A 113,288-nucleotide genomic window follows, 5' to 3' on the forward strand; every position below is an offset into this window, starting at 1 on the left:
GATGTTCGCCAACATGGCGGTCAACTGCGTCGACCTCCCCGCCCCCTTCGCCGGGCCGGCCGACGTCTCGAAGGCCGTCCCGGACTTCGAGCAGAGCTCGCCGCACTTCGGCCGTGACATGGCCTGGATGGCACTGGCCTGCGGGTACTGGCCGGTCCCGGCGACCGGGGCGCCGCACACCGTCCGCGCGGCCGGGGCCGCCCCGATCGTGGTCGTCGGCACCACCAGGGACCCGGCGACGCCGTACGCCTGGGCCCAGTCGCTCGCCGGGCAACTGGAGTCGGGCCGGCTGCTCACCTACGACGGGGACGGGCACACCGCCTACGGGCGGGACAACACCTGCGTCGACGCCGCGGTGAACGGCTACCTGCTGACCGGGCAGGCCCCGGAGCAGGGCAAGCGCTGCGCGAAGTGATCCACCCGGTGGCCCGACGGCCGACCGGCGGCGTCGCGGTCCACCCGTCGGCCACCGCGGAGACGGTTCGCCCGTCAACCACCACCCCGGCGCCGGGTACGATGGCTCCCCGTTTCCGCGTCCGCGGTATCCCCTCGCCGTAGGAGCACCTGTGCTCGGAGTCAACAACCTGGCGACGTACGTCCTCGGCGCCCTGGTCATCGTCCTGCTACCCGGCCCGAACTCGCTGTACGTCCTGTCCGTCGCCGCCCGCAAGGGCATCCGTACCGGCTACCGAGCCGCGGCCGGGGTCTTCGTCGGCGACTTCACCCTGATCAGCCTGACCTCCCTCGGCGCCGCCTCCCTGCTCAGGGCGAACCCGGCCGTCTTCCTGGTGGTGAAGTTCGGCGGCGCCGCCTACCTGCTCTGGCTCGGTGTCGGCATGCTCCGGGCGGCCGTCGCGCTCTGGCGCGAGCACCGCGCGCCCGCAGCGGCCGGGCCGGACCCGGACCCGGTGGCCGGGGAGGGTGAGCACCCGTTCCGCCGCGCCCTGGTGATCAGCCTGCTGAACCCGAAGGCGATCCTCTTCCTGCTGTCCTTCTTCACCCAGTTCGTCGACCCCTCGTACGGGCGGCCGGCGCTCTCCTTCGTGCTGCTCGGCGGGATCCTGCAGAGCTTCAGCTTCCTGTACCTCTCGGCGCTGATCCTCGCCGGCACCGGCCTGGCCACCGCCTTTCGCCGCCGCAAGCGCCTCTCCGCCGGTCTCACCAGCGCGGTCGCGGTCCTCTTCGCGGGTTTCGCCGCCAAGCTCGCCGTCTCCTCGGCCTGACCGGGCCGCCCGGGTGCTCCGCGCCGCCGGCCCCTGCGCCGTCGGGCGGCACCCGGGCAGCCGGTGCGGAGCACCCCGCGAAACTGTGTAGACTTGCCCGCGTTGCCGAGGCAATGATTGCCCCACGGGGCGAACAACCTCGGCGGCGCCGCTTTAGCTCAGTTGGCCAGAGCAACGCACTCGTAATGCGTAGGTCTCGGGTTCGAATCCCGAAAGCGGCTCTGCGAAACCCCAGGACTCACTCGCCGTGACCTGGGGTTTTGTGCTTTTTGGTGGCAATGCTGGTTCGGACCGGTCGGTTCTTCCGTCGTCAGGGGAACCGGTGGGGAACGGCTGCGGGCGAATGCGTGGGCCGCGTCATTCGCGTCGATCGGCGAGGGCCCGTACCTCAAGAGCGTCCTCGGCGCGGCCTCGTCGGCCATGTGCTCCTACAGCGTGGTCAACGGCGCCTACGCCTGCCAGAACCCCCACATCCTGAACGGTGTCGTATCGCGGGGGCCCCGGTCTCCGTGCCGGTCACCGCGAAGGACTCGACGACTCACTCGCCGTGAGCCGGGGTTGTGTGCCGTCCGCGGGGGCGGGTCACACCGGCCGTGAGCGGCTCGGCCGGTGTGACCCACTGACGCGCCGCGCCGCGCCGCGCCGTCCGGGCTCGGCGGAGCGCCCCGGTGGGCGGGCCCGGTTCAGGGGACCGGCAGGGCTCCCTGCCGGGAGTGGAACTGCACGGTGTGGGTGACGGTCGCCGCGAAGGAGTCCTGGACCAGGGCCGCGAAGCGGGCCGCCAGCGGGTGGGCGCCCTGGCGCGGGTAGGTCAGCACCAGGGGGACGGACGGCGCGTCCGGGATCCGCAGGAAGCGGACGTTCGGGTGCAGGCCGCGCCGGGCGGCCGATTCGGGGACGATGCCGACGCCGCGACCGGCCGCCACCGCCTCCAGCCACTCGTCGAAGTTGCCGCAGGCGACGGCGGTGCGCGGGCGGTGGGTGGCGGGCCAGAGCTCCGGACGGACGGTGCCGCTGACCACGTTCCGTACCAGGGAGTGGTCGGCGAGTTCGGCCCAGCGCACCGACTGCCGCCGGGCCAGCTCGGAGCCGCGCGCGGCCGCCGCCACCTGTGCCTCGGAGCAGAGCAGGACGGTGTGCATCCCGCTGGCGGGAGCGTCGCCGCGGAGCAGCGCGAGGTCGACCACGCCGCGGTCGACACCGGCGAACGGCTCGTCGCGGCGCACGAGTTCGACGCCCGCCCCGGTCTGTTCCTCGAAGGAGGCGAGCGCGTCCTGCATCCAGCCGTCGGGGAGCATCCAGGTGAAGCCCAGCCGGATCCGGGTCTCGGCCGGGCGGGTGGTCAGAGCGTTCTCCAACCGGGGGAGCAGGAGCAGGAGTTCGGACCGCAGCCGCTCACCGCCCGGGGTGAGAGCCACCGTTCGGGTGGTCCGGTTGAGCAGCCGGGTGCCGAGGGCCTCCTCCAGCCGGCGGATGGTGCGGGTCAGACTCGGCTGGGTCGTGCCGGTCGCCTCGGCCGCCTGGGTGAAGTTCAGGGTGTCGGCGACCGCCAGGAAGGCCCGCAGGTGCCGGATCGCGACGTCGGGGCGGCCCGGCCGGCCGGAGCCGCCGGGCAGCGGCCCGGGGGGGCCGGCCGGGAGCGTACCGGTGCGGGTGCCGACGGGGGCTTCGGTCGATGCCCTACCGGATCCGGTGGTCTCTCCGGTGCCGGTCACGGATTCGTTCATGATGGTCCCCTGATTTCCCCTGTGGTGGTCCCAGCCTGTCGTTCCGGTCGTCGCCGGTCATATCCAACATCCCGGCCGACACTAGGCGGGCGCGGGTGCCGATTGAAGTGCTGGTCCTCCTAGGTGGCCTGGTCAGTGCCTCGAAGGAGGCATCCCCGTGTGGCGGTGGATACGGTTAGGGTGTCTCCGAGGAATGATCGCCGACCCGTTCGGGTCCCATCCATCAACGATCCGCATAGCCGCGTCCGATCGGACATTTGTCCGAGCCGTTCGGCCCTGGCTAACGTCGGCCGCCCCACCGGTAACACGGGTGGCGGGAAACCGGAATCCGGTTCCCCCTTTTGTCCGCCGGTGGAAATACCGGGCCGGACGACCCGCGAGTCGAGAGGATCGGGCAATTCATGGAACGTACCGACCGGAGCGTCACGATCCACCCGGCCCAGCGTGTCGTGGTCGTCGACCCGTGGCCGCTGCTCCGCGACGCGGTGGCCGATCTCCTGCAGGACAACGGCGCCGCCCGGGTGGTGGGGGCGGCCCGCGGCGGCGAGCAGGGCTGGGAGCTCTGCCGCTCCCTCGCGCCCGACCTGGTGATCACCGACGCCGATCTGCTGGCCGCCGGCGACGGCATCCGGCTGGGCCGCCGGCTCAAGGCGCTGGCCCGCCCGCCACAGGTCCTGGTCTACTCGGGGAGCAACGACCCGTCGATCGTGGTCGAGTGTCTCGGTGGTGCGGCGGACTGCTTCGTGCACCGCTCGGCGGAGCCGGAGCTGTTGGTGTCCGCGGTGCGCGGGCTGGCCGGCGGCCGGCCGGTGTGGTTCGTGGGGGAGCAGGGCCAGGGGGTCCCGGCCGGGGGCGATCCGGTGGACGGCGCCCTGCTGCGTGCCATGACCGGCCGGGAGCAGGAGGTGCTCGGGCTGCTGCTGCGCCGGTACTCCAACGACGAGATCGCGGGCGAGCTCTGCCTGGCCCGGCAGACGGTCAAGAACTACGTGAGCAGCGTGCTGCAGAAGCTGGAGATGTCCTCCCGGCGGGAGCTCTACTCCCTGGTTCCCGCGCGCGCGGCCTAGAGAATGACCGGGAATCCACCGATCGGCGCAGGTCAGTGCTGTTACGGGCGGTCCGGCGCGGTCCGGGATGTCTCTGGCAGGGCACGGGGGAGTGTTTCCAAAGAGGCAGTCCCCTGCCTCCCACTAGGGATGTCCGCCCGACGGGGACTGACTAGTATTCATTCCCATGGGGAGTGCTACGACAGTCGCAGGAAGAAATACTTCTAACGGTGTCATCCGGATTAATCTACTGCGCAATGCGGCCCTCTGCGTCGAAGAGGCCAGAATATCTGTTCAGATCATGTTCTCGGTGCGATTCACGACGGCCTTCATCCTGGCCACCGGAAATTCCGGCGTCAAGGTGGGACATCTGCTCTCGGGCGTCGTCTCGTGGGCCTTCGGAACGCTGTTCGCCTATGTCCTCAACGGTGCCATGGACGTCGCCGAGGACCGGCTGAACGGATCCGGCCGGCCGGTGGCCCGAGGGGCGCTCACGCCCGAAACGGCGTTGCGCGCGGCCTGGCTGTGTGCGGGAATCGCGGTGCTGGTCAGCCTGGACTCACCGTCGGTGCTCGGTCTTCTGCTCGCCTACCTGTTCTGCGGATTCGCCTACTCCGCACCGCCGTTCAACATGACACGGCGATCCCACAGCACGATGGCGACGATCCTCCTGCTCGGCGGTCTGACCTACGCGGCGGGGTGGGCGGCCACCGACGGCCGGCGCGACACGGTGTCGGCGATCGTGTTCGCGATCGCGATGTCGGCGTGGATGGGCCTGGTCGGAGCCGTGGTCAAGGACCTGTCGGACGTCCGGGGCGACGCCGCCGCCGGTCGTCGTACCTCCGTGGTCGCCTGGGGCGAGCGGCGGGCCCGGCTGGTCTGCGCGGTCAGCCCGGTCCTGGTCGGCGGCGGCTTCCTCGCCGCGGCCCTCCTGGTGGCGCCGGTGCTCACCGTGTCGGCCGTGCTCGTCCTGGCCGGGGGTCTGACGGTGGCCTACTTCTCCCTCACCACTCGCTCGGACGAGCGGCGCAGTCGCAGCCGATTGCCCTACCGGGCCTTCATGGTGACCCAGTACGTGGCGCACCTGGCTCTGCTCGTCATCGTTCTGACCTGACGTCGGACGGACGGTTCGCCCGTCCGCATATCGAATACCGACCGCTAATTGCCCGAGCACTATTACTGTCGGGATTGATGACCCAATATCGGTATGATCCGGACCTTGTGTCTTCCTGTCTGTGGGGGTAGTTGATACTCTCCGCTGTGGTGGCCTCCGGGCGCCGACACTACTTGGGGGGACTTCGGTGGGTATGGCTGCGGAGGGGGATACGGCGGCTGCTGTCGCGGCGCGGATCGCATCGAGCGAGGACGAGATCCTCGCGCGGTACCAGGACGGGCTTCGACGCAGACACAATCCGCTCGCGAGTCACGAGGACGCGTGGGCGGGTTGCCGGCTCCAGGCGCAGCGGATTCTGGCCTCCTGCGTGGAGAGTCTGGACGCGGACGACAGACAGGTGCCAGGCCCTCAACTGGCGTCGGTGATGGACCTCGCGGTCGACCGCGTACAGCAGGGGATGCGGATCTCGGACTCGGCCGAGGCCGGAGTCGTCCTCTTCGAGATCGTCATGGACGTCCTGGTGCGCGAACTCACCGACGAGCCCGGCGCCGTCCGGCTGCTGGAGCGAACCGTCGGGACCCTGCAGCGCGGGATCGGGTTGAGGCTCCAGGTCGGCTCCGCCGCCTACGACTCCTTCCTGCTGAACACGGTCACCGACGTGAACCGGCGCGGCTACCTGAGCCTCGCCCGCGACATCCACGACCAGATGGGCAACAGCCTCAGCGTGGCGCTGCGTCAGATCGACCTGTACGAGATGACGTTGGGCGAGGTCGACGAGGATCTCTCCTCCCGCCTGAAGGCGGTCCGGCAGGCGGTCCACGAGTCGCTGCTGATGGCCCGGGACATGGTCAGCGGGCTGCGTCGGCATGCCAGGGACGCCCCCCTGAAGACCGCGCTGACGGCCTTCGTCGAGTCCATGGACATCACGGAGACCGAGGCGAAGGTCTACGTCAACGGCTCGGAGAGCTGGGCCCCGCCGGAGACGCTGGACGAGTTGTACGTGTTGCTGCGCGAGTGCCTGCGCAACTCCTTCGCGCATGCGCGGGCCGACAAGATCGTGGTCCGGGTGGACATCGCGCCGCACGAGATCCACGCGATCGTGGGTGACGACGGCTGCGGTTTCGACCTGAGCGACCAGCCGGCTCGAAAGACGATCAATGGCCTGACCGGAATTAGGGAGCGGGTGGCTCTCCTGGACGGCACGGTCGCATTCTCCTCCGCACTGGGGAAGGGGACGACGGTGAAGTGCTGGGTGCCCATCCGAGAGGAGGCGACGACGCATGGACAGTGACCAGATCCGCATCCTGGTGGCCGACGACCACACCGTACTGCGCGACGCGCTCTGCGAGATGCTCGACAACGAGGCCGACTTCGAGATCGTCGCCAGGGCCGAGGACGGCCAGTCCGCGGTACGGCTCGCCGCGGCGCATCATCCGCACGTGGTGCTGCTCGACATCGAGATGCCGAACCACCACCCGCAGACCACCGTCCGGGACCTGCTGCAGCAGGATCCGGCGATCAACGTCGTGGTGCTCAGCATGTACGACGACCCGCACCTGGTGCAGGAGTTGCTGGGCCTGGGCATCAGGGGCTACCTGCACAAGAGCGTGACCCGGGAGTCGCTGGTCTCGGCGATCCGCAACCTGCGGCAGTCCAACCGGCGCACGGTGACCATCTCGGTCTCCTCGCACAGCCTGGCGACCGGCGCGGGCGAGGGCGGAAAGCTGCTGTCGGCGCGCGAGTTGGAGGTGCTGACGCAGGTTGCCGCGGCGTTGAGCAACCGTCAGATCGCGGTCCGCCTGAGTATCACCGAGGGCACCGTCAAGCGCCACATGCGCAACATCTTCGACAAGCTGGGCGCCGTCTCCCGGATCGACGCCGTCAACAAGGCGGTCGCCGCCTCGCTGATCGGCTCGCACCACATCGCCGGCCGCGGCTGACGCGTCCGGCCCGATCCGTCGGGGGCCCGGTCCGCCCGCGGCCCGGGCCCCCGAGATCCGAGACGCCCGAGATCCGAGCCACCCGAGGCCCGCGACACCCGAGGCCCGATCCGTCCGAGGACGGGTCGGGCCCTCGCCGTCCGGTTCAGCGGGCCGACATGAGTGCGCGGGCGTGTGCGCGCAGCCGGACCAGCGGGAACCCGTCCGGCGACTCCTCGTCCCCGTGGGCCCGGATGGCCCGGTCGAGCACCCACGCGGTCATCTCCGGGACGACGGCCTTGACGTCCTCGATGCCGGCCCGCGCGGCCGGTCCGCTCTCGGTGTCCATCAGCCAGGCCGTCCGCAGGGCCAGCAGCCTGGCCTGCTCGATCCGCAGGCGGGCCCGGCGGCTCCAGCCCTGGACCTCCTCGGTGTCGGCGGCGGCGGACATCAGTTCGAGACCCCGCTCCGCCATGCCGATCAGGCGCATGCAGTGGTGCAGGCGGTTCGGGCCGAGCAGGCTGTGCGAGATGACCGATCCGTCGCCATCGCCGCCGACGATGCCGTGGGCGGGCACCCGCACGTCGGTGAAGCGGACCGTGGTGCGGCCGCCGTACACGCCGTCGTCGTAGCCGGAGCTCCAGGTGCCGGAGCCCAGCTCGACGCCCGGGCTGCCGACCGGCACCAGGGCGACCGAGCGCTGCTCTCCCGACCGTGCCATGACAAGCAGGAGGGCACATTCCGGCACGGTGGCCGCCATGAACAGGCCGCCGTGTCCGTTGAGCAGGTAGCCCCCGCCGTGGGACTCGATCCGCAGGTCGCCCGTGTCCACGGCGCCGGGGGAGGGCAGGCAGAGCGCGGACCGCAGGTCGCCGGCGAGCAGGGGGCGCAGCCAGCGGTCCTGCTGGGCGCGGGTGCCGAACTCGGCCAGCACGTTCATCACCCCGGTGTCGGGGGCGGCTCCGTTGATGGCGTCCGGTGCCACGAAGGGGCTGCGGCCGGAGATCTCCGCCAGCGGGGCGTACTGGAGGTTGGTCAGGCCCGGACCGAAGGCCGGGTGCGGGAGGAAGAGGTTCCACAGTCCGCGCTCGCGGGCCAGCTCCCGGAGCTTGCTCAGGCCGCCGGGCCTGGTCCACGGCTCGGTGCCCGACCTGTCCTGGCCGGCGAACTCCGCCTCGGCGGGGAACAGATGCTGGTCCATCAGGACCAGCAGACGCCAGCGGAGTTCCCTGGTCATCGGGTCGTAGCTGAAGTGCATCACAGACCTCGGTCTCTTGCCTGGGGCACGGTGTCCGACGGAGGGTGACACCGCGCCGTCGCCGGCGGGCAGTACGGAAGGTGGCGGGTGGGCCGCCGGAGCTGGGCTTGCATCGAGGCTAGCCCAGCAGCCCCAGCGCTTTGATGCCCCCAGGGGCTGCTTCCGAATGTCTCTTTGGAGGTGTCCGTCGATGTCTCCATCTGGGGATTCGACGTGAGCGCGGGACATTCGCTTCGCGTATAGGAGTGCGCGAACGACTATTTCCGCAGGGCGTGGGGGTCTGCCTACGGTTTGACTCCGGTCGGCCGCGGAGGGTCATGGCGGCACAGTCCACGTCGAGGGGAAATCAGCATGCGCGGCACCAGGCAGATCCAGTCATCCCCGGACGGCCGTGGCCCGGTGGCCGCGCTCTGGCAGGACGCGTACGCGGTACCGGGCCCGCCCCCACCCGCGGTGCGCGGGATCACCGGCAGTGCCCGCTCCTGGGGGCGGGTCGCCGAGGAGCTCGCCGACGTGGGAATCGTCCTGCCGGCCCTGCACAGCGTGGTCCGCCGACCGGCCGCCCGGACGGTACCGGCGGTACCGGGGGCGCGGAAGGCCGAGTACCGCGCGTCCTAACCGGGCGCCTCCCGGGATTCCTAGGTTGGGTGAGAAGCCAACCGAGGTTCTTGGAGCAGACCATGCCGAACACCAGTACCCCCGGCCGCCGCCCCGACCAGCCGGTCGCCATCGTCACCGGCGCCGCCCGTGGCATCGGAGCGGCCACCGCCCTGCGGCTGGCGGCCGACGGCTACGCGGTGGCCGTCGTCGACCTGGACGAGGCCGCCTGCGCGGCCACGGTCGAGGAGATCGGCCGCCTGGGCGGCCGGGCCCTGGCGGTCGGCGCGGACGTCGCCGACGCCGTCCGGGTCGAGGCCGCCGTGGACCGCGTGGTGGCGGAGCTCGGTCCGCCCTCCGTCCTGGTCAACAACGCGGGGGTGCTCCGCGACAACCTGCTGTTCAAGATGTCGGAGACGGACTGGGACACCGTGCTCGGCGTCCACCTGCGCGGCTCCTTCCTGATGAGCCGCGCCGCGCAGAAGCACATGACGGCGCAGGGGTGGGGCCGGATCGTCAACCTCTCCAGCAGCTCCGCGCTGGGCAACCGGGGGCAGGCCAACTACGCCGCCGCCAAGGCCGGGTTGCAGGGCTTCACCAAGACCCTCGCGATCGAGCTCGGGCGGTACGGCATCACGGTGAACGCGGTGGCCCCGGGCTTCGTGGTCACCGAGATGACGGCGGCGACCGCCGCGCGGATGGGACTGGGGTTCGAGGAGTTCCAGGAGTCGGCCGCGGCCGCGATCCCGGTGCGCCGGGTCGGCACGCCGCAGGACATCGCGCAGGCCATCTCGTTCTTCGCCGGCGAGGAGTCGGGATTCGTCTCCGGTCAGGTCCTGTACGTGGCGGGTGGACCACTCTGCTGAGCGGCCCGACCGCACGGCCGGCCCGACCCGGCCCGGCCCGCAGAACCGGGCACGCAGAGCACGCAGAGCGCACAGAGCACGCAGAGCACGCAGAGCACGCAGAGCACGCAGAGCACACGGCGCGGACGGCGCGCACACCGCGGGGATCGCGACCGCGACCGCGGAGCGGTGACCAGACAGGGAGATCAGATGAACAGGTTCAACGGCCGGGTCGCGCTCGTCACCGGCGCCAGCCGCGGGATAGGCCTGGCGAGTGCCGCCCGGCTGGTCGCGGAGGGTGCCAGGGTCTGCCTGACCGCCCGCGGCCAGGAGTCGCTGGAGTCGGCGGTCAAGGAGCTCGGCGGACCGGAGCACGCCATCGCGGTGGCCGGCCGTGCCGACGACCCCGAGCACCAGAGCGAGGCCCTCGCCCGCACCATGGCGGCCTTCGGACGGATCGACGTGCTGGTCAACAACACCGGGATCAACCCGGTGTTCGGCCCGGTGCTCGACATGGAGCCCGGTGCGGTGCGCAAGGTCTTCGACGTCAACGTGAACGCCCCGCTGGGCTGGCTGCGCGAGGTCCGCCGGGCCTGGCAGGGCGAGCACGGCGGTGCGGTGGTGAACATCAGCGCGCTGGCCGGCCTGCGCCCGGCACACGGCATCGGTGTGTACGGCGCCAGCAAGGCCGCGCTGATCCACCTCACCGAGCAGCTCGCCCAGGAGATCGGCCCCCGGATCAGGGTCAACTCGGTGGCGCCCGCCGTGGTGAAGACCCGCTTCGCGGCCAAGCTGTACGAGGGCCGGGAGGCGGAGCTGTCCGCGGGTTACGCGCTGGGACGGCTCGGCACCCCGGAGGACATCGCGGCCACCGTCGCCTTCCTCGCCTCCGACGACGCCTCCTGGATCACCGGGCAGACGATCGCGGTGGACGGCGGCATCATCCTGGCCGGCGGTGGTATCTGATGAGCACCCGAGCGACCGTGGAGACGGCCGGGGTGGACCGGGAGGCCCTGCTCGGCTGGCTCGGGCTGGCCCGGCCGGACCTGCGGATCGAGGCGCCCGAGCTGACCCTGATCGCCGGCGGTCGATCCAACCTCACCTATCAACTGGACGGCGGAGCCAGCCCGTTGGTGCTGCGCAGGCCGCCGCTGGGCCATGTGCTGGCCACCGCGCACGACATGGGCCGTGAGTACCGGGTGATGAGCGCCCTGGAGCCGACGCCCGTCCCGGTGCCCCGGATGGTCGCGCACTGCGAGGACGCCGGCGTGCTGGGCGCGCCCTTCTACCTGATGGAGAAGGTGGACGGCGTGATCCACCGGGGGGTCGCCGATCTGGAGAAGCTCGACGCGGCGGCCGGCCGGGAGCTCGGCCACGCCCTGGTCGACGTGCTCGCGGCGCTGCACTCGGTGGATCCGGCCGAGGTCGGACTGGACCGCTTCGGTCGTCCGGACGGCTTCATGGAGCGCCAGCTCACGCGCTGGGCAGGTCAGTTGGCGGCCTCGCGGACCAGGGATCTGGCCGGCGTGGAGGAGTTGGTGGAGCGCCTCACGCTGACCCGTCCGGCCTCCCCGCGTGCGGCGCTGGTGCACGGCGACTACCGGCTCGACAACGTCATCTTCGACCGTGCCGAGCCCGGCCGGATCGCCGCCGTCCTGGACTGGGAGATGGCGGCGCTCGGGGATCCGCTCTGCGACCTCGGCGTCTTCTGCGTCTACTGGGACGGCCTGGCGGGCCTCGGCGAGGCGGTGCCGCCCACGCCCGGCAGCCTGCAGGGCTGGCCCACCAGCGCCGCCCTGGTCGAGCGGTACGCGCGGGTCAGCGGGGTGCCCGTGGAAACCCTGGACTGGTACGTCGCGTTCGGCTTCTTCAAGATCGCGGTGATTCTGGAGGGCATCCACTACCGCCATTCCCGGGGGCTGACCCTTGGCGGCGGCTTCGACGGTATTTCCGAGGCCGTACCGGAGCTCGTGCGACGCGGTCTGCGGGCGCTCGGGCGCAGCTGAATCGCATCGGTTCCGCCCGCATTCCACTGTCCTTTTCGAACAATCTGGAGGGGTACCGCGATGGAGTTCGCATACGACGACAGGACCGAGGAACTACGGTCCCGGCTCATGGAGTTCATGGACGACCACGTCTATCCGGCCGAGCGGGTGGCCGCCGAGCAGACGGCCGCCGCGGCCGGCCGCTGGGACCGTCCGGCGGTGCTCGACGAGCTGAAGGCGAAGGCCCGCGCACAGGGCCTGTGGAACCTCTTCCTTCCGCATTCCGAATCCGGCGCCGGTCTGACCAATCTGCAGTACGCGCCGCTGGCCGAGATCACCGGCCGCAGCCCCTTCCTGGCTCCGGAGGCGCTCAACTGCTCGGCGCCGGACACCGGGAACATGGAGGTGCTGGAGATGTTCGGCACCGAGGCGCAGCGCAAGGAGTGGCTCGAGCCGCTGCTGGACGGCACCATCCGGTCGGCGTTCTGCATGACCGAGCCCGAGGTGGCCTCCTCCGACGCCGGGAACATCTCCACCAGGATCGAGCGGGACGGCGACGAGTACGTGATCACCGGCCGCAAGTGGTGGTCGAGCGGCGCGCTGAGCCCGCACTGCGAGCTGCTGGTGGTGATGGGCAAGACCGATCCGCAGGCCGACCGGCACCGCCGGCAGAGCATGATCCTGGTGCCGAAGGACACCCCGGGGGTGCGGCTCGTGCGCGGGATGGAGCTCTTCGGCTACGACCACGGACCGCACGGCGGGCACGCCGAGATCGTCTTCGACCGGGTGCGGGTGCCCGCCGCGAACCTGATCGGCGAGCCGGGGGACGGCTTCGCGATCGCCCAGGCGCGGCTCGGCCCGGGCCGGATCCACCACGCGATGCGGCTGATCGGGATGGCCGAGCGGGCCCTGGAGCTGCTCTGCGCCCGGGTGACGGTCCGCCACGCCTTCGGCGGCCCGATCGCCGACCAGGGCGTGGTGCAGGACTGGATCGCCGAGGGCCGGGTGCGGATCGAGCAGGCCCGGCTGCTGGTGCTCAAGACGGCGTGGCTGATGGACACCGTGGGCAACAAGGGCGCGCACACGGAGATCCAGGCCATCAAGATCGTCACACCGGCGCTGGCCGAGTGGGTGCTCGACAAGGCGATCCAGGCACACGGCGCCGGCGGCGTCTCGCAGGACTTCCCGCTGGCCGAACTCTGGGCGCACGCGCGGACCCTGCGCTTCGCGGACGGCCCGGACGAGGTGCACCGGCGCTCGCTGGCCCGCCGCGAGCTGCGGCCCTACCGCCCGGCGCGCTGACGGACGGCTGCGCCGGCACGCCGGCCGGGACGGCTTCGACGGCCGGTCCGGCGCCGGTGGCCGGTCCGGTGGTGCCCGGCCGGCGGCGGCGTCCGGTCGGTGTCGAGAGCACGGAAATCCTCGGTGGAACGGCGGAGAAATCCGTCGGACCGTCGGGGATTTCGGCATGTCCGGTCCCGATCGGAAAAGAGTACCGGCAGTACTCCCCCCACCGGCGAACGGGTACCTGCCGTCCTAATGAACTCCCTTTGTGCGCCGATAGATTGGCAGAGCCGGATGCGAAGTGCAGCCGGGACAAGCCACTTTCGGAAGGATGTTCCATGCACAGGGAGAAACCCCGCCCGCATGAAGCGGTCGTCGTGACCGGCATCGGTGTCATGCTGCCGAACACGACCACCGTGGGGCAGTTCTGGAACAACATATCCGGCGGCCGTTCACAGGTCGGCAGACTCACCCGTTTCGACGGGGAGGAGCACGGTCTGGCGGTCCACGCGGCCGCCGAGATCGGCGCGTTCGACCACCGGGCCTTCCTGCCCGAGCTGCGGGACAACCACGCCGCCAAGTACACCCGCGAGATCCTGATCGCGATGTCCGCGGTCGAGCAGGCCCGGCAGGACGCCGGCCTCGACATCGGCCACCACGACCCGCGCCGGGTCGGCGTGCTGATGTCCTCCTCGCGCGGTCCGTTCGCCTGGTGGCAGCGGGTGCTGACCGGTGAGGAGCCGGGTGCGTTCAGCGACAAGGGCGCGATGTTCCGCGGCCTGCCCGGCTGCCCGGCCTCGCTCTCCGCGATCTACACCGGGGCGCAGGGACTGGTCAGCACGGTGAGCAACGCCTGCGTCGGCGGCCACCAGGCGATCGGGCTGGCGCTGCGCGAGCTGCGCTCCGGTACCACCGACGCGATGCTGGTCGGCGGCCACGAGTTCCCGATCGTCCCCGAGGTGGCCAAGTGCTACGCCGCGATGGGCGGCGGCGTGATGTCCACCGAGCGGGACGACCCGAGCCGCGCGGTACGCCCCTACAGCGCGGACCGCGAGGGCTTCGCGCTCGGCGAGGGCTCCGTGGTGGTCTGCCTGGAGCGCGAGTCGGTGGCCCGGGCCCGCGGCGCGCGGATCTACGCCGAGGTGCTGGAGGCCCGGACCTTCAACGAGGCCGCGCACGCCACCAGCATGGACCTCACCGGCAAGGTCACCGCCTCCTTCGTCCAGGACCTGCTGTCGGACGCCGGCCGGACGGCCGACGAGGTCGGGTACTACTGCGCCCACGGCACCGCCACCCGCTACAACGACCTCGCGGAGAGCAGGGCGATGCGCGCCCTCTATCCCGACCGGACCCTCGGCCAACTGCCGCCGATCAGCTCCAACAAGCCGATCTACGGGCACACCTTCGGGATCGCCGGGATCATCAACGTCGCCGCCACCAGCCTGATGCTGCACCACCAGCGCCTGGCGCCGACCATCAACCTGTCCACCCGGGATCCGGAGTGCGACCACGACCACGTCTTCGAGGGCGCCCGGGACACCGAGTTCGACCTCGCCGTCTCGCTCGCCTTCGCCTTCGGCAGCCAGACCGCCGTGGTGGCGCTCGGAGCCTCCTCGTGACCGGGCCCGTGATCGCCGCCGACGTCGACGACCTGGTGCGCCGGTTCGTGCGGCCCGACGACCACCTGCACCTGGCGGCCACCCACTCCCGGCCCAACGCCCTCGGCTACGCGCTCTGCCGGGTCTTCGGCGACCGAGCGCGGTTCACCGTCAGCACCACCGGCTACCACTCCAGCGCCCACGCGCTGACCCTGGCCGGCGGCGTCGCCAAGGTGGTGGCCGGCTTCCTCGGCGACACCTACCCCTCGCCCCGTCCCAACCCGCTGTACGAGCGGGTGGCCGACGGTGTGCCGTTCACCTTCGAGCCCTGGTCGCTGCTGAGTTACAACCAGCGGCTGATCGCCGGTGCGACCGGCGCCCCCTACGCGGTGACCGGATCGCTGTCCGGCACCGACCTGCTGACCGGCAAGGGCGACGACGTCCTGCTGGTGCCCGATCCGGACCGGCCCGGCGAGCAGCTCACCCTGGTCCGCGCGATGCGTCCGGACCTCACCCTGGTGCACGGCGTCTGCGCGGACGAGGACGGCAACATCGCGATGGTCCCGCCGCTCGGCGAGGGCGCCTGGGCCGCGTACGCCGCGAAGCGGGGCGTGATCGCCTCGGTCGAGCGGATCGTCACGGCCGAGGAGCTGCGCGCGATCCCGGACCGGGTGGTCATCCCGGGGCAGCGGGTGCTGGGTCTGTGCGAGGCGCCGCTCGGCGCCCACCCGCAGGCACTGCGCACCGCCGGCCTCGCCGGGGTGCCCGGCTATCTGGACGACTACGCCTTCCTGGAGGAGATCGTCGACCGCTGCCGGGCCGAGGAGCGCGGCGCCGACTGGTACCGGGAGTGGGTCCTGGAGCCCGGTTCGCACGCCGGGTACCTGGCCAAGCTGGGCGAGGAGCGCCGGCGGCGGCTGACGGACGGCGAGCCGTCCTGGCAGACCGGCCGGCCGGCGCCCGCCGCGGCCCGGACCGCGGTGGAGCCCCTCGCGGATCCGGCGGCGCCCGAGGCGCGGAGCGCCGCGAGTGCAGTGGCGGAGGCCGCACCGAGCCGGATGGAGCGGCTGATCGTGCTCGGGGCCCGCGCGGTGGTCGAGCGGGTCCGCGAGGGCGGCTACGACACCCTGCTGGCTGGCATCGGCTCCTCCCACCTCGCGGCCTGGCTGGCCGCCGAGCAGCTCCGCCAGGGCGGCCACCGGGTCAAGGTGATGGCCGAGCTCGGCCTCTACGGCTTCGCCCCGCAACAGGGCGACGTCTTCCTGTTCAGCCTGCGCCACGCGGCCGCGGCCGAGCAGCTGAGCGGCATCCCGGAGATCCTCGGCGGGATGGTCGCGGCCAACCCCCGCGCGCTCGGCGTGCTCGCCGCCGCCGAGATCGACGAGAGCGGCACGATCAACACCAGCATGACCGCCGACGGCCGCTGGCTCACCGGCTCCGGCGGCGCCAACGACATCGCGGCCTCGGCCGACTGCGTGGTGATCGCGACCGCCTCGCGGTGGCGGTACGTGCCGAAGGTCGCCTACCGCACCAGTCGCGGAGACCGGGTCCGCGAGGTGGTCAGCCAGTTCGGGCGGTTCCGGCGGGACGAGGACGGCGGTGCCTTCCGCCTCGCCACCTGGCTCGGCCCGGACGAGGCACCGGCCGCCGGCCCCGACGATCCGGACGCGATGGAGCGGGAGGCCCGGGCGGCGGTGGCGGCGTCCACCGGCTGGTCCGCCACGGTCACCGGCGTGAGCGCCGAGAAGCCCGTCACGGCGGAGGAGCTCCGGCTGCTCCGCACGCTGGACCCCGAGGGCCGCTACCGCTGAGGGACCAGGGCGGGCCGCTGTCGCCGAGCAGCCGGGCGGCCTCCGCCGAGCAGCACCACACCCCGACACCACGGACGAGAGAGCTACCACACCATGCCAGTTGAGAACCTGAACACGATGACCTGGGCCGGCTCCGGACTGCGCTTCACCGGTCTCGGCCACTACTTCCCCCGCACGCTGGTCAGCAACGAGAACGGCATCACCATCGGCGGCCGGACCTACGCCCCCGAGGTGGCCGCCGAGCTCGGTGTGCGCACCCGGCACGAGGCGGCGCAGGACGAGACCGTCGAGTACATGGCCGAGCGGGCCGCCCGGGCCGCGCTGGCCCGGGCCGGCCGCGAACCCGACGAGGTGGACGTCGTGGTGCTCGCCAACTGGACGGACCGGCAGTGGATCCCGGAGATCGGCCCGCAGGTGGCGGCCCGGCTCGGCGCCGACCGCGCCCTGGCCTTCGACGTCTGCGGGGCCTGCACCGGCTTCGTGCACGGCGTGCAGACGGCGGCCTCGATGCTCGCCGCGCAGCCGGGCTGGAAGCGCGCCGTGGTGGTGGCCGCCGACCGGTTCTCCCGCCGGGCCCGGCCGGGCACCCGGGGCCAGCTGATCTTCGGTGACGCGGCGGGCGCGGTGGTCCTGGAGAAGGGCGCCGAGGGCACCACCGGGCTGCACCACTCGATGCTCAACTGCGACGCCTCGCAGGCGGACGCCGTGGCGGCCCGGGACGGCTGGCTGCGCCCCCGCCCGGAGCTCATCGATCTGGCGATCGGCTCCAGCCTGAAGGTCGCCGACGGCCTGCTGGAGCGCGCCGGCATCGGGGTGGGCGACCTGGACTGGCTCATCCCGCACCCGGGCAACAACGCCATCCACGCGGGCGTCAAGGCCGGCCTGGAGCTTCCGCCGCAGAAGTTCCTCACCAACTTCGACCGGCGCGGCAACACCGGCTGCGCCTCCATCCCGATCGCGCTCTCCGAGTTCGCCGAGCAGGGCCTGGTGAAGCCGGGCGACCGGATCCTCTCCACCGCGGTCGGCTCCGGCTGGTACTACGGCGGGCTCCTGTTCGAGCTCTGATCGCCGGGGCCCGGGCGGCCCCCGCAGTGCAGCGGTCCTGATCGCCGTGGCCACCAGTGCCGTTGGCCGCGGCGGTTCCCCACCCCTTGACACCCTCACCGCATCGAGAGGAGTCGGCAGATGACCGACGACCAGATTTCCGGCCCCGCCCCGTTCGCGCTCTGGACGGACTACACCGGGGTCCTCACCCCGCCCGCGGCGGAGCTCCTGCGGGCCTTCGCCGCCCGGGTCGGCGCCCCCGGCCACGCGCTGCGCGAGGCGATGGCGCAGGTCTCCGGCGAGCACGGCGGCACGCTGCCGCCGGACGCCGGCGCCCCGTGGTCGGCGGCGGTGGAGGCGGTCCTGGAGGAGGAGTACGGCGTGGTCTGCGACCTCTCCCGGGCCCAGGAGATCTGGCTGGACCTCTGCCGGCCCAACCGGGTCTGGATCGACCGGCTGGCCGAGCTGCGGGCCGAGGGCGTCTTCATCGGCCTGCTCACCGACCTGCCCGACGGCCGGGAGCCCGGCTGGCTGCGGCTGCTCTCCCCGCTGCTCTTCGACGCCGTGGTCCGACGGCCGTCGAGCGCGGGCGACCGGCTGCCGCTGCGCGAGGCGCAGGCCGCGGCGGGCCGGCCGGCCGCCGAGTGCGCGCTGGTCGACGCCTCGGGTGCCCGCCGTGCGCAGGCCCGCCGGGCGGGCTGGCGCACGATCGCGTTCCGCGACACCCCCTCGGCGCTCGCCGAGGTCGGACGACTGCTCGACCCCGAGGTCGCCGTCCCGGCCTGACGGGCCGGCGGGACACCACAGGAGGCCAGACCATGACCATGCTCGACAGCTCCGCCGTCCCGGCCGGCCCGATCGGCGGCGCGACCGGCGAGACGCTCAGCTTCGACCGGACCGTCAGCCGCCGCCTCGTGCGGCGCGACGGGCTCCAGGAGGTCTTCCTCACCGACTTCCGGGCCAGGTACGACGGTCGCTTCCTGGCCGGTGCCAGGCTGCCCCGCGCCCACCCCTACTACAACGACCACCTGCAGGCGCCCGCCCTGCACGACCCGCTGGTGCTCCTGGAGAGCGTGCGGCAGGCCCTGCTCTGCGCGACCGGGGTGCACCCGGACGCGCCGCCGCAGGCCGTGGCGTTCACCCTCGGGTACCGGCTGGAGGTCGCCGCCCCGGGCGTGCTCGCCTGCGGCCGGGATCTGTACGACCTGGAGCTGCACGGACGTGAGGTGCGGAGCTGGTCCCGCGAGGGGGTGCTGACCCGGGTGGTGCACCGGGTGGACCTCGTCCTCGGCGGCCTGGAGCTCGGATCCGTGACCGCCGACACCGCCCTGCGGCCCCCCGCGGCCTACCGCGGGCTCCGGCTGAGGGAGCGCGCCACCGTGCCGCCCGGCTCGGAGGAGATGCTGGACCGCGAGCGTCCGAGCACCGTGGCGCCGTACCTGCTCGGCCGGCAGCGGCCGGAGAACGTGGTCCTGCTGGAGCCGCGGTTCGCCGGGGGCGGGCTGGAGGCCGGGCTGCGGGTGCCGTTCTCGCACAGCAGCCTCTTCGACCAGCGGCAGGACCACCTGCCGGAGGCGGTGCTGCCGGAGGCGGCCCGCCAGGCCGGACTGCTGCTCGTCGGTGAGGAGTTCGGCCGCTCGCCGGCCCGGACCGTGCTGCTGGGCATCGCGGTGGAGCACCGGCGCTTCGCCGAGCTGGACGAGGAGATCACCGTACGGGCGGGGTTCGTGCAGCCGCCCGGAGCGGGGGCCGGACTGCCGGTGACGGTGGAGTTCCACCAGCGCGGGGCGCTGCTGGCACAGGCGCGGCTGCGGCTCGCGGGCACCGAGCGCGGTGGCCGCTGAGCGAGGCGCCGAATCGCCCGGCGAGCGGGCCGGCGACGGTGGGGTGACGGGAGCGGGACGACACCGGTGCCCGCACCGCGACGGACTGGCCGTGCGGCACGGGCACCGGTGGTGACGCGGGGCGGCGGCGCACTCGCGGCCGCCGCAGGCCGCTACTGGTAGGTCGCGTGGTGCGGGCGGACGCCGACCACGATGCGGTCCGGCGCGTCCCCGGGCGGGGGGAACTGCGGGTCGTAGCGGTGGGCGAGTTCGAGGAAGCCCACGGCCTCGGTGTCCTCCTTCATGACCTCGACCGTGCCGCGGACCTCCAGGTAGCGGTAGGGCTGCTCCGGGTCGTTCACCGACAGCGCGGCGTTCGGATTCCCCTTGAGGTTGCGGTACTTGAAACGGGTGGTCGTGGTGGTGAACCAGAGCAGTTCGCCGTCCCAGCGGAACCAGACGGGGTTGACCTGGGGGGTGCCGTCGGGGCGCAGGGTGGCGAGGTGGCCGAAGAGCGGTCGCTCCAGCAGGTCCAGGTGGCTGGCGGGAATCACGGGCAACTCCTTGGTGGCGGTGGATGGTCGGGGTCGGTCGGTAGGGTCGTGCGGTGGCCGTCCGGCTCTCTCAGTGCGGGAGCGCCTCGCGGCCGGCACGGGCGAGGCAGGCGAGGACCGCCTCGGGCGAGGGATCCGGCAGCAGCTCGAACAGGTGCCCGTCCGGGCGGACCACGGCGGCGGCCGGGCGGCGCCCCAGAGCGGTGGCGAGCGGGCCGTGCGGGCCGCTGGGCGAGTTCAGCACCTCGGCCTGCTCGCCCACCGCCTCGCGGATCCGGGCGGACAGGCCCTGCCAGCCGGTCGGACGGATCCGCCCGGCGTGCAGGATCACCGCGTGCGACCGGCCCGAGATGCCGGCCCAGGACGGTCCGGCCGGGGCCGGACCCTCACCGAGCAGCACCGGCAGCCGGTCGCCCGGCGCCGCCGTCGTCCAGGGGTGGGCGGCCGGCGCCTCCTCGGCCCGGTAGGTGGCGTCGAGCTGGCCGATCTTGGGCGCCAGTCGCCACTGGAGGACGCCGCTGCGCCCCGCCGCGCGGACCAGCGTGTCGCGCAGCGCCAGCTGCGAGGGCTTGGTGAGGGCGCCCCAGCGGGTCTGCAGCGAGGTGGAGCGGGTCACCGCGTGGGCGGCCCGGCGGCGCTCGCTCTCGTAGCTGTCCAGGATCGACTCGTCGAGCGTGCCGCGCAGCACCCCGGCCAGCTTCCAGCCCAGGTTGGCCGCGTCCTGGAGACCGGTGTTCATGCCCTGGCCGCCGGCCGGGCTCATCAGGTGGGCCGCGTCGCCGACCAGCAGGGCCCGGCCGGAGCGGAAGCGGTCCGCGGTGCGTACGTGCACCTGGAACACGGTGCTGAAGCGCAGGTCGCCGAGCCGTACCCGGCCCGGGCCGCGCTCCTCGACGATGCGCTGGAAGAAGTCGCGGTCCGGCGTCCGCTCTGCCAGCTCCGGCGGGACGCTGACGGCGACCCGGTGCACGGTGGGCGAGATCGGCGCGAGGCCGAGGCCGCCCTGCGCGGTGTAGCAGTAGCTGACCAGGTCCGACGGGATGTCACCGGACAGCTCCGCGTCGGTGATGGCGAAGTTGATCTTCAGTTGGGCTCCGTCGAAGCCGATGCCGAGCTCCTTGCGCACCGTGCTGTGGGCGCCGTCGGCACCGATCACCCAGGACGCCTCCACCTCCTCGCTGCCGCCGCCGGGCAGCGCGAGCCGGAGCGAGGCCCGGGGGCCGCTCGCGTCCAGCGACACCAGCCGCACGCCGCGCTCGACCTTGCCGCCCAGCTCCTCCAGCCGCTCCACCAGCAGCGCCTCGGTGCGGTCCTGGGGCAGGCCGACGGCGAACGGGTACGGCGTCGAGTCCAGGCGGTTCAGCCAGGCGGTCGCCAGCGGGCGGTGGTCCGAGTAGTAGGTGACGCCCTGGATCCGGTGGCCCTCCTCGACGATGCGGTCGGCCACCCCGATGCGCCGGAGCAGCTCCAGGGGCCGCGGCCAGATCGTGGTGGCCCGTGAGTGGACCGAGTGCTCGCGCTCGGCGTCGACCACCCGTACCGGCACGCCCTGGCCGAGCAGCTCGCAGGCGAGCACCAGGCCGATCGGGCCCGCGCCCACCACGACGACGGGATTGTCCATGGTTTTCGTCCTCTCCGAAGGTTGCCGCCGCTCTGCCGCGGCGCGCCGGTCGGCCCGTGAGCCGCGCCGGCCCCGCGGGCCGGGCCGGGGGAGTCCGGCCCGCGGGGCACGGGAACCGACGCTAGATCGGCGGAGCGGCCGGCGGCAGTCGTATTCCCCCAAAGATTCGAGGGCTGACCCGGAAGGGGAATGGGGAGCCGCACTTACGGGCCCGGTCGCCGGGACGGATCGATTGTGATCGAAATTCCGGCCGGCTCCGGTCGGTTCGGAATGCCGCCGCCGGGAAATGGCGGGACGGGCGGCCGCCCCGCCGCCCGACCGCCCGGGCTGCCTCGGAGCTCCCGTACCCGGCTCCCGGAACAGCGCCAACAGCCTTGCTGCCAGGGGATGCTGGCCCGTACAGCGGGTTCAGGTCTCCCGGCCGGACCGGCGCCGGAGCCCGCCCGGCGGACGCCGTCGGAAACATCCGGTCATGCCTCGAAAGACACATCCCGGGTGACCCGAAGCGGAATTCTCTGATTTCCGGCGCAACCGTAGCGTGGAAGCCGGAAGCGACAGCGGATCAGCGCGATGAGGAGGGCAGGACGAGCAGGCCCGATAAGCAGCGTTCGTCCTCCGCGAAATATCCCGCCTCCGACACAGACCCCGTGCCAAGGAGAAGGACGGCCATGACCAGCACCACGAAGGACCCGACCCAGACCACCTCACGGCACCCGGTGGCGACCCTCGTCACCGTGGTGCTCGCGTCACTGCTGCTGCCGATCTCGCTGACCGGCTCCTCCGTCGCGATGCCCGGTGTCGCCGCCGACTTCCACAACAGCCTGGCCGCCGGGCAGTGGATCGTGAACGGCTACGACCTCACCTTCGCCAGCTTCATGCTGGCCAGCGGCTCCTTCGCGGACCGCTTCGGCCGGCGGCGGGTGTTCATCACCGGCACGCTGCTCTTCTCGGTCTGCTCGCTGGTGTCCGCGCTGTCGAACGGCGTGGTGCTCCTCGACCTCGCCCGCGCCCTCGCCGGCGTCGGCGCGGCGGCGATGCTGACCTCCGGCAGCGCGATGCTGGCGCACGTCTTCGAGGGCCCCGCGCGGGCCAGGGCCTTCGGCGTCTTCGGTACCGCCGTGGGCGCCGGGATGGCCTTCGGGCCGTTCATCGCCGGCTCGCTGTCCACGACCTTCGGCTGGCGTGCGGTGTTCCTGGTGCCGGCGATCACCGGCGCCGTGGTGCTCGTGCTCGCCGTGTTCCTGTCCGAGTCCCGCGACCCGCAGGCGACCCGGACCGACTGGGCCGGCACCGTCACCTTCAGCGGTGCGCTCGCCGCCCTGATCGCCGCCCTGATCGAGGGTGCGCAGCTCGGCTGGACCTCGCCGTTCAACATCGCCGCCTACCTGGTGTTCGCGGCGCTGCTGGCCGCCTTCATCGTGGTCGAGCAGCGCCAGGAGCGGCCCATGTTCGACCTGAGCCTGTTCCGGCAGCCGCAGTTCGTCTCGCTGTCCGTGGGCGTCGTGGCGCTGGTGCTCGCCTTCACCCCGCTGCTGGTCTACCTGCCGAGCTACCTGACCGCCGTGAACAGCGAGACCACGATGCACGCCGGCATCGACATGCTGATGCTGACCGTGCCGACGGTGTTCTTCCCGCTGATCGCCGGCTACCTGCTGCGCTGGATCCCGATCCGGCACATGGTGACCGCGTCCGTCGGCCTCACCGCCGTCGGCGTGGGCTGGCTGACGGTGCTGCACCCCGGCATCGGCAACTGGGCCGCGCTCGGCCCGTTCGTGGTCATCGGCATCGGGATCGGCGTCTCCTTCGGCGTGATGGACGGCGCGGCCGTCTCCAGCGTCGAGCCCTCCCGGGCCGGTATGGCGGCGGGCATGTTCAACACCATGCGCCTGGCCGGCGAGGCCATCGGCATCGCCGTCGTCGGATCGCTGCTGGTCAGCTTCACCCGGAGCCGGCTCGGCAACCAGCTCGACGCCTACACCGGCCCCTACGGCCACAACCCGGCCGCGCTCGCCGACTCGCTGAACCAGGGTCAGCTGACCGAGCCGGAGGGCACGGTGCCGCAGGCCGCGCGCGCCGCGTTCCACCACACCGCGACCTCCGCCTACACCGGCGGCCTGCACGCCGCCCTCTGGATCGCCGCCGCGTTCTGCGCCGCCGCCACCGTCCTGGTGGCCGTGGTCGGGGCCCGCGCCCGCGGCGCCGCCGCGGCTCCGGAGGCGGCCGAGGCCGCCACCGCCCCGGCGGCCGACAACGAGCCCGCCACCGTCTGAGCCCGCCGGCTGCCGGGGCGGGCGCCGCCCGCCCCGGCAGCACGGCCGGACGCCGCGCATCCCGCCCGTCCGGCCCGCTTGTCCCATCCGTCACCTGCCAGCCAAGGACAGAGAAACCATGAGTGAGTTGACGATCGACCGGGTCCGTTCCGCATTCGCCGCCCTCGGTTCCGGGGACCGCCAGAAGATGCTGGAGTTCTGGGACGAGAACCTGCGGTTCGAGATCCCGGGCAACCACGCCCACGCGGGCTGGCACGAGGGGCTGGACAGCTTCCTCGCGTTCCTGAAGACCGTCGGTGAGCTCTCCGGCGGCTCGTACCTCGCGGAGAACATCACCGTCCTGGTCAACGCCGAGGACGGCTACTCCGTGGACGTGAACAAGAACTGGGCGCTGCGCGCGGGTGCGCCCGAGGGCAGCACCTCCCCGTACCACCTGCTGGACGTGACGGCCCTGCACCTGCTGCGCTGGAAGGACGGCCGGATCGTCGAGGGGCGCGGCGTGATCCTGGGCGACGGCCCGGCCACCTCCGCGCTCTGGTGGTCGCCGCTCGGCCCGGACGGCGCCCGCAGCGCCGCCTGACCGCACGGCGCCCGCGCCGCTGCCCGTACCACCCGCCCGGCCCCGTTCGCCCGGGGCCGCGCACCGTCCGAAACCGTACCGCCGAAATAGCCGCGCCGAGATCCCGTCCGAGCACCCGGTGCCTCTCCCCGCTCCGGGCTGTTCGACGGTCGGACAATTCCGCAGGCCGGCACGATGAAATCCACGAATTCACCGGAGGAAGACATGCCCGTCGTCACCGTTCTGCAGGGCCCGCGTGACATCGAGAAGAAGCGTGATCTGGTGGCCCGTATCACGGACGCTTTCGTCCAGGCGTACGAGCTGCCGGCCGAGACCGTGCAGGTCTGGATCCAGGAGACCCCGGCGGAGAGCTGGAGCGCGGCCGGCAAGCTCATCGCCGACAGCTGAGCGGACCGCCCGCCCGGCGGCCCCGGCACCCCTTGGGGGTACCGGGGCCGCCGGGTTTTCCGCTGTTCGGGGCCGAACAGCAGCCGTGTGAGCGGCCTCGGAGGCCGCTCACCGGCCGCCCGGGCAGTGGCCGCCCCGGTCGGTCCGGCCGCCGCGGCGGCGCTCGGGAGAGCGGCGCGCGGGCCCTCCCGGGCGGAGGCGGGCGGCGTGGCCGGGCGGCGGTCCGGCGCCCGGGCCCAGCGCCGGCGCGTCCCGGCCGGGGCGTCACCGACGGCGCGCTGTCACCAACGGCGCGTGCTGTCACTTCGGGGGCACTGCTCTGTACGTAGGAGGCATTCCTCTTGAATTGGCCCGGGCACGGCGAATAACGTCGTTTTCACGCCGCCGGCGCCGAAAGGCGGGCGGGCGGAAATTCGACCGGTTCCTTTTCGAGGAGAATGACATGCCTGTTGTGACCGTTCTGCAGGGCCCGCGTGACATCGAGAAGAAGCGTGACCTGGTGGCCCGTATCACGGACGCTTTCGTCCAGGCGTACGAGCTGCCGGCCGAGACCGTGCAGGTCTGGATCCAGGAGACCCCGGCGGAGAGCTGGAGCGCGGCCGGCAAGCTCATCGCCGACAGCTGAGCCGGGACCGGTTCCCGGACGGGCGGCTGCCCGGCCGGACGACGAAGGACCCACGCCCGGTGCGGCATCCGGGCTCCCCGGCGGAGCCCGGATGCCGCACCCGCCGCGGCGGCCCCCACCGGTCGCGTCCCACCGCGCCGCGCCCGCCGCGCCTCCCCCACCGTGCGGTCCCACCCACCCCGTTCGTCCGGCTCCCGCAGCCGCCCCGGCGGCCCGAGACCCCGATCGCACCCGTGCCCGCCGACGGCAGGGCGCCACCCCTGAAGCCGAGCCCGTCGGCCCGGCCGTCCCCGACTCCCTGGAGCAGTGATGAACACGCTGGACGTCCGTACGGATCCGACCGCCGACCTCACCACCCGGCGAACCATCGACCGGCACCTGGTCCACCGGGCCGCGATCGCCGAGGTCTTCCTCACCGACTTCCGCACGATCGACCCGAACACCTTCGAGGCGGCGGCCCAGCTGCCGCCCTCGCACTCCTACTACGGCGACCACACCGGCCGGCCCGAACTGCACGACCCGCTGGCGGTGTTCGAGAGCGTCCGGCAGATGCTGCTCTGCGCGATGCACCTGCAGCACGGCGCCTCGCACGACACCAAGTCCATCACCGCCGAGTGCCGGATGGAGATCACCGACCCGGCGCCGCTGCTCGCCGACGGCGGGGTGCCCGAGCTGACCCTGCTCGGCAAGGTCTCGCTGGAGAAGATGTACGCGGGGGTGACCGCCCGGGTGGTCCACGACGTCGAGGTCCTGGTCGGCGGCCGGAGCGTCGGCACCGTCTCGGTCGACACCGCGCTGCGTCCCGACGACATCTACCAGGGGCTGCGCATGAGCCACCGCACCACGCCGCCGCCGTACTCCGACACCCTGCCCGCCGGCGGCCCCGCCGCCCCGGTGCGCCCGCACCTGGTCGGCCGCGAGCACGCCGAGAACGTGGTGCTGCGCGACATCCGCGACACCGAGGACACCGTGGTCGCCCGGCTGCACGTGCCGGTGGCGCACCGCAGCATGTTCGACCACCCGCAGGACCACGTGCCCGGGCCGGTGATGATGGAGGCCGCCCGCCAGGCCGCCGTGTTCCTGCTGGGCGAGCGTCTCGGGCAGGCCCCCGCGAAGCTGTACCTGCGGCAGATCAGCGCCACCTACCTGCGCTTCGCCGAGCTGGACGCCGACCTCCTCGTCCAGGCCTGCCTCGGCCCGGCCGACGGCCGGGACGGCAGGCTGGTCGCCGTCTCGTTCCTGCAGGACAACCAGACCGTCGCCCGCATCCAGGTCCGCCTCGGCCTCACCGTCGGCTGGCCGCAGGACACCCGTGGAGCCACCGATGCGCTTTGATCTGCCGCTCTACCTGAGCGCCCCGGCCGCCGTGCTCGGTGAGCACGTCCAGACCGCCGCCGAGGCCGTCGCCGAGGGACTGGTCAGCGAGTTCAACGCGGAGCGCTACCGCTACTCCGGTCTGCGCGTCAGCGAGTTGTCGCCGGTGGAGCTCGCCGAGCGGTCGGCCGAACTGACGCTCGCGGCGGCCGGTGTGAGCGGCGAGCAGCTCGGCCGGATCCTGCACGCCTGGACCTACCACCAGGGCCACGAGTTCTGGTGTCCCGCGCACTACCTCGCGGACCGCCTGGGTGCCTTCAAGGCGCTGCCGGTCGGTGTCCAGCAGATGTGCAACGGCGGGATGTCGGCCATCGACCAGGCCGCCCGGGACATGATCGTGGACTCGAAGATCGACAGTGCCCTGATCACCACCGCCGACTGCTACCCGCCGCCCGGCTTCGACCGCTGGAGCGGCGACCTGGGCATCGCCTACGGCGACGGCGCCACCTCGGTGCTGCTCACCCGCGCCCCGTACGGGCCCTCGGTCCGGCTGCTGGCCACCGCCAGCGTCGCCGCCTCCGAGCTGGAGGCGATGCACCGGGGCGACGCCCCGTTCAGCCCGGCCCCGCTCAGCGGGGTGAAGACCCTTCAGCCGCGCCAGGCGAAGAAGGAGTTCATGGCCGGGCGGCCGAGCGTCGACTTCGGTGAGACCGCGCACTCCGCCGTCACCACCGTGGTCAGCCGCTCGCTGGAGGACGCGGGCCTGCGCCCGGACGACCCCCGGTTCCGGGCCGCCGCGCTGCCGCGACTGGCCGGCCACGTACTGAGCGGCTCGTACGAGCCCGCCTTCCGCGAGGTCTGCTCCGCGCCGGTCGTCGACCTCGGCAGCGGTACGGGCCACCTGGGCGCCGGGGACCCGATGGCGAGCCTGACCGACCTGCTGGCCTCCGGCACGCTGGAGCGCGGCGACCTGGTCGTCCTGCTCAGCGCGGGCGCCGGCTTCACCTGGACCTCCGCCGTCGTGGAGGTGGCCCGATGAGCACCGCCACGTCGACACCGGTCGGGGACCCGGCCGCGCTCTTCCGGCTGGACGGCCAGATCGCCCTGGTCACCGGTGCCTCCAGCGGGCTCGGCGCCCGTTTCGCCCAGGTGCTGGCGGCGGCCGGGGCACGGGTCGTGCTGACGGCCCGCCGGGACGGCCGGCTGAAGGAGGTCGCCGAGCACTGCCCCGGCAGCCTGGTGGTCCCCTGCGACGTCACCCTGGCGGAGGACCGCGCCCGGCTGGTGTCGACCGTGGTCGAGCACTTCGGCCGGATCGACATCCTGGTCAACAACGCCGGCTCCTCCCGGGTGGTACGGGCCGAGAAGGAGCCGCCGGCCGACTTCGCGTCCCTCGTGGACATCAATCTGACCTCGGTGTTCGCGCTGAGCCAGCTGGCCGGCGAGCGGATGCTCGCGCAGGGCTCGGGGACGATCGTCAACATCGCCTCCATCTACGGGATGGTCGCCAGCGGGACGCTGCCGCAGGCCGCGTACGTCGCCAGCAAGGGCGGGGTGCTCAACCTGACCCGCGAGCTGGCCGCCCAGTGGGCCCGCCGCGGCGTACGGGTCAACGCGATCTGCCCGGGCTGGTTCCGCTCGGAGCTGACCGCGGAGATGCTCGACACCGAGTCCGGCCGCAAGTGGATCAACCAGCGGACCCCGATGGGCCGCGAGGGCACCCTGGACGAGCTGGACGGCGCACTGCTCTACCTCGCGAGCCGCGCCAGCTCGTACGTCACCGGCATCGCCATCCCCGTCGACGGCGGCTACGTGGCCGTCTGAGGTCCCGGGCCGCGCCCGGCCCGGGACGACCCGGCGCAGCGGGGACCACCCGGCACCGGGGACCTACACAGCAGGAGATCTCATGCGCGTCTTTCCCACCCTGGAGGCCTTCGCCGCCGCGCAGGGATCCGCCCTCGGCACCAGCGAGTGGCGGACCGTCACCCAGCAGCGGGTGGACGCCTTCGCGGACGCCACCGACGACCGCCAGTGGATCCACACCGACCCGGCCAGGGCCGCCGAGGGGCCGTTCGGCACCACCGTCGCCCACGGCTACCTCACGCTCTCGCTGCTCCCGGCGCTCTGCGCCGAGATCTACCGGATCGACGGCGCGGCGGCCGGCGTGAACTACGGCCTGGACAAGGTCCGCTTCCCCGGGCCCGTCCCGGTCGGCTCCCGGATCCGCGGTGCGGCCGAGCTGGTGGAGGCGGTGGACACCCCGCAGGGGGTCCGGGCCCGGGTGCGGGTCACCGTCGAGGTCGAGGGCCGGGCCAGGCCGGCCTGCGTCGCCGAGTCGATCGCCCTGTTCCTTCCGCCGTCCTGACAGGAGTACCGCCATGCCCCATGTGTCCGGCGCAGCAGCGTTCTTCGACGTCGACGAGACGCTGGTGACCGCCAAGACGATGTTCAGCTTCCTGGAGTTCCACTTCGAGGCGGCCGGCCGGCCGCCGGCGGTGTACCGCCGGGCCCGCTCCGAGCTGCAGCTGCTCTCCGCGCGCGGGATGGCCCGCGAGGAGGTCAACCGCGCCTACTACCGCCACTACGCGGGCGCCGAGGTGGCCGAGCTGGTCCGCCAGGGCGAGGAGTGGTTCGAGCGGCAGACGGCGGACGAGGGGTTCTTCCACCGGCCCGGCGTCCAGGCCCTGCGCCGGCACCTGGCGGCGGGGGACCAGGTGGTGCTGGTCTCCGGCTCCTTCTTCCCCTGCCTGGACCCGATCGCCCGCCACCTCGGTGCGCAGGAGGCCCTCGGCACGCCGCAGCTGATCGCCGACGGCCGCCTCACGGGCGAGGTCTCGCACCCGATGATCGGCGCCGCCAAGGGCCGGTCGGTCCGCGCCTGGGCTCGCACCCACGGCCTGGACCCGGCCCGCTGCTCGGCGTACGGGGACCACTCCACCGACCTGGAGCTGCTGCGCGCGGTCGGTCACCCGGTCGTGGTCGGCGACGACCCGGTGCTGCTCGCCGAGGTGGCCCGGACGGGGGGCGGCCGGCTGGCCGGCGTCGGCTGGTAGGGCACTGGCGGGGCACTGGTGGGGCCCTGGTGAGGCGCGCTCGGTGGAGCGGTCGCAGCCGGACGCGGCAACGCGCCGGAACGGCGACCGTCCGCCCGCGCCCGTGCACCCGCGCCCGTGCACCCGCGCCCGTGCACCCGCGCCCGTGCGCCCGCACCGGCCCCGACGTCCGCCCACCCCCGGTGCCCGGTGGCCCGCTCAGTGACGGCGGTCCGGCAGGCCCACCAGGGCGGCGTCCTCGCGCACCAGGCTGCCCGCCTGGTCGACCGTCAGCGGCCGGGCGAAGAGGTACCCCTGGCCGAGCGGGCAGCCCATCGCGGCGAGCAGGTCCCGCTGGGCGGTGGTCTCGATGCCCTCGGCGATGACCTGGACGCCGAGGGTGTCGGCGATCCGGGTGATGCCCTCGACCAGCGCGTACTGCTGCTGCGAGACGCCGAGCCCGTCGATGAAGGACTTGTCGATCTTCAGCAGCGAGATCGGGAACTCCCGAAGGTAGCTGAGCGAGGAGTAGCCCGTCCCGAAGTCGTCGATGGCGATCCGCACCCCGAGGTCGCTGAGGGTGGCCATGTCGGCGCGCACCCGGTCGTCGCGGCGCATCAGGACGCTCTCGGTGAGTTCGAGGACCAGCGAGTCCGGCTGGATGCCGGAGGTGTCGATGACCTCCCGGACGATGTCGACGAATCCGGCGTCGCGGAACTGGCGGGCCGAGACGTTCACGCTGACGTGCAGCGGGGCCCGGCCCCGGACGGCGCGCGGCGCCAGGCTCATCCGCTGCCAGCGGGTGGTCTCCGCGGCGGCCCGCTCCAGGACCCAGGCGCCCAGCGGCACGATCTGGCCGCTCTCCTCGGCCAGCGCGATGAACTCCTCCGGCGGCACCATGCCGCGCCGGGCGTGCGGCCAGCGGACCAGCGCCTCGAAGGCGACCAGACCACCGCCCGCGAGGTCGACGATCGGCTGGTAGTACAGGGTGAAGGCCGATTCGGAGATCGCCGAGTCGAGGCTCTCGTTCAGCTCGTGCCGCTCGGCGAGGCCCGCCTGCAGCGCCGACTGGTACTGGCACCACTGTCGCTTGCCGGACGCCTTGGCGGAGTAGAGCGCGAGGTCCGCGTGGCTGAGCAGCTCGGTCGAGTCCACGCTGTCCTCGGTGGTGGCGACACCGACACTCGCGGACACCCGCACCGCGCCGGCGCTCAGCCGGAACGGCTCGGCGAACGCGGCCAGCACGCTGTCGGCGATCTGGCCCACGTCGGCGGGGGTACGCGCGTCCTCGACCAGGACGGCGAACTCGTCGCCGCCCAGCCGGGCCGCGGTGTCGGAGGTGCGCAGCGCGGTGGAGACCCGCAGCGAGACGGCGACCAGGAGTTCGTCGCCCACGCCGTGGCCCTGGGTGTCGTTGACCACCTTGAAGTCGTCCAGGTCGATGAAGAGGACGCCCGTGACGGTGCCCCGGCGGCCGCTGCGGGTGAGGGCGTGGCCGACCCGGTCCTGGAAGAGCACCCGGTTGGCGAGGCCGGTCAGCGAGTCGTGGAAGGCCCGGTGGGTGAGTTCGCGCTCCATCTGGCGCTGGTCGGTGACGTCGCGCAGGGTGAGCACCAGGCCGCCCACGGTGGGGTCCTCGCGGAGGTCGTTGCTGCGCACCTCGACCTCGATGCTGTGCTGGCCGCCGCTGACCAGCCGCCAGTGCTCGCGCTGCTCCGAGCGGTCGCGGTGGCGCATCCTGGCGAGTGCCAGCAGGACGGCCTGCGCGTCCTCGGGCGGTACCAGGTCGGTGACCAGCGCGCCGACCGGGCCGGGTGTGCCGAGCATCCGCTCCGCCGAGGAGCTGGCGTACCGCACCCGGTCGTCCTCGTTCAGGATCAGGATGACGTCGGAGGCGCTCTGGACCAGGGTGCGGAAGTACGCCTCGCTGTTCCGGGCGGTGATCTCCTGGCTGAGCAGGACGCGTTCGACGGCCAGGGCCGACTGGGCGGCGAGGATCTCCAGCGAGCCCTGTAACGCGGTGAGCTCCTGTTCGGTGCCGCCCACCACCAGCATGCCCAGCAGGGCGTCGCCGGAGGGCCGCTCCTCCAGCGCCAGCGGGCAGATCAGCGCGCTCGGCATGCCGTCCACCAGGGCCAGCAGGTCGCCGTGGAAGTCGGCGGCCCGTACCAGCCGCGGTTCCCTGGGCGGTGCGGCCGCGTGCGGGCCGCTGCCGATGCCCGCCGGCTCCTCGCCGAGGGCGATGGTCGCGACCTGGTGGGGGGTGGCCGGCATCAGGGTGGAGACGGCCCGCCGTACGGCGCCCACCACCTCGTCCACCGTCACCGCCGACGTCAGTTCGGCGCCGGCCGCCCGCAGCACCCGCTCGCGGTCGAGGGCCCGCCGGTGCTCCAGGACGACGCCCGAGAGCCGGGCGAGCACCAGCAGGAACAGGACGGCGGAGAAGCCCGCGATCACCCCGGCGTGGCCGGAGTCCCCGTGCGAGACCTCCAGCAGCAGTACGCCGGGGGCGATCAGCGAGGCGACCGCGAGCAGGGCGATCCGGCCGCGGGTGATGTGGGTGGGCTGGACCGGGATCGGCCTGGTGAGCTCCACCATGGACGGGTGCAGGGCGGCCGCGCCCCAGGCGGTGTAGAAGGCCGCCCAGCCGAGGTCGACCGGCGTGCCGATGCTCCAGGTGCCGTGCAGCAGGATCAGCCCGTACAGGACGTCCGACACCAGCATGCCCAGGGCTCCGGCGGCGAGCAGCTTGAGCGAGGTGCTCTTTCCGCCGCGTGGGACGAGCAGGCGCAGCAGCAGCGCCAGCACCACCACGTCCCCCAGCGGATAGGCGATCGAGATGGCCTTCTGCACCCAGGTCAGACCGGGGTCGCTGGCGTAGGGGAGGATCAGGTAGATCCAGGACAGCAGGGCCAGGCCCACGGTCAGGGTCAGCGCGTCGATCAGGCTGCCACGGTCCTGGTGCGCCGTCCGCCAGCGGATGAACCCGAGGACACCCGCCGCGCACAGCAGGTACTCGGCGAGGTAGACGCCGTCGGCGATCGACGGGAAATCGTGCTGGTCGAGATAGTCGGTCTGGATGACCTGGACGACCTCGCCCGCGGTGAAACTGAAATTCGCGGCGGCCAGAAAATACCACGGAAGTGCGTGCGCCGGGCGGTTGATGCGCGCCCCGACGATGATCGCGGTGACTCCGCTGAGCCCGATTCCGGTCCACCAGATGATGCGCTCGGACGGATACAGGTAGTACACGACCGTGAGGAGCGCCATCCAGGCGAAGTAGCAGGCCATCAGGCGCTGTCGGAGAGGTGTCAACGCATTCTCCTTCGCGGCGGTGAAGTCGCGGGAAGGTCGATGCACGAGGGCCGGGCCGCTGGCCGGGGCCTGTTTATCATACACAGACCGCCGTTGGTCGATATAGTCGAGGAGTGGCCGCGGGGCTCGGCCGGCCGCACACCCTCAGTATTCCCTCGTATGCATTTCGAGGACAGATCCCGGTGAACATGGCGAATATATCCCAGGGGCATAATTCCGGCCTTGAATCCGTGCTGCTGAACGGCGGGGGCCACTACGCGCTCTGGCCGGCCGACTTACCGGTGCCGGCCGGCTGGGGCGCCGTGTACGGCCCGGCCCCCGCGGCCCGCTGCCGTGAGGAGGTGCGCGCGCGCTGGGGGGACGCGCTGTCCGCCACCGACGGCGACGAGCCCGTCGCCCCCGTCCAGGAGCTGTTCCGCCGGGCGGCCGCCGCCAGGCCGGGGGCCACCGCGGTGGTCACCGAGGACGCGGAGATCACGTACGGCGACCTGGACACCCGCAGCAACCGGCTGGCGGTGCTGCTGGCCGGGCTCGGGGTGGCGAGCGGGACGGTGGTGCCGGTCTGTCTGGAGCGCGACATCGACATGGTGGTCGCGCTGCTGGCGGTGCTCAAGGCCGGCGGCGCATTCCTGCCGCTCGATCCGGCCCACCCCGACCGTCGGCTGCGCCGGCTGGTCGAGGACGCCGACGCCCGGTTCGTGATGACCACCCGCGAGCACGCCTGGCGCTTCCGGACCTGCGGGGTGACGCCCGTCCTGGCCGAGGAGCGGCCGGCCGGCGGCGAGCGGCGCGCGGGGGTGGAGCGGCGCGCGGCCGAGCGGCGGGCGCGGCTGCGGCCCGGGGCGAGCGACCGGCGCTCGGGCGCGGACCGGCGGATGCCCTCCTCGCGCACCGGCCCGGTCCGCGTCATCTCCCCCGACGACCTCGCGTACCTGATGTACACCTCGGGCACCACCGGCTCCCCCAAGGGCGTCCTGGTGAACCACCGGGCGCTGTCGCTCTCGTTGACCAGGGCCGCGCAGGCGTACGGCCTGACCGAGCGGGACCGGGTGCTCCAGCTCGCCGCCCTCGGCTTCGACACCTCGGTCGAACAGATCTTCACGCCGCTGCTCAGCGGCGCCGTGCTGGTCCTCGGCGGCCACCGGACCTGGGCCCCCAGCGAACTGCTCGGCCGACTGGACGTGCTCGGCATCACCGTGGCCGACCTGACCCCGGCCTACTGGCACCAGTTCCTTCGCACCGCGGAGCGCGGCGGCCCCCGGGAGACCGGGCTGCGGCTGCTCGTCGTCGGCGGGGACACCGTCCACGCCGAGGACTGCCAGGCGTCCCTGCGGCTGCTGCCGGGCACCCGGCTGGTCAACGCCTACGGCCTGACCGAGACGGTGATCACCTCCACCCTGGGGGAGATCACCGCCGACCTGCTGGCACCCTCGCCGGCCCCCGTCCCGGTCGGCACGCCCCTGCCCGGAACGACGGTGTACGTGCTCGACGATCGGCTGCGGCCGGTGCCGCCGGGCGCCAGGGGCGAGGTGTACATCGGCGGGCCGGCGATCGCCCGGGGCTACTGGCGGCGCCCGGAACTCACCGCGGAGCTGTTCCTGCCCGATCCCCACCCGGACGCCCCCGGCGCGCGGATGTACCGCACCGGCGACACCGGGCGGCTGCGCCCGGACGGCCGGCTGGAGCTGTTCGGGCGGATCGACCAGCAGGTGAAGGTGCTCGGCTTCCGGGTCGACCCGGGCGAGGTGGAGTCCGCGCTCGCCGCCCACCCGGCGGTCGACCGGGCCTGGGTGGTGCCGGTGGTGCGCCCCGAGGGCGGCCAGGTGCTCACCGCGTACTTCACCCTGCACAGCCCGGACCGGGCCGAGATCTTCCGGCGGGGCGTGCGGTCCTATCTGGCCGCGCGGCTGCCCGAGCACATGGTGCCGGCCTCCTTCGTGCACCTCGCCCGGATGCCGGAGGCGGGCGACCCGAAGAGCGGGCAGCCGCAGCCGCCGCAGCCCGAGCCGGCGCCGGAGGACGGCGGCACGGCGGTGGAGATCGGCCTGGCCCACCTCTGGTGCGAACTGCTGGGGGTCGAGCACGTCGGCCCCGGCGACGACTTCTTCGCGCTCGGCGGCAACTCGCTGATCGCCATGGAGATGCTGGCCCGGGCCCGGGTGATGTTCGGGATCGGGATCACCCAGGTCCGTTTCCTGACCCGCTCCCTGCTGCACCACCCCACCCTGCGGGCGTTCGCCGAGGTGACCAGGTCGGCCCGGACGGGGACACCAGGGGAGGCCTCGCAACCGGTGGACTTCGCGGCCGAGGCGGCCCTCGGCGTCCCGGTCCGGCACGGCGGCTGCCCGGCGCCCGACTGGCGCGAGCCGGCCGAGATCCTGCTCACCGGCGGCACCGGGTTCTGCGGGGCCCACCTGCTGCGCACCCTGCTGGAGACCACCACCGCCGAGATCCACTGCCTGGTCCGGGCGCCGGACGAACAGCAGGCACTGGAGCGGCTGCTGGCCGCCCAGCGCCGGTTCCTGCGCAGCGAGCCGCCGGTCGGGCGGATCCGCCCGCTGGTGGGGGATCTGGGCCGGCCCCTGCTGGGGGTGGGGCCGCAGCGGTTCGAGGAGCTGGCCGCGAGCGTCGACGTGATCCACCACCTCGGCGGCCAGGTGAACTTCATCTACCCCTACCAGGACCTGCGGGCGGCCAACGTGGTCGGCACCCGGGAGATTCTGCGGCTGGCGGGCCACCGCCGCTCGATACCGGTGCACTACCTGTCCAGCCTGGCGGTACTGGCCGGGTTCGGGCCGGCCGGTGTGCCGGAGGTGACCGAGGAGACGCCGCTGGCCCACCCCGAGCTGCTCTCCGTCGGCTACGTGGAGAGCAAGTGGGTGGCGGAGGCGCTGCTGCACAACGCGGCGGCGGCCGGGCTGCCGGTCGCCGTCCACCGGGTCAACGACGTCACCGGCGACCTGACCACGGGGGCGATGAACACCGGCACGGAGGTCTGCGCGCTCATCAAGTTCCTAGCCGACAGCGGGGTCTGCCCCGATGTGGAGCTCTGGCTGGACTTCGTGCCGGCCGACCGGCTCGGCCGGGCGATCGCGCACATCGCCGCGCACACCCCGGCCGCCGGACAGGTCTACCACCTCACCAACCCCCGGCACGCGATGCTGTCCGACCTGGCCGAGCGGCTGCGCGCCCGGGGTCACCGGATCGAGCAACTCCCCTACCAGGCATGGGTGAACCGGCTGGTGCGGTTCGCCGCGGGGCACCCCACCCACCCGATCACGGCGTTCGTCCCGCTGTTCGTGGACCGCTGCTCCGGAGCGGACCTCTCCATCAGCGAGATGTACTTCCGGCCGACCCTGCCACTGTTCACCCGCGACCGGGCCGAGCGGGCGCTGCGTGGCAGCGGGGTCGAGTTCCCCCCGGTGGACGCCCGGTTGCTCGACCTCTACCTCGACGACCTGCTGGCCGTCGGCTTCCTGGAGCCGCCGCATGCCGCACCGTGAGGACCCCGTGACGACGGCCCGGCACCACACGTGGGGCTCGGTGGACCTGAGCGCGGCCCCGATCGACGCCCCGGCGGTCTTCTGCGCGGACCTCAGCCCGGCCGGTCTGCTGGCGGCCTACCGGGCGGGTGCCTACCCGATGCCCGCCGAGGACGAGTACGCCCGCTGTCTCAGCGAGGCCCGTTTCGAGGGGGAGGTCGCCGCCGGGGCGATCGCCGTCGTCGGCGCCGCCGGCGAGGTGCCCTACGAGGTGGCCTGGTGGTCACCGGATCCGAGACCGGTGATCGTGCCGGGCCCCGCGCAGCTCGGGCGCCGTCTCGTCCGGCGGCTGCGCAACCAGGTGGCCTGGTCGACCTCGGTGGACCTGGTGTTCGAGCGGGTGGTGGAGGAGTGCCGGATCGGCCGCACGCCGCGCTGGCTGACCGACCCGCTGGTCCGCGGCCTGTGCGCACTGCACGAGGAGGGCCGCGCGCACAGTGTGGAGGTCTGGGAGGGCGCCGAGCTGGTCGGCGGCGCGTTCGGCGTCCGGATCGGCCCGGTGCTGAGCCTCGACTCGATGTTCCACCGCCGCCCCGGCGCCGCCCGGGTCGCGATCGCCGACCTGGGCGCCCGGTTCGCCGAAGCGGGCGGGCTGCTGCTGGACGCCCAGTGGGACGGCCCGGCCGTCCGCAGCCTCGGCGGCGCCCCGATGTCGCGCGCCGAGTACCTGGGGCTGCTGGCCGGATCGGGCGGCGCGGCGCCGGTCGGCGGCCTGCGGTCCGCGGGGCCGGTGGGCGCGACGCCCGGGAGTACCTCGTTGGAGTGAGGGAGCGGCCTCATCGGGGGAGCCGGCGGGGCAGGGGGCCCTAGCATCCGGATCATGACCGACGGTACGGATCCCGCGGCTTCGGGCCGCTTCTCGCCGCCCCCCGCACCGCGCCCGGCCGAGCCGGACTGGGCGGCGCTCGCGGAGCGGCACGAGGCCGACCGGCGGCGCCGGCGGCGGATCGTGACGGTCGGGACCGTCCTGGCGGTCGGCCTGCTGGGTGCCGGTACGGCCGTCGCCGTGATCGGTGGGCCGGCGCGGCCGGGCGGTCCGCCGGCGCCGGTCGCCGGTCCGCCGCCGCAGGTCCTGCCCGGGCGGACGGGGCCGGCCGACGCGCTGCTCGGCCCGGACGCCTCGGTGAGCGGCGAGTCGGGGGCGCCGCTGCTGCGGCTGACCGGTGGCGCAGGCTCCTACGGGTACGCCGAGCGTCAGGTCGTCGACGTGACACGGAGCTTCAGCGTCTCGGCGTGGGTCTACGACACGGCGCCCGGGGGAGCCGCGGCGGCCGTGCTCAGCCAGGGGGACGGCGCCTTCTCCTCGTTCGAACTGGGCCGCGACGACCAGGGCGGCGGCGCGGCCTGGTCGTTCCGGGTGCGGTGCGCCGACGGCGCCGCCCTGCGGGTCGCCGCCGACGCGGGCGGTCCGGCGGGTGCGTGGACGCAGCTCGCCGGGACGTACGACGCCGACCGGCGGATCGTCTCGCTCCGGGTGAACGGGGTGGTGGTGGCCTCGGCGGAGATGGCCGGCGCCCTGGCACCGGGCGGGCCGCTGGAGTTCGGGCGCAGCCGGCGGGACGGGAGCTGGGGGAGCCACTGGGCCGGCGCGCTCGGCCGCGTGCAGGTCTGGGACCGTGCGCTGGAGCCGGCGGGGGACGCCGGCTCCGGGCCGGTCGCGTCCTGGCTGGCCGGTTGACCGACCCGCGGCGGACCCCGCGGAGGCGGCGGACTAGCCTCTGGGCGTGAGCGATGAGAGCCGCACTCAACGGTCGGACAGCACGGAGCCGGGCTTCGAGCGGGGCAGCGACGGCCCCAAGGTGATCATGGTCGGGACGGACGGCTCGGCGGCCGCCGCCCGGGCCACCGCGTACGCGGCGGGGCTGGCCCGGCGCCAGAACGCGCTGCTGGCCATCGTCTACGTGCAGCCGGTGCTCCTCGGCGCGGTGGCCATGGGCGCGGACGTGAGCGGGACGACCGGGGAGGTCGCCGAGGAGCTGGTCCGCGAGATCCGGGCGTCGGCGGAGCGGGTGCGCGGCGTCTTCGAGGTCCGCTGGCGGTTCCACACCTTCCGGGGGGATCCGTACCTCGGGCTGGTGCGGGCGGCCGAGCAACTCAAGGCCGACGCGGTGGTGGTCGGGGCGTCCGAGCAGGCGGGCCACCGGATCATCGGCTCGGTGGCGGTCCGGCTGGTGAAGGCGGGGCGCTGGCCGGTCACCGTCGTCCCGTGACCGGCCGGCGCACCCGCGTCCGCATCACTCGCCGTCGTCGAGATCCAGGTCGCCGAACTCGCCCGCGTCGCTGCCGTCCGGCGTGCCGCTGAGCGCGTACCCCTGCCGACGGGCCTCGTAGCAGGCGACCGACGTCGCCGAGGACACGTTCAGCGAGCCGACCCGCCCCAGCTGCGGGACGAACGCCACGGTGTCGCAGAGCGCCAGCGCCTCCGCGGTGACGCCCCGGTCCTCGTGGCCGACCATGAAGGCGACCGCCGGGGTGAGCGGCGCGGCGAACAACGGCACTGCCTCGTCGGCCAGTTCGAGGCCGACGACGCGGAATCCGTCGGCCCGGGCCGCCGCCACCGCCTCGGCGACCGTCTCGAAGTGCTCAGCCTTGAGGTAGCGGTCGGTGCCCATCGCGGCCTTCTGCGCGCCCGCCGAGCGCACCGACGGGGTGTCGCCCGTCAGGTACAGCTTCTCGGCGCCCATCGCCGACGCGGTACGGACGATCGAGCCCACGTTGAAGGGCGACTGGAGGTTCTCCAGGATGACCGCCAGCCTGAACTCGTTGCTGCGCCGCCACTGGCGGTGCAGGCGCTTCAGGTCGGTTCCGCGGAGCTGCTTCACGACGTCGTACCTCGTCCACTGTCGGGGGCGGCCGCCTCGGGGCGGGGCCGCGCTTCAAGAATCCGGAATCCGTTGACGGACGTGACCCGCGTGGTCGGGTAGCCCTCGGTGTTCAGCCACTTCTGCAGCGAGTCCGAACCGAGGTTGCGCTGGACGACGAGGAAGGCCGAGCCGTCCGGCGTCAGGCGCGGCAGCCAGCGGTGCAGCAGGCGGTGCAGCTCGCCCTTGCCGATCCGGATCGGCGGATTGGAGTAGATCGCCGCGAACCGCACGTCCTCGGGCACGTCGTCGGGCAGCACGGCCTGGACGTTCTTCAGGCCGAGCGCCTGCGCGTTGTCGCCGACCAGATCGAGCGCCCGGGTGTTGATGTCGACCGCCCACACGCTGGAGCGCCTGCGGCGCGAGGCCCAGGTGAGCGCGATCGGCCCGTAGCCGCAGCCCATGTCGAGGATCGGGCCCTTCACCCGTGGCACCGGCGCGTGCTCCAGCAGGACGCGGGTGCCCGGGTCGAGCCGGGTGCGGGAGAAGACCCCGGTGTCGGTGGTGAGCTCCAGGGTGATGTCTGGCAGGGTCACAGTGATCGGTCGTCGCTCGCTGGCGACGTCGGGTGCACCGGTGAAGTAGTGCGAGCCGGACATGATTTCCCCGTCGGGTCGTAAGGGCTTGGGGCCACCGGGTGGGCGCGGGTCAGCCCTGCTTGTTCGGCACCGATCGTACCCTTCACCCCGGCGGCCCCGGATCTTCGCAGGTCAGGGCGTCCTTTCCCGATGGTTGTCAGCCGACGCCGCGGGCCGCGCCTCGGCACCGGCGCCTGCGGTGCCCGGCCGCCCTACGGCCGGTCGTCCACCTCGCACCACAACCCGGCCCGCGACGAGTGCCCCCACCGTGCGGTGGCCCCGAGGATCGGCAGCAGCGCGCCCTGGAGGAGCGGGTCGTCCGGCGCGGCGAGGGTGAGGCGGTGGACGCCCGCGACGGTTGTGAGCCGTACGTCCTGGCCGGTCACGGCGGCCAGCAGCCCGGCGATCCGCCGGGCCCCGGGAAGGCCGCGCATCACCGGGGTTCAGGCCCCCGGCGCGACCGGTCGCGCCAGCCAGCGCGGGTCCGCCTCCCACTCGACCCCGCCGCCCGCCGGCCGGAGGTGGACGGCCCTGCCCATCCGGCCCATGAAGACGCCCGTCCGGCCGGTCAGGGCATCGAGGACCGGCTCCCCCCGCCGGGTGGGGTGGTAGGGGTCTCCCGGCGGCTCGGCCCCCGCCTGCCCGGTTACGACCGCCGGGTACGGGCTCCTGAGCTTCAGCTGCGCCTCGGGGAGCCCCCCGCAGTTCGCGGGACATCGGCAGAGGGGCATGCTGCGGTCGCTGACGGGCGGCGGGGCCGGGTCGGGGCTGGGCTCAGTGGTGTGGTGGTCGGTCACAACGTGCCTCCGAGGGCGTTCGCGCCGTAGCGCTGTTCACTGTTCGTACCCCCATGGTCACTGTGAGAGGCTACGATCCGGAAGGGTTCCAACTTGACAGGTCCCTTCCGTGGAATCGGAGCGATGCCCGTGCATCAGAAGGACGTTGATCCCACCTCCGGGCCGCTGGCCGCCTTCGGTGTGCAACTCCGCAGGTCCCGGCGGGCCGCAGGGCTCTCACAGGTCGAACTCGGCGCCGCCGTCGCCTACAGCAACACCTTCATCTCCTACCTGGAGACCGCGCGAAGGGAGCCGTCCCACCGGTTCGCCGTCGCAGCGGACGCCGTCCTGAACACCGGCGGCACCCTCGAACTGATGTGGTGGAACCTCAAGCACACGGCGCTGCTGGAGGGGTTCCCGGAGTACGCCACGCTGGAAGCCAAGGCCACGGACATACGGATGTTCGAGCTTGGTGTGATTCCCGGACTTCTCCAGACGCGGGAGTACGCGACGACGCTCGCGCACGCCGATGTCAGGAGAGGTGGCATCGCCCGGAACCAGGCCGAGGAGCGGGTCGATTTCCTGCTCGCCCGGCAGCGCCTGCTGGACCGGGGGCAACCGCCGCTCGTGCACGCGGTTCTGGACGAAAGCTGTCTGCGCCGACCGGTCGGGGGCGCGGAGGTCATGGCGGCCCAGTTCCAGCATCTGGAGGCCCTGGTCGAACGGCCGGACGTGATCATCCAGGTGGCGCCGTTCCTGCTGGCCGAGGAGCGCCCGTTCGCACACCCGGTGTACCTGCTGTCCCTTGCCGACGGTTCGATGCTCGGCTACACGGAATCGCATCAACGGGGTTTCCTGGAGCGGGATACCGCGACTGTCAAGGCGTGGGCGAGGAACTACGATCGGCTACAGGTTGGAGCGCTGTCCGAGGCTGCATCCCTGGCAATGATCCGCGAGGCACGGAAGGACCATCATGACCGACCACGTTGACCTGACCGGCGCTACCTGGGTGAAGTCGAAGCACAGCGAGAACGGCGGCGCGTGCGTCGAAGTGGCCCCCGGCTTCGCCGGTGTCGTGCCGGTCCGTGACTCCAAGGACCCCGACGGTCCTGCGCTCGTCTTCTCCGCCGAGGCGTTCGCGACGTTCGTCGCCGGGGTGAAGGCCGGCGAGTTCGGCGCGGTCTGAGGGGCTCCGGGCCGGTCGGCGGCGGTGGGTGGGGTGGTCGCCCGGGGGCGTCGTCGCCGCCGACCCGGCGGCGGGGCGGGGCTCGCCAACACGCCCACGCCCGGCCGAGGCTTCGCGTCGGGGCGACTGCGGACGGATACTTCAAGGACCCGCCAGTAGCACCCGGCAGGGCCCGTGTGAGGCTCCGAGCAGGAGGTCCGACGCCATGCCCCAGAACCCCGAGGACTACCAGGACACCGTCGTCGAGGCCGACGAGCCGGCCGCGGACGATCCCGAGGGTGACGAGCTGGACGAGCTGGCGGAGCGCCGCGCCCTGGGCGCGGACCCGGCGACGGATCTCGCCGACGCGACCGAGCAGACCAGGGTGGTCGAACTGGACGAGGACGAGTACCGCTGAGCCCCCCCGGGGGCGGCCTCAGAGCGCCTTGCGCCGTTGGAGCCAGGTGAACGCGGCCCAGCCGGGCAGTACCGGCAGCAGGAAGGTCAGCAGCCGGTAGAGCACGGCGGCGGCGACCGACCCCTCGGCCATCCCGGCCGTGGTCGCCAGCCCGACGGACAGGGCGCCGTCGATGAATCCGGCGCCGCCGGGGGTGGGGGCCGCGCTGCCGACCGCGTTGCCGATCAGCAGGACCACCGCGATGGCCGCGAAGCCCGGCGTGCCCCCGACCGCCTTCGCGCAGCAGTACAGGCAGGTGATCAGGCAGAGCGAGACCAGCAACTGCCCGGTGATCCCGGCGGCCAGCCGGCCGGGGCTGCGCAGCAGGTCCAGCAGGCGGGGCAGCACCTCCGAGGTGAGCGGCCGCAAGCGGTCGAGCAGCCAGCGCCGGGCGGGCGGGACGGCGGCGACCACGGCCAGCAGCAGACCGGCCACCATCAGCCCGCCGACCAGGATGGGCAGGGCGTCCATCTCGGAGCCCGCGCCCGAGCCGGGGTCGTGCCCCAGCAGGTAGACGAAGGCACCGAGCTGGAGCAGGTGCAGGACCAGCCCGAGCAGCTGCCCGACGCCGACGCTGGAGAGCGCCTGCGCGGTCGGGATGCCGGAGCGCTGCAGGAAGCGGGTGTTCAGGGCGACGCCGCCGACCCCGCCGGGTGAGACGACCTTGACGAAGGAGCCGGCCACCTGGGCCAGCGTGGCGTGCCAGAGGTCGAGCCGCTCCGGCACGAAGCCGACGAACCCCATGGTGGCGGCCAGGTGGCCGGCCGCGGCGGCGAGCACGGCCAGCGTCATCCAGCCCGGGTCCGCGCCGGCCATCGCGGCGATGGGGTTGTGGTCGGTGGTGAAGAACTGCGGCAGCAGCAGGCAGGCCGCCACCACCCCGCCGACCACCGCGAGCAGGGTGCGCGGGCGCAGCCGCTCCAGGCGGACCGCTCCGGCCGGAGCCTGCGGGCGGGTGCGGAGCACCTCGGCCCGGATCGCGTCCAGCAGCTGCGGCCGCTGCTTGAGCGCGGCCCGGGTGACCCGGGGGAGGGCTATCGGCTGGAGCAGCGGCAGGGCCGCGCCGACGGCGTCGGCGCCGAGCACCGCCACCGCGGAGCGCACGGCCCGCTCGGGGCCGCTGCGCAGGGCGAGCGCGGTGAGCAGCTGGGCGATGTCGGCCTGCAGGACGAGCTCGCTCGCCGCGATGTCGCCGTCCGCGAGGTCAACCAGGTGCACGGCGCCGTCCTCGGCGACCAGGACGGCCTCCGGGACCAGCGCGCGGTGCGAGATCACCCGGCGCTGGAGGAGCCTGAGCTGCTCCCAGGCGTCGGTGAGCAGGGCGTCGGTCACCTCCTCGTCGGCGAGCCGGTCCAAGGTCCGGCCGGGTACGTGCTCGTAGGCGACCAGCGCCGCGTCCGGGCCGATCTCGGCGGTGGCGGCCACCCTCCGGGTGCGGACCCCGGCGGCCACGGCGGCGTACGAGACCAGCGCCTCGTGCTCCAGGCCGGTGCGCAGCGAGCGGACCACCCGGGGGTGCGGGGCGGTGCGCAGCCGCAGCCTGCGCCAGACCCGCTGGAACAGCGCGGCGACCAGCGCCTGCCGGTCGAGGATCAGCACGTCGAGATCCGGGCGGCCGTCCGACTGCCGGACGAGGTAGCGGTCGGGGCCGGCCGGGGCGACCTCGCGCGGGCGCAGGCCGACCTCGCGCAGGCTGCGGGTCAGCGCCTCCGGCCGGGGGCGGGGGTCCGGCACACCGACGGCGTACAGCGTGCCGTGGGCGACGGTCGCGCCGATCAGCAGGGCGAGCAGCAGGGTCAGCGGCCCGGCGTACCCGGTGAGCATCCCGGCCAGGCCCGACACGGCGAGCACCACCCGGGGGCGGCGCCGGCCACGCGCGCCGGAGGCGGTCAGGTAGGCGAGCACCGGGGCCAGGTAGCCGTACACCGGCTGGGTGTGGCCGGGGCCGGACGGCAGGGGGTGGGTCAGCGCGTCGAGCAGCGGCGCGGGGGCGCTGCGGTCGATCCACAGGGCGAGGGCGACGCAGGCCGCGTGCGCGAGGACGGCGGCCAGCAGGCCGTCCGCCACCTGCCGGCGTCCGCGCCTGCGGTCGTGGCCGAGCACCCGGCGGCCGGCCGAGACGGCGGGCACGAGCAGCAGGGCGGCCGTCGAGAGCGCGCCGATCAGCCGGGTGACCTGGCGCGGGACGAGGTCGGTGCCCTGCAGTACGTCCGCGTCCAGGCCGCTGGCGGTGGCCCGGGCGTACTCGGCGAGCAGCAGGGTGAGGCAGATCGCGCCCAGTCCGAGCAGGAAGCGGATCAGCGCGGCGGGCTGGCGCACCCGCTCGGGCCCCCACGGCAGGGCGGCGAACACCCCGGTGGGCGGCCTGCCCGGCGGCTGCCGGGGCACGTCGGCGGGGGCCTTCGCGGGGTGCTCCCCGCCCGTGTCGCTGTCCTGTCGCGCTGTCACCGTGGCCACGCGGCATGCTCCCACGCCGGGCCGCGCCGGGGGAGTGGCGGCCCCGGGCGAACCGCGGGCTCAGGCCTGGCGGGTCGGCAGGACGACCAGCTGGCGCAGGTTGACGTCGCGGCGCCGGCTCACCGTGTAGCCGATCAGGTCGGCGACGTCCTCGGCGGTGAGCGCCGGGATGGCGGCGAACATCCCGCCGACCATCTCGGTGAGCGAGGGGTTGTCGATGTGGCCGCTCAGCTCGGTGTCGGTCAGGCCGGGCTCGATGTTGGTGACCCGGACGTCGCGCGGGCCCAGTTCGCTGCGCAGGGCGGCGGAGAGCTGGGTGACGGCGGCCTTGGTGGCGGCGTACACCGCGAAGGTGGGGAACACGACGTGGGAGGCGATCGAGGAGATGTTGACCAGGTCGGCGCTGCGGCCCTCGGCGGCGGCGGCCGTGAGGTCCGGGGTGAAGGCGTGGATCACGCGCAGCACGCCGGTCAGGTTGGTGTCGATCATCCGGCTCCACTCGTCGAGGCGGCCGTCGTCGAGCGGGTTGGGCAGCATCACGCCGGCGCTGTTGACGACCAGGTCGACCGAGCCGTACGCCTCCCGGATCTGTGCGGCGGCGGCGTCCACCGAGGTCTGGTCGGTGACGTCGGCGGTGACGGCGAGGGCCTGGCCGCCGTCGGCGGTGATCTTCGCGGCGAGCTCCGCCAGCCGGTCGGTGCGGCGGGCCAGCAGCGCGACCCGGGCGCCGTTGGCGGCGAGCAGACGGGCGGTGGCGGCGCCCATGCCGCTGGCCGCTCCGGTGACGACGGCGGTGCGGCCGGTGAGGGTGGGGTAGTCGGCGGGCTGGTTCACGGTGGCTCCCTGGGAGGGCGGTGCTGCGGGTTGACGCCCTCACTCTCCGACCGCCCGGTGCGGCGGGCCAGGGTCGTGGCTTTCCTGGGTACGCCAGTACCAGGATCGGACCACGGCCGCCGTCTAGCCTGGAGGGATGGAGAACACGGTGGGGGACTTCCTGCGTTCGCGGCGCGGCCGGATCCAGCCCGAGGAGGTCGGACTGCCCGCGTACGGGCGCCGGCGCGTGCAGGGCCTGCGGCGCGAGGAGGTGGCCCAGCTGGCGGGTGTCAGCGTGGACTACTACATCCGCCTGGAGCAGGGCCGGGGCGCCTCCGCCTCGGACGCGGTGCTGGACGCGGTGGCCCGGGTCCTGCGGCTGGACGAGGTCGAGCAGGCCCATCTGCGCGACCTGGTCCGTCCCGCTCACCCGGCGCGGCCCGCCGGGCGGGGAGGGCAGGTCAGGCCCGGGATCCAGCTGCTGCTGGACATGATGGGCGCGGTGCCGGCCTTCGTGCTGGGCCGGCGGATGGACGTGCTGGCCTGGAACGCCCTCGGTGACGCCCTGCTGGGCTTCTCCGCCCAGCCGCCGGAGCAGCGCAACGCCGCCCGGTCCGTCTTCCTTGACCCCGCCGCCCGGGAGTTCTACACGCAGTGGGAGGCCGTCGCCGCCGAGACGGTCGCCTATCTGCGGCTGGACGCCGGACGGCACCCGGAGGACCGCCGCCTCGGCGCGCTGGTCGGCGAACTCTCCGTCCGGAGCGAGGAGTTCCGCCGGCTCTGGGCCGACCACCAGGTCAAGGAGAAGACCCACGGCAGCAAGCTGATCCGGCACCCGGTGGTGGGCGACCTGACCTTCGGGTACGAGTCGCTCACCCCTGCGGGCGCTGCCGAGCAGCGGATCGTCACCTTCACCACCCCGGCCGGCTCGCCGACCGCGCAGAAGCTCGCCCTGCTGGCCAGCTGGTCGGCGGGCGAGGCCGTCGGGGCGCCCCGCGACACCCGGCTCGGCGGCTGAGGGTCTTCGCCCGCCCGCCCCGGCGCGGTTACCGTCCGTCGGGGCGCGGCGTGGCTACCCTGCGGACATGAGTGCGTGCGAGGACCTTGCGGAGGCACCCCGGGACATCGCGGCGCTGCCGCCCACCGACGGCTGCGCGGACTGTCTGGCGGCGGGGCGGCGGGACTGGGTGCACCTACGGGTCTGCCTGGACTGCGGCCACATCGGCTGCTGCGACAACTCGCCGCAGCGGCACGCCACCGCCCACTTCCACAACAGCTCCCACCCGGTGATCCGCTCCTACGAGCCGGGCGAGGAGTGGCGCTGGTGCTACGTCCACGAGGCGATGGACTGAGCCGCCCGCGCCCGAGCGCCCGGCACTGACGACCGGCACCGATGTCCGCCAAGCCAAAATGTGTACATCGGATAAAATCCGGACATAGAGCCCGTACGGCCCCCTCGTCCCGCGTCCGTGGGGCGGGCGCCGTGCGAAGGGAGGTCGACGATGACCGAGCAATCGCCGGGCAGGATGAGCAAGCTCCAACGCGGCACCCAGGAACTCCTGGAACGCCGGCGGATGGCGGCGCCGCCCGGACGGACGGGCCCGATGCTGCACACCGGTACACCACCGTGGACGGCGGCCGGAGCGACCTTCGGTGACACGGCGTTCCGGCACGGCGGGCGCGACGTCGGTGCGGCTGCCGTGCAGTCCGCCCCCGCGATGCACGCCGAGCTCAAGGGTCATCGCCACCGCGGCGCGGAGAAGCACTCCGCCCACTGACACCGGTCGGGCCGTCCAGGGGTGGGAGCGGGCACCGCTCCCACCCCTGACCCGTGCCCGTCGCCGCCGCCCCGGGCAACCCGGGCCGGCGGCGACCCCCGAGGTGCGGCCGACCGCACCTCGGGGACATCCCCCAGGTGGATCCGGGACGGTTCGGGGATCGTCCCGGATGGCCCGCCGCGCAGGCTTCGCCAGGCTGGTCGACGGCAGCACAGCCGCCCGTCGACCCGCAGGAGCATCCCCGTGAACACGCCTTCGTACCGCGCCCGTTGGAGCACCCTGGCCGCCTCGGGCGCGCTGCTCGTCGCGCTCACCGCCGGCCTGGCCGCGCCCGCCCTCGCGGCACCGGCGTCCTCGGCCGCCACCGCCGGGCCGGCCGACGGCCGGCTGGACCGGGCGGCGCTCGCCCGGACCATCGCGGGCGTGCCCGACGACGAGGTCACCGGCGCGCTCGTCCGGGTCGGCGGCCGGGACGGGCAGTGGTCCGGCACGGCGGGGGCGGACGTCCCGGCCGACGGGCGGTTCCGGATCGGCAGCATCTCCAAGGTCTTCACCGCCACCGTGGTGCTCCAGCTCGCCGCCGAGCGCCGGATCGACCTGGCCGCCACCGTCCAGCACTACCTGCCCGGCCTGCTGCCGGCCGACTACCCGCCGGTGACGGTCGGTCAGCTGCTCGACCACACCAGCGGCCTGCCCGGCGGCTCCGGCCTCACCTCGGGGGACGGCTCCACGCAGTGGTTCGCCGATCACCGCGCCGACAGCTGGACCCCCGCCGAGGTGGTCGCCTCCGCCGTCACCCAGCCGATGGCCTTCGCGCCCGGCAGCGCCCAGCAGTACAACGGCATCAACACCTTCGTCGCCGGGATGCTGGTCGAGAAGGTCACCGGGCACTCCTTCGCCCAGGCCGTGCAGGCCCGGATCGCCCGCCCGCTCGGGCTGCGCGACACCTACGTCCCGGCCGCCGGTGAGACCTCGCTGCCGGGCCCGCACGCCCACGGCTACCTCACCGTGCCCGGCCCCGACGGCGAGGGCGTCCTGGTCGACGTCACCGAGCAGAGCGCCTGGCCCTGGGCCGAGGGCGGCATGATCTCCTCCGCCGCCGACCTCGACCGGTTCCTGACCGCGCTGTTCCGGGGCCGGCTGCTGCCGCCCGCCCAGCAGGCCGAGCTGTTCACCGTCCCCGACGTGCCCAACGACCACAACAAGAACTGCGAGGTCGGCCCCACGGCGGGCCACGCCTGCTTCAGCATGGGCCTGATGAGCGTCACCCTGCCGGACGGCACCCGGGTGTGGGGCAAGACCGGCAGCCGGCCCGGCTTCACCAGCGGGATGTTCGCCACCCGCGACCTGAGCCGCCACGTGGTCTACTCGCTCAACCCGACCACCCTGGACGGCCGTGAGTTCCCCTACGTCTGGGGCATCGTGACCACGGCCTTCGGCTCCGGTCAGGCCTACTGACCGGTCGGGGGCCGTCGGCCGGGGGCAGGCGGACGCCCCGGGGGCCGCCGGGCGCTCCGGCCGCCCGCCCCGCGCGCGTGGCAGAGTTGGGGCGTACGGCCCGGCCCGAGCCCCCAGAAGGAGACCCCATGTCGGACGGCCAGACGGACGACCACCTGCTCAGCCGCGACGCCTGGCTCGCCTCGCTGCCGCGTGCGTACGCGGCCGCCGGGTGCCTGCTGCAGGACGAGGACGGCAGGGTGCTCATCGTGAAGGCCGGCTACCGCGAGCACTGGCAGTTCCCGGGCGGGACGATCGACCTGGGTGAGGGGCCGGACGCGTGCGCCGCACGCGAACTGGAGGAGGAGACCGGCATCGTCCGGGCGGCCGGCGAGCTGCTGGCCGTCTCCTGGACCCACCCCTCGGCCGAACTCGACCACCCCGCCGCGCACTTCCTCTTCGACCTCGGCACGGTGGCGAACGGAACCCCGGTCACCGTCCCGGCGGGCGAACTGGACGACCACCGCTGGGCACCCGTCCCCGAGGCGCTCGAACTCCTCGGCCCGGCACGGTCGCTGCGTCTGGCCGCCGGGCTCGAAGCGCGGGCGGACGGCCGGGTGCGGATCGTCACCAGCCCGGTCTCCGGATTCTGAACGCTTCGGGCCGGGGTTGCGGCCGGGCCCCGGCGGGCGGGGGTCGGCGGCCGTCCTGACCCGGCCTGCCGCCGGACCGGACCGGACCGGTGGGGCCGCCCGGAGCGGCCCGCCCGCCGGCCTTGGACGCACTGAGCGCGCCCGCCGACGCGAGGTCGGCGGGCGCGCTCAGTGGTGGGCCGGGCGGGACGGTGGTCCCGCGTCGACCACGGGTGCGACTAGAGGACGCCGGAGTCGGCGATGGTGACCTTGGCACCGCCCTTGAGGGCACCGCTGCCCGAACCGAGCTTCTCGATCGCGGTGACCACGGCGAGGCTCTCGTCGTCGGCGACCTCGCCGAAGACGACGTGCTTGCCGTCGAGCCAGGGGGTCGCGACGGTGGTGATGAAGAACTGCGAGCCGTTGGTGTTCCGGCCCGCGTTGGCCATCGAGAGCAGGCCCGGCTTGGTGTGCTTGAGCTGGAAGTTCTCGTCGGCGAACTTCTCGCCGTAGATGCTCTTGCCGCCGGTGCCGTCACCGCGGGTGAAGTCACCGCCCTGGAGCATGAACTCGGGGATGACCCGGTGGAAGGACGAGCCCTTGTAGCCGAAACCCTTCTCGCCGGTGGCCAGCGCGCGGAAGTTCTCCACGGTCTTGGGGGCGACCTCGTCGAACAGGTTGAAGGCGATCCGCCCCGCGGGCTCGCCGTTGATGGTGATGTCGAAATAGGCCTTGATCGTCATAAGACCATTCTGGCACTCCCCGGCGGCCCCGGCAGACCCGCCCGGGCCGGCGGCGCGGCGGACGTGGCCGGAGGGCCCTCGCGACAGCTCGTTCATATATTCGAATCGATGGCGCCATCAGGGTCGGCCCGGAGCGCGGGAGGCCGGGCGGACCTGCGTCGACGCCCGAACTGATGCATCGTCAACTGCCTTGGCGGAGGCGTTGAGCGGCTGGCCGCCGGAGGTGGCATCCGGGGGCCGGTCCATCGGGCGATCGGCGGTCCGGCTGTTTTCTTCGGCGGATCACTCCCCGGGGCGCCGCACACCGAGTGGCCGCCACCGGACGAGGCCGCGCCCGCCCCCGGGCAAGCGGCGCCCGCCCGAGGAGAGGCCCCGCACGTGCGCACGTCCCGCCCGGGACCGGTCGTCGGGCGGGGAACGCCGCAGGTGCGGGAAGAACCGGGAAGTCCCCTGCCGGGAAAGGAAGATGGCCGGGGTTTCCGGGCCGTAACCACTTCGCGCGCGCGGCCGTTGTTGGACGGTGAGGGCGTCGCCGGGCAGCCGGCCGGGCCCCGTCCGTCCCGAGAGCCAGGAGCCTGCCAGTGAAACGCGCCACCGCGACCGGACGCCCGGGGCCAGGGTGCCCGTCGGCCGGGTTCCAGCCCCCGGGCCGCCGTCGGACCGCGCTCCTGCCGTACCCCCCGGTGCCGCACCGGCCCCCGCCGCAGCGCCCGCCGCTGCGGCGCGATCCGTCCCGGCCGACCCCGGGCGGCCGGCGGCGCGGTCGCACCTGCCGGACGGTGGGCTGATCCGTCCCGGGCGGCCCGTCCGGGACGCCGCCGGGACGCCGCCGGTGCTCGGCGGCCCGGTGTGTCAGAGGCCCAGCTTGAAGCCGTCGTGGCTGCGGACGAACCCGAGCGAGGTGTAGAACCGGTGGGCCCCGGTACGGCGCTTGTCGCTGGTCAGCTGGACGAGCGTGCAGCCCCGGTCGGCGGCCCGCCCGACGGCGCCGGTGAGCAGCTCCCGGCCGAGCCCCGCGCCGCGCCGGTCGGCCCGGACCCGGACCCCCTCGATCAGGGCCCGTTCCTGCCCGTGCCGCCCCAGGCCGGGGATGTACGTGATCTGGAGGTAGCCGAGCACGGTGCCGTCGCCCTCGTCGAGGACGAGCATCTCGTTGCGGGCGTCACCGTCCAGGGCCTCGAAGGCGCGGGCGTACGCGTCGTCGACCCGGACGGCGGCCGGATCGGCCACGCCCTCCTCGTCGGTCAGCAGGGCGATGATGGCGGGGAGGTCCGGGCGGCCGGCGGGTCGGAGGATCATGTGCCGATCATCCCGGAGCGGGTCAACCAGTCGGCGCGTCCAGCAGGCGCCGGCGCACGGCCGTCAGCTCGGCCGGATCGACCCCGGCGGCCAGCAGGAGGGCGGCCGGGTCGAAGCCGTCCAGGGCCGCGTGCAGGGCCTGCTCGGCGGTGGTGCCCGCGCGCGCCAGGGCGCCGGCGATCACGGCGCTCTCGTCGGGCCGGCCGAGCAGGCCCCACAGCGGGCGGAGGTTGGCCTCGCTCAGCCGGTAGTCCGCGACGATCTCGTCGGGTTCGACCCCGGCGAGGGCGAGCAGCAGCAGGGCGGCGAGCCCGGTGCGGTCGCGGCCGGCTCCGCAGTGCACGACCACCGCGCCGGGCCGGGCGGCGGCGAGGGAGCGGATCAGGGCCGCTCCGGCCTGCGGGCACTCGTCGAGGTAGGGGCGCAGCGAGAGCGGGGTGCCGTCGAGATCCCCCCAGCGCTGCCACCAGGCGGCTCCGGCCAGCTGGTCGAGCGGGATCCGGATCAGCGCGACGTCCTGCGGGAGGGGCAGCAGTGGCTTGTGGTCCGCCGCGTCGCGCAGGTCGATCACGGTGCGCACACCGTGGGCGAGGAGGGCGTCCCAGCCCTCGGCGGTGAGCCGGTCGAGATTGTCGGCGCGTACCACCGCGCCGTGCCGGGTGCGGCGGCCGTCGGTGGTGCGCAGACCGCCGAGGTCGCGGACGTTGAGGCAGCCATCCCAGGTCAGGGTGCGTTCAGCGGTCCGCGCGTCGGTCTCTGTCATCGGTTCCCCCCGTGGCCGGCGGGGGCGGTGTGCCCCCGGTGATGAAGACTCCCGGAGCGCTCCGGTGGTTCCGGATCAGACGCTCGCCGGCGTTGCGCCGTGCCCGGCGGCCTCGGCGCGCACCAGCTTCTCCATCGGGTCGGCGGCGGCCCGGCCGAGCAGGGCGCCGGCGGCGATCGCGGTGATCAGGAGGACGGTCGACAGCCAGGCCATCGTGGCCACGGGCAGGGTGAAGGCGCCGACCACCCGGGCCGTGCACTCGGCGAGGAAGGCCAGGCCCCAGACGGTCGAGAAGGTCCGCTCGTACCGGCGGAACGCCCGCGAGCCGCCCGCCCGGCCGCCCGCCAGCCGCTCCCAGGCGGCGGCCCGCAGGGGCTCGCCCCTGGTCAGGAACGGCATCAGCACCCCCGACATCAGCGGCCGGCCGAGCACCGCCGACCCCAGCACGGCCAGCCCGACGGCACCGCTCAGCAAGCCGTCCTTGGCGATCATCAGCCGGGCGTCGCCGGTGAGGCCGGCCAGGGCCAGGCCGACCAGGTTCATCGCCAGCATCAGCGCCGCCCAGGTGTTGACCCGGCGCTCCCTGGCGAGCCCGAGCACCGTGCGCGCGGCGGGGAGGAGACTGGCCAGCCCGAGCGCGGCGACCTCGCCCAGGCCCAGCGCCGAGTGCAGCAGGAAGTAGCCGGCCAGCGGGGCGGCGACGTCGACGGCGAGCGGGGCGAACGCGGAGCCCGGGCGGGCGGCCGGGGCGGTGGCGGGGGCGGTGGCGGGGGAGGAGGCGGTGACGGCGCTCATGGTGGCGTCCTTCGCTGGAAGCGCCGGGCCGGTGCCCCGCGTCGTGCCTCCAGTCTGGCGAGCTGACCATGGCTCAGGGCAGTGTCATCCGTTGCGCCTTCGCCATGACGGCTGTCACGGTCCGGGCGGTGACACGCCCGGCGCCGGGCCCGGCCGCGGCTCGAAGAGCCACAGTTCGCGGCCGAGCGTGTCCTGGCAGCGGACCGCGCGGAACCGCTCGTCACCGGCGGACAGGAACCCGTCCGCGACACCGCCGAGCACCTGGCGGGCCATCCGGTCGGCCCGCGTCCAGGCGCCCGTCAGGACCAGTTCCTTGTCGGCCAGCTCGGCGCGCTGGACCCGGGCGACCGACGCGGTCAGCAGGACGGCGTTGACGCCCTCCAGGCCCTCCCGGGAGAGGTACGTCTCACCGCCGTCCGACCCGGCCGGGTCGACCCGGCGCAGCAGCTCGGGCAGCGCGTAGTGCCGGACGGCGGCGATCGAGTCCTCCACCGCCACCGCCCAGCGCGGGCCGGGGAGCAGCTCCCACCAGACGTCGTCCCCGACCGGCAGCAGTTCGCCGATCCGGGCGCGCCAGGTCTCGATGCCGTACACCGCGCGGGGGTCGGGTCGCGGTCCGGGGAAGGCGGCGGCGGCCCAGTCCTCCTTGTGCACCAGGCTCAGGTCGAGGGTGTAGCGCAGCCGGCCGGGGGAGTCCTGCCGGACGACGCCGATCAGGGCCCAGTAGGTGTCGTCCGGCAGGCTGAAGGTGTGGCGCCACCCGGAGAGCCCCAGGGCGCGCAGGCCGGGCGCGAACCGGTCGCGCATGGCCTCCGTGTAGAGCTGCTGGTGGGGTGTCGTCATCACGTCTTCCCGGGTCGGCGGGGCATGCGGGGGCGCACGCGGGCACGGGAGGCGTGGGCGGTGCGCGGCCGGGCGGCGGACCCTCGGAGGTGAAGCAGTCGTGGAGGTCCGGTGTTTTTTCCGGTCATTCACCACCGTAGGCGCGGTGACGGCACCGGATCCGCGGGCGAACGGCAGCCGCTGCGGGGACCTTCGGCCCGGCCGCCGGGGGGCTTCGGCCCGGCGTTCGTGACACGGCGTTCACGGCCCGCCCCTCCTGGCCGGAACCGGCATGCCGCATGATGGGGCGAGTGCACAGTCCAGAACGTCCCGGCGCGGCCCCCGACGGCGCCGTCGGCCCCGCCGGCCTCGTACGACAGCGCCGGCGCCCACCGGCCGTCCCCGCCACGGAGCGCCGTGGGGCGACCCCCGGGAACCTCCCCGCGGAGCTCCCGGAGGAGCGCCCGGCGGATCTCACGGCTGCCGTGCTGGCCGCACAGGCCGGTGACGAGGAGGCGTTCCGCCGGCTCTTCCGCGCGGTGCAGCCCGGCCTGCTGCGCTATCTGCGGGTGCTGGTCGGTGGCCGGCCCGGCGACACCCAGGACGCCGAGGACATCGCCTCGGAGGCCTGGCTGCAGATAGCCCGCGACCTGCACACCTTCTCCGGCGACGCGGACGGCTTCCGGGGCTGGGCGGCCACCGTCGCCCGCAACCGCGCACTGGACCACCTCCGCAGCAGGAAGCGGCGTCCCACCGCGGACCTGCCGCTGGAGTTCCTCGCCGAACTCGCCGCCGGCGACGACCCGGCGGGCAGCGCGCTCGCGGCCGAGGGCACCGCCGACGCGCTCGCCCTGATCTCCCGGCTACCGCGCGACCAGGCCGAGGCCGTCCTGCTGCGGGTCGTCCTGCAGCTGGACGCCGAGAGCGCCGCCCGGGTGCTGGGCAAGCGCGCCGGGACGGTGCGGATGGCGGCGCACCGGGGGCTGCGGGCGCTGGCCCGGCTGCTGGAGCAGAGCGGCGCGGCCGAGGCCGGGATACCCCGGCGGGAGCCCGGAAAAAGAAAATCCCCCCAGGGTGTGACGGAACCCAGGACCGCGACGCTGAAGGACATGAGATGAGCACCAACCGATCCCGTCGGATCGACCGCGACACCGCCGAGCAGCTGCTCGGCGGTGCGGCGGCCGGTACGCCGGGCGGCCGGGCGCCCCTCACCGGACAGGACGGCACGCCCGGGCGGCAATCGCTCGCCCGGCTGCTGGCCGCCGCGGCTGCCCCCGAAGCCGCGGCCGGCGACCTGCCCGGCGAGGAGGCGGCCCTGGCCGCGTTCCGGGCGGCTGCCCGTCCCGCCACTGTGACCGACCCTGCCCCTGTCCGCGGTCCGCTGACCGCCGCACCACCCCGGAGACGATCGATGGCTACCGCCGGCCTGGCCAGGGCCTTCAGCGCGAAGGCAGCAGCCGTCGCGCTGCTGGCCACCGCGCTGGGCGGGGTCGCGGTCGCGGCCGGCACCGGGAACCTGCCGGCCGCGCTGGGCGGCGGTCCCGGCCCCTCCACGCGGGTCGCCGCACCCGTCACCCAGGCCACGGCGTCGGACCGGGCGCCCGCCGCGGGCTCCGGCACGCCGGGCGCGGTGACGAGGTCGCAGGCGCCCGGCACGACGCCCGGCGCCGGACGGGCCTCCGGCGCGCCCGGTGCCCCCGCCTCCGGAGTGCCGTCGCCGGACGCCACGCCGGACGGCCGCGGGGTACCGGGCGTGAACGGTGCCGGCGGCGGGAGCACGGGCGCCGACCCGAGCCGGTCGGCGGCCGCCACCACGTCCGTGCTGCTCACGCTCTGCCAGGGCCTGGCCGAGGGCCAGGGCAAGGACGCCGCACTGCGCTCGCTGAGCGCCGACCCGCGGTTCGCGCCGCTGGTCAAGGCGGCCGGCGGCCAGGAGAAGGTGACCGCCTTCTGCGCGGCGATCGTCGCCGGCACGGCCGGCAGCGCCCGCGGCACCGACCCCGCTCCCGCCACCCCCACGGCCGGCACCGGCCAGCGGGGCGGCCAGCCCGGCGCGACCGCTCCGGCGGCCGCCGACCCGGACCGGACGGCGCGGCTGAGTATGCTGCCCGCCGCGTCCGACGACACCTCCGCCCGGAGGTAACCCCGATCCCCGGACGGGCGGTGGGTGAATCCCCCCGGACCCACCGCCTGTCCGGCCCCCTCCCGACCGACCCGCCCGCCTCGACGGGTGGACGGCTATCGTGCACAGGTGCGCGAGGCTGCCGGGACCCCTGGCCGCCGACGGTGAGGGGAGCGGTTCCAGGTGATCGGACGGGCGCTGAACGGGCGTTACGAGCTCGTGGAGATACTCGGCGTCGGAGGCATGGCCACCGTCTGGCGCGGCCTCGACCGCGTGCTGGGCCGTCAGGTCGCCGTCAAGGTGCTCAACGGCGGCCTCGCCGACGACCCGCGCTTCGCCGAGCGCTTCGGCCGGGAGGCGCAGCACGCCGCGATGCTGGCCCACCCGCGGATCGCCATGGTCTTCGACTCGGGGGTCGACCAGGGCTCGCCGTACATCGTCATGGAGCTGGTGCACGGCCGGTCGCTGAGCACCCTGCTGGCCGAGCAGCCGGGCCTGTCGGTGGAGCACGCGGTGGGCATCGGCGCGGCGGTCTGCGAGGCACTGCAGGTGGCGCACGCGGCCGGACTGGTGCACCGGGACATCAAGCCCGGCAACATCATGATCACGTACGACGGCGGGGTGAAGGTCGTCGACTTCGGCATCGCCCGCGCCGGGTCCTCCGGCGCCGGTCTGACCCAGGCCGCCACCGTCCTCGGCACCGCCGCCTACCTCTCGCCCGAGCAGGCCACCGCGAGCGAGGTGGACGGGCGCTCCGACCTCTACGCGGTCGGCTGCGTGCTGACGGAGATGCTCACCGGGCAGCCGCCGTTCACCGCCGCCACCCCGGTGGCGATCGCCTTCAAGCACGTCACCGAGCAACCGCCCGCGCTCCGTGCACTGCGCGCCGACGTGCCGCCGGCGCTGGAGGCGGCGGTCGGGCGCCTGCTCGCCAAGAACCCCGCCGAGCGGCCGCCGGACGCCGCGTCGGCCCGCGCCGAACTCCTCGCCACCGTCCCGGCCCGGCCGGGCGCCGACCGGACGTCCGAACTGCTCGCCGCGGCGCCGCCGGCCTTCCCCGCCACGTCGGCCGTCCCGGCCACGTCCGCCGGCCCGGCCGCGGGCGACCAGCAGCACACGACCCTGCTGCCGCCCGTCGCCGCCGGCGGGCACCAGGGCGGGCCCGCCACCACGCTGATGCCGCCCGTCCCCGCCGGGGCGGGCGCGCCGTACGAGGACGGGCGCCCGGACCGGTACGACGGGCCGGGCCCGCACGCTCCGGGGCGGCCGGGCAGGCTCAAGCCGGTGCTCATCGGCGCCGTGCTGGTGGCCGCGCTGGCGGGCGCCGCGACGCTGGCCGTCAGCGCCCTCGGCAGCCCGGACACCCGGGCCGCGTCGCCGGGCCACCTCAGCACCGCGTCCGCCGCCCCGGCGACCGGCCCGAGCGGCTCACCCTCGGCCGTCCGGACGATCCCCCCGACCACGGGCGCGCCCACGCCGGCGCGCAGCCAGGGGCCGGCCGACGTGCTCACCGCGTTCCGCCAGACCGTCGCGCAGGCCAAGATGCCCAAGGACCACGACCGGCAGGGCGACCTCCTGGTGTCGCTGGACGACGCCGCGCAGGCCCTGGCCGACGGCCGGCCGGCCGGCGCCGAGCAGGAGCTGAAGAACTCCCAGCGGATGGTGCGCGACCTCGTCAAGAGGCACGCCGTGGACGCCGCGACCGGCCAGAACTGGCAGGGCCGGCTCACGGCGCTGATCACCTCGATCCACGGCTCGGCCCCCAGCGCCGGCGGGGGCGGCAACGACGGCAACGACTGAGCCGGGCCGGTCACGGCCCGGGGCGGGGCGGCCGCTCCGGATCCTCGCCGCCGTCGTCGTCCTGTTCCTGTTCCTGAGCCTGCTCGGGGTTCGGCTCCCCGCGCGGACCGCCGCGCAGACGGCCTTCGCGGGCCCTGGTGCCGAGCTGGCGGCGCAGACTGCTGCTGAGGGTGCCGGCCGCGGTGGCCAGGAAGACGAAGTTGTAGAAGATCTGGAGCACCACCAGCAGGCGCGCGACCTGTCCGGCCGGGGTGATGTCGCCGTACCCGACGGTCGACATGGTGACGACGGTGAAGTAGAGCGAGTCCAGCCGCGTGTTCAGCCCGGCGAACTCCTGCGTCCCGTGGCCCAGCCCGTAGTAGGTCGCGGCGAAGACGATCAGCGCGAGCCCGATCAGGAAGACCAGCCCCAGACCCGGTCTGCCGCCGGCCCCCGTGAGCACCTGCCACATCTTGCGCAGCAGCAGCACCGTCAGCAGGGTGAGTGCCAGGCAGAAGAGGGTCCAGCTGAGCACCGGCCGCTCGGTGCCGAGACGGTCCAGCGGCAGGGTGAAGTAGCAGACCAGCAGGATGGGGAGGCCGACGAGCAGGAGGATCCAGTCGCGGACGGCGCTGGAGCGCAGCTGCTTCAAGGGCACCATCCTGCTGGCGGGGCGGGCTCGGCTCCGGGCCGTGCCGGGCAGCGGGCACGGTCCCCGTCAGCCTGACGCCGTGCGGGCGCCAACGCGCGCCGGGCTGCTCCGTCCGGGTGCCCGTCGTGCGGGGCTCCGTCGCCCTGGGCGCCGTCCGGGACGCGCCGTTCCGGGCGGGCGCGGCCAGGAGCCGCCGGGTCATGCCCCGGTGGGGGCCCCGGCCGGTACCCCGGCGGTGAACACCCGCGCGGAGGCGTTCTCGTGCGCCAGCCGGCGCAGCGCGGTGAGCAGGGCCTCGCCGAGCACGGTGCCCAGCACCAGGCCCTCGACCTGACTGTCCGGGTCGGGACGGCGGCCGACGGCGGCCACCTCCGCGGCGGCGAGCCTCTCGACCGCGTCCGCGTAGGCGTCGATCAGCCCGAGCATGTCGTCCTGGCCCAGGTCGCGGTAGGTGAGCACGACCTGGGTCAGCGCGTCCCTGGCCGGCCCGTCGGCCTCGACCAGCCAGCCGCGGTCGGCGATCAGCCGGTCGGTGAGCCCCCGGGCCTCCAGCAGGGCCGTCGAGTCGGGGTCACCGGCCGCGATCGGGGTGATGGCGTGCTGGGCGGCGCCGAGCACGTCGTGCAGCGCGGCGCCGGGGGCGTCGATGGAGTCGAGCACCGTGCGGGCGGCGGCGACGGAGAGCTTCCCGACCTCCAGCAGCGCGCGGACCAGCTTGAGCCGGCGTACGTGGGCGTCGCCGTACTGGGCCTGGTTCGGGCTGGTGAGTTCGCCCGGCGGCAGCAGTCCCTCACGCAGGTAGTACTTGATGGTCGGCACCGGGACGCCCGTCCGGGTGCTCAGCTCTCCGACGCGCATCGGCTCTCCTTCTCCGGGGCGGTACGGATAGCCTATCTCTCCACTTTCCGTCCGGAGGAGGCCCTGCGGCGGCCCGGCGACGTCCCTCCGGGGGCCTGCGGCGGAGCGGACCGGCCGACGGTCCGGTCCGCCGCAGGGGGGCTAACCGGCGGCGGGGCGCAGCCGTGCGGGCAGCGAGAGGTGGCCGTTGGAGATGAACGACTCCACCGGGCGCAGGCCCTCGGCCGGCTCGGCGAGTGCGAGGTCGGGGAAGCGCTCGAACAGCCCGGGCAGGGCGATGGCCGCCTCCATCCGGGCCAGCGGCGCGCCGAGGCAGAAGTGCACGCCGTGGCCGAACGCCAGGTGCTCCTTGCCGGTGCGGGTCACGTCGAAGACGTCCGCGTCCGCCCCGTGCACGGCGCGGTCGCGTCCGGCGGCCGCGTACGCGGCGATGATCGCGTCGCCCTTGCGGATCAGCACGTCCCCGGCCTTGATGTCCTCCACCGCGTAGCGCAGCGGCAGGTTGGCGACGGGGGAGCGCAGCCGCAGCGCCTCCTCGATGACGTCGTTCCAGGAGGCCCGGCCCGCCCGGACGTGCGCCAGCTGCTCGGGGTGGGTCAGCAGCAGGTGGATGGCGTTGTCGAGCAGGTTCACCGTGGTCTCGTGGCCCGCGCTGATCAGCAGCAGCAGGGTGTCCACCAGCTCGGTCTCGGTGAGCTGGGCGGCCCCTTCGGCGTCCGGGTCCTCGTCCCGGACGCTGAGCAGCACGCTGGTGAGGTCGTCACCCGGCTCCCTGCGCTTGAGCGCCACCAGGTCGGTCAGGATGCCGTACACCGCGACGACGTTGGCCTGGGCCTCCTCGGGCGTCGCGTTGGTGTTGAAGATGACGTCCACGCAGTGCCGCAGCGCCGCGTGCGAGGCCTCCGGGACGCCGAACAGCTCGCAGATGACCTGGATCGGGACGGGGTACGCGTACCCCTCGCGCAGGTCCACCGGCTCCCCGGCCGGGGCGGCGTCCAGCGCGTCCAGCAGGTCGGCGGTGATCCGCTCGATCCGGGGGCGCATCGCCTCGGTGCGGCGGGCGGTGAAGGCGGCGGCGACCAGCCGGCGCAGCCGCCGGTGGTCGGTGCCGTACGCGGTGAACATGTTCTCGACGGCGACCCACAGGTTCAGCGACCAGTCGGCCGGGATCTCACCGTTGATGTACGCCGGCCAGTGCTGCTTGGCGTCCTTGGAGACCCGGGGGTCGGTCAGCAGCTGCTTGACGAGCTCCTGGCTGCCTATCGACCACGCCACCACGCCGCCAGGGAGCTCCACCCGCGCCACCGGCCCGTCCCGGTGGACACGCTCGGCCTCGCCGTGGATGTCGCTGCCGGTCGGGTCGAGCGTGTAGGGGCAGGTAGCGGCGGATCCGTCTGCAGGGGCTGCCATGAGGTCTCTCCAGTGGTCTCGGCGGGACGTCCGGGGACGGCACCTGGATCGGTGCCGCGGGGATCGGTGCTCTGTGGAGCTGCATCGTGGGGAGCACTGCGTGGAGCGGTGGCGCGCGCACCGGCGCCCGGCGTTCCGCCGGCCGGTGCCCCGGCCACCGGGACGGCCGGGAAGCGCACCGGCAGCGCCGCCAGGGCCCGGTGGAAGGGCCCGGAACGCCAGGGCAGTTCGCCGACCGGCAGCGCCAGCTCCATGTCCGGCAGCCGGTCGAGCAGCTTCTCGACCGCGACCGTGGCGATCAGCCGGGCGGGCCCCTGCGCCGGGCAGGCGTGCGGACCGGCGCTCCAGGCCAGGTGGGCGCGGTTGCCGGCGCGGTGCTCGGCGGCCAGCGCGGGGTCGGTGTTGGCGGCGGAGAAGCTGATCACCACCGGATCGCCCGCCGGCAGTCGCACGCCGCCGAGATCGACGTCCCGGACCGGGAAGTGCACGGCGTAGTTGGCCATCGGCGGGTCGGCCCACAGCACCTCGTCGAGGGCGTCCTCGACCGGCAGGGACCCGCCGGCCAGGCTGCCCGCGAAGCGGTCGTCCGAGAGCAGCAGCCGCAGGCCGTTGGTGATCAGGTTGAGCTGCGGCTCGGTGCCGGCGCCCATCAGCAGGACGAGCTGGTGCACCATCTCCTCGTCGGTCAGCCGGGCCGAGTGGGCCATCAGCCAGGAGGTGATGTCGGGGCCGGGCCGGGCGCGCTTGTAGGCGACCAGCTCCAGCATGCACTCGGTGAGCTCCTGGTTGGCGCGCTCGGCGTCGATCCCGTCGAAGATCCCGATCAGCCCGGCGACCAGCCGGTCGCCGAACTCCGCCGGTGAGCCGAAGAGTTCGTTGAACACGAGTAGCGGAAGGGTGCGCGCGTAGTCGGCCACCAGGTCGGCCTCGCCGCGCTCGGCGAAGCGGTCGATCAGCTGGTCGGCGCTGCGCTCCACGTAGCCGCGCAACGCGACCGGATCGAGCCGCTCCAGGCTGTCGTCCACGGCGCCGCGCAGCCGGGCGTGCTCGGCGCCGTCCGTGAGCAGGCAGTTCGGCCGGTACTCCATCATCGGCCGCGCCGGGTTGTCGGGCGCGATCCGGCCGTTGTTCAGGTCGTTCCAGCGCCGGGAGTCCTTGGAGAAGGTCTCGGGCGTGCGCAGCACGTCCAGCGCGGCGGCGTACGAGGTCACCAGGCTCGCCCGGACGCCGGGGTAGAGCTCGACCGGCGCGGCCGGGCCGTACTGCCGCAGGTGCTGGTAGAACGCGGCCGGGTCGGCGGCGAACTCCTTGCCGTACATCGGGAATCCGCCCGGCGGCATCCCCTGCTGCGGGATCTCGGGCGAGCCGCCGCCGGCGTGTGCCGGGCAGCCCGGGGGCGGGACGGGGAGGGTCACGCTGGCTCCAGTTCGGTGGGGTTCTCGACACGCGCGTACAGGTACTCGACCAGCGTCACCAGGGCCCGGGTCGCGGAGGCGGTGTCCCGGGCGTCGCAGCCGACCAGGGGTGTCTCCGGCAGCAGGTCGAGCGCCTCGCGCAGCTCGGCCTCGGCGAACTCCGGTGCGCCGTCGAAGTGGTTGACGGCCACGGCGTAGGGCAGGCCGTGCTCCTCCAACAGGTCCATCACGGCGAAGGACTGCTCCAGCCGGCGGGTGTCGGTGAGCACCAGTGCGCCGAGCGCGCCGTAGGCCATGTCCTTCCAGAGCGGGGTGAAGCGCTGCTGTCCGGGTGCGCCGAACAGGTACAGCACCAGGCTCTCGCTGAGGGTCAGCCGGCCGAAGTCCAGGGCGACGGTGGTGGTGTCCTTGCCGTGCACCCCGGCCAGGTCGTCGACCAGCGCGCCGGCCTGGGTCATCCGCTCCTCGGTGCGCAGCGGCGGGATCTCGGAGAGGGTCCCGACGAAGGTGGTCTTGCCGACCGCGAAGTGGCCGACCACCAGGAGTTTCACGGCGGTGCGCACGGTCGGGGCGAGGTAGATGTCAGAGGCGGGCCCGGAGGCCATGCAGTACCTCCCGCAGAAGCTGGGATTCGGGGAGCGGGGTGCGCGGTACGGCAGCCCGGGTGATGATGTGGCCGCTGTCGACGAGGTCGCCGAGCAGCACCTTGGTGACGCTCACCGGCAGGTGCAGGTGGCCGGCCACCTCGGCCACCGACAGCGCGCCGAGCAGGCAGAGTTCGACGATCCGGCGGCGTTCCTGGCTGAGCCCGGCGAGTGGGCGGTCCGGCATCGCGCTGACGAGGGTGACCAGGTCGAAGGTGTTGCGGCTGGGGTGGGAGCGGCCGTCGGTCACCACGTACGGTCGGACCAGGCCCCGGCCGCCGCGCCCGGTGCTCACGCCCGGCTGCCGACGTCGTGCCGCGGCGGGCTGGTGAGTTCCTTGCCGAGCCGGTCGACCAGCTTCTGCATCCGGTAGCTGACCGCCTCCATGTCGACGCTCTCGCTCGCGGACACCGCGAGGTAGGCACCGGGCCCGGCGGCCACCAGGAACACGTAGCCGTCGGCGAACTCGATCAGGGTCTGCCGCCACGGGGTGCCCTCGCGGCCGGCGAAGCCGGCGGTGGAGCGGCTGATCGACTGCAGCCCGGAGAGTGCGGCGGCCTGGCGGTCGGCCTCGTCCCGGGAGATGCCGCGCGAGTGCGCGCGCAGGATGCCGTCCGCGGAGAGCAGGATGGCGTGGCGGGCCTCGGGCACCAGCAGGACGTCGTCGAGCATCCAGCCGAGCTCGTTGTTCAGGTGGCTGTTGAGCGGGCTGTTCATGCCTGCTGGGTCCCTTCGGGGTCGTTGGTGGCGGCGCGCCCCGCCCGGGTGCCGCGGGCGAAGGCGCCCATCCGGCTTGCGGTGTCCTCGGCGGAGCGTCCCCACGCGGCGTCCCAGTCGTCCTCGGCGCCGAGTTGCCGGGTGTCGGCCGGGTAGGGGCCGGCGGCCGTCGGGGCCGCGGTGGCGGGCTCGTCCGGCTGACCGGCGGCCGCGTGGCGGCGCCGGCGCTTCGGCAGACCGCCCGCGGTCTGGCCGAGGCCGGTCTGGCCGAGCGCGGTCCGGCCGAGCGGCCGGGGCGCCGGTGCGGCGTCCTCCGGTGCGGCGGGGGCGGCGGGGCGGACGGGCGAAGCCGGGGCGGTGGTGACGGCGCTCTCCGGCAGGGTGGCCGGCAGGGAGGCCGGTTCGGTGTCTGGCTCGGGCTGGGTGAGCAGGGCGCTCGGCAGGAACACCACCGCGCGCACGCCCCCGTACGGCGACCGGGTGTCGACGGAGACACTGAAGCCGTAGCGGGCGGCCAGCACGCCGATCACCGCGAAGCCGAACTGCGGCGGGTCGCCGAGCCGGGTCACGTCCACCGTCTGCTGTCCGGAGAGCAGTTGGGCGGCCCGCAGCACCTCGCGGCCCTCCATGCCGACCCCCGCGTCGTCGATCACGATGCAGGCGCCGTTGTGCGCGGGCTGGAGGTTCACCTCGACCGTGGTGTTGGGCTGCGAGTGCCGGGCGGCGTTGTCGAGCAGCTCGGCGACCGCGAGGACGACCGGCTCCACCGCGCGGCTCACCACCGCGAGGTCCAGCTGGGTGCGGATCTGCACCCGCCGGTAGTCGCGGATCCGGGACTTCGCGCCGCGGACCACGTCCGAGAGCGGTGAGACCCGGCGCTGACGACCCGGCCAGGAGCCGCAGAGCACGGCGATCGCCTGGGCGCGGCGGCCGAACTGCGAGTTGGCGTGGTCGATCTCCAGCAGATCCCGCAGGACGTCGGGATCGTCGTGCCGGTCCTGCATGTCCGAGATGGAGAGCTGCTGTTCGTTCGCCAGGCCCTGGAGCGAGCGGACGGCGCCCTTGAGCGCGGCCCTGGCGGACTGCTCGGCGCGGTCCCTGGCCAGGGCGGCAGCGCCGCCGAACTGCTCCAGCACGCTGTGCAGATGGTCGGCGAACTCCGTTCCGGCCAGGCGGTGGTCGGGGGGTTCGGCGATGCCGGCGTGCGGTTCGGCGGCGAGGGCCGGTGCCTGGAGCGAGGCCAGCCGCCTGGCCGCCTCGTCCCGCGCGTCCACGGACTCCTCAAGGAGGCTGATCCGCTCGCCGAGGGAGCCGCTGATCCGTCGTTGGCGGATCAGCAGGGCGGCGGCGACGAGAGCCCCGGCCGCCAGGCACCACGAGGCGGCGTCCGGTATGTGTGGGGTCATCAGATCCTCGTGGCGGATGGGAATCCGCCGATGGGTGACAGGCCTCGGTCATCCTAGACGGATGAGAGAGGCATTGTCAGAGAGTCATCTCGGATGGTGATCTGACGAACAGTTGAATGATGATAGGTCAATGTTGCTGCTGTAACGGGAATGTGGACGCTCGCCGCCGGACCCGGGCCGGGTCGACGGCGGCGGGTGTCCGTGGCCGCGCGCGACGGCGCTGGTCCGCTCCCGTCGGCGTCCGCCGTGCCGGTGTCGGCGCCCGGGCCGGGGCCGGTCCGTTCGGCCGTCGTCCCGTTCGGCGTCGTCGGGCCGCCGGGGTGGAACGCCACGGAGCCCGCGGTCCGTCCTGGGACGGTCCGCGGGCTCCGGGGAAGAACAGGGTGCCGGGTCAGGCGTTGTTGGCCGACTTGGTGCCCTCGGTCGCCGTGGTGATGTTCACCGGCGTCACGGCGGGGCGCGGCTGCTCCGCGGCCGGCGAGGCGGTGGACGCGGCGGTCGCGTTCTGCGCCGCGGCGTCGGCCTGCGGGTCGTCCTCGCGCAGGGCCTTCGTCTCGGCCTTCAGGATGCGCATGGACTTGCCGAGTCCGCGTGCCATCTCGGGCAGCTTCTTCGATCCGAAAAGCAGGATGATGATAGCCAGCACCACCAGGAGGTGCCAGGGCTCCAGACCGTTACGCAGCATCCCTGACCACCGGTCCCTTCGATTCTCGCCGTTTGCAATGCCCGGGCAAACCGCCCGACCCGGTCAGTATGCCTGTCGAATGCGTCGAACGTATACACCGGCCGGGAAACGATGGTCAAAATACCGGGGCCACGCGGGTGGAATCCGTCACCCGGCCCGGGCCTTTCCGCCGGTGCCGCCCGGTCGGTGAAACCCCTGCTGAGCTGCGCGGATCGGCTGCCGCGCCCGGCGTTCCGGGAGCGCCGCCGCCGCTCGGTACGCGCCGTTTCGCCCGGCAGGGGGGCGGTCGGCGGCCCGGTGTTGCCGCCTCCGCCCCGTCGTTCGCCCCGTCGTCCGTCCGGGAGGTCGCGTCCGGGAGGTCACACCCGGGAGGTCACACCCGGGAGGTCACACCCGGGCGGGCTCCGCCCGGTCCGCGGGCACCGGCGCGGCGTGCGCCGGGAGGTGCTTCAGCAGCCGGTGGGCCGTCGCCGAGGCGGCGACCATGAGGACCAGCCCGACCGCCGCCGCGACGTGCAGACCGTCGGTGAAGGCCGACCGCGCGGCGTCCAGGACGTCCGTGCCGATCCGGCCCGGCAGCCGGCCCGCGGCGGCGACCGCGCCGCCCAGCGTGTCCGACGCCGCCCTGGCGGCGTCGGCCGGCAGGCCGGCCGGGAGTGCGCCGTCGAGCCGGGACCGGTAGACCGCGGCGCCCGCCGCGCCGAGCAGGGCGATGCCCAGGGAGCTGCCGAGTTCGACCGCGGTCTCCGAGGTGGCGGAGGCGGCGCCGGCCTGCTCGGGCGGGGCGGCGGAGACCACCATCTCGGCGGTCAGGGTCATGGTCCCGACGCTGCCGGCCGCCAGCACGCCGGCCGCCGTCAGGATCAGCGCGAGCGGGGAGTGCGGGCCGACCGCCGTCATCATCGCGAAGCCGGCCGCGCCGATCAGGAAGCCGCCGGCCATCAGGTGCGCGGGGCGGACCCTGCCGGCCAGCGCACCGGAGAGCCCGACGGCGGCCCCGACCCCGACGCTCGGCACCAGCGCCCAGAGCGACGCGGTGAGCGGGCTCATGCCCTTGACCAGCTGCAGGTACTGCGAGGTGAAGAGGGTGAAGCCCATCATCGCGAACATCGCCATGGTGTTCACCGTGATCGCCGCACTGAAGGTTCGCAGGCGAAACAGGCCCAGGTCGAGCAGCGGGTGCTCGGCGCTGCGCTGGCGGCGCAGGAACGCCGCGCCGAGCAGCAGTCCTACCGGCAGTGCCAGGGCGGGCGGCAGGCTCCAGCCGTCCACCGCGAGGGTCTTGACGCCGTAGACGAGCGGCATGATCGCGGCCAGCGACAGGGCGGCGCCCGGCAGGTCGAAGCTCCCGGCCCGCGGGGTGCGGTGCTCGGGCAGCAGGAAAGGCGCGACGACCGGCACCAGGGCCATCACCGGGACCGCGATCAGAAAGGCCGACCCCCACCAGAAGTGGGCCAGCAGCAGGCCGCCCGCGACCGGTCCCAGGGTGGCCCCGCCGGTGAGCGCCCCGCCCCAGGCGGCGAGCGCGATCCGACGCTGCCCGGGGTCGTGGAACATGGTGCGGATCAGCGCGAGCGTCGAGGGCATCACGGTGGCACCGGCGACCCCGAGCAGGGCGCGGGCGGCGATCAGCTGGCCGGCGCTGTCCGCGTGGGCGGCGAGCAGCGAGGCCGCGGCGAAGCCGGCCGCGCCGGTCATCAGCAGTCGGCGGCGGCCGATCCGGTCGCCCAGGGCGCCCATCGTGATCAGGCACCCGGCCAGCAGGAACGAGTACATGTCCATGATCCACAGCTGCTGGGTGCCGCTCGGCGCCAGGTCGGTGCTGATGAACGGGACGGCGAAGAAGAGAACGCCCATGTCCATGGAGAGGACCAGTACGGGGAGCAGCAGGACGGCGAGGCCCGTCCACTCGCGGCGGCCGGCGAGGCCGTGGGATGTGGTCATGGGGAAGACGGTACGAGCGTTTCAGACGTGTGTCTAGTACATGCGTCTCACTCAATCGTCCAAGACATCTGTCCATGTGAGGGCGTAGCATCCGACCATGGGAAATCGAGAGGACCTGCTGTCCGGCGCCAAGCGCTGCCTGTACGAGAAGGGCTACGGGCGCACCACCGCCCGTGACATCGCGTCCGCCTCGGGGGTCAGCCTGGCGGCGATCGGCTACCACTTCGGCTCGAAGGAGGCGCTGCTCAACCAGGCCCTGGTCGAGGCGATCGGGGAGTGGGGCGGAGCGCTGGCCACCGCGGTCGAGGCCGCCGAGGCCGGCGCGGACGGCCCGCAGGAGGTGTTCGCCGCCGTCTGGGACGAGGTGCTGAAGAGCTTCGCCGAGCACCGGGGCCTGTGGGCGGCCCAGTTCGAGGCGATCGCCCAGGTCTCGCACGCGCCGGAGCTCAGGGAGCAGCTCGGAGCGGCGCAGAAGCGGGGGAGGCTGGGGCTCTCGGCGCTCTTCCAGGGCCTGCCCACGGTTCCCGACACCGAGGACGAGCTGGCCCGGGGCATCTTCTACCAGGCCCTGCTGGCCGGTCTGGCGGCGCAGTGGATGGCGTCCCCGGAGCAGGCCCCGAGCGGCCGGGACTTCCTGCGCGGCCTTCAACTGGTCAGCGGGAGCGTGCTGAACCCGCCGCAGCCGACCCCGTAGGACCGCGGCGGGCCCGGCGCCGGCCGGCCGGGCCGGGGCAGCGGGTGCCGACCGCGGAACGGCGCCGGCGGGTCAGTTGGTGACGGCGGTCAGCAGCACCACGGAGTCGACGTGCGCCAGCAGCCCGTGCCGCTCCTGCGGGATGGGCTGCAGTTGCCCCGTGGACAGCTCCTGGCGCCGCCCGGCGATGGTCACCGACACCCGGCCGCGCAGCACCTGCAGGCTCGCGGCGGCCGGTGCGTTGTGCTCGTCCAGTGAGGTGCCGGCGGTCAGCGCGATCACGGTCTGCCGCAGCACCCCGTCATGGACCACCAGGTGGGCGCTGCGCCCGTGCGGGCTGGCGGCGGCCTTCGCGGCGTGGTCGTCGGCGAGCTGTACGAGATCGTCCATCGCGTCCTCCTGCAGGGGCCCCCGTCCGCGACCCTAGATCCGACCGGCCCGGATCCGCACGCCGACCGCGCGCGGCCGGCCGGCCCCCTCCGCCGCCGGCGGGTCGCACGCCACCCGCGGCACGCCCGTACCCCCGTCCGGCCGTACCCCGGGTGCGGGGGCGGGGCATCGGACCGAAGGTGGCCTCATGGCGAATCAGAATGTCCTCAGTGGATTCCAGGTCAACCGCTCCCTCCTGGCCGGCGGAGCGGTGCTCAGCGGCATCGGGGCGGCACTCGGGCTGGCCGGCGCGGCGATGGTCGGCGTGGCCCTCGTCTCGGCCGGGCGTGGGTGGGTGCGGCAGCTGGACACCCCGCCCGCCGAGCTGGCCAGTCGCACCCTCCGGGGTGCCAGGACGGCTTCGATGGCGGGCTGGGAGGCATGGCGGGCGGAGCAGGGCGCGTCCAGCAACTGACCGGTCCGCCGCCGCGGTGGCGGCCCGCACCCCCCCGAGCCGCTCCGGCGGGATCCTCCGGAGCGGCTCGGTCGCGCGCCGGCACGGGACGGCGACGGGCCTACAGCCCCAGCGACTTCGCGATGATCGTCCGCATGACCTCGCTGGTGCCGCCGTAGATCCGGAACACCCGGTTGTCGGTGTAGAGCCGGGCGATCGGGTACTCCAGGATGTAGCCGTAACCGCCGTGCAGCTGGAGGCACTTGTCGATCACCTCGGAGGCCGACTCGGTGCAGAACAGCTTGGCCGCGGCGGCGTCGGCCACCGTCAGCCCGCCCTCCTGGTAGAGCTCCAGCGCCCGGTCGATCATCGACTGCTGGGCGACCACCTGGGCCTCGCAGTCGGCCAGCACGAACTTGGTGTTCTGGAACTCGGCGACCGCCTTGCCGAACACCTTGCGGTCCTTCACGTACTGGACGGCGAAGCGCACGGCCGCCGCCGCGGAGGCGTACGCGCCCACCGCGATCGCGAGCCGCTCCTGCACCAGGTTGTGGGTCAGGTAGCTGAAGGCCCGGCCCTCCTCGCCGAGCAGGTCGGCCACCGGCACCCGGACGTCGCTGAAGGCGAGTTCGGCGGTGTCGGAGGTGCGCAGGCCGATCTTCTGCAGCTTGCGGCCGACCGTGTAGCCCTCCGACGTGGTGTCCACGCACAGGATGGACAGACCCGCCCGGCGGTCGGCCGGGTCGTGGGGCGAGGTGCGGGCGATCACCAGCACCAGGTCGGCGAGCACGCCGCCGGTGATGAAGGTCTTGGCGCCGTTGAGGACGTAGTGGGTGCCGTCCTCGGACAGCTTCGCGGAGGTGGTGATGCCCGCGAGGTCCGAGCCCGCACCAGGCTCGGTCATCGCGATGGCCGTCATGATGTCGCCGGAGACGAAGCCGGGCAGCCAGCGCCGCTTCTGCTCCTCGTTGGCGTACTCCAGCAGGTACGGCAGCACCAGGCCGGTGTGCACGCCGGCCGAGCCGAACGTCACGCCGGCGCGGGCGCACTCCTCGGTGACGACCGCCTGGTACTTGAAGCCCGTCTCGCCGGCGCCGCCGTACTCCTCGGGGACCTCGATGCCGAAGACGCCGAGCGCGCCGATCCTGCGGTAGAAGTCGCGCGGCGGGTGGCCCTCGGCCTCCCAGCTCTCGTAGACCGGGGCGACCTCCTTGGAGATGAAGTCCCGGACGGTCTCCCGGAAGGCCTCGTGGTCCTCGTTGAACACGGTACGGCGCACGACGGCGCTCCCTTCGGTGGTGCTCCTGCGGGGGCCTGGCGCGGTCGACGGCCAGGAGGATCGCGCGACAAGTTAATCGCGGGTAGCTTCTGCTGTCCATAGCGGCCGCCGAGGATCGCGGCCGGCCGAACCGACCGGCTCAGCTGGGAGGATCCGGCGGTAAGTGAATCCTTGGTAGCCTGCGGGCGGGCCCGGTGCGCGGGTCGGCGCGGCAGAGGAGCACGACGGTGGCGGACGCGGCGCGGGAGCGGCCCCCGGCGGGCAGGCGCCCGGCCGGGCGCAGGGCGCAGATCGTGCTGCTCGCGGCCGACCGCTTCCACCGCGGCGGCTACCACCAGGTCTCGATGGCCGACATCGCCGAGGGCGTCGGGATCACCGCGCCGGCCCTCTACCGGCACTTCCGGGGCAAGCCCGAACTCCTCCACCAGGTGATCCGCTCCGGGACGGACGCGCTCGCGGCCGGGGTGGGTGCGGCCGGCTCGGTCGACGGGCTCTGCCGGGCACTGGCCGGGGTGGCGATCGACCATCGCGCACTCGGCACGCTCTGGCAGCGTGACGCCCGCCTGCTGCCGCCCGCCCTGCGGGCCGGCCTGCGCCGGGACCTGCGCGCCGACGTCCGCCTGATGGCCTCGACCCTGCGCGCCGAGCGTCCCGGACTTCCCTCCTTCGACGCCGAGTTGCTCTGCTGGTCGGCGCTGTCGGTCTACGGCGCCCTCTCCCACCACACCTTCGCGCCGCCGCGCCGGCGGTTCGAGGGGCTGCTGACCGCCATCGGGTCGGCGCTGCTGGCGGTCTCCTTCGACGGGGCCCGGCCGGAGCCCCCGCTGCCGGCGCCGGCCGCCGTGCCGCGGCAGCGCAACCGCCGCGAGGAACTCCTCGCGGTCGCCGTCCAGCTCTTCCACGAGCGCGGCTTCGACAACGTGAGCACCGGCGAGCTCGGTGCGGCCGTCGGTATCGCGGGGCCGAGCGTCTACCGGCACTTCGACACCAAGGCGGCCCTGCTCGCCGCCTCGCTGGTGCGCTGCCGGGAGCGGCTGTGGCACGAGGTGGAGGCGGCGATCACCGGCGCGGCGGCGGGCGGCGCCGCACCGGACGGCGATCCGGCGGGGGCCCTGGCGGCCGGGCTGCGGGCGTACATCGGCTTCGCCCGCCGAAACCGCCACTACCTCGGGGCGATGCTGAGCGAGACCGAGCGGCTGGCCCCGGCCGACCGCAGGGCCGCCGTGGACTTCCGCCGGGACTTCCTGCGGACCTGGGTCGGGCTCCTGCGGCAGGTACGCCCCGGGTACGACAACGCGGAGGCCCGGATCCGGGTGCACTCGATGTTCGCGCTGGTCAACGACGGGGTGCGGAACGGTCCGCAGAGTGCGCGGGCGGATCTGGCGGACTGTCTGGAGCGGATGAGCCTGGCCGTCCTCGGCCTGTGAGCGAGCCGGCCCGGGACGGGGACCGGGACGGGCCGCCCGGCGGGAGCGGGAGCGGCGGTGGACCGCCACCGGGCCCCGTGCGGGCGGTCGGTGGCGGTCCCGGGCAGCGGCCGGGCACGTCGGCCGGGCGGCCCGGCCACCGGCCGGACCGACGACCGGCCTAGTAGAGGACGAACGGGTAGTAGACCTCGTGCGCGACGGCGGTGTTGCCCTGAAGGGCGCCGACCCCGCCGGTGTTCCCGGCCACCCCGGTGTTGTTGTTCTGGTTGCCGGCGCCAGAGCCCGTGGCGCCGGCCTGCGAGGCGGCGGCGTTGCCGAGCACACCGCCGACGATGTTGCCGGAGCCGGCGCTGCTGACGACGCTGCTGTTGGAGTGGTCGGCGGCTGCGGCGCCGTCGTCGGCCCGGGCGGTGCCGACCCCCACGAACAGGAGGGCTCCGAGGGCGGTGACGGCGGCGACTGCGCGAATGCGGGACACGATGGTCTCCCTGAAGGACGGGTGCGAGAGTTGGCGCCCCCGGAGTGGCCGCCCCGGGAGTGCGCCGTTGCCTGACGTCGCGTGGTCAGCGTTCACCAGGGGGCGGGCCCGGTTCCATCGAACCGGGCACAGTTCGCCCGATGGTGTCATCCCGGCCGCCCGGCACCGGAACGGGCCGCACCGCACCGGGGCCCGCCGGGACGGTCGGAATCCCCCGGCCGGGGCCCGGACCCGGCCGCGACGATTAAGGAATGGTCCGCGCAATAGTCGTACTGGCACACTGTGGCCTCATGTCTGAAGGCCACCGCTCCGACCCCGTGCCCGCCGAAGATCTGCGTACGACCGAGGTCGACCTCGGTGGTCTGGTGAGCGTCCTCGCCACGCACCTCTACTCCACACCGCTGGTCGCGTTGCGCGAACTCGTCCAGAACGCCCACGACTCGCACACCCGGCGCCGGCTGGAGGACCCGGACGGCGGCCACCCGCCGCTGATCCGCGTCCGCGGCGACTCCGCGCGGCGTACCGTCAGCATCGAGGACACCGGCGCCGGCCTGACCGAGCCGGAGATCCACTCCTACCTGGCCACCGTCGGCACCGGGTACACCCGGCTGCTGCGCGAGGTCACCGGCGACGACGCACTGATCGGCGCGTTCGGCCTCGGCTTCCTGTCGGCCTTCTCGGTCGCCGACGAGGTCACCGTCACCACCACCTCGCACCGCGAGCCCGCCCTGGGCCACCGCTACCGCAGCCGCGGCGGCGAGCAGTACAGCGTGGAGGCGACCGCCGCCCGCCCGGGGCCCGGCAGCGTCGTCGAGCTGACCCTCAAGGCCGAGCACGCGCACCTCGCCGACGAACACGCGCTGCGCGAGGTGCTCGGCCGGTACTGCGTCCTGCTCCCGATCCCGGTGTACGTCGGCGACGACGACCGGCCGGTCAACGACGTGCCGGTGCCCTGGCGCGAGTCCGTGCCGGGAGACCCGCACGCCGCCCGGATGCGGTTCGCCGCCGCGTTCGGCCGGCGCTTCGAGCCGCTCACCGCCTTTCCCGTCACCCCGGTCGAGGGCGGCACCGACGCGGTCGGCCTGCTCTGGGTCCAGGACGGCGGTACGTACGGCAGCAGCGACAACCGCGACCTCGCCGTCTACCTGCGCGGCATGCTGCTCTCCGAGGACGCCCGGGACCTGCTGCCCAGCTGGGCCGGGTTCGTCGGCGGCGTGGTCGAGTCCAGCCGGCTGACGCCGACCGCCAGCCGGGAGGACCTCCAGCGCGACGATCACTACCGCGCCCTCCAGCAGGCGCTCACCGACGCCATCGTCGACGGCCTCTACGAGACCGCCCGGCTGCACCCCGCCGCCTGGCGCCGCATCCTCGCCCGGCACGGTCAGGACCTGCTCGGCGCCGCGCTCTGCGACGACCGGCTGTTCACCCTGCTCGCCGACGACGTCCCGGTGCCCACCTCGCAGGGCGACCTGACGGCGGGCGCACTGCGGGCCGCCGGCGGTGGCGCGGTGCACGTCGCGCTCGGCAGCAGCGGCGGGTTCGAGGAGATGCTCTACCGCGCCATGCAGGTGCCGATCGCCCGGGGCGACCGGTACGCGGTGCTGCCGTTCCTGCGCCGCTACGCCCGGCTGCGGGAGTGCCGGATCGTCGAACTCGGCAGCGAGAACGGCAACCGCGAGCTGTTCCGCGAGCCCGAGCGGCCGCTGCCCGCGGAGGAGCGCGCCTGGCTGGCCGCCGCCCTGGCGGACGACGGCGAGCAGCTGGTCCCGGCCCGCTTCGACCCGCCCGGGCTGCCGCTCGTCCTGGTGCCCGACCGGGAGGCCGAGCTCAAGTCCCGGATCGAGGACGACCGGGCGGACGGCCGGATCCCGTCCGCCGCGCTGCGGCTCGCCCGGGCCTTCACCGCCCGCACCGGCGGTGAGGTCAGGGCCCGGCTCTACCTCAACCTCGCCGCACCCGCCGTCCAGGACCTGCTCACCGCCTACCGCGCCGGGCACACCGGCGCGGCGACGGCGGCCGGGCTGCTCAGCTCGCTCAAGGTGATCATGGCCGCCGCGTCCGGGCCGTCCTCGGCCGGCGCACCCGCCGGCGATCTGACCGCCGCGCTGGCCGGCATCGGCACCGCCGTCCGCGCGCTCACCGCGGCCCGGCCCGCCGGTCTGGCGGCGGTCCCCGACACCCTGCCGGACGAGGACCCGGCGTGAGGCCGCGCCGCCCGCGCCCGGCCACGCCGCACCCGGCCCCGGCCCCGGCCCCGCACCCGGCCACGCCGCACACCGCCGCACCGCACACCGGCGGCGGCCCGGCCGTCGCCACCGCACCGCCCGACCCGCAGGGGGAGACCGCATGAGCAGTGACATCTGGGCCTGGGTCCACGACGCCCACCGGCAGCTGGCCGAGGCCGGCCACCACCGCCTCGCCGAGGCCATCTACGAACTCCCCGGTCACGCCAACGAGGGCCGCAACGAGCAGCTCGACGCGGTGTTCCCCGAAGCGCTGGCCACCGCGCGGTCGCTGGACCTGCCCTGGGTCGAGGTCTATCTCAGGCACTGGCGGATGCAGAACCTGCTCAACAAGCGCCACCAGGGCGAGCTGGCCCTCCCCGAGGCGGTGGACCTGCTGGAGTTCGCCCACCGCGAGCAGACCGAGAGCTGCCCGCAGTCGGTCTGCGTGGTGCAGGACTTCGCGATCTGCCACGCGCGGGTGGACGGTCCGGGCTACGTCCCGGAGCGGCTCGCCGTCCTCGGGGAGACGCTGGAGCGGATCGAGCCCGCCCGGGCCTGCTTCGACTGCCTCTCCCGCGAGTACTCCGACGCGCTGGAGGACGACGGGCGGCCGGCGGAGGCGCTCTCCCACCTCGACACCGCCGCCACCCGGATGCAGGCGGCCGGCCAGCGGCTCTCCCTGCACTTCCACCACGCCCGGGCCGGCACGCTGCACCTGCTGGGCCGGGACGAGGAGATCCTCACCCTGCTGGACACCGCCGAGCAGGCCGAACGGGCCCGCGGCGCCGAACTCAGCGACAGCGACCGCCGCTGGGGCGCGCTGCAGCGGGCCCGCGCCCTCGCCCGCCTCGGCCGCACCGACGAGGCCCTCGCCCTGCTGCCGTCGATCGACCAGGCCGAGCAGTACGCGGATCTGCGTCCCGTCTGGGTCGACACCGTCGAGATCCTGGTCGCCGCCGGCGTACGGGAGAACACCGCCGGGCTCGGCGCCGCCCTCACCGGCTGGGTCGGCTACCTGGACTCCACCGGATCCCACCGCCCCTGTGTGGACCTGCTGCTGTCGGCCGGCCGGCTGGCACTGGCTCGCGGCGCCCGGACGGTGGCGCTGACCCTCGCCGCCACCGGCGAGCGCAAGCTCGCCCTGCTGCGCCGTACCGAGGGCGTCGCCGAGCTGATCGCCGAGCTGCGGGCCGCGGCCGAAGCGCTGCCGGTTCCGCCGCTGCCGGTGCCGCCGGCCGAGCTGGTGGCGCTGCTCGACGCCCGGACGCAGGAGGGGGACCAGGAGGCCGACGCGGATCTTCTCGCCGCCGCGCACGCCCGCCACGAGGAGGGCCCTGAGTCCGCCGAGCACCTGGCCGCGGGCACCGAACTGGCCGTCCGGCTGGCCGGTGCGCTCGGAGCCCTGGGACACACCCGGGCCGCCACCGACCTGCTCTGGGAGCGGCTCGACCGGGATCCGGGGCACGAGAACCTGGCCGGCCTGCTCGGCTCCGTCCTGATCGACGCCGGGGACGGCGAGGGGGTCCGCCGGCTGGCCGACCGCCTGCAGGACGTCAGCCCCGCCGACGCGCACTGGACGCGGGCCCGCTGGGCCGCCGCCGAGAGCCGGTGGGCCGACGTCGGCGAGCACTGCGCCGCGCTGCTGGCCCAGGAGCCCACCCGGATCAACACCCGACGGCTGGCCGCGGCCGCGGCCACCGAACTGGGCGACCACGGGCAGGCCCAGCGCCTCTACGAGGAGATCCTGCTGCACGCCCTCCCGGCCGAGGGCACTCCACCGCAGGAGCGGCACCGTACCGTCCAGGAGTCCGACCTCTGGCAGCTGATCACCGCCGCCACCGCGAACCGGGACTGGCAGGCCGTCCGCTCGGCCGGCGCCCGGCTCGGGCTCGCCTTCGACCGGCCGCACGGGCCGGTGGACGAGGAGTGGCAGCTGATCACCGTCCGCGCCACCAGGACGGGCGGCGCGAACGTCGACCTCCCGGCGGTGCGGACCGGCCCGGCCACCGCCCGGATCCTGCCGGTGCTCGGCGACGACGTGCCGCTCAACCACAACGACGTCGTGGTCTTCGCGCCCGCGCTGCTGGAGGCGGCACCGGGTGCGGACGCCCCGCAGCAGGTCCGCGAGCGCTGGCGGCCGGTCTTCCGGCTGCTCACCCTGCTCGACCCGGCCGGCTACACCACCTACTGGATCGACGGCGGCTGGCCGGGCGACAAGAAGTGGGCGTCCTTCCGCAAGGAGCTGGCCGAGGCCGGCTACGGGGTCTGGGCCTACAGCGGGGACGAGTACGCGATCACCGATCCGGGCGACGAGGACGGGCGGCTGCCGGGCGTCTACGCGGCGCTCGGCGTGCCGCCCACCGCCGGGTGCGCCGAGGCGGACGCGTTGCTGCACCGGCTGACCAGGCGGTGGAAGCACCCGCTCGCCTGGCCCGACCTGGCGAAGGCGGCGGGCGCCGACACGGCCCGGCACGAGGAGACCGTCCGGCGTTACGGCCTCTGAGCCGTTCGTCCCCGGGCCGGTACGTCCTCGGCCCGGGGACCGCTGCCGCCGTGCTCCGGACACCGCGCGTCCGCCCGCCCGGACGGTGTGTCAGACCACGGCGAGCCGGTCCACCAGCAGCTCCACCCTCGACTCGGTGTCCTGCGGCAGCAGCCGTCCCGACCGGGTCAGGGTCGCCACCCCGTGCAGGGACGCCCAGAACACCTCGGTGAACAGCCCCGGGGCGACGCCGTCCCCGGCCACCTCGCCGAGGCACTCCAGCAACGCGGCGAAAGCGTCCTTGAGGGGGGCGGGGGTTTCCTCCTGTGCGTACGCGAGGCCGCCGTCGAGCTGGAAGATGGCGTCGTAGACCGCCGGGTTGCGTGCGGCGAAGTCGAGGTAGGCGCGGGCGAGGGCGTACACCCGGGCGCGCGGGCCGTCCGCGGGGGCGGCGGTGACGGCGGTGACGGCGGCCCGCACCGCCGCGGCCAGCTCGGTGGCGCCCTGGAGGGCGACGGCGCCGATGATCTCGCGCTTGCCGCGGAAGTGGCTGTAGAGGACGGGCTGGCTGTATTCGATGCGCTCGGCGAGCAGGCGGGTGGTGACCGCGTCCCAGCCCTGCTGCTCGGCGAGTTCGCGGGCCGTCGCCACGATGAGGCGCTCGCGAGCCGCCCGCTCGCGTTCCTTGCGTTCCTGTACCGACATGAATTGATCCTAGCACCGCTAGACAAGAGAGCGATAGCAGTACTAGCGTTGCATCGTCATCTAGCGGCACTAGATACCAGAGGATCATCATGCTCAACGCACTCGAGGTCGTCACCACCGTGATCGTCGGCGTGATGGTGGGGGTGGAATTCTCCGTCGCCTTCGTCATGAACCGGATCCTCAACGCCCTCCCGGAGGACAGCGCCCAGCTGGGCCATGCCCACGGAGGCCGGATGCTCGGCGCCGTGATGCCGGTCTGGTACATCGGCTCGCTCGTCCTCGTGGTGGCCTGGGCCGTCGCCGCATGGCACCACCACGGCACCGGCCTGGTCGTCGCCGCCGGCGCCCTGCTGATCCTCAGCGTGGTCATGTCGGTCCTGCTGCTCGTCCCGATCAACAACCGGAACAGGACGTGGACCCCCGACAACCGGCCCGCCGACTGGAAGCAGCAGCTCAGCCGCTGGGAGCGCTGGCACTACGCCCGCGTCGCGCTCATCGTCGCCGCCTTCGCCCTGCTGGTCAGCGCCCTCGCCTGAGCCCACGGGCCCACCCGCCCGAAGCGCCGCGCTCCTGTCCGCCTCCCCGCGCCCGCCGGCCACGACCACACCGAGCCGGCCCCGGACCGCTCCCGGTAGGCACAGGACGTGAGCCCGGCAGGCCGCGACGTACATGTGCATCCGCGAGGCGGATCAGGCAAGGTGTAACGGACGATCGAGGGGTGGCCGGGCCACCAGGGGAGGCAGGGAGCGGACGTGCCGAAGCGGGGCCGACCGGGCGGCGGCAAGAAGGCCAGGAACAGGTCCACCCGCCCCGCCCCCCGGGTGCACCCCGCGGACGCCCCGCCCACCGAGGGGCTGCTCGGGCACCCCGCCCCGCCCGGGAGCGCCGTCCCGCTCGCCCCGACGGCGCCCGCGACCGAGGGCCTGCTGACCCCTGCCCCCGGCCCGCTCGGGGCGCGGACCGCCGCCGCCGAACTCCGCGCGACGGACCTGCGCACCACCGCGCCCCGCCCGTCCCCGCCCGCCGCCGACTCCCCCCGGGGGAGCGGCTCCGGCTACCTGCCCGGGCCGGAGGACACCCTCTCCCCCGAGGACTGGCGCGCCGCCGGCTACACCCCGCCGGGCGGAGTCGCCGTACCGGCCCTGAACCCCGGCGCGCCCGGTGACGCCCCCTGGCCCGACCGGATGCGCACGCTGCTGCGCACGCCGATGTCCGAGCGCCCGGCCTTCGAGCGGACCCCGCGCGAACTGCACCCCGCCGCCGGCCGCAACGTACCGCGCATCCTCGACCTGACGCTGCGCATCGGCGAACTGCTGCTGGCCAGCGGCGAGGCCGCGGAGGACGTCGAGGCCGCCATGCTCGGCATCGCCCACGCGTACCGGCTGGACCACTGCGAGCCGCAGGTCACCTTCACCCTGATCGGGATCTCCCACCAGCCCTCACTGGTCGAGCCGCCGGTCACCGCCGACCGGGTGGTGCGCCGCCGCACCTCCGACTACACCCGGCTCGCCGCGGTCCACCAGCTGGTCGCCGACATCACCGCCGAGCAGGTGAGCGCCAACGACGCCTACCGCCGGCTCGCCGAGATCCGCCGCAACCGGCACCCGTACCCGGCCTGGCTGCTCTCGCTCACCACCGGCCTGCTGGCCGGCGCGGCGACCTTCCTGGTCGGCGGCAAGATCGACGACAAGGCCTGGCTGGTCTTCGCCAGCGCCTTCGTGGCCGCCATCCTCGGTGACCGGCTGGCCTCGTTGATCGCCCGGCGGGGGCTGCCCGAGTTCTACCAGTTCGTGGTCGCCGCGATGCCGGCCGCGCTCTCCGGCATCATCCTGTCCTTCAACGACTTCGGCCTGCGCGGCTCGGTCGTCATCACCGGTGGCCTGTTCGCCCTGCTGCCCGGCCGGGCGATGGTCGCCGCCGTCCAGGACGGTCTGACCGGCTTCTACATCACCGCCGCCGCGCGGCTGCTCGAAGTGATCTACCTGGTCGCGGGCATCGTCATCGGCGTGATGCTGATCCTGTACCTGGGCGTCGGGTTCAACGCCAAGCTCAACCCGGACGAGAGCCTGGTGGGGATCAGCTACCCGCCGGTGCAGTTGGCCGCGGCGATGGTGCTGACGCTGGCCTTCGCGACGCTGCTGCAGACCGACCGCCGGAGCCTGCCGCTGGTCACCCTGAACAGCATGGTGGGCTGGTCCAGCTACGGTGTGCTGGTGCACAACGCCGGGGTCTCCCCGATCGTCGCCACCGGCGTCGCGGCCGGTCTGGTCGGCCTGTTCGGCCAGCTGGTGGCCCGCTACCGGTACGCCTCGGCGCTGCCGTACGTGACGGCGGCGATCGGCCCGCTGATGCCGGGATCGGCGATCTACCTCGGCATGCTCTCGTTCGCGCAGGGCCACTCCAGTGCCGGGCTGCTGTCGATCAGCCGGGCGGCGGCCATCGCGATGGCCCTGGCCATCGGGGTGAACCTCGGAGGCGAGATCGCGCGTCTCTTCATGAAGATCCCTGGAGGTCCCGAGCGCCCCGCCCTCCACCTGGCCACGCCACGGCGGGCCGCCAAGCGCACCCGGGGGTTCTGAGCGGACATCGGGCCGCGGGGCCCGGCCACCGGCGGCAGGGTCCGACGGCAGGGACGGCGACGGGCCGGACGGACGGAAAGCGGGCGGCCGATCCCTCCGGCGCAGCACCAGGAACGAAGGTAAGACCGCATGAACCTCGCACAGCTGAGCCTCGACCCACTGCTGGACGGCTACCAGCGGCACATCGTCGACGCGCACAAGCAGCCGCTCTTCCTGCTGCTGGTCGGGTTCATCTGCTCCTTCGTCTGCATCCGCTTCAGCGTCCGGATGATCCGGGCCGAGGTCCGGTGGTGGCCCGGCAACATCACCCCCGGCGGGCTGCACATCCACCACATGGTGTTCGGCCTCGGATTCCTGCTGGTCGGCGGCATCGGGGTGTTCGCGACCAACGGCGGCCACCCGTGGATCGACTGGTTCGGGTTCAGCTTCGGCATCGGCTGCGGCCTGGTGCTGGACGAGTTCGCGCTGATCCTGCACCTGGACGACGTCTACTGGAGCGCGCAGGGCCGCAAGTCGGTGGACGCGGTGATCTTCGGCATCCTGTTCACCGCGCTGCTGCTCACCGGGTACGTCCCGCTGGGGGTCGTGCCGAGCCAGGGCACCCGCTGGGGGCTGGTGGCGGTGATCGTGGTGAACGCGCTGGTGTCCGTCGTCGCTCTGCTCAAGGGCAAGGTCTGGACGGGGCTGCTCGGCATCATGGTGCCGGGCCTGTCCTGGATCGGCGCCGTCCGGCTGGCCCGGCCCAGCAGCCCCTGGGCGCGCTGGCGGTACGCCGGCCGCCCGCGCAGGAGGGCTCGCGCGCTCCGGCGCGAACGCCTGCTGCACCGGCGCGCGGACCGGGCACGAACCTGGCTCTTCGACCTGATCGCGGGCGCGCCCGACAAGGTCCCCGCGCACCACACCGCCACCCACCGGGTCGCCGAGCGCATGGCCGCCGGTGCCACCGCCCACCTGGACGCGCACGAGGCGCGCGCCCTGGCCCGCCGCTCCGCCCGGCTGGCCGACCGCCGCTCGGCGTCGGCGCCCCCCGCCACCCGGGCGCCGGCGGCGGCCGACGGCGGCGACACCGACCGGCAGCGCAGGGCCCGCCGGCGCCGCCGCGCCGTCCGGGCCGGCCGCAGCAGGACGTACGCCGTCCGCCCGGGATCGGCCGAACCCGCCGCGGGGCCGGTCGCGGGGCCGGTCGCCGGGGGCGCCGTCTCCCCGGTGCGCCCGCCCGGCGGACAGCCTGCGCGCCGTCATCTGCGACCGCGCGCCCCCCGCGTCCGGCGCTAGGCCGGGGGCCGGAGCGGCCCGCTCCTTGGATGTTCACCCGGCTGACCAGGCGCAACCGCCAGGTGTGCACGGTCACCCCTGAGATCATGACGAAGAGTGATCGCTCTGCTACGGAAAGGAAGGTCCCGGCCGGCCGCCGGGCCGAGGCGGCCCTGGGCCGGACGGATCCCCGACCGGACGGAACGCCTGACCGGACCGTGGCCAGACCTGTGAGAAGGGCTTCTCGTGGCACGCAGACTTCTGCCCGTCGTTCTGCTCGCGCTCACCGCCGTCCTGGGGCTGCTTCCGGCCGCCGGAGCGAGCGCCGCCGCCGTGAGCGCCGGCCCGCCGCCGGTCGATGTGCCGGCGACCGTTGCCACGCCGCCCGATGCCACGCCGCCCGATGCCCCGCCGGCCGAGGAGGCGGCGGCCCCTCCCTCCACCGACGACATCGCCCGGGCCCGGGCCGATGCCGATCGCCGGGCCGCCGCGACCGCCGCCGTCGAGGGCCGGCTCACCGAGGCCGCCGCCGAACGGGACCGGGCGATCCGCACGGCCGAGCAGGCGGTCGAGGTCTACAACGGTGCCCAGGCGCGGCTTCTCCGGGCCCGGGCCGAGGAGAGCGCCGCGCTCCAGAGGGCCGCCGTCGCGGAACTCGCCCGCTACCAGGCCACCGACGACGCCGCCCGGCTGGCGGCCGAGACCTACCGCCAGGGCGCCACCGCCGAGCTCTCCGCGATCGACGCGCTGTTCGGCGCCCCCGGCCCGCGCGCGGCCGGCGCACAGGCGGCCGTGGTCGGGGTGGTCAGCGGTCGCATCCGGCAGATCCTGGATGCCGCGACCGGCACGGCGGCCGACGCCGCCCGTGCCTCGGCCACCGCCCGGCAGGCCACCGCGGCGGCCGAGCGGGCCGCGGCCGCCGTACGGGCGGCCAGAGACGGCGCGCAGGCGCGTACCCAGGAGCGGCAGAGCGTGGTCGCCGAGCTCGGCCTGCGGCGCGAGCAACTGCTGAGCGAGCTCGCCGCCGCCCGTGACACCACCGTGGATCTGGAACGGCGCCGCCGCGACGCCCTGGAGGAGATCGCCGCCCGCGCGGCCGAGGCCGCCGCCAGGGCGGCGGCGGAGCGGGTCGCCGCCGAACAGGCCGCGGCGGAGCGGGCGGCCGAGGACAGGGCCGCCGCGGACCGTGCGGCGGGCGAAGCGGCGGCGAGCGGCTCGGCGGCGAGCGGGTCGGGGCCCGAGCGCCCCGCCGCCGACCGGGGCGCCGTCGCCCCGCAGTCGGGCGGCCCCGGCCGGTGGAGCGCGCAGGGCGCGGAGTCCGCGATCGCCTACGCCCGCTCCCGGATCGGCCTGCCGTACGTCTGGGGCGGCGAGGGCCCGGCCGGCTACGACTGCTCGGGGCTCACCATGATGGCCTGGCGCTCCGGTGGCCGGGCCCTCACCCACTTCGCGGCCGACCAGTACGCCGAGTCGACCCCGGTGACCTACCGCCGGCTCCGTCCGGGCGACCTGGTGTTCTGGAGCGACACCGGCCGTGCCGCCGACATCTTCCACGTGGCGCTCTACATCGGCGACGACCAGATGATCGAGGCCCCCAGGGAGGGCGCGGCGGTCAAGCAGGCCAGTCTGTGGATCATGGGCACGCCGGACTTCTACGCCCGCCCCTGAGTGGCCCGGTCCGGTTCGCGGACGCCACACCGGCCCGATCCGGGCGCTCCACGGCTGCGGCGCGGCCGGGTTACTCTGCCGGGTTCTCCGTGCGCCCGGGCGGCTTCGTGATCGCCGATTCGGGTGGGAAGGCGCCGGTTCGCGAGTCGGCGGCCGACGCCGAAGTGCGGGGCCCGGCCGTCGATGCCGCCGTTCCGGATCGTAACTCCCTTTGCTGGGAGCTGACTTGCGGTCATCTCGGGTACGGGGATCCGGTGGCTCGCGCCCGCTCTGCGCGGTCGCGCCGCTTGCGATTGGTCCAGACCTATTGACTGCCCTCGCCGCCCCTTCTACGATCCGGTCCGGCACAGCCTCACATGTCCCCCACCTCACCCAGAGCCGGGCGTCACGCCCCCACGCGCTGGTCATGTCCATGGCGCTCGGCGGGAAGGGAGCACAGCATGTTCCGTCGGAGATCACGTACTCCACGTCTGCCCAGCGAGTTCCGTGCCTGTCCGGATCCCGGCCGCCTCGAAGGCGACCGGGCCGGGAGCGAGCCGCTCCGAGCGCCCCGCCCGCAGCGGGCGGCCGTGGAACGCGCGTCGAAGGTGCACCCGACCGGCCCCGCCAAGCGCGGCCCGAGCGTCCTGACGCGCTCCCTCGCCGGGGCGAGCGCCGCCGCCGTCATCGGTGCCGGTCTCGTCGTGGCCGGTTCCGTCACGGCCGGGGCCGTCACCACCAACCTGGTGGCCAACCCCGGATTCGAGACCGGACTCTCCGGTTGGACCTGCACCGGCGGCTCGGGCGTGGCGGTGAGCAGCCCGGTCCACTCCGGCGCCTCCGCGCTCAAGGCCACGCCGACCGGTTCGGACAGCGCCCAGTGCGCCCAGACCATCAGCGTGCAGCCCAACTCCCAGTACACGCTGAGCGCCTACGTCCAGGGCAGCTACGTCTACCTGGGTGCCACCGGAACCGGCATTACCACCGCCCCGTCCACCTGGACGCCGAGCAGCCCGTCGTACAGCCAGCTCAGCGTCGGCTTCACCACCGGTGCGACCACCACCTCGGTGACCGTCTACCTGCACGGCTGGTACGGGCAGCCCGCGTACTACGCGGACGACGTGTCGCTCGCCGGCCCCGGCGGCAGCAGCCCCACGCCGACCACGGCGCCCCCGACGACCACGCCCCCGACCACGGCGCCGCCGACGACCGCGCCCCCGACCACGGCGCCGCCGACGACCGCGCCGCCGACCACGACTCCGCCGGGCGACACCTGCGCCACGAAGCCCAGGCCGTCCGGCAAGGTCCTGCAGGGCTACTGGGAGAACTGGGACGGCGCCGTGAACGGCGTCCACCCCGGCATGGGCTGGACCCCCATCACGGACAGCCGGATCGCCGCGCACGGCTACAACGTCATCAACGCCGCCTTCCCGGTGATCCTCTCGGACGGCACCGTCCTGTGGCAGGACGGTATGGACAGCAACGTCAAGGTCTCGACCCCCGCCGAGATGTGCCAGGCCAAGGCGGCCGGGGCGACGATCCTGATGTCGATCGGCGGAGCCGCCGCAGGCATCGACCTGAGCTCCAGCACCGTCGCCGACCGGTTCGTGGCGACCGTCGTCCCGATCCTCAAGAAGTACAACTTCGACGGGATCGACATCGACATCGAGACCGGCCTGTCCGGAAGCGGCAGCATCAACACCCTGTCCGCCTCCCAGGCCAACCTGGTGCGCATCATCGACGGCGTGCTGGCCCAGATGCCCGCCGGTTTCGGTCTGACGATGGCCCCCGAGACCGCGTACGTCACCGGTGGAAGCGTCAGCTACGGTTCGATCTGGGGCTCCTACCTGCCGATCATCAAGAAGTACGCCGACAACGGGCGCCTGTGGTGGCTGAACATGCAGTACTACAACGGCAGCATGTACGGCTGCTCCGGTGACTCCTACGAGGCCGGTACCGTCCAGGGGTTCACCGCGCAGACCACGTGCCTGAACAACGGTCTGGTCATCCAGGGCACCACGATCAAGGTGCCGTACGACAAGCAGGTGCCCGGACTGCCGGCCCAGTCCGGCGCGGGCGGCGGCTACATGGCGCCGAGCCTGGTCAGCCAGTCGTGGAACGCCTTCGGTGGCGCGCTGAAGGGGCTCATGACGTGGTCGGTCAACTGGGACGGCTCGAAGGGCTGGACCTTCGGCGACAACGTCAAGTCCCTCCAGGGCCGTTGATGTCCCGCTGAGTTCCCGCGCCCCGGTGCGCCGGCTCGCTATGGGTCGATCACCGACCGGAACCACCTCGGTGGGCGGCCCGAGCCCGGGCCGCCCACCGAGGCGCGGGCGGGGGAGGGACGGGGCCCTCGGAGCGCTGGACGTTCCGGGGCCCTGCCTTCCTGCGGGAGGGAGCCGGCGGCACCTGGGCCCGGAGTGCTCTGCTTCGGCCGTAGCCGTAGCCGTAGCCGTAGCCATAGCCGGGGCTGTTGCGGGTCAGGAGCCGCTGCCGGGATCGCTGTCCGGACGGCCCCGTGGCGGCCCCGGCGAAAAGGAGGTGCTGACGCCCACCCCCGGTCGTACGGTGGAGCGATGGGCAACGACGCACAGGACGAGACCCGCGATCCGGGATCCGGCCGACAGCAGGACGGCACCGTGATCCGTGCGATCACCGAGAACGACATCACGGCGTGGGACCGGGCACTGGTCCACGGGTTCCTGCGGCCGTACGTCGAGGACGGCAGTGAGTACCGGCTGCTGACCCTCGAACCCGGGCGCACCCTCGGCGCCTTCGACGCCGGCCGGTGCGTGGCGACCTTCCGCAGCTTCGACACCGAACTGACGGTGCCCGGCGGCGCGACCGTCGAAGCCGACGCGGTCACGGCCGTGACGGTCAGCGCCACCCACCGCCGACGGGGGCTGCTCAGCTCGATGATGACCCGCGACCTCGCCGCCGCACACGAGCGCGGCACGCCCGTGGCCATCCTGATCGCCGCCGAGTACAACATCTACGGCCGGTTCGGCTTCGGCCCGGCGACCCGCGGGCACGGCTGGAACATCGACCTGTTGCGCGCGGGCGGCCTGCGTCAGGGCCTCGCGGTCCCGCACGGCGGCCGGATCGACTTCGCCACCATGGACGAGGTCCGCAGGATCGGCCCCGACCTGCACGACCGCTGGCGGCGCGCCCGGCCCGGCGCGATCGACCGCTCCGAGCTCTGGTGGCGGCTCACGACCGGAGACCTCAAGGCGCCCGGCAGGGAGTGGAAGCAGCCCTTCGTGGCCGTCCACCGGGATGCCGACGGCGCCGTGACCGGTCTGGTCACCTACCGGGTCGACGACCACTGGGACGGCGGCTACCCCGACTGCACCCTCACCGTCGGCGACTTCCTGGCCCTCGACGGCGCCACCGCCGTGGCCCTGTGGCGGTTCGTGTTCTCGGTCGACTGGGTCCGCAGAGTCGTCGTCGGGAACATCGGCGTGGACGACCCGTTGCCGCTGCTCCTCGCCGAACCGCGCGCCGCCACCCCGGGCCCCGACAACGTCGACTTCACCTGGCTGCGGGTGCTCGACGTGGAGGCCGCCTTCGCGGCTCGCACGTACGGGGCGCCCGGCCGCGTGGTGCTGGACGTCACCGACCCGGCCGGCTACGCGGACGGCCGCTGGGCCCTGGAGGTCGCCGCCGACGGCACCGGCCGGTGCACCGCGACCACCGACGAACCGGACCTCGCGCTCGGCGCGTCGCAACTCGGGTCGCTCTACCTCGGCGGCGAGACCGTGCCGAGGCTGGCCGCCGCCTCACTGGTGACCGAGCTGCGCCCGGGCGCAGCCGCGGCGGCCGACCTGCTGCTGCGCACGCCGCTGGCGGCCTGGAACCCGGACGGCTTCTGACGGTCTTCCGGCCGACGGTGCTCCGGCCGACGGGCGCCGACCGCCCGGGTCGGAGTGGCCGGGTCGGAGCGCCCGGGTCGGAGCGCCCGGGTCGGAGCGGCCGTCGGCCGGGGCGGCCGGGCGCGGGCGGGCGCCGGCCTGTTCGGGTCCGGCAACTGCTCGTCCACCGTCCCGCGCCGTTCTTTCACGGCTTCGCGGTGCGTCCGATGGTCGGCAGGATGAAGTCCTGGATCAGTTCCTTGGCGTCGCGGACGATCGGCCGGAACACCCGGTAGCGGGAGAGGTTGATGACGCGCGCTGCCATGGGAGTCGACCGCCGGACGAATTCCCGCGTCCGCTCGGTGTCGGGCGTGCGGTCGAAGACCCAGTAGAGCACCACGATCATGAGGTGCAGCCACAGGACGTCGGGCAGCAGCTCCACCAGTTCCGCGTCCAGCTTGGGGGCCAGCTCCGAACCCTCCAGCACCTCCCGGAACAGTGCCACGGCGGTGGCCCGGGCCGGGTGGGACTCGTTGGAGAACGGGCTCAGCGAGCTGGTCGGGTCGGCGGCGGTGCGGAAGAACTGCGCCGCGAACTCGTGATACGGCGCGGCCGTGTCGAGCCAGGAGTTCAGTGTGATCTCCAGCCGCTCCGCGAATTCCCGGGTATCGGCCATGCGATTTCTGGTGTCGATCGCATGGGCGTACGTCATTCGGTCGTAGAATCCCTGGATCAGGAATTCCTTGGCCGAGAAATAGTAGTAGGCATTTCCGACCGAGACGCCCGCCTCGGTGGCAATGGCCCGCATGGTGGTCTTCTCGTAACCGCGTTCCTGGAACAGCCGCATGGCCGTCTCCAGGATCAGGGCCCGGGTCTGCTCGCTCTTGTCCGTCTTCGGTTGGGCCCGGCTGCCGGGGAGTTCGGACCCGGCGGGGGCGCCGGTCGCGAGACCGTCGTCGTCGCCCGACCTGTCCACCGGGGCCGACTTCACCCGGCCGCGGCCGAGTCGCCGCTTACGGCCGGTGCCCTCGAAGCCGTCGGTGCTGTCCGCGCCGTTCGTCGGCGTCACGTCGTCCACGGTGGTCGAGCCTAGCCCGCCGACGGGCGGGTCAGGCCGCGCGAGCGGACGGCCGGTGTGCTGCGCGGGCCACCGGCGGCGCGCGGGCCCGCGTGTCCGAGGTCGCGCGGGCCCGTCGTGACCGGCCGCCGGAACAGCTCGGGTGAAGGGTGTGGGACGCTCCTGGCATGACCCGCGAGACCAGTCCGGACACCACCGGCGTGACCATCAGGCCCGGTACCGCCGAGGACGCCGGGAGCGTGGCGGCCCTGCACGCCGAGAGCTGGCGCACCACCTATGCCGGAATCGTCGCCACCCACGCCCTCGGTGACGGTCTGGCCGCCGAGCGGCGCGAGCTCTGGGAGCTGCGCCTGACCGTCGACTACGGCGAGCCCGCCAACACGCCCGCCCTGCTGATCGCCGAGAGCGCGGGTGAGACGGTCGGTTTCGCGTACCTCGTCCCGCAACCCGACGGCCGGGTCCTGCTGGACAACCTGCACGTCCGCCCCGGCCGCACCGGCGCCGGTACCGGCGGGATGCTGATGGCCGCCGCCCGCGCCCACCTGGCCCGGCGGCATCCCGGCGCGGTGCTCTACCTGGAGGTGCTCCGGGACAACACCCGTGCGGTGGCCTTCTACGAGCGGCAGGGTGGTGTGCGAACCGCCGAGCAGGAGGGCGTCTTCCCCGGCGGTCAGGTGCTCCCCGAGTACGAGTACAGCTGGCCCGCCCGGGAGGGCTGACCGCCGGGCCGCAGCCGATCCGGGGCATGTGCACGGAGGCCCCGAACACCGCCGCATGAGGGCGCCCCGTTCGGCGCTCAGCCCTCCCGGACGGGCCAGGCGTCATTCGTTCAGCTGCCGTCCGGGGCCGGGGCCGGGGCAGGAGCCGGGGCCGGGTGCGGGGCCGGGTGCGTGGGGGCCGGGTGGGCCGCCCCCGCGCCTCCTGTGTGCAGGGTGCGCCGCCCGGCCAGGGCGATCAGCAGGGCCGTCGAGGCGGCGCCGGCCGTGAGCCAGTAGCCGGTGCCCGGCGCCGCGTGCTGGGCGATCACACCGCCGGCCGCCGCACCGGCCGAGATGCCGATGACGATGCCGGACACGGCGACCGCCATGCCCTCGTTCAGCTGCCGCTGCGGCAGCAGTTCCTGGATCATCGTCATGCCGGTCACCATGGTCGGCGCGGTGCCGGTGCCGGCCACGAAGAGGACGGCGGCGAGCACGCCGAGCCCGGCGCCGGTCAGCGCGGCGGTCAGCGGCATCAGCAGCAGGAGCGCCATCGCGGCCGTCCCGAGCAGGAAGCGGACCACCGGCGGGCGGCGGGGCCTGAGCACCCCGAGGGTCAGCCCGGCGGCGCAGGAGCCGCCCGCGACCAGGGCCAGCATGCCGCCCGCGAGGGCCTTGTGGCCGAGCGCGTCGGCGTACGCGAGGGTGGTGACCTCCATCGAGCCGAACACCACGCCGGTGGCGAGGAAGGCCGAGGCCGTCACCCGCAGGCCGGGAATGCGCAGTGGTGAACCGGCGCTGCCGCCGTCCGACGCGGCCGGCTGGACGGGTGGCTCGGTGCGGCGCTGGGCGGCGAACAGCAGCGCGCCGGTGCTGCCGCAGGCGCCGGCCACGATCAGCCCGGCCTCGGGGAACAGCGCGGTGCAGAGCAGCATCGCCAGTACCGGGCCCGCCATGAAGCAGAGTTCGTCCAGTGCCTGCTCCAGCGAGTTGGCGACGTGCCGGGCCTCGGGGTCGTCGCGGTGCACGTGGGCCCAGCGGGCCCTGGCCATGCCGCCGAGGTTCGGTGCGAAGGAGGCGGCGGCCCAGCAGACGTACAGCGTCCAGTCCGGGGCGCCGTAGTGGACGCAGAGCAGCAGCGCGCCGGCCGGCAACAGATTGAGGACGGTGGCCGGGACGGTCACCCGGGCCTGCCCGAAGCGGTCCACCAGCCTTCCGACCAGGGGCATCCCGATGGCCGCGGTCACGAGCCCGGCGGCGGAGACCGTACCGGCCAGGGCGTACGAGTCGCGACGCGTGGCGATCATCACCACGATGGAGACGCCCGTCATGGAGAAGGTCATCCGGCCGAGCAGCCCGGCCAGGGTGAAGGCGACGGTGCCCGGGGCGGCGAAGATGCGGCGGTAGGAGGTGAACACGTGACTCCAGGGCAGGGCGCACCGGTTCTCCGGTGCCGGGCGATGGGGGAGCCACCAGCCTCGCGGAGCAGTGGCGTCGCGGTCCAACACCTGTTTCGCCGTACTCACAACGATCTGTTGTTAATATCCCCGGCATGTCCCGTGACCTGCACCCGCGCCTGCTCCGCGGCTTCGTCGCCACCGCCGAGACCCTTCACTTCGGCCGCGGCGCCGAGCGGCTGCACATCGCCCAGCAGGCGCTCAGCCGGGACATCCGCTCGCTGGAGCGGGCACTCGGCGCCACGCTGTTCACCCGCACCACCCGCAGTGTGGAACTCACCGCGGCGGGAGCCCGGTTGCTGCCCCGTGCGCGGCGCCTGCTGGTCCTGCACGACGAGATCCTCACCGCCCTCGTGGACGACGGGAACCGCCCGCTGCTGCTGGATCTCAACAGCGACGTGACCGGGGACGACCTGACGGCCGACCGCCTGCTGGCGTACGTCCGGGAGGCGTGGCCGGACGGCGAGCTGCTCGCCCGCTTCCACGGTGGACTGGCCGCTGCCGCGGTCGAGTTGGTGGACCACCGGCTCGACGTGTCGCTCGGCCGGTTCGCCGGGCTCCCGCCCCGGCTCAGATCCCAACTCGTCCACGTCCCTGTGCGGTTCGAGCCGATGGCGGTGATGATGCCGGACACCCACCCGCTGGCCGGGCGTGCCGTGCTGCCGATCGCCGCGCTGGCCGGGCACCCGGTGGACATCTGTGCCGGAAACCCGGCGACCACCGAGTGGGCCGATCTGGGCGCCCAACTCCTCGGTGAGCACGGCCTGGAGGCGGCGCCGGCTCATCTGCCGCCGGTCGGCGTGGTCGAGACGGCGCGCTACCTCGCGCGGCACCGTGAGCCGATGCTGACCACGACCGGCGGTCCGCAGATCCCGGGTGTGGTCACCCTTGCGCTGGTCGACCCGGTGCCGCTCAGCCTGGTGGGGCTGGTGCACCGGCCCGACCTGCGGCACCCGGGGCTCGACGCGCTGATCGCGGCTGCCGAGGAACTCGGCCGGGAGGAAGGGTGGTTGGTGCGCCCGGCGGGCAGCTGGCTGCCGGCCTCGGACACCGCACTGTTGGGCCTGCGCCGAGCCGTGCGGGGTCGGCGTGACGCGCAGGGCGCGCAGGGCGCGCAGGACGCGCAGGACGCGCAGGGTGCGCGGGATGGACGGTGCGGCGTGGGGCGTCCGGGCATGGCCCCGCCCCTGCCGTAGGGGGGCGGCGGGGGCGGGGAGTGGGTGCCGTCGTGAGTGGCCGGGTCAGGCCGCCTTGACCGCGGAGATGTCGAAGCTGAGCTTGATCTTCTCGCCGATCAGCACGCCACCGGTCTCCAGCGCGGCGTTGTAGCTCAGGCCCCAGTCGGTGCGGTCGATGGTGGCCGCACCCTCGAACCCGACCCGCTCGGCGCCGTAGGCGTCGGTCGCGCTGCCGGTGTAGTCCAGGTCGAGGACGACCTGGCGGGTGGTGCCCTTGATGGTCAGGTCGCCGGTCATCCGGTAGGAGTCGCCGCGCAGGCGCTCCGCGGAGGTGCTCCGGAAGGTGATCTCGGGGTGGGTCTCGGCGGCGAAGAAGTCCCCGGTGCGCAGGTGCTCGTCGCGCTGGGCCTGGTTGGTGTCGATGCTGGCGACCTTGATCACCAGTTCGGCGGAGGAGTTGCCGGGGTTGCCGCCGTCGAGGTGCAGCTTGCCGTCGTACTCGGCGAAGGAGCCGCGGACGTTGGTGACCATCGCGTGTCGGACCGCGAAGCCGACCTGACTGTGGGTGGTGTCGATGGCCCAGTCGCCGGTCAGGTGGGCGAGGTCGGGGCCCGTGGGGGCCTGAGTCACAACCGTGCCGGTCGCGCCGGTGGCGTCGGCGGTGGTGGCGTCGGCGGTCTTGGTGCGGTTGAAAAGGCCCATGGCTCCTCCTTCGGTTCGAAGCCATTTGTTTAGGCTTCAACTTGATGGCTTCACCCTAGGGCAGTTTCGTTCAAAGTTCAACCATGCGGAGAGGGTCGCTTCCCGAGCGCCGTCGGGCACCCCGGGAAACGGCCCTTCGGGCAGGCCGCCCGAGCCGCGCGTCGAGCCGGTCGGGCCGCCCGTGGAGCGGCTTCAGGACCGCGCGCGTTCCTCGTCCGTCAGGACGGACGCCGTCCGGCCGTCGATCGACTCGCGCACGATGTCCGCGTGTCCGGCGTGCCGGACAGCGGGACGGCCGGGCGTTCGGGCGTTCGGGCGTTCGGGCGTTCGACGCCACGCGGCTCGTTCGCCCGTTCGGCCGTCGGTGGCTCCGGATACGCTTCGAGGACCGTCCCAGTAGACCGGAAGGCCCGCCCATGTACGCCCTGCACGCGCTCTGGCGGGCGGACGGGCGGCTGGCCCTGTGGGCGGAGGATGCCCGCGCCCATCCGCCCGAGCAGCGCTCCGTACCCGATACCGCCGTGGGTCCGCGCGCCGTCAGGGCCCACCCTTTTGCCTGCCCGGCCGCCGCCGTCGCCGGGTTGCTCACCGGCATCGGCCCGGGGCTCGGCTGGCTCGCCGACCAGGCCCCCGAACGCTGGGCCACGCTGCGACTGCCCACCCTCGGCGGTGCGCCCACGCCGTCCCCCGAGCTGGCCGTGCCGTCCACCGGGAGCGGGGCGTCGCTGACCCCGTGGCGGGTGCCCGCGCTGCTCTTCGACGCCGCCGCGGCCGCCCAACTGCTCGGGGAGCTCTTCGACCCGCGCTGGGCGGTGAGCACCGCCGACCTCCCGGCGGACGGGCGGGTCGAGGTCGACCACGGTGCCTCACTGCGCTGGCTGACCGGCGTGCACGACCTCGCCTGGCGGCTCGTCCGGCAGGGACGCACCCTGCCGGCGCCCACCCGGGAAGGCGCGTCGGTCCACGCGCGCTGGCGCCCGGCGCCGGACGCGGCCGCCCGCCGGGAGGCCGCCGCGCTGGCCGCCGGCTGCCCGCCGGTCTGCCGCGGCGAGTGGCCGAGCGGTCCCGCCGGGCGCAGCGGCACCGAACTGGTCGCCGACCTGCTGGACGCGCTGGTCGACGCCGAGGCCCGGTCCGCCCTCGCGGACGGCCCCCCGCTGCTGCGCACGGTGGCCGGCCGGCCGGCTCCCACCACCTTCGCCGAACGCTGGCTCCTCGCCCTCGGCACGGCCGACGGTGCGCTCCCGGAGATGCCGGAGACGCCGGATCTGCCGGAGACGCCGGAGACGACCGAGGCGACCGAGACGCCCCGGCAGTCCGGCGAGCACGGCGAGCACGGCCGTTCCGGATCGTCCGGACCGCCCGGTCCCCCGGAGCGGGACGGGCAGGACGACCGCGCCGCTCTCGCCGAGCTGGAGCACCGCCTCGCCGCCTGGTATGCCCCGCCGGCCCCGGCCGAGGCCCCGCTGCGCCTCTGCTTCCGGCTGGCCGAACCCAGCGGCCCCGACCCGGCGGATCCCGAGGGCATGCCGTCGGACGACCACTGGCAGGTCGAGTTCCTGCTCCAGGCCGCCGACGAGCCCTCGCTGCTCGTCCCCGCCGCCGAGTTCCGGCTCGGTGGCGGGGCGCTCGCGGCGCTGGGCCAGAAGGCCGACGACCCGCTGGAGGTCTACGCCGCCGAGTTCGACCGGGCGATCCCGCACTGGCCCGCCCTGCGCCAGGCCCTGCGGACCCGCCACCCGGCCGCGCTGCGCCTCGACCGGGACGGCGCGCTGGACTTCCTGCGCACCGCCGCTCCCGAGCTGACCGCCGCCGGTTTCGGCGTCCTGCTGCCGACCTGGTGGCGCCGCCGGCCGGTGCTCGGGCTCACCCTGAACGTCCGCACCCCCGCCCTCGCGCCGGTCGAGACGCCCGGCCAGGTCGACCGGGACGCCATCGTCGACTTCCGCTGGCAGGCCGCCCTCGGCGGCCGCACCCTCAGCCGGCAGGAGCTCCTCGACCTCGCCGCCGCCAAACAGGGCCTGGTCCGGATCCGTGGTCAGTGGATCGAGGTCGACGCCGACCAGATCGCCGCCGCGCTGGCCTTCCTCACCGGCCGGGGTGGCAGCGGCACGATGACGACGACCCAGGTGCTGCGGACGGCGTTCGACCCCGGGGCGAGCGTGGCCGCACTGCCCGTCGTCGCGGTCCACGCGGACGGGGCACTGGGCGACCTGCTGGCCGGCCGGGTGCCCGCCGCCCCGGTCACCGCGCTGCCCGCCGACTTCCACGCCACCCTGCGCCCCTACCAGGAGCGCGGCCTCGCCTGGCTGCGCTCGCTGGCCTCGCTCGGCCTCGGCGCCGTGCTCGCCGACGACATGGGGCTGGGCAAGACCGTCCAGACACTGGCGCTGCTCGCGGTCGAGCGGGCGGAGGGGAACACCGCGCCGACGCTGCTGGTCTGCCCGATGTCCCTGGTCGGCAACTGGCAGCGGGAGGCCGCGCGGTTCGCCCCCGCGCTGCGTCTGCACGTCCACCACGGCCCCGACCGGCCCACCGGGGAGGAGCTGCGCCGGGCCGTCCGGCGGGCCGACCTGGTCATCACGACGTACGGGCTGGCGCAGCGCGACGCCGACGAGCTGGGTGCGATCCGCTGGCGGCGGGTGGTGGCGGACGAGGCGCAGTCCATCAAGAACTCCGCGACCGCACAGGCCAGGGCGGTCCGCTCGCTACCGGTGACCGTGCACCGGATCGCCCTGACCGGTACCCCGGTCGAGAATCGCCTGGCCGAGCTGCACGCCGTGCTGGACTTCGCCAATCCGGGCCTGTTCGGCTCGGCCTCCCGTTTCAAGGAGCGCTACGCGATCCCGGTCGAGCAGCACGGCAACGCCGCGGTCGCGGCCGAACTCCAGCGCCGGACGGCGCCGTTCGTCCTGCGCCGGGTCAAGACCGACCCGGCGATCGCGGCCGAGCTCCCCGCGAAGCAGGAGATGACCGTGTGGTGCAACCTCACGACCGAGCAGGCCGGGCTCTACCAGGCGGTCGTCGCCGAGCTGCTGCACCGCGTGCACGGGATCCGCGGGGTGGAGCGGCGCGGAACCGTTCTGGCCGCCATCGGCCGGCTCAAGCAGGTCTGCAATCACCCGGCCCAACTCCTGCACGACGGGTCGGAGTTGGCTGACCGATCGGGCAAGGTGGCCAGGCTGACGGAGATCCTGACGGAGGCGGTGGCCGAGGGCGACCGGACTCTGGTCTTCACCCAGTACGCCGAGTTCGGCACTCTGCTGCAGCCCTACCTGGCCGCGCGGCTCGGCCGGGAGGTGCTGTTCCTGCACGGGGCCCTCCCCAAGCGCCGCCGGGAGGAGCTGGTCGCCCGCTTCCAGAGCCCGGACGGGCCGCCGGTCTTCCTGCTCTCGCTGAAGGCCGGCGGGACCGGCCTCAATCTCACCGCCGCCAATCAGGTGGTCCACCTGGACCGTTGGTGGAATCCGGCGGTGGAGGAGCAGGCCACCGACCGGGCCTTCCGGATCGGCCAGCGCCGGGATGTCCAGGTGCGGCGGTTCGTCTGCGTCGGCACGGTCGAGGAACGGATCGCCGAGATGATCGAGTCCAAGCGGGCCCTCGCCGACGCGGTGGTCGGGGAGGGCGAGCACTGGCTGACCGAGCTGTCCGCCGACGCGTTGCGCGAGCTGGTGGCGTTGTCCGCCGACGCGGTGGGGGAGTGAAGGGACGCGATGAACGAGAACCCGAGGGACACCGGCCTGGTGGACGAACGGCCGCTGGAGGACTGCCTGCCGGACTACTGGCGCGGCACCTTCACCCTCCGCGACGAGTCGGCGCCGGAGCCGAAGTCGCTGTCGGAGTCGGACCCGGAGTCGGACCCGGCGTCGGACCCGGAGCCGGTGCCCGGCGGGCCGGACGGTGCGCGCGGGAGCGCCCTCGCCGCCCTCGGCCCGTCCGGCATCACCGTACGCGGCCGGGATCTCGCGACGCTGCTGGAACCCGCCTACCGCGCGTTCACCGCCTGACCGGATCCACCGCGCCGACGGTGCGCCGAAGCGGATCGGCGGGCCCTGGCGCCGACGTTTACGGCCGGACCGGACGGGGCGCCGCCGAGTCCGTTGCGCTAGCGTCGGTGGTGTGACCGAGCCCAGCCTGCCCGCCCCGTCCGATCCGGTGTCCCGGCCGGAGTCGCCGCCGGCGGCGAGGGCGGCGGCCTCGGGGCCCGGGCCGTCGTCGGCGGCCCTCGTGGCGTTCGAGGAGCACCGCCGGATGCTGTTCGGCATCGCCTACCGGATGCTCGGCAGTGTCGCGGACGCCGAGGACATGGTCCAGGACACCTGGCTGCGCTGGAGCGAGGTCACCGTCCCGGTTACCAACCCGGCCGGCTACCTGGCCCGCACGGTCACCAACCTCGCGCTGAACCGGCTGGGTTCGGCGGCCGTCCGGCGGGAGGCGTACGTCGGGCCCTGGCTGCCCGAGCCGCTGGTGACCGTGCCGGACTCGACCCGGGAGGCCGAGACCGCCGAGTCGGTCTCGCTCGCCGTGCTCGTCGTGCTGGAGAGCCTCTCGCCGCTGGAACGCGCGGTGTTCGTGCTCAAGGAGGTCTTCGCCTTCTCGTACCGGGAGATCGCCGAGGTACTGGAGCGCAGCGAGGCGTCCGTGCGGCAGGTCGGCCACCGCGCGCGGTCGCACGTCCGCTCCGGGCAGCCGCGCTACGACGCGCCGGCCGAGCTCCGCCGACGGGTGACCGACGAGTTCCTGGCCGCCTGCGTCGGCGGGGACCTCAACCGGATGCTGGAGCTGCTCGCGCCCTCGGTCACCGTCTGGAGCGACGGCGGCGGCCGGGTCAAGGCGGCCCTGCGGCCGATCGAGGGCGCCGACAAGGTGGCCCGCTTCCTGCTGGCGATCCTCGCCTCCCTGCCGTCGGCCGAGCTGGAGATCCTGCCCGTCGACGTCAACGGACAACCGGGCCTGCTGGTCAACACGGCCGGCCGCACCGACTCGGTGACGGTCTTCGAGTTCGAGGACGGCCGGGTCAGCGAGCTGCGGATCGTGCGCAATCCCGAGAAGCTGCGACACCTGGGTGCCGGCGGCCCCGGGCAGCTCTGAACCCGGGGCCGGCCCCTCAGACGCCCCGCCGTCCCCCGGCGCGGCCTCCGGGTGGCCCCTCGTCTTGACCCTCGACCAGGTCGAGCCCCCAGAGTCCTCGACATGGAGAGCGACATGCGCAGCATCGGCGAGACGGCCCGTGACAGCGGCCTGACCGTGAGCGCACTGCGCTTCTACGACGGCGCCGACGTGCTCGGCCCGGCCTGGGTGGACCCGCAGACCGGCTACCGCTGGTACGACGAACGCCAGCTGGCAGACGCCCGACTGCTCGCCCGGTTGCGGCGAGTGGGCCTGCCGCTGGCGGAGATCCGCATCGTCCTCGGCGCCCGACCGGGGGCCGCCGGCGAAGCGCACCGGGTTCTCGATGCGCACCTGTGCCGGCTCCAGGACGGTCTGGCCGATGCCCGGCGTGAGCTCTCCGCCGTTCGATCACTTCTCGACCAGAGGGAGCACCCCATGGGCCTGACCCGTACCGCCACCCGGATCACCGTCGACGCAGCCGAGCTGGCGGCCGCACTGGACGCCGTCCGCTTCGCCGTCGGCTCGGATCCCGAACTGCCCGTGCTGGCCGGAGTGCTGTTCGACATCGACGGGCAGGTGCTGCGTCTGGTCGCCACCGACCGCTACCGGATGGCCCTCTCCGAGACCCCGGTCACCCGGCTGGAGGGCGAGCCGGCCGGGGCACTCGTGCCGACCGCCCTGGCCGACGGCATCCGCGCGCTGCTCGCGGGCGCCGAGCGGGCCGAACTGGTCCTGGAGGACGGTCGGATCGTGCTGACGGCCGACGCTCACCGGATCGAGGGCGCCGCCCTGGACCACGACTACCCCGACTACCGCCGGCTGGTTCGGCTGGAGCCCGCCCGCCGGGTCGAGATCGCGGCGGCCACCCTGCGCGAGGCGGTGGCCGGGGCCGCCACCCGGCGACTGCGGCGCGAGACGGACGGGGTGGACTGCGAGATCCTGGTACTCACCGTCGGCCCGGACGGCGCACTGAGCACTTCGGACGGCGCACCGAGCACTTCGGACGGCGCACCGAGCGCCTCGGACAGCGCATCGAGCGTCTCGGACGGCCTTGGCGCTGAGGCCGTTCGGTCGGAGGGCGCGGGCGGCACCGGGCGCGCGGTGGCCGAGGCGGTGGCCGAGGCGGCGGCCTTCCGGATCGCGGTCAACCGGGAGTTCCTCCTCGACGCGGTCCGGGCCGGCGGTCCGGACCAGCTGGTGCTCGAACTCGGCGGTCCGATCGCACCGCTGGCGATCCGCACGCCGGGGCGCGAGGGCACCTTCTCGATGCTGATGCCGTTCCGGCTCTCCTAGCTCCTCTCCGGGGCCGGTTCAGGAGCCGGTTCAGGAGCAGGGGCGGCTGGGGATCCCGTGGTGGAGCCGGTGGAGCTCGGCCTCGGGCCGGTCCGGGGCGGCCGGGTCGGCCCGGACGTGCTCGGCGCGGGACACGTGGTTGCTGCTGCTAGCGATGTGCTTGCAATTGCAAGCACGGTCGGGCAGGCTGGCGCCATGGCCTCCTTGAACGTCGGCTCGCTGGGCGAGTACATCCGCGAGCAGCGGCGCTCCGCGCAGTACTCGCTGCGGCAGCTGGCGGAGGCCGCCGGCGTGTCCAACCCCTACCTCAGCCAGATCGAGCGCGGGTTGCGCAAGCCGAGTGCGGAGATCCTGCAGCAGATCGCCAGAGCGCTGCGGATCTCGGCGGAGACGCTCTACGTCCAGGCCGGGATTCTGGAGGAGCGGCGGGGAGAGGGCCTGGAACTGCGGGCCGCGATCCTGGCCGATCCGCTGATCAACGAGCAGCAGAAGCAGGCGCTGCTCGCGGTCTACGACACCTTTCTGAGGGAGAACACGGCTCCGAGGGGTCCGGCCCGCCAGGGCGGGGCCCCGAAGCAGGAACCGGCCGCCGGCGGGCAGAGTGACGCCCCGGTGACCGAGCGGCCGACTGCCACGGCCGGCCACGACCGAGAGACCTAGACGCCAGGAGAACCCGTCATGCCGATCACGGACGAGATCAAGAAGACCCTCAACGACCCGACCCCGCTCTACGCCATCGCCGGCGCCGGTGACCTGGCGTACGAGAAGCTGCGGGAGGTGCCCGGCAAGGTCGAGGCGCTCGCCGCGGACCGCAGGGGTACGCAGGAGAAGGCCACCGCCCGTCTGCAGGAGGCCCAGGCCAGGCTGGTCGAGGCGCAGGCCAAGGTGGCCGGGTCGGTGACCACGCTCCCGACCGACCTGAAGGTGCTGCAGGAGAAGGCGCAGACCTTCGCGCTTCAGCAGGTGGGCCGGGCAGTCGAACTCGCGGTGAAGGCCAAGGAGGCCTACGACGACCTGGCCGTTCGCGGCAAGGGCGTGGTGGAGAAGGGCCGCGGCGAGACCACCGGGGTCGTCGCGCCGCAGTGGGCCGGGCCGGAGCAGGACGCGCCGGAGGTCGTCGAGGCGGAGGTGGTCGAGGACGACGAGGCCGCAGCGGCGGACGCCGCCGCGCCGACCGCCGCGAAGAAGACCCCGCGGGCCAGGAAGACCGACGGCGCCAAGTAGTACGTTCCCCCGGCGGGTGAGCTCCTGGTCCGGCGGGTAGGCCGGAGGGTGCGGCGGTCCGTACGGCTCCGGCGGGCGCGGCCACGACGGCGCGGACGCGGTCGCCCGGGTGCGGTGGGCGCGGGCCGGGTCGGTCGGCCGGGGCACATCCGGACGGCCCGGGACGTTGTTCCCGACACGGCTGGACCGCCGTGCCAGGATGAGCGGCACCGCTGCGACGGCGGGCCTGAGTGAGGAGACGGTAGTGGGCGGAATGGGCCAAGTCCTGGCCTTGGACTTCCTGAATCCCTTCTGGTGGTTGGCCATCGGAATCCTGGGGTTCAAGCTGGTCGCGCTGGTCGACGCGGCGAGCCGCCGGGACGAGGCCTACCGGGCGGCGGACAAGAAGAGCAAGCCGTTCTGGCTGGTCCTTCTCGGTATCGCGTTCGGGTTGGACTTCCTCTTCGGGGCCAACTTCCTGACCAGCTTCCTGACCCTCGGCGGCCTGGTGGCCGCGATCGTCTACATGGTGGACGTGCGGCCGGCGATCAAACAGCTGACGGACGGCCGGGGCGGCAAGAACTCGCGGAACACCGGGCCCTACGGCCCCTGGTGACCGGCGGTCCGAACCGACGGTGGGCCGGGTGCGCAAGCGCCCGGCCCACCGTCGTGCACGCGGGTTCGGCTCAGCCGAGTATCACCGGGGCCGGGTTGCGTTCGAGCAGGATCACCGCGACGTCGTCGGTCAACGCCCCGCCGTTGAGCTCCTCCACTTCGGCGATCGCGCTGTCGACCAGCCGCCCCCGGGTGAGACCGGCCGCCTGGTGGTCGCCGATCAGATCGGCCAGACCGGTCTGCCCCAGGCGCCGGGAGCCCGCTCCGACCCGGCCCTCGATCAGGCCGTCGGTGTAGAGCATCAGGCGCCAGCCGGGACGCAGCTCCAGCCGCTGCGCGGGCCAGACCGCCTGTCCGTCGTCGCAGGGCAGCAGCCCGAGGGCGGGACCGGCATGCTCGGCCGGGAGCAGCTCGGGGCGGTGGTCGGCTCCCAGCAGCAGGGGAGCCGGGTGCCCGGCGAGGTAGAGCCGGGCATGTTCGACCCGTGCCGCTGCGACGGACCCGCGGCCGGCGTCGGGAGCCGCCGTGGACGGGGTCCGCTGCTCGGTGGCCTCCGGGCCGGCTTCGATCACCAGCATGCAGAGCGTCGCGAAGATCTCGTCACTGCGGCGCTCGTGCTCCAGTACGTGCTGGAGCGTCGTCAGCAGGGCCTCCCCGGTCAGGCCGGCGAAGACCAGGGTGCGCCACGCTATCCGCAGGGCCACGCCGAGGGCGGCCTCGTCGGGGCCGTGGCCGCAGACGTCGCCGATCACCACGTGGACCGTGCCGTTGTCGGTGCGGACGGCGTCGTAGAAGTCGCCGCCGAGCAGCGCGCGACGGCGACCCGGGCGGTAGCGCCGGGTGAAGGCGAGCCCGGCGCCGTCGAGCAGGGGGGTGGGGAGCAGATGGCGCTGGAGGCGGGCGTTCTCCTGGCCGCGCAGCTCGGCCTCGACCAGTCGGCGCTGCGACTCGTCGGCCCGCTTGCGCTCCACGGCGTAGCGCAGGGCGCGGGCGAGCAGCGGGCCGTTGGTCTCCTGTTTGATCAGGAAGTCCTGCGCGCCGGCGGCGACGGCGGCGGCGCCCAGCTCGGCCCCGGCGGTGTCGGTGAGGACCACCACGGCGGTCTGCGGGGCACGCCGGAGCAGTTCGCGCAGCCCGTCCAGGTCGTTGGCGGAGCCCTGACCGCCGTCCCGGCCCCGGGGCGGGAGGTCCGGCCGGTGGATCCAGCCGAGGGCGTCCGGGGCGGCCACGTCGGCCCGGGTACCTGTAGCGGCACCCGCACCCGCACCCGCACCTGCAGCGGCCGGTGCCGCGCCGGTGCCCGGTGCGGCGAGATCGAGCAGGACGCAGCCGAAGTCGGGGCCGCGCGGGCGGTTGCGGCGCGTCCAGGGCGGTGCAGGGGCGAGCAGCTCGACGGCGTGGTCCAGGCCGCGGGCCCAGTGCACCTCGATGGAGGCACCGCTCTCGGCCACCGCCGAGGCGATCAGCCGGGCGTCCGAGGCGTTGTCCTCGATCACGAGCACCTTGAGCGGCGCGGTCTCGACCGAGCTGGTGGCCGATCCGGAGGCGGGCGCACCGGCTGACGTGGCGGCGGTGCTCCGGGGATGAGGTATCGGGGCGGGTGCCACCGCGCTGGGCGCGCTTCCCTCCCGGCGGCCGGGCCTGCTGCGCGCGTGGCTGGCCGCGGCGTGCTTGCTGGGGGCGCGGCCGTCAGCGGCGCGGCCCTCGGGGGCACCGGCCAGGGCGCTCGGTGCTTCACCGGCGCCAGGTGCCCGCCCGTCTCCCGTTGCGGGCATCGGTCGATCCTCCCTTTCCCCGACTGGGCAACGGTCGGCGTCCGTGCGCAGTGCCCGCCTGGCACCGCGTGTCGGGGAACTTCTCGCGACCATAACGTGATCTCCGGGTATTTCCGTGACCTGTCGGCACGGCTGTGGTTATTGCCACGCCGCCACCGGCTCGTCCGGGTAGCGTGCGGAGCGTGGACGGCCCGGCAACACGGCTGCCGGAACTGGAGGTTGTGGTGGTGACGCGGATCACGCTGGTCGAGGGTGACATCACGGAGCAGCAGGTGGACGTGGTGGTGAACGCCGCGAACTCGTCACTCCTGGGTGGTGGTGGTGTCGACGGCGCGATCCACCGCAAGGGTGGCCCCGAGATCCTGGCGGACTGTCGCAGGCTCCGGGCCTCGCACTACGGCAAGGGGCTGGGGACCGGCCAGGCGGTCGCCACCACGGGCGGCCGGCTGGCGGCTCGCTGGGTGGTGCACACGGTGGGTCCGGTGTACCTGGCAGAGGACTACGAACGGCGTGCTGAGCTGCTGGCCTCCTGCTATCGGGAGTCACTCCGGGTCGCGGCCGGGCTGGGGGCGAGAACGGTGGCGTTCCCGGCCGTGTCGGCCGGGGTGTACGGATGGCCGCTGGACGACGCGGCCAGGATCGCACTCACCACCGTCTCGGAGTCGGAACCCGGCCCGGTGAAAGGGGAGCGGGCGTCCGATCGGGTGCTGGAGGAGATCCGGTTCGTGCTGTTCGGGGCGGAGTCGTACGGTGCGTTCGAGCGGGCATGGCAGGAGCTGGAGCGGCGGGACTGAGGCCGGGCGGTTGCCGGCCCCGGCTGTTGACCGGCCCGTGGACCGGGCTGAGGACCGGGCTGCGGACCGGCTCGCGGCCCGGGCGGGACCCGGAGTTACGGGGTGGGGCGGGATGCGGGTGGGAACAGGGGTGTGCCGGGCGTCGGCGTGTGCCACCCATGGTGACGTGACGACACGTCAACACGCCAGAGGTATTCGATAACTCGTTCGAGTGAATCCCCGGAGTCGCTCACCAGCACCCCGCCGACGACCGACGGCGCGGCCCCACGGCCCCGTCCGGCCCCACCTTCCGCGCGCTGCTCGCCGGTCCGGCCGCGAGCCGGTCGGTCCGCCGCCGCTCGTCAGCTCACTGTTCGGGCCGCCCGCCGTTCGTCCGGCCGCCGGGGCCCGCCGGCCGGTCCGGCGCTCGGCACCCGTCCGCTACGGCGCCAGCGCCGTCCAGGGCACGGTGGCCTCGCCCTGCCGCCAGCGTCCCCTGGCGTCCAGCAGCGGCCAGCTCCCGGCCATCGACGTGCACGCCGCCACCCAGCGCTGTCGGGCGCCGAACGCCCCGTACGGCGCGGCCGCCGCCCAGGCGCGGTCGAAGTCGGCCAGGAAGGCGTGCACCGCCCGGCCCGGAACGTTGTGGTGGATCAGCGCCTTCGGCAGCCGTTCGGCCAGGTCGGAGGGCTGCCCGAGGCCCCCCAGCCGGGCGGCGAAGGTGACCGTCCGAGGGCCCTCGGGTCCGATCGCGACCCAGACGTGCCGCCGCCCGATCTCGTCGCAGGTGCCCTCGACCAGCAGCCCGTCCGGCGCCAGCCGTCCGCGCAGCCGGTCCCAGACGCCGGCCACCGCCGCCTCGTCGTACTGCCGCAGCACGTTGGCCGCCCGGATCAGCTGGGCCGGCGCCCCGCCGTCCAGCGGTACCTCGAACCCGCCCCGCCGGAAGGTCAGCAGGGGCGGCCGGGTGTAGGGCAGGGCCGCCGTGACGCGCTCCGGCTCGATCTCGATCCCGACCACCCTGACGTCCGCCCGCACGGCCCGCAGTCGGGTCGACAGCTCGACCGCCGTCCAGGGCGCGGCCCCGTAGCCGAGGTCCACCGCGACCGGCGGCCGTGCGCACGAGCGCAGCGCCGGGCCGAGCGAGTGGGCGATCCAGCGGTCCATCCGTCGCAGCCGGTTGGTGTTCGTGGTGCCGCGGGTGACCGTACCCACCGGCCGGGCCGTCCGGCCGCGGGCAGCCGGGAGTGCGGGGTCGAAGGAGGCGGCCATCCCAGCAGGGTACGCGCCGTGACCGGGCCCCTCGCCGGTCGCGCCCGTCGCTGCCGTTCCCTTGTCGGCCCCAGGCCCCAGGCCCAAGGCCCGAGGCCCGAGGCCCGGGCGAGGCCCGAGCCCATACCGACCGCTGCCGCCCCGGCTCCGCCCGCTGCGCCCGCCCGCCCCGGCTCCGCCCGCTGCGCCCGCCCGCCCCGGCGGGATCCGGTCGGCATGATCTCGTCGGCCGGAACGGGAATGCCGACCGATGGGCCGGTGGTTGGCACACTGGTGGCGGAGTCCGCCCGGCCGGCCCTCGGGCCCGGCGGGTGGTGGGCGACGCCCCTCGGTGTGGGCAGCGCAGGCCGTGCCGGTGCGGGTGATGCGGTTCGGGCGATGCCGTGCGGTACGGGCGGTTCGGCCGGGCAACTGCCGAGCGACCCGGGCAGTGGCGCAGTGCCGGCAAGCAGCAGCAGGAATGTTGGGGAGCACAGAGGAGGGTTCAGCCAGGTGATCCAGCACCCCGTCCGTCCGGCTCGTCGTGCCCAGGGCCAGCCCGGCCGCGGCCGGCTGCAGACCCTGGTCTCGGGCCGGTCCCGGCGCCCCCGCCGGATAGCCATGCTGAGCGTGCACACCTCGCCGCTGCACCAGCCCGGGACGGGTGACGCGGGCGGCATGAACGTCTACATCGTCGAGCTGGCGAAGCGGCTGGCCGAGCTCAACATCGAGGTCGAGGTGTTCACCCGGGCCATCTGCTCGAACGACGCGCCCACCGTCGAGCTCGCGCCCGGGGTGCTGGTGCGGCACGTCACCGCCGGCCCGTACGAGGGCCTGCTCAAGGAGGATCTGCCGGCCCAGCTGTGCGCCTTCACGCACGCCGTGCTGCGCACCGAGGCCGGCCACCGCCCGGGCTACTACGACCTGGTCCACTCGCACTACTGGCTCTCCGGTCAGGTCGGCTGGCTGGCCGCCCAGCGCTGGGGCGTGCCGCTGGTGCACACCATGCACACCATGGCCAAGGTCAAGAACGCCGCGCTGGCCGAGGGCGACTCGCCCGAGCCGCCGGCCCGGGTGATCGGCGAGACCCAGGTGGTCGAGGCCGCCGACCGGCTGATCGCCAACACCGCCGAGGAGGCCGCCGAGCTCTCGCTGCACTACGCGGCCCGGCCCGACCAGCTCGCCGTGGTCCACCCCGGTGTCAACCTCGACGTCTTCCGCCCGGGCGACCAGCGGGCCGCGCGGGCCGCGCTCGGCCTTCCGCAGGACGCCGCCGTCCTGCTCTTCGCCGGGCGGATACAGCCGCTCAAGGCACCCGACGTGCTCCTGCGGGCCGTGGCCGTCCTGCTGGAGCGCGAGCCCCGACTGCGCGAGCGCCTGGTCGTCCCGGTGGTCGGCGGGCCGTCCGGCAGCGGGCTCGCCAAGCCCGAGAGCCTGCACAAGCTGGCCGCCCAGCTGGGCATCGGTGACGTGGTGCGGTTCCACCCGCCGGTCGGGCAGCAACGGCTCGCGGACTGGTACCGCGCCGCGACCGCCCTGGTGATGCCCTCGTACAGCGAGTCCTTCGGCCTGGTCGCGCTGGAGGCCCAGGCCTGCGGCACGCCGGTGGTCGCCGCGGCGGTCGGCGGTCTGCCGGTGGCCGTCCGGCACGGTGTGACGGGCACCCTGGTGAGCGGCCACGACCCGCAGGACTGGGCCCGGGCACTGAAGCCGTACGCCACCGATCCCGCCCTGGTCACCCGGCAGGGCGCCGGGGCGGCCCGGCACGCGGCCGGTTTCGGCTGGGGAGCGGCCGCCGCTAGCACCGCCGAGGTGTACGCAGGCACCCTGGTCCGCCCGGCCGGCCGGCTCACGACTCCCCGGCTGCGCCTGGCCTGACCGGAGCGTCCATCGGCCGGGAGCGTCCATCGGCCCGGAGCGGCGCCCGTCCGGCACCCCGGCCCGACCGGCGACCCCACCGGCCGGGGTCGGATCGGGGACACCCGGGCAGGCCGGCGCGATCCCCCGGGCCCCGCCCGGCTGCGCGCCACCGATACCGCCGAGTAACGTCAGCCCCATGGCTATCCGTACCAAGGACGAGGCACTGGCCCTCCTGCGCACCGCCCTGGACACCGCCGAGGTGGCCTGGGAGCCGGCCGCCACCGACCCGTTCACGCTGGTCGCGACCTTGCCGGGGGTGCGCAGGCTGAGCACCGCCTGCGCCCTGCGGGTCGGCGACCACACGCTGTCCGTGAACGCCTTCGTGATCCGCCGTCCGGACGAGAACCACGAGGCCTTCCACCGGTGGCTGCTGGAGCGCAACACCCGGATGTACGGCGTCGCGTACGCGATCGACGCGCTCGGGGACGTGTACCTCGCAGGCCGGCTGCCGCTGGAGGCGGTGGGCGCCGACGCGGTGGACCGGCTGCTGGGGACCGTGCTGCAGAACGCGGACGAGCCGTTCAACACTCTGCTCGAACTCGGTTTCGCCTCCGCGATCCGCCGCGAGTGGCAGTGGCGCACGAAGCGCGGCGAGTCGACCCGCAACCTGGCGGCCTTCGCGCACCTGGCGGGTCCGGTCACCCCCTCCGCCGGGACGGACGAGTCCGCCGGGCCGGTCTGAGCCTTCTAGGCCCGGGCGCCGGCGGCCCGGCCGTTCTCCGCCGTCGGCCCGGGCTCCTGTTCCGACACGGCCCTCGGCGCCCGTACCGGAACCTGCCCCGCTAGCGCCGCCGCTGCGGCCCCGGCGGCCGCGGTGTGCCGTCCGAGGAGCAGGTAGCCCGCCGCGGCGAGCGTCCCGAGCGCCGCGCAGGCGCCCCAGACGGCGCCGCCGCCCGCGTACTGGAGCAGCAGGCCGCCCACCGCCGGGCCGAGGAACGAGGCGAGGGACCAGGAGAGCGAGTAGACGCCCTGGTAGCGCCCGCGTGCGTGGGCCGGGGCGAGCTCGGCCACCAGGCCCATCATGGTCGGCGCGTTCATGATCTCGCCGATCGTCCAGACCGCCACGGTGACCGCGAACAGCGCCGCGGAGGAGCCGGCCAGCGCGGTCAGACCGAAGCCCCAGCCGGTCAGCAGCGCACTGGCGACGAGCAGGGCGGTCCGGCTGCGGCCCTCCATCAGCCGGGTCACCGGAATCTGCAGCAGCACGATGAGCAGGCCGTTCAGTCCGATCACCAGCCCGTACCGGGTGGCCGAGATGCCGGCCTGCCCCATGTCGACGGCGAGGGTGGTGCTGCCCTGCTGGGCGACCAGCGCGAGCAGCAGGTTGAGCGCCACCACGATCACGAAGCGGGTGTCCCGGAACACCGCGGCGAGGCCGACGGCGGGCTCGTCGAGCCGGGCGGCCGGGGCGTCGGGCCTGGTCTCCGGGATCTTCACGAAGACGACCACCGCGCAGACCAGGGTGGAGAGCGCGTCGAGCAGGAACAGCGTCAGGTAGCCGTGGGTGGCGATCAGTCCGGCGGCAGCGGCGGACACTCCGAAGCCGATGTTGATGGCCCAGTAGTTCAGCGAGTAGGCGCGGACCCGGTCGGCCGCGGGCACGAGGTCCGCGATCATCGCTGAGACGGCGGGGCGGGAGGCGTTGTTGCAGAGCCCCACCAGGAACGCCACCACGGCGATGGCCGCCTGGCCGTCCGAGAAGCCGAGCATCGCCGTGAACAGGGCCGTGCCGAGCTGGGCGGCGACCAGGGTCGGACGCCGGCCGATCCGGTCGGTCAGCACCCCGGCGCCCACCGCCGCGACGGCCGAGCCGAGCCCGAAGAGAGAGGCGACCAGACCGGCGTACGAGGCGGAGTAGCCGCGGTCCGCCGTCAGGTAGAGCGCCAGGAACGTCACCACGAAGCCGCCCAGCCGGTTCACCAGGGTCGATGTCCAGAGCCACCAGAAGCGGCGCGGCAACCCGCCCACGGTCTCCGTCACGAGCTGTTGGAACCGGCTGGGGACGGGCATGGCGCGACTCCGGGGCGGCAGGTATCCCGATGAGCGGTGCGGGGTGGACCGGACAACGAGACAGTAAGTGGCTCAAGCGATGTGCACACATTACACAGCCTCCCCGGGTGCCTGCCAGCGGTCAATCCGCCTCCACTAAGCTGGGGGTCATGGCTGATACGACCTACCGACTGATCCTGCTCCGTCACGGCGAGAGCCAGTGGAACCAGAAGAACCTGTTCACGGGTTGGGTCGACGTCGACCTCAACGAGAAGGGCGAGAAGGAGGCCGCACGCGGTGGCGAGCTGCTCGCCGCCGAGGGCTACCTCCCGGACGTCCTGCACACCTCCCTGCTGCGCCGCGCCATCCGCACCTCGCAGATCGCGCTCGACAAGGCCGACCGGCACTGGATCCCGGTCAGCCGCAGCTGGCGGCTGAACGAGCGCCACTACGGCGCCCTGCAGGGCAAGGACAAGGCCCAGACCCTCGCCGAGTTCGGCGAGGAGCAGTTCCAGCTCTGGCGTCGTTCGTACGACACCCCGCCGCCGGTGCTGGCCGACGACAACGAGTACTCACAGGCCGCCGACCCGCGGTACGGGGACATCCCGAGCGAGCTGCGTCCGGCCACCGAGTGCCTCAAGGACGTCGTCGAGCGGATGCTCCCGTACTGGTACGACGCGATCGTCCCGGACCTCGTGGCCGGCCGCACCGTGCTGGTCACCGCGCACGGCAACAGCCTGCGCGCGCTGGTCAAGCACCTCGACGGCATCTCGGACGAGGACATCGCGGGCCTGAACATCCCGACCGGCATCCCGCTGGTGTACGAGCTCGACGCCGACTTCAAGCCGGTCACCAAGGGTGGCCGCTACCTGGACGCCGACGCCGCCGCGGCCGCCATCGAGGCCGTCAAGAACCAGGGCAAGAAGTAACCGCCACCGCCCAGGCGTTCCGCAGGCCGATCCGGCCCCGCCCCTCGACGAGGAGGGTCGGGGCCGGTTCCGTTGCCGGGCCGATGCGTCCTCACATCCGTTGTGCGGCAGTGCGGTTGCCCGCGCGCCGGGGTCGCGGGCCCGTTAAAATGGTTCAGACCATTGACGCCCGCACCCTTCGCCTTCTAGCGTGGGGGCAGTTGCCTGGCGCAGACATGCCAATGACTGCCGTCGGCCGCTCCCCACAAGCGGCCCGTGTCCGTGGCCTGTGTCCGGCGTGTTCATCCACCCCCACGGAGGAGCACCATGCGCAAGCGTCATGTTCTCGCCGCGGCCCTGGCCGCCGCCGCCGTCCCGCTGGGCCTCGCGTTCCCCGCCCAGTCGCACGGCTACATCTCCACCCCGCCCAGTCGCGCCGCACTGTGCGCGGCGGGGACGGTCGCCAACTGCGGTGACATCCAGTGGGAGCCGCAGAGCGTGGAGGGCCCCAAGGGCTTCCCGGCGCTCGGCCCCTCGGACGGCACCATCTGCGCGGGCGGCAACGCCCGGTTCGCCGAGCTGGACGACCCGCGCGGCGGCAACTGGCCCGCCACCAAGGTGACGGCCGGACAGAAGCTCACCTTCACCTGGAAGTTCACCGCGCGGCACGCCACCACGTCGTTCCGGTACTTCCTCACCAAGGCCGGTTACAACGCCGGCCAGCCCGTCACCAGGGCCTCGCTGGACACCACGCCGTTCCTCACCGTCCCCTACAACGGGGCCCAGCCGCCGACCACGCTGAGCCACACCGCGACCCTCCCGACCGGGCGGACCGGGCACCAGGTGGTCGTCGCGGTGTGGGAGATCGCCGACACCGGCAACGCGTTCTACTCCTGCACCGACCTCACGTTCTGAACGCCGAACCCGTTCTGAACCCCGAACCCGTCCCGGCCGCGTCCTGAGCCGGCCGGGACGGACCGTCGGCCGACCGGGTGCCACCGCTTCGAGCGGGAGCACCCGGCCGGCCGACGGTCTTTTCGGGCGGCTCAGGACGCGGCCGGGACGGGTTCGGCCGACCCGGCCGCGAACGCCGCTTCAGTGACCGCCGCAGCAGCCTCCGGCGACGCCGCCGCACTGGCACGGCGCGCCGTTCTGGCAGCCGCAGCCGCACCCCGGACCGCACCCGCAGCCGGCGGCGAGGACGGGCAGCGACTTCGGGGCGGGGGATTCGGTCGACCTGGCCGGTGACGCGGGCCGGGTGGGGGTTGCCTTCATGGCGCTGGACCCTCCTCGTGACGGGCACACCTCGGTGCCTTGCACCTTGAGTGAAGCGTCGCACCGAAGGAGCGTCAACGGGCGCGAAGGTGTGGGGAGCCCGGGGCACCGTGCGCCCCCACCACCCGGTTCAGAGGTTTGGACCGCGTCCGGCCGGCAGGCCCCTCATGCGAAGGCCCCTCATGCGGAGGCCCCTTATTCGGCGGCCGCGCCCTCGGTGGAGGCGATGAACTCCTCCACGTGCTCGCCGGTCACCAGATAGACGACCCGCTTGGCCACCGAGACCGCGTGGTCGGCGAAGCGCTCGTAGTACCGGCCGACCAGCGTGACGTCCACGCCCGTCTCGATCCCGTGCTGCCAGCGGTCGTCGATCAGGTGGGTGAACAGTTCGCGGTGCAGGGCGTCGATCGCGTCGTCGTCCCGCTCCAGCTCCAGTGCCGCGTCCACGTCCTTGGTCGCGATCACCAGGCCGGCCTTGGCCACCAGGCGCTGGGCGAGCTGCCCCATCTCCAGCACGATCGGGTGCAGGTCGATCGGGACGGCCGACTGCGGGTAGCGCAGCCGGGCGACCTTGGCCACGTGCCGGGCCAGATCGCCGCAGCGCTCCAGGTCGGCGCTCATCCGCAGTGAGGTGACCACGATCCGCAGGTCGGTGGCGACCGGCTGCTGGCGGGCGAGCAGGTCGATCGCCCGGTTCTCCAGTTCGTGGTGGAGGGCGTTGACCTTCTCGTCCGCCGCGATGACGCTCTCGGCCAGGACGAGGTCCGCGTCGAGCAGCGCGGTGGTGGCCCGGCCCATCGCGGAGCCGACCAGCCGGGCCATCTCGACCAGGCTGTCGCCGATCGAGTCGAGTTCCTCGTGGTACGCGTCGCGCATGCTCTCTCCTCAGAAGCTGTGTCGGTGGCGGTGCCGACCGGTCGCCCCGGGGTCCGTGAACCGGCGGGGCGGCCGCTGCTGGTGCGCGCATCGTACGCGCGTACCAGGGACGGCCGGCGGCTCTCCCGCCGTCGCCGTCCCGTCCCACACGGGCCGCGCCACCCAGACTGGTCCGTCCGGGCGACCACGCACGACCCCCGCGGTGAACCGGCAGCTACTTGAAGGTGAATTCTCGGCAACGTACGGCCGATCCCTTGATCCGACCCCGGGGGAGCTCGCTCGGGATGCGCTTACGCTGGCCCCATGGACGTGAATGTGGCCGCCGCCGCAGCCTGCGCCATAGCCGGGCTCGGCGTCGGTCTCACGGCCGCCATCGCCTTTCGATGGAGCGAGCGCGAACAGGCCAGGGACAGGCGCGGCAGCGGCGGGAAGAACGCGGGTACCGGGACGGGTGCCCAGGAATCGCCGCTGCCCCCCGGGGTGGACACGGTGCTCTCGGTGCTGCGCTCCTGCGCGATCGTGCTCGGCGACGGCGACGAGGTGGTGAAGGCCAGCTCCGCCGCCTATGCGATGGGCCTGGTCAGGGGTGGTGCGATGGCCATCGACCAGATGCTGGCGTTGGCCCGGGCGACCCGCCGCGACGGCGAGATCCGCCAGGCCGAGCTCGAACTGCCCCGGCCGGGGGTGGCCCGGGCGATCGATCCGCTGGCGGTCTCCGTCCGGGTGGCGCCGTTGGGCTCGCGCCTGGTGCTCGTCCTGGTGGAGGACCTCACCGAGCGACGCCGGGTGGAGGCGGTCCGCCGGGACTTCGTCGCGAACGTCAGCCACGAACTCAAGACGCCGGTCGGCGCGCTGTCGCTGCTCTCCGAGGCCGTCGCCGACGCGTCCGACGACCCGGAGGCCGTCCAGCGGTTCGCCGGGCGGATGCAGATCGAGGCCACCAGGCTGGCCAGCCTGGTGCAGGAGATCATCGACCTCTCCCGGGTCCAGGACGACCGCCTGATGGTCGACCCCGAGCCGGTCGCGGTGGACGAACTGATCGCGGAGGCGATCGACCGCTGCCGCCAGCAGGCGGCGGCCAAGCAGATCCACATCGCGGCCGGCGGCATCGCGGGCCTCTATCTGCACGGCAACCGCGGCCAGCTGGCCGCCGCGCTCGGAAATCTGGTCGAGAACGCGGTCAACTACAGCCCGCCCCGTACCCGGGTGGCCATCGCGACCCGCCGCATCTCCAGCGCCGCCGCGCTCGGCGAGGCGGACGGCGAACTGATCGAGATCTCGGTGACCGACCAGGGCATCGGCATCTCCGAGAAGGACCGCGAGCGGGTCTTCGAACGCTTCTACCGGGTGGACCCGGCCCGCTCCCGACTGACCGGTGGCACGGGCCTCGGCCTCTCCATCGTCAAGCACGTGGCCGCCTCGCACGGCGGCAACGTCTCGGTCTGGAGCATCGAGGGCCAGGGCTCCACCTTCACCGTACGACTGCCCGCCGGGCAGGCCCCCACGGACGAGCCGCTCGCCGGCACGACGTCCGCCCAGTCCCTGTCAACCACATCTCCCCAGCTTGCCCCGGAGGCCCGAAAGTGACCCGAGTACTGGTGGTCGAGGACGAGGAGTCGTTCAGCGACGCCCTCTCGTACATGCTCCGCAAGGAGGGCTTCGAGGTGGCCATCGCCGCCACCGGCCCGGACGCCCTGGAGCAGTTCGAACGCAACGGCGCCGACCTCGTGCTGCTCGACCTGATGCTCCCGGGCCTGCCCGGCACCGAGGTCTGCCGCCAGCTGCGGGTGCGTTCCAACGTGCCGGTGATCATGGTGACGGCCAAGGACAGCGAGATCGACAAGGTCGTCGGCCTCGAGATAGGGGCCGACGACTACGTCACCAAGCCCTACTCCACCCGCGAGCTGGTCGCCCGGATCCGCGCGGTGCTCCGCCGCCGCGGCGAGGACGGGGGCCAGGGCGTGGACGGTGGCGGCCCCGGCGCGCTGGAGGCCGGCCCGGTCCGGATGGACGTGGACCGCCACGTGGTGACGGTGGACGGCGCGAAGGTCGACCTGCCGCTCAAGGAGTTCGACCTGCTGGAGATGCTGCTGCGCAACGCGGGCCGGGTGCTGACCCGGATGCAGCTGATCGACCGGGTCTGGGGCGCGGACTACGTCGGCGACACCAAGACGCTGGACGTGCACGTCAAGCGGCTCCGGGCCAAGATCGAGCCCGAC

At 73.9% G+C, this 113,288-nt stretch carries 103 protein-coding genes and 1 tRNA gene (2 of these 104 only partly in view); 68 read left to right on the forward strand and 36 right to left on the reverse strand.

Features of this window, described 5'->3' with window-relative positions; translation table 11 throughout:
- The 3 genes from OG823_RS18830 to OG823_RS18840 form a co-directional block, all read left to right on the forward strand.
- Positions 1–415, forward strand: the 3' end of a protein-coding gene (locus tag OG823_RS18830; RefSeq protein WP_371480754.1) for an alpha/beta hydrolase. It extends 1,268 nt beyond the left edge of the window; 415 of the gene's 1,683 nt are visible here — the last part of the coding sequence; its start codon lies beyond the left edge, outside the window; it ends in the stop codon at positions 413–415.
- Positions 416–566: 151 nt separating this feature from the next.
- On the forward strand, positions 567–1,223 hold the full coding sequence (gene leuE / locus OG823_RS18835; RefSeq protein WP_371480755.1) for a leucine efflux protein LeuE: 657 nt from the start codon (positions 567–569) through the stop codon (positions 1,221–1,223).
- 147 nt (positions 1,224–1,370) lie between these two features.
- Positions 1,371–1,444 (forward strand) — tRNA-Thr (locus tag OG823_RS18840).
- A gap of 462 nt (positions 1,445–1,906) precedes the next feature.
- Here OG823_RS18840 and OG823_RS18845 read toward each other — a convergent pair.
- On the reverse strand, positions 1,907–2,950 hold the full coding sequence (locus OG823_RS18845; RefSeq protein WP_371480756.1) for a LysR family transcriptional regulator: 1,044 nt from the start codon (positions 2,948–2,950) through the stop codon (positions 1,907–1,909).
- Between the two features lie 401 nt (positions 2,951–3,351).
- On the opposite strand from OG823_RS18845, the gene OG823_RS18850 reads away from it, so the two are divergent.
- The 4 genes from OG823_RS18850 to OG823_RS18865 all read left to right on the forward strand — a co-directional run bounded on the left by OG823_RS18850 (position 3,352) and on the right by OG823_RS18865 (position 7,050).
- Positions 3,352–4,017 carry a response regulator gene (locus tag OG823_RS18850; protein ID WP_371480757.1) on the forward strand — a complete coding sequence of 222 codons (666 nt, stop codon included), beginning with the start codon at positions 3,352–3,354 and terminating at the stop codon, positions 4,015–4,017.
- 280 nt (positions 4,018–4,297) lie between these two features.
- Positions 4,298–5,110 carry a UbiA family prenyltransferase gene (locus tag OG823_RS18855; RefSeq protein ID WP_371480758.1) on the forward strand — a complete coding sequence of 271 codons (813 nt, stop codon included), beginning with the start codon at positions 4,298–4,300 and terminating at the stop codon, positions 5,108–5,110.
- A gap of 397 nt (positions 5,111–5,507) precedes the next feature.
- Positions 5,508–6,401, forward strand: a complete 894-nt coding sequence (locus OG823_RS18860; RefSeq protein WP_371480759.1) for a sensor histidine kinase — start codon at positions 5,508–5,510, stop codon at positions 6,399–6,401.
- Positions 6,391–7,050 (forward strand): response regulator transcription factor, encoded by a 660-nt coding sequence (locus OG823_RS18865; RefSeq protein ID WP_371480760.1) that lies wholly within the window; start codon positions 6,391–6,393, stop codon positions 7,048–7,050. The genes OG823_RS18860 and OG823_RS18865 overlap by 11 nt, the downstream gene beginning before the upstream one ends.
- Positions 7,051–7,195: 145 nt before the next feature.
- Here OG823_RS18865 and OG823_RS18870 read toward each other — a convergent pair whose 3' ends face one another.
- Positions 7,196–8,287, reverse strand: coding sequence for an acyl-CoA dehydrogenase family protein (locus OG823_RS18870; protein WP_371484529.1), 1,092 nt, complete (start codon positions 8,285–8,287; stop codon positions 7,196–7,198).
- A 351-nt stretch (positions 8,288–8,638) separates the two neighbouring features.
- Here OG823_RS18870 and OG823_RS18875 point away from each other — a divergent pair, with 351 nt between their 5' ends.
- From OG823_RS18875 to OG823_RS18920, 10 genes are all read left to right on the forward strand, one after another.
- A complete protein-coding gene (locus OG823_RS18875) occupies positions 8,639–8,905 on the forward strand; it encodes a hypothetical protein (protein WP_371480761.1) in 267 nt (88 codons plus the stop codon).
- A gap of 62 nt (positions 8,906–8,967) precedes the next feature.
- Positions 8,968–9,750: a 3-oxoacyl-ACP reductase FabG gene (fabG, locus tag OG823_RS18880; RefSeq protein WP_371480762.1), complete on the forward strand. Its 783-nt coding sequence runs from the start codon at positions 8,968–8,970 to the stop codon at positions 9,748–9,750.
- A gap of 189 nt (positions 9,751–9,939) precedes the next feature.
- Positions 9,940–10,695: an SDR family oxidoreductase gene (locus OG823_RS18885; protein ID WP_371480763.1), complete on the forward strand. Its 756-nt coding sequence runs from the start codon at positions 9,940–9,942 to the stop codon at positions 10,693–10,695.
- Complete coding sequence (locus OG823_RS18890) at positions 10,695–11,735, forward strand: phosphotransferase family protein (protein WP_371480764.1); 1,041 nt, start codon at positions 10,695–10,697, stop codon at positions 11,733–11,735. The genes OG823_RS18885 and OG823_RS18890 overlap by 1 nt, the downstream gene beginning before the upstream one ends.
- 60 nt (positions 11,736–11,795) lie before the next feature.
- Positions 11,796–13,016, forward strand: coding sequence for an acyl-CoA dehydrogenase family protein (locus OG823_RS18895; RefSeq protein WP_371480765.1), 1,221 nt, complete (start codon positions 11,796–11,798; stop codon positions 13,014–13,016).
- A 320-nt stretch (positions 13,017–13,336) separates the two neighbouring features.
- Positions 13,337–14,617 (forward strand): beta-ketoacyl synthase, encoded by a 1,281-nt coding sequence (locus OG823_RS18900; RefSeq protein ID WP_371480766.1) that lies wholly within the window; start codon positions 13,337–13,339, stop codon positions 14,615–14,617.
- Positions 14,614–16,407 carry a CoA-transferase gene (locus OG823_RS18905; protein ID WP_371480767.1) on the forward strand — a complete coding sequence of 598 codons (1,794 nt, stop codon included), beginning with the start codon at positions 14,614–14,616 and terminating at the stop codon, positions 16,405–16,407. The genes OG823_RS18900 and OG823_RS18905 overlap by 4 nt, the downstream gene beginning before the upstream one ends.
- Positions 16,408–16,500: 93 nt before the next feature.
- Complete coding sequence (locus OG823_RS18910) at positions 16,501–17,472, forward strand: ketoacyl-ACP synthase III (RefSeq protein WP_371480768.1); 972 nt, start codon at positions 16,501–16,503, stop codon at positions 17,470–17,472.
- Between the two features lie 120 nt (positions 17,473–17,592).
- Complete coding sequence (locus OG823_RS18915) at positions 17,593–18,237, forward strand: hypothetical protein (protein ID WP_371480769.1); 645 nt, start codon at positions 17,593–17,595, stop codon at positions 18,235–18,237.
- A 32-nt stretch (positions 18,238–18,269) separates the two neighbouring features.
- On the forward strand, positions 18,270–19,295 hold the full coding sequence (locus OG823_RS18920) for an AfsA-related hotdog domain-containing protein (RefSeq protein WP_371480770.1): 1,026 nt from the start codon (positions 18,270–18,272) through the stop codon (positions 19,293–19,295).
- A gap of 152 nt (positions 19,296–19,447) precedes the next feature.
- On the opposite strand, the gene OG823_RS18925 is transcribed toward OG823_RS18920, so the two are convergent.
- Both OG823_RS18925 and OG823_RS18930 read right to left on the reverse strand, forming a co-directional pair.
- Positions 19,448–19,828 (reverse strand): PPOX class F420-dependent oxidoreductase, encoded by a 381-nt coding sequence (locus OG823_RS18925; RefSeq protein WP_371480771.1) that lies wholly within the window; start codon positions 19,826–19,828, stop codon positions 19,448–19,450.
- A 70-nt stretch (positions 19,829–19,898) separates the two neighbouring features.
- Positions 19,899–21,449: an FAD-dependent monooxygenase gene (locus tag OG823_RS18930; RefSeq protein WP_371480772.1), complete on the reverse strand. Its 1,551-nt coding sequence runs from the start codon at positions 21,447–21,449 to the stop codon at positions 19,899–19,901.
- Positions 21,450–22,117: 668 nt separating this feature from the next.
- Here OG823_RS18930 and OG823_RS18935 point away from each other — a divergent pair.
- From OG823_RS18935 to OG823_RS18975, 9 genes are all read left to right on the forward strand, one after another.
- Positions 22,118–23,719, forward strand: a complete 1,602-nt coding sequence (locus OG823_RS18935; RefSeq protein ID WP_371480773.1) for an MFS transporter — start codon at positions 22,118–22,120, stop codon at positions 23,717–23,719.
- 118 nt (positions 23,720–23,837) lie between these two features.
- Positions 23,838–24,299 (forward strand): nuclear transport factor 2 family protein, encoded by a 462-nt coding sequence (locus tag OG823_RS18940; RefSeq protein ID WP_371480774.1) that lies wholly within the window; start codon positions 23,838–23,840, stop codon positions 24,297–24,299.
- Between the two features lie 204 nt (positions 24,300–24,503).
- Positions 24,504–24,686 carry a 4-oxalocrotonate tautomerase DmpI gene (gene dmpI, locus OG823_RS18945; protein ID WP_371480775.1) on the forward strand — a complete coding sequence of 61 codons (183 nt, stop codon included), beginning with the start codon at positions 24,504–24,506 and terminating at the stop codon, positions 24,684–24,686.
- 442 nt (positions 24,687–25,128) lie between these two features.
- On the forward strand, positions 25,129–25,311 hold the full coding sequence (gene dmpI / locus OG823_RS18950) for a 4-oxalocrotonate tautomerase DmpI (RefSeq protein WP_371480775.1): 183 nt from the start codon (positions 25,129–25,131) through the stop codon (positions 25,309–25,311).
- Positions 25,312–25,620: 309 nt separating this feature from the next.
- Entirely contained in the window at positions 25,621–26,646 is a 1,026-nt protein-coding gene (locus OG823_RS18955; protein WP_371480776.1) for an AfsA-related hotdog domain-containing protein, read from the forward strand.
- A complete protein-coding gene (locus tag OG823_RS18960; RefSeq protein WP_371480777.1) occupies positions 26,636–27,664 on the forward strand; it encodes a ketoacyl-ACP synthase III family protein in 1,029 nt (342 codons plus the stop codon). Before OG823_RS18955 ends, OG823_RS18960 begins: the two co-directional genes overlap by 11 nt.
- Positions 27,661–28,449, forward strand: a complete 789-nt coding sequence (locus OG823_RS18965; RefSeq protein ID WP_371480778.1) for an SDR family NAD(P)-dependent oxidoreductase — start codon at positions 27,661–27,663, stop codon at positions 28,447–28,449. The genes OG823_RS18960 and OG823_RS18965 overlap by 4 nt, the downstream gene beginning before the upstream one ends.
- An 82-nt stretch (positions 28,450–28,531) precedes the next feature.
- Entirely contained in the window at positions 28,532–28,990 is a 459-nt protein-coding gene (locus tag OG823_RS18970) for a MaoC family dehydratase (protein WP_371480779.1), read from the forward strand.
- 13 nt (positions 28,991–29,003) lie between these two features.
- Positions 29,004–29,678, forward strand: coding sequence for an HAD family hydrolase (locus OG823_RS18975; protein WP_371480780.1), 675 nt, complete (start codon positions 29,004–29,006; stop codon positions 29,676–29,678).
- Positions 29,679–29,876: 198 nt separating this feature from the next.
- Here OG823_RS18975 and OG823_RS18980 read toward each other — a convergent pair whose 3' ends face one another.
- A complete protein-coding gene (locus OG823_RS18980; RefSeq protein WP_371480781.1) occupies positions 29,877–32,972 on the reverse strand; it encodes a putative bifunctional diguanylate cyclase/phosphodiesterase in 3,096 nt (1,031 codons plus the stop codon).
- 188 nt (positions 32,973–33,160) lie between these two features.
- On the opposite strand from OG823_RS18980, the gene OG823_RS18985 reads away from it, so the two are divergent.
- From OG823_RS18985 to OG823_RS19000, 4 genes are all read left to right on the forward strand, one after another.
- Positions 33,161–36,475, forward strand: a complete 3,315-nt coding sequence (locus OG823_RS18985) for an amino acid adenylation domain-containing protein (protein ID WP_371484530.1) — start codon at positions 33,161–33,163, stop codon at positions 36,473–36,475.
- On the forward strand, positions 36,462–37,280 hold the full coding sequence (locus tag OG823_RS18990; protein WP_371480782.1) for a leucyl/phenylalanyl-tRNA--protein transferase: 819 nt from the start codon (positions 36,462–36,464) through the stop codon (positions 37,278–37,280). The genes OG823_RS18985 and OG823_RS18990 overlap by 14 nt, the downstream gene beginning before the upstream one ends.
- A gap of 54 nt (positions 37,281–37,334) precedes the next feature.
- On the forward strand, positions 37,335–38,192 hold the full coding sequence (locus OG823_RS18995) for a LamG domain-containing protein (protein WP_371480783.1): 858 nt from the start codon (positions 37,335–37,337) through the stop codon (positions 38,190–38,192).
- Between the two features lie 127 nt (positions 38,193–38,319).
- Entirely contained in the window at positions 38,320–38,724 is a 405-nt protein-coding gene (locus OG823_RS19000; protein ID WP_371484531.1) for a universal stress protein, read from the forward strand.
- A gap of 24 nt (positions 38,725–38,748) precedes the next feature.
- On the opposite strand, the gene OG823_RS19005 is transcribed toward OG823_RS19000, so the two are convergent.
- From OG823_RS19005 to OG823_RS19015, 3 genes are all read right to left on the reverse strand, one after another.
- Complete coding sequence (locus OG823_RS19005; protein ID WP_371480784.1) at positions 38,749–39,336, reverse strand: TrmH family RNA methyltransferase; 588 nt, start codon at positions 39,334–39,336, stop codon at positions 38,749–38,751.
- Entirely contained in the window at positions 39,333–39,911 is a 579-nt protein-coding gene (locus OG823_RS19010; protein ID WP_371480785.1) for a class I SAM-dependent methyltransferase, read from the reverse strand. Before OG823_RS19010 ends, OG823_RS19005 begins: the two co-directional genes overlap by 4 nt.
- Positions 39,912–40,165: 254 nt before the next feature.
- Positions 40,166–40,387: a hypothetical protein gene (locus OG823_RS19015; RefSeq protein ID WP_371480786.1), complete on the reverse strand. Its 222-nt coding sequence runs from the start codon at positions 40,385–40,387 to the stop codon at positions 40,166–40,168.
- Between the two features lie 492 nt (positions 40,388–40,879).
- Between OG823_RS19015 and OG823_RS19020 the strand changes: the two genes are divergently transcribed.
- The 3 genes from OG823_RS19020 (at position 40,880) to OG823_RS19030 (ending at position 42,312) form a co-directional block, all read left to right on the forward strand.
- Entirely contained in the window at positions 40,880–41,719 is an 840-nt protein-coding gene (locus OG823_RS19020) for a helix-turn-helix domain-containing protein (protein ID WP_371480787.1), read from the forward strand.
- The gene (locus OG823_RS19025) at positions 41,703–41,915 is read left to right on the forward strand and encodes a DUF397 domain-containing protein (protein WP_371480788.1); all 213 of its coding nucleotides are present in this window, start codon (positions 41,703–41,705) and stop codon (positions 41,913–41,915) included. Before OG823_RS19020 ends, OG823_RS19025 begins: the two co-directional genes overlap by 17 nt.
- 205 nt (positions 41,916–42,120) lie before the next feature.
- Positions 42,121–42,312, forward strand: a complete 192-nt coding sequence (locus OG823_RS19030) for a hypothetical protein (RefSeq protein WP_371480789.1) — start codon at positions 42,121–42,123, stop codon at positions 42,310–42,312.
- Between the two features lie 18 nt (positions 42,313–42,330).
- On the opposite strand, the gene OG823_RS19035 is transcribed toward OG823_RS19030, so the two are convergent.
- Together OG823_RS19035 and OG823_RS19040 are read right to left on the reverse strand one after the other, a co-directional pair.
- Positions 42,331–44,808 carry a lysylphosphatidylglycerol synthase domain-containing protein gene (locus OG823_RS19035; protein ID WP_371480790.1) on the reverse strand — a complete coding sequence of 826 codons (2,478 nt, stop codon included), beginning with the start codon at positions 44,806–44,808 and terminating at the stop codon, positions 42,331–42,333.
- Positions 44,809–44,868: 60 nt separating this feature from the next.
- The gene (locus OG823_RS19040; protein WP_371480791.1) at positions 44,869–45,642 is read right to left on the reverse strand and encodes an SDR family oxidoreductase; all 774 of its coding nucleotides are present in this window, start codon (positions 45,640–45,642) and stop codon (positions 44,869–44,871) included.
- Positions 45,643–45,778: 136 nt separating this feature from the next.
- Here OG823_RS19040 and OG823_RS19045 point away from each other — a divergent pair, with 136 nt between their 5' ends.
- The 5 genes from OG823_RS19045 (at position 45,779) to OG823_RS19065 (ending at position 49,489) form a co-directional block, all read left to right on the forward strand.
- Positions 45,779–46,639: a helix-turn-helix transcriptional regulator gene (locus OG823_RS19045; protein WP_371480792.1), complete on the forward strand. Its 861-nt coding sequence runs from the start codon at positions 45,779–45,781 to the stop codon at positions 46,637–46,639.
- A gap of 67 nt (positions 46,640–46,706) precedes the next feature.
- The gene (locus OG823_RS19050) at positions 46,707–46,973 is read left to right on the forward strand and encodes a UBP-type zinc finger domain-containing protein (RefSeq protein ID WP_371480793.1); all 267 of its coding nucleotides are present in this window, start codon (positions 46,707–46,709) and stop codon (positions 46,971–46,973) included.
- Positions 46,974–47,123: 150 nt separating this feature from the next.
- Positions 47,124–47,399, forward strand: a complete 276-nt coding sequence (locus OG823_RS19055; protein WP_371480794.1) for a hypothetical protein — start codon at positions 47,124–47,126, stop codon at positions 47,397–47,399.
- Positions 47,400–47,642: 243 nt separating this feature from the next.
- Positions 47,643–48,857, forward strand: coding sequence for a serine hydrolase domain-containing protein (locus OG823_RS19060; RefSeq protein ID WP_371480795.1), 1,215 nt, complete (start codon positions 47,643–47,645; stop codon positions 48,855–48,857).
- Positions 48,858–48,985: 128 nt separating this feature from the next.
- Entirely contained in the window at positions 48,986–49,489 is a 504-nt protein-coding gene (locus OG823_RS19065; protein ID WP_371480796.1) for an NUDIX domain-containing protein, read from the forward strand.
- A 218-nt stretch (positions 49,490–49,707) separates the two neighbouring features.
- Here the strand turns inward: OG823_RS19065 and OG823_RS19070 are convergent, their stop codons facing one another.
- The 5 genes from OG823_RS19070 to OG823_RS19090 all read right to left on the reverse strand — a co-directional run bounded on the left by OG823_RS19070 (position 49,708) and on the right by OG823_RS19090 (position 53,911).
- Positions 49,708–50,211, reverse strand: a complete 504-nt coding sequence (locus OG823_RS19070; protein ID WP_371480797.1) for a peptidylprolyl isomerase — start codon at positions 50,209–50,211, stop codon at positions 49,708–49,710.
- An 852-nt stretch (positions 50,212–51,063) separates the two neighbouring features.
- Positions 51,064–51,510, reverse strand: a complete 447-nt coding sequence (locus OG823_RS19075) for an N-acetyltransferase family protein (protein WP_371480798.1) — start codon at positions 51,508–51,510, stop codon at positions 51,064–51,066.
- Positions 51,511–51,532: 22 nt separating this feature from the next.
- Positions 51,533–52,273, reverse strand: coding sequence for a tyrosine-protein phosphatase (locus OG823_RS19080; RefSeq protein WP_371480799.1), 741 nt, complete (start codon positions 52,271–52,273; stop codon positions 51,533–51,535).
- A 75-nt stretch (positions 52,274–52,348) separates the two neighbouring features.
- Entirely contained in the window at positions 52,349–53,068 is a 720-nt protein-coding gene (locus tag OG823_RS19085; RefSeq protein WP_371480800.1) for a VC0807 family protein, read from the reverse strand.
- Positions 53,069–53,182: 114 nt separating this feature from the next.
- Positions 53,183–53,911 carry a hypothetical protein gene (locus tag OG823_RS19090; protein ID WP_371480801.1) on the reverse strand — a complete coding sequence of 243 codons (729 nt, stop codon included), beginning with the start codon at positions 53,909–53,911 and terminating at the stop codon, positions 53,183–53,185.
- A gap of 281 nt (positions 53,912–54,192) precedes the next feature.
- Between OG823_RS19090 and OG823_RS19095 the strand changes: the two genes are divergently transcribed.
- The 3 genes from OG823_RS19095 to OG823_RS19105 all read left to right on the forward strand — a co-directional run bounded on the left by OG823_RS19095 (position 54,193) and on the right by OG823_RS19105 (position 57,812).
- The gene (locus OG823_RS19095) at positions 54,193–55,008 is read left to right on the forward strand and encodes an RNA polymerase sigma factor (RefSeq protein ID WP_371484532.1); all 816 of its coding nucleotides are present in this window, start codon (positions 54,193–54,195) and stop codon (positions 55,006–55,008) included.
- Positions 55,005–56,033 carry a hypothetical protein gene (locus OG823_RS19100; protein ID WP_371480802.1) on the forward strand — a complete coding sequence of 343 codons (1,029 nt, stop codon included), beginning with the start codon at positions 55,005–55,007 and terminating at the stop codon, positions 56,031–56,033. Before OG823_RS19095 ends, OG823_RS19100 begins: the two co-directional genes overlap by 4 nt.
- Before the next feature lie 198 nt (positions 56,034–56,231).
- Complete coding sequence (locus OG823_RS19105) at positions 56,232–57,812, forward strand: protein kinase (RefSeq protein WP_371484533.1); 1,581 nt, start codon at positions 56,232–56,234, stop codon at positions 57,810–57,812.
- A 10-nt stretch (positions 57,813–57,822) separates the two neighbouring features.
- On the opposite strand, the gene OG823_RS19110 is transcribed toward OG823_RS19105, so the two are convergent.
- The 10 genes from OG823_RS19110 to OG823_RS19155 form a co-directional block, all read right to left on the reverse strand.
- On the reverse strand, positions 57,823–58,443 hold the full coding sequence (locus OG823_RS19110) for a potassium channel family protein (RefSeq protein ID WP_371480803.1): 621 nt from the start codon (positions 58,441–58,443) through the stop codon (positions 57,823–57,825).
- Positions 58,444–58,641: 198 nt separating this feature from the next.
- Complete coding sequence (locus OG823_RS19115; protein WP_371480804.1) at positions 58,642–59,301, reverse strand: MerR family transcriptional regulator; 660 nt, start codon at positions 59,299–59,301, stop codon at positions 58,642–58,644.
- Between the two features lie 141 nt (positions 59,302–59,442).
- Entirely contained in the window at positions 59,443–60,597 is a 1,155-nt protein-coding gene (locus tag OG823_RS19120; protein WP_371480805.1) for a cytochrome P450, read from the reverse strand.
- On the reverse strand, positions 60,561–62,030 hold the full coding sequence (locus OG823_RS19125) for a cytochrome P450 (protein WP_371484535.1): 1,470 nt from the start codon (positions 62,028–62,030) through the stop codon (positions 60,561–60,563). Before OG823_RS19125 ends, OG823_RS19120 begins: the two co-directional genes overlap by 37 nt.
- 92 nt (positions 62,031–62,122) lie before the next feature.
- Positions 62,123–62,731 carry an ATP/GTP-binding protein gene (locus OG823_RS19130; RefSeq protein WP_371480806.1) on the reverse strand — a complete coding sequence of 203 codons (609 nt, stop codon included), beginning with the start codon at positions 62,729–62,731 and terminating at the stop codon, positions 62,123–62,125.
- Positions 62,709–63,065, reverse strand: a complete 357-nt coding sequence (locus tag OG823_RS19135; protein ID WP_371480807.1) for a DUF742 domain-containing protein — start codon at positions 63,063–63,065, stop codon at positions 62,709–62,711. Before OG823_RS19135 ends, OG823_RS19130 begins: the two co-directional genes overlap by 23 nt.
- Positions 63,062–63,487, reverse strand: coding sequence for a roadblock/LC7 domain-containing protein (locus OG823_RS19140; RefSeq protein ID WP_371480808.1), 426 nt, complete (start codon positions 63,485–63,487; stop codon positions 63,062–63,064). The genes OG823_RS19135 and OG823_RS19140 overlap by 4 nt, the downstream gene beginning before the upstream one ends.
- Positions 63,484–64,893 carry an ATP-binding protein gene (locus OG823_RS19145; protein WP_371480809.1) on the reverse strand — a complete coding sequence of 470 codons (1,410 nt, stop codon included), beginning with the start codon at positions 64,891–64,893 and terminating at the stop codon, positions 63,484–63,486. The genes OG823_RS19140 and OG823_RS19145 overlap by 4 nt, the downstream gene beginning before the upstream one ends.
- 391 nt (positions 64,894–65,284) lie before the next feature.
- Complete coding sequence (gene tatA / locus OG823_RS19150; protein ID WP_371480810.1) at positions 65,285–65,578, reverse strand: Sec-independent protein translocase subunit TatA; 294 nt, start codon at positions 65,576–65,578, stop codon at positions 65,285–65,287.
- Between the two features lie 387 nt (positions 65,579–65,965).
- The gene (locus OG823_RS19155; protein ID WP_371480811.1) at positions 65,966–67,522 is read right to left on the reverse strand and encodes an MFS transporter; all 1,557 of its coding nucleotides are present in this window, start codon (positions 67,520–67,522) and stop codon (positions 65,966–65,968) included.
- A 97-nt stretch (positions 67,523–67,619) separates the two neighbouring features.
- On the opposite strand from OG823_RS19155, the gene OG823_RS19160 reads away from it, so the two are divergent.
- Positions 67,620–68,216 (forward strand): TetR/AcrR family transcriptional regulator, encoded by a 597-nt coding sequence (locus OG823_RS19160; RefSeq protein ID WP_371480812.1) that lies wholly within the window; start codon positions 67,620–67,622, stop codon positions 68,214–68,216.
- A 72-nt stretch (positions 68,217–68,288) separates the two neighbouring features.
- Here OG823_RS19160 and OG823_RS19165 read toward each other — a convergent pair whose 3' ends face one another.
- Entirely contained in the window at positions 68,289–68,606 is a 318-nt protein-coding gene (locus OG823_RS19165; RefSeq protein WP_371480813.1) for a cupin, read from the reverse strand.
- Positions 68,607–68,793: 187 nt separating this feature from the next.
- Between OG823_RS19165 and OG823_RS19170 the strand changes: the two genes are divergently transcribed.
- Entirely contained in the window at positions 68,794–69,060 is a 267-nt protein-coding gene (locus OG823_RS19170; protein WP_371480814.1) for a hypothetical protein, read from the forward strand.
- A 100-nt stretch (positions 69,061–69,160) separates the two neighbouring features.
- Here OG823_RS19170 and OG823_RS19175 read toward each other — a convergent pair whose 3' ends face one another.
- Positions 69,161–70,318 carry an acyl-CoA dehydrogenase family protein gene (locus tag OG823_RS19175; protein WP_371480815.1) on the reverse strand — a complete coding sequence of 386 codons (1,158 nt, stop codon included), beginning with the start codon at positions 70,316–70,318 and terminating at the stop codon, positions 69,161–69,163.
- A 227-nt stretch (positions 70,319–70,545) separates the two neighbouring features.
- On the opposite strand from OG823_RS19175, the gene OG823_RS19180 reads away from it, so the two are divergent.
- Positions 70,546–71,745: a TetR/AcrR family transcriptional regulator gene (locus OG823_RS19180; protein ID WP_371480816.1), complete on the forward strand. Its 1,200-nt coding sequence runs from the start codon at positions 70,546–70,548 to the stop codon at positions 71,743–71,745.
- Positions 71,746–71,905: 160 nt separating this feature from the next.
- Here OG823_RS19180 and OG823_RS19185 read toward each other — a convergent pair whose 3' ends face one another.
- Entirely contained in the window at positions 71,906–72,223 is a 318-nt protein-coding gene (locus OG823_RS19185) for a hypothetical protein (RefSeq protein WP_371480817.1), read from the reverse strand.
- Between the two features lie 290 nt (positions 72,224–72,513).
- Between OG823_RS19185 and OG823_RS19190 the strand changes: the two genes are divergently transcribed.
- Positions 72,514–74,427 carry an ATP-binding protein gene (locus tag OG823_RS19190; protein ID WP_371480818.1) on the forward strand — a complete coding sequence of 638 codons (1,914 nt, stop codon included), beginning with the start codon at positions 72,514–72,516 and terminating at the stop codon, positions 74,425–74,427.
- A gap of 142 nt (positions 74,428–74,569) precedes the next feature.
- The gene (locus OG823_RS19195) at positions 74,570–76,951 is read left to right on the forward strand and encodes a tetratricopeptide repeat protein (protein WP_371480819.1); all 2,382 of its coding nucleotides are present in this window, start codon (positions 74,570–74,572) and stop codon (positions 76,949–76,951) included.
- Between the two features lie 90 nt (positions 76,952–77,041).
- On the opposite strand, the gene OG823_RS19200 is transcribed toward OG823_RS19195, so the two are convergent.
- On the reverse strand, positions 77,042–77,635 hold the full coding sequence (locus tag OG823_RS19200; RefSeq protein ID WP_371480820.1) for a TetR/AcrR family transcriptional regulator: 594 nt from the start codon (positions 77,633–77,635) through the stop codon (positions 77,042–77,044).
- Between the two features lie 89 nt (positions 77,636–77,724).
- On the opposite strand from OG823_RS19200, the gene OG823_RS19205 reads away from it, so the two are divergent.
- From OG823_RS19205 to OG823_RS19230, 6 genes are all read left to right on the forward strand, one after another.
- Positions 77,725–78,171: an anthrone oxygenase family protein gene (locus tag OG823_RS19205; protein ID WP_371480821.1), complete on the forward strand. Its 447-nt coding sequence runs from the start codon at positions 77,725–77,727 to the stop codon at positions 78,169–78,171.
- A gap of 216 nt (positions 78,172–78,387) precedes the next feature.
- The gene (locus OG823_RS19210; RefSeq protein WP_371480822.1) at positions 78,388–80,214 is read left to right on the forward strand and encodes a threonine/serine exporter family protein; all 1,827 of its coding nucleotides are present in this window, start codon (positions 78,388–78,390) and stop codon (positions 80,212–80,214) included.
- A gap of 129 nt (positions 80,215–80,343) precedes the next feature.
- Positions 80,344–81,489, forward strand: coding sequence for a hypothetical protein (locus tag OG823_RS19215; RefSeq protein WP_371480823.1), 1,146 nt, complete (start codon positions 80,344–80,346; stop codon positions 81,487–81,489).
- Positions 81,490–81,714: 225 nt separating this feature from the next.
- Positions 81,715–83,136 (forward strand): C40 family peptidase, encoded by a 1,422-nt coding sequence (locus tag OG823_RS19220; RefSeq protein WP_371480824.1) that lies wholly within the window; start codon positions 81,715–81,717, stop codon positions 83,134–83,136.
- Positions 83,137–83,705: 569 nt separating this feature from the next.
- Positions 83,706–85,340 carry a carbohydrate binding domain-containing protein gene (locus OG823_RS19225; RefSeq protein ID WP_371480825.1) on the forward strand — a complete coding sequence of 545 codons (1,635 nt, stop codon included), beginning with the start codon at positions 83,706–83,708 and terminating at the stop codon, positions 85,338–85,340.
- 351 nt (positions 85,341–85,691) lie between these two features.
- The gene (locus OG823_RS19230) at positions 85,692–86,987 is read left to right on the forward strand and encodes a GNAT family N-acetyltransferase (RefSeq protein WP_371480826.1); all 1,296 of its coding nucleotides are present in this window, start codon (positions 85,692–85,694) and stop codon (positions 86,985–86,987) included.
- 184 nt (positions 86,988–87,171) lie between these two features.
- Here OG823_RS19230 and OG823_RS19235 read toward each other — a convergent pair whose 3' ends face one another.
- Entirely contained in the window at positions 87,172–88,044 is an 873-nt protein-coding gene (locus tag OG823_RS19235) for a TetR family transcriptional regulator (protein WP_371480827.1), read from the reverse strand.
- A gap of 167 nt (positions 88,045–88,211) precedes the next feature.
- Here OG823_RS19235 and OG823_RS19240 point away from each other — a divergent pair, with 167 nt between their 5' ends.
- Entirely contained in the window at positions 88,212–88,763 is a 552-nt protein-coding gene (locus OG823_RS19240; RefSeq protein WP_371480828.1) for an N-acetyltransferase family protein, read from the forward strand.
- Between the two features lie 110 nt (positions 88,764–88,873).
- Here the strand turns inward: OG823_RS19240 and OG823_RS19245 are convergent, their stop codons facing one another.
- Positions 88,874–90,160, reverse strand: a complete 1,287-nt coding sequence (locus OG823_RS19245) for an MFS transporter (RefSeq protein ID WP_371480829.1) — start codon at positions 90,158–90,160, stop codon at positions 88,874–88,876.
- 134 nt (positions 90,161–90,294) lie between these two features.
- On the opposite strand from OG823_RS19245, the gene OG823_RS19250 reads away from it, so the two are divergent.
- Positions 90,295–91,395 carry a LysR family transcriptional regulator gene (locus tag OG823_RS19250; protein WP_371480830.1) on the forward strand — a complete coding sequence of 367 codons (1,101 nt, stop codon included), beginning with the start codon at positions 90,295–90,297 and terminating at the stop codon, positions 91,393–91,395.
- A 45-nt stretch (positions 91,396–91,440) separates the two neighbouring features.
- Here OG823_RS19250 and OG823_RS19255 read toward each other — a convergent pair whose 3' ends face one another.
- Positions 91,441–92,079: a YceI family protein gene (locus OG823_RS19255; protein WP_371480831.1), complete on the reverse strand. Its 639-nt coding sequence runs from the start codon at positions 92,077–92,079 to the stop codon at positions 91,441–91,443.
- Positions 92,080–92,495: 416 nt separating this feature from the next.
- Here OG823_RS19255 and OG823_RS19260 point away from each other — a divergent pair, with 416 nt between their 5' ends.
- From OG823_RS19260 to OG823_RS19290, 7 genes are all read left to right on the forward strand, one after another.
- Positions 92,496–95,783, forward strand: a complete 3,288-nt coding sequence (locus OG823_RS19260; RefSeq protein ID WP_371480832.1) for a DEAD/DEAH box helicase — start codon at positions 92,496–92,498, stop codon at positions 95,781–95,783.
- 9 nt (positions 95,784–95,792) lie between these two features.
- The gene (locus OG823_RS19265) at positions 95,793–96,086 is read left to right on the forward strand and encodes a hypothetical protein (protein WP_371480833.1); all 294 of its coding nucleotides are present in this window, start codon (positions 95,793–95,795) and stop codon (positions 96,084–96,086) included.
- A 220-nt stretch (positions 96,087–96,306) separates the two neighbouring features.
- Entirely contained in the window at positions 96,307–97,170 is an 864-nt protein-coding gene (locus OG823_RS19270) for an RNA polymerase sigma-70 factor (RefSeq protein WP_371484537.1), read from the forward strand.
- Between the two features lie 102 nt (positions 97,171–97,272).
- A complete protein-coding gene (locus tag OG823_RS19275) occupies positions 97,273–98,484 on the forward strand; it encodes a MerR family transcriptional regulator (RefSeq protein WP_371480834.1) in 1,212 nt (403 codons plus the stop codon).
- A gap of 195 nt (positions 98,485–98,679) precedes the next feature.
- Complete coding sequence (locus OG823_RS19280) at positions 98,680–99,144, forward strand: helix-turn-helix domain-containing protein (protein ID WP_371480835.1); 465 nt, start codon at positions 98,680–98,682, stop codon at positions 99,142–99,144.
- 18 nt (positions 99,145–99,162) lie between these two features.
- The gene (locus OG823_RS19285) at positions 99,163–99,708 is read left to right on the forward strand and encodes a hypothetical protein (RefSeq protein WP_371480836.1); all 546 of its coding nucleotides are present in this window, start codon (positions 99,163–99,165) and stop codon (positions 99,706–99,708) included.
- 253 nt (positions 99,709–99,961) lie between these two features.
- Positions 99,962–100,303: a DUF2516 family protein gene (locus OG823_RS19290; protein ID WP_371484539.1), complete on the forward strand. Its 342-nt coding sequence runs from the start codon at positions 99,962–99,964 to the stop codon at positions 100,301–100,303.
- 70 nt (positions 100,304–100,373) lie between these two features.
- On the opposite strand, the gene OG823_RS19295 is transcribed toward OG823_RS19290, so the two are convergent.
- Positions 100,374–102,077: a SpoIIE family protein phosphatase gene (locus tag OG823_RS19295; RefSeq protein ID WP_371480837.1), complete on the reverse strand. Its 1,704-nt coding sequence runs from the start codon at positions 102,075–102,077 to the stop codon at positions 100,374–100,376.
- Positions 102,078–102,304: 227 nt separating this feature from the next.
- Between OG823_RS19295 and OG823_RS19300 the strand changes: the two genes are divergently transcribed.
- A complete protein-coding gene (locus tag OG823_RS19300; protein ID WP_371484541.1) occupies positions 102,305–102,871 on the forward strand; it encodes an O-acetyl-ADP-ribose deacetylase in 567 nt (188 codons plus the stop codon).
- 420 nt (positions 102,872–103,291) lie between these two features.
- On the opposite strand, the gene OG823_RS19305 is transcribed toward OG823_RS19300, so the two are convergent.
- Entirely contained in the window at positions 103,292–104,122 is an 831-nt protein-coding gene (locus tag OG823_RS19305; RefSeq protein ID WP_371480838.1) for a class I SAM-dependent methyltransferase, read from the reverse strand.
- 492 nt (positions 104,123–104,614) lie between these two features.
- On the opposite strand from OG823_RS19305, the gene mshA reads away from it, so the two are divergent.
- Both mshA and OG823_RS19315 read left to right on the forward strand, forming a co-directional pair.
- Positions 104,615–105,979, forward strand: a complete 1,365-nt coding sequence (gene mshA, locus OG823_RS19310; RefSeq protein WP_371480839.1) for a D-inositol-3-phosphate glycosyltransferase — start codon at positions 104,615–104,617, stop codon at positions 105,977–105,979.
- Positions 105,980–106,157: 178 nt separating this feature from the next.
- Positions 106,158–106,703, forward strand: coding sequence for a YbjN domain-containing protein (locus tag OG823_RS19315; protein ID WP_371480840.1), 546 nt, complete (start codon positions 106,158–106,160; stop codon positions 106,701–106,703).
- Between the two features lie 5 nt (positions 106,704–106,708).
- Here OG823_RS19315 and OG823_RS19320 read toward each other — a convergent pair whose 3' ends face one another.
- Complete coding sequence (locus OG823_RS19320) at positions 106,709–108,031, reverse strand: MDR family MFS transporter (protein WP_371480841.1); 1,323 nt, start codon at positions 108,029–108,031, stop codon at positions 106,709–106,711.
- A 149-nt stretch (positions 108,032–108,180) separates the two neighbouring features.
- On the opposite strand from OG823_RS19320, the gene OG823_RS19325 reads away from it, so the two are divergent.
- Both OG823_RS19325 and OG823_RS19330 read left to right on the forward strand, forming a co-directional pair.
- Positions 108,181–108,939: a phosphoglyceromutase gene (locus OG823_RS19325; RefSeq protein ID WP_371480842.1), complete on the forward strand. Its 759-nt coding sequence runs from the start codon at positions 108,181–108,183 to the stop codon at positions 108,937–108,939.
- Between the two features lie 306 nt (positions 108,940–109,245).
- Entirely contained in the window at positions 109,246–109,833 is a 588-nt protein-coding gene (locus OG823_RS19330; RefSeq protein ID WP_371480843.1) for a lytic polysaccharide monooxygenase, read from the forward strand.
- Positions 109,834–110,388: 555 nt separating this feature from the next.
- Here OG823_RS19330 and phoU read toward each other — a convergent pair.
- Positions 110,389–111,069: a phosphate signaling complex protein PhoU gene (gene phoU / locus OG823_RS19335; protein WP_371480844.1), complete on the reverse strand. Its 681-nt coding sequence runs from the start codon at positions 111,067–111,069 to the stop codon at positions 110,389–110,391.
- Positions 111,070–111,372: 303 nt separating this feature from the next.
- Between phoU and OG823_RS19340 the strand changes: the two genes are divergently transcribed.
- Both OG823_RS19340 and OG823_RS19345 read left to right on the forward strand, forming a co-directional pair.
- Positions 111,373–112,656, forward strand: coding sequence for a sensor histidine kinase (locus OG823_RS19340; protein ID WP_371480845.1), 1,284 nt, complete (start codon positions 111,373–111,375; stop codon positions 112,654–112,656).
- Positions 112,653–113,288, forward strand: partial view of a response regulator gene (locus tag OG823_RS19345; protein WP_371480846.1) — the 5' portion only. 60 nt of this gene lie beyond the right edge of the window; only the first 636 of its 696 coding nucleotides appear in the window; its start codon is at positions 112,653–112,655; its stop codon lies off the right edge, out of view. Before OG823_RS19340 ends, OG823_RS19345 begins: the two co-directional genes overlap by 4 nt.

It is taken from the genome of Kitasatospora sp. NBC_00315, assembly GCF_041435095.1.
Taxonomy (GTDB): Bacteria; Actinomycetota; Actinomycetes; order Streptomycetales; family Streptomycetaceae; genus Kitasatospora.

Excerpts from the sequence above, each read along its gene's own strand:
- OG823_RS18845 (WP_371480756.1), bottom strand. The coding sequence starts at position 2,950 with ATGAACGAATCCGTGACCGGCACCGGAGAGACCACCGGATCCGGTAGG.
- OG823_RS18850 (WP_371480757.1), top strand. The coding sequence starts at position 3,352 with ATGGAACGTACCGACCGGAGCGTCACGATCCACCCGGCCCAGCGTGTC.
- OG823_RS18855 (WP_371480758.1), top strand. The coding sequence starts at position 4,298 with ATGTTCTCGGTGCGATTCACGACGGCCTTCATCCTGGCCACCGGAAAT.
- OG823_RS18865 (WP_371480760.1), top strand. The coding sequence starts at position 6,391 with ATGGACAGTGACCAGATCCGCATCCTGGTGGCCGACGACCACACCGTA.
- OG823_RS18870 (WP_371484529.1), bottom strand. The coding sequence starts at position 8,287 with ATGCACTTCAGCTACGACCCGATGACCAGGGAACTCCGCTGGCGTCTG.
- OG823_RS18875 (WP_371480761.1), top strand. The coding sequence starts at position 8,639 with ATGCGCGGCACCAGGCAGATCCAGTCATCCCCGGACGGCCGTGGCCCG.
- fabG (WP_371480762.1), top strand. The coding sequence starts at position 8,968 with ATGCCGAACACCAGTACCCCCGGCCGCCGCCCCGACCAGCCGGTCGCC.
- OG823_RS18885 (WP_371480763.1), top strand. The coding sequence starts at position 9,940 with ATGAACAGGTTCAACGGCCGGGTCGCGCTCGTCACCGGCGCCAGCCGC.
- OG823_RS18890 (WP_371480764.1), top strand. The coding sequence starts at position 10,695 with ATGAGCACCCGAGCGACCGTGGAGACGGCCGGGGTGGACCGGGAGGCC.
- OG823_RS18895 (WP_371480765.1), top strand. The coding sequence starts at position 11,796 with ATGGAGTTCGCATACGACGACAGGACCGAGGAACTACGGTCCCGGCTC.
- OG823_RS18900 (WP_371480766.1), top strand. The coding sequence starts at position 13,337 with ATGCACAGGGAGAAACCCCGCCCGCATGAAGCGGTCGTCGTGACCGGC.
- OG823_RS18910 (WP_371480768.1), top strand. The coding sequence starts at position 16,501 with ATGCCAGTTGAGAACCTGAACACGATGACCTGGGCCGGCTCCGGACTG.
- OG823_RS18915 (WP_371480769.1), top strand. The coding sequence starts at position 17,593 with ATGACCGACGACCAGATTTCCGGCCCCGCCCCGTTCGCGCTCTGGACG.
- OG823_RS18920 (WP_371480770.1), top strand. The coding sequence starts at position 18,270 with ATGACCATGCTCGACAGCTCCGCCGTCCCGGCCGGCCCGATCGGCGGC.
- OG823_RS18930 (WP_371480772.1), bottom strand. The coding sequence starts at position 21,449 with ATGGACAATCCCGTCGTCGTGGTGGGCGCGGGCCCGATCGGCCTGGTG.
- OG823_RS18935 (WP_371480773.1), top strand. The coding sequence starts at position 22,118 with ATGACCAGCACCACGAAGGACCCGACCCAGACCACCTCACGGCACCCG.
- OG823_RS18940 (WP_371480774.1), top strand. The coding sequence starts at position 23,838 with ATGAGTGAGTTGACGATCGACCGGGTCCGTTCCGCATTCGCCGCCCTC.
- dmpI (WP_371480775.1), top strand. The coding sequence starts at position 24,504 with ATGCCCGTCGTCACCGTTCTGCAGGGCCCGCGTGACATCGAGAAGAAG.
- dmpI (WP_371480775.1), top strand. The coding sequence starts at position 25,129 with ATGCCTGTTGTGACCGTTCTGCAGGGCCCGCGTGACATCGAGAAGAAG.
- OG823_RS18955 (WP_371480776.1), top strand. The coding sequence starts at position 25,621 with ATGAACACGCTGGACGTCCGTACGGATCCGACCGCCGACCTCACCACC.
- OG823_RS18960 (WP_371480777.1), top strand. The coding sequence starts at position 26,636 with ATGCGCTTTGATCTGCCGCTCTACCTGAGCGCCCCGGCCGCCGTGCTC.
- OG823_RS18965 (WP_371480778.1), top strand. The coding sequence starts at position 27,661 with ATGAGCACCGCCACGTCGACACCGGTCGGGGACCCGGCCGCGCTCTTC.
- OG823_RS18970 (WP_371480779.1), top strand. The coding sequence starts at position 28,532 with ATGCGCGTCTTTCCCACCCTGGAGGCCTTCGCCGCCGCGCAGGGATCC.
- OG823_RS18975 (WP_371480780.1), top strand. The coding sequence starts at position 29,004 with ATGCCCCATGTGTCCGGCGCAGCAGCGTTCTTCGACGTCGACGAGACG.
- OG823_RS18985 (WP_371484530.1), top strand. The coding sequence starts at position 33,161 with ATGGCGAATATATCCCAGGGGCATAATTCCGGCCTTGAATCCGTGCTG.
- OG823_RS18990 (WP_371480782.1), top strand. The coding sequence starts at position 36,462 with ATGCCGCACCGTGAGGACCCCGTGACGACGGCCCGGCACCACACGTGG.
- OG823_RS18995 (WP_371480783.1), top strand. The coding sequence starts at position 37,335 with ATGACCGACGGTACGGATCCCGCGGCTTCGGGCCGCTTCTCGCCGCCC.
- OG823_RS19000 (WP_371484531.1), top strand. The coding sequence starts at position 38,320 with ATGGTCGGGACGGACGGCTCGGCGGCCGCCGCCCGGGCCACCGCGTAC.
- OG823_RS19015 (WP_371480786.1), bottom strand. The coding sequence starts at position 40,387 with ATGCGCGGCCTTCCCGGGGCCCGGCGGATCGCCGGGCTGCTGGCCGCC.
- OG823_RS19025 (WP_371480788.1), top strand. The coding sequence starts at position 41,703 with ATGACCGACCACGTTGACCTGACCGGCGCTACCTGGGTGAAGTCGAAG.
- OG823_RS19030 (WP_371480789.1), top strand. The coding sequence starts at position 42,121 with ATGCCCCAGAACCCCGAGGACTACCAGGACACCGTCGTCGAGGCCGAC.
- OG823_RS19045 (WP_371480792.1), top strand. The coding sequence starts at position 45,779 with ATGGAGAACACGGTGGGGGACTTCCTGCGTTCGCGGCGCGGCCGGATC.
- OG823_RS19050 (WP_371480793.1), top strand. The coding sequence starts at position 46,707 with ATGAGTGCGTGCGAGGACCTTGCGGAGGCACCCCGGGACATCGCGGCG.
- OG823_RS19055 (WP_371480794.1), top strand. The coding sequence starts at position 47,124 with ATGACCGAGCAATCGCCGGGCAGGATGAGCAAGCTCCAACGCGGCACC.
- OG823_RS19065 (WP_371480796.1), top strand. The coding sequence starts at position 48,986 with ATGTCGGACGGCCAGACGGACGACCACCTGCTCAGCCGCGACGCCTGG.
- OG823_RS19070 (WP_371480797.1), bottom strand. The coding sequence starts at position 50,211 with ATGACGATCAAGGCCTATTTCGACATCACCATCAACGGCGAGCCCGCG.
- OG823_RS19075 (WP_371480798.1), bottom strand. The coding sequence starts at position 51,510 with ATGATCCTCCGACCCGCCGGCCGCCCGGACCTCCCCGCCATCATCGCC.
- OG823_RS19080 (WP_371480799.1), bottom strand. The coding sequence starts at position 52,273 with ATGACAGAGACCGACGCGCGGACCGCTGAACGCACCCTGACCTGGGAT.
- OG823_RS19085 (WP_371480800.1), bottom strand. The coding sequence starts at position 53,068 with ATGAGCGCCGTCACCGCCTCCTCCCCCGCCACCGCCCCCGCCACCGCC.
- OG823_RS19090 (WP_371480801.1), bottom strand. The coding sequence starts at position 53,911 with ATGACGACACCCCACCAGCAGCTCTACACGGAGGCCATGCGCGACCGG.
- OG823_RS19095 (WP_371484532.1), top strand. The coding sequence starts at position 54,193 with ATGGGGCGAGTGCACAGTCCAGAACGTCCCGGCGCGGCCCCCGACGGC.
- OG823_RS19100 (WP_371480802.1), top strand. The coding sequence starts at position 55,005 with ATGAGCACCAACCGATCCCGTCGGATCGACCGCGACACCGCCGAGCAG.
- OG823_RS19115 (WP_371480804.1), bottom strand. The coding sequence starts at position 59,301 with ATGCGCGTCGGAGAGCTGAGCACCCGGACGGGCGTCCCGGTGCCGACC.
- OG823_RS19125 (WP_371484535.1), bottom strand. The coding sequence starts at position 62,030 with ATGTACGGCAAGGAGTTCGCCGCCGACCCGGCCGCGTTCTACCAGCAC.
- OG823_RS19130 (WP_371480806.1), bottom strand. The coding sequence starts at position 62,731 with ATGGCCTCCGGGCCCGCCTCTGACATCTACCTCGCCCCGACCGTGCGC.
- OG823_RS19140 (WP_371480808.1), bottom strand. The coding sequence starts at position 63,487 with ATGAACAGCCCGCTCAACAGCCACCTGAACAACGAGCTCGGCTGGATG.
- OG823_RS19145 (WP_371480809.1), bottom strand. The coding sequence starts at position 64,893 with ATGACCCCACACATACCGGACGCCGCCTCGTGGTGCCTGGCGGCCGGG.
- tatA (WP_371480810.1), bottom strand. The coding sequence starts at position 65,578 with ATGCTGCGTAACGGTCTGGAGCCCTGGCACCTCCTGGTGGTGCTGGCT.
- OG823_RS19155 (WP_371480811.1), bottom strand. The coding sequence starts at position 67,522 with ATGACCACATCCCACGGCCTCGCCGGCCGCCGCGAGTGGACGGGCCTC.
- OG823_RS19160 (WP_371480812.1), top strand. The coding sequence starts at position 67,620 with ATGGGAAATCGAGAGGACCTGCTGTCCGGCGCCAAGCGCTGCCTGTAC.
- OG823_RS19165 (WP_371480813.1), bottom strand. The coding sequence starts at position 68,606 with ATGGACGATCTCGTACAGCTCGCCGACGACCACGCCGCGAAGGCCGCC.
- OG823_RS19170 (WP_371480814.1), top strand. The coding sequence starts at position 68,794 with ATGGCGAATCAGAATGTCCTCAGTGGATTCCAGGTCAACCGCTCCCTC.
- OG823_RS19190 (WP_371480818.1), top strand. The coding sequence starts at position 72,514 with ATGTCTGAAGGCCACCGCTCCGACCCCGTGCCCGCCGAAGATCTGCGT.
- OG823_RS19195 (WP_371480819.1), top strand. The coding sequence starts at position 74,570 with ATGAGCAGTGACATCTGGGCCTGGGTCCACGACGCCCACCGGCAGCTG.
- OG823_RS19200 (WP_371480820.1), bottom strand. The coding sequence starts at position 77,635 with ATGTCGGTACAGGAACGCAAGGAACGCGAGCGGGCGGCTCGCGAGCGC.
- OG823_RS19205 (WP_371480821.1), top strand. The coding sequence starts at position 77,725 with ATGCTCAACGCACTCGAGGTCGTCACCACCGTGATCGTCGGCGTGATG.
- OG823_RS19215 (WP_371480823.1), top strand. The coding sequence starts at position 80,344 with ATGAACCTCGCACAGCTGAGCCTCGACCCACTGCTGGACGGCTACCAG.
- OG823_RS19230 (WP_371480826.1), top strand. The coding sequence starts at position 85,692 with ATGGGCAACGACGCACAGGACGAGACCCGCGATCCGGGATCCGGCCGA.
- OG823_RS19240 (WP_371480828.1), top strand. The coding sequence starts at position 88,212 with ATGACCCGCGAGACCAGTCCGGACACCACCGGCGTGACCATCAGGCCC.
- OG823_RS19250 (WP_371480830.1), top strand. The coding sequence starts at position 90,295 with ATGTCCCGTGACCTGCACCCGCGCCTGCTCCGCGGCTTCGTCGCCACC.
- OG823_RS19255 (WP_371480831.1), bottom strand. The coding sequence starts at position 92,079 with ATGGGCCTTTTCAACCGCACCAAGACCGCCGACGCCACCACCGCCGAC.
- OG823_RS19260 (WP_371480832.1), top strand. The coding sequence starts at position 92,496 with ATGTACGCCCTGCACGCGCTCTGGCGGGCGGACGGGCGGCTGGCCCTG.
- OG823_RS19265 (WP_371480833.1), top strand. The coding sequence starts at position 95,793 with ATGAACGAGAACCCGAGGGACACCGGCCTGGTGGACGAACGGCCGCTG.
- OG823_RS19275 (WP_371480834.1), top strand. The coding sequence starts at position 97,273 with ATGGAGAGCGACATGCGCAGCATCGGCGAGACGGCCCGTGACAGCGGC.
- OG823_RS19280 (WP_371480835.1), top strand. The coding sequence starts at position 98,680 with ATGGCCTCCTTGAACGTCGGCTCGCTGGGCGAGTACATCCGCGAGCAG.
- OG823_RS19285 (WP_371480836.1), top strand. The coding sequence starts at position 99,163 with ATGCCGATCACGGACGAGATCAAGAAGACCCTCAACGACCCGACCCCG.
- OG823_RS19290 (WP_371484539.1), top strand. The coding sequence starts at position 99,962 with ATGGGCCAAGTCCTGGCCTTGGACTTCCTGAATCCCTTCTGGTGGTTG.
- OG823_RS19295 (WP_371480837.1), bottom strand. The coding sequence starts at position 102,077 with ATGCCCGCAACGGGAGACGGGCGGGCACCTGGCGCCGGTGAAGCACCG.
- OG823_RS19305 (WP_371480838.1), bottom strand. The coding sequence starts at position 104,122 with ATGGCCGCCTCCTTCGACCCCGCACTCCCGGCTGCCCGCGGCCGGACG.
- OG823_RS19315 (WP_371480840.1), top strand. The coding sequence starts at position 106,158 with ATGGCTATCCGTACCAAGGACGAGGCACTGGCCCTCCTGCGCACCGCC.
- OG823_RS19320 (WP_371480841.1), bottom strand. The coding sequence starts at position 108,031 with ATGCCCGTCCCCAGCCGGTTCCAACAGCTCGTGACGGAGACCGTGGGC.
- OG823_RS19325 (WP_371480842.1), top strand. The coding sequence starts at position 108,181 with ATGGCTGATACGACCTACCGACTGATCCTGCTCCGTCACGGCGAGAGC.
- OG823_RS19330 (WP_371480843.1), top strand. The coding sequence starts at position 109,246 with ATGCGCAAGCGTCATGTTCTCGCCGCGGCCCTGGCCGCCGCCGCCGTC.
- phoU (WP_371480844.1), bottom strand. The coding sequence starts at position 111,069 with ATGCGCGACGCGTACCACGAGGAACTCGACTCGATCGGCGACAGCCTG.
- OG823_RS19340 (WP_371480845.1), top strand. The coding sequence starts at position 111,373 with ATGGACGTGAATGTGGCCGCCGCCGCAGCCTGCGCCATAGCCGGGCTC.